This is a genomic window from Dawidia cretensis (assembly GCF_018598175.1).
Lineage (GTDB): Bacteria > Bacteroidota > Bacteroidia > Cytophagales > Cyclobacteriaceae > Ohtaekwangia > Ohtaekwangia cretensis.
The window spans coordinates 115,343-230,685 of sequence record NZ_JAHESE010000005.1 but is presented as its reverse complement, the minus strand read 5'-3'; the positions used below and the strand labels follow the sequence as shown (position 1 = coordinate 230,685).

Genomic DNA, 115,343 nt, shown 5'->3' with positions numbered 1-115,343 from the left:
CACCTTACGTGAAGATCTGATTCGCGAGGTAAGCGTATTGGCCCGCCAACGTACGTTTGATTACCTCCTTATTGAGAGTACGGGTATTTCAGAGCCTATACCCGTCGCGCAGACATTTACGTTTGAAACTGGGGATACAGGTAATGACCTGGCGGATATGACGCAACTTGACACACTCGTAACGGTGGTAGATGCTTATAATTTTCTGAAAGACTTTGGTAGCGCGGATACCGTGCACGATCGCCAGATGACGGATGATGCTGAGGACCGTAGAAGCATTGTTGGATTGTTAACCGAGCAGATTGAGTTTGCGAATGTTATCATATTAAATAAAACAGACCTCGTATCGCCCACGGACCTTGCGTTGGTGAAAGCCATTCTTACCCGATTTAATCCCGGGGCACGGATTGTTCATACGTCATTTGGAAAAGTGGACACACGAAACATCTTTAACACCGGGCTGTTTGATTATGAAAAGGCTTCGCAAGATGCGGGCTGGATTCGTGAATTAAACAATGTACATACACCTGAGACGAAAGAGTACGGCATCAACTCGTTTGTTTTTCGTGATCATCGGCCGTTCCATCCGGTGCGACTCTGGAATTATATTCAGCATGACTGGCCTGGTAACATACTTCGCAGTAAGGGTATCTTCTGGATGGCCTCGCGTGCGGACGATGCTTTGTTGTGGAGCCAGGCGGGTGGCTCTTCTAAAGCAGAAATATATGGTAAGTGGTGGGCATCTGTGCCGCGAGCGGCGCGAATGAAGCATCCTGTTTATCAGGAGAACAAACTCGTGCTGCAAAAGAAGTGGCATGCTACCTGGGGCGACCGTCTCAATGAACTAGTGATCATTGGTCAGGAGTTAAACGTCATCCTTATTACGAATGGTCTGGAGAAATGTCTTTGCGATGACGCGGAAGTCTCGCACTATTTAGAAGGAGGTATTTTTAATGATCCCTGGCCACTCTGAGACCATGTTTTACTACGATGCACGTTTTGTGACTATCAGTGTTGTATACGCGCGGTCTACCAGTTCGCCAAGCTTGTTTTTTACCTTGTCCGTTTTTGTGAGAGTATCTACAATTGTAAAGGGCGTTTGTGCAATTAGGGCCTTCGCCTTTTCTGTATCGTACAGTTCGAAGCCAAAGCGCGTGAACGGCAATGTCTCCATAAAACTTTTTTGCGCGAAGGTGATGCTAAGTCTACCGCCGGGTTTGAGCACGCGGTGCAATGACGACAGTAGGTCTAGGGGATTGACCCAAAAATACAGCGTGTTAACCGTGAATATTTTGTCGAATGAGCTTTCGTCGAAGGGAATGTTGGTGCCATCGTATAGGCAAAAGGTAGCCTGACCTGCGGTGCTATAGGTCTGGTTTATTGTCTGGGCTTCTTCGTGCATCAACGTCGATGTTTCCAGCCCGTGATAGTGTGAGGCAGGATGCTCGTCGAGTATGTACTTTAAGTGTCCAGCGTTGCCGTGACCCAACTCCAGAATTGTGTCATGATCTGCGATCGCCAGTGATTCGATTGCGCTCAGCGTCATGCCGATGTTGGTCTCGTGCATCATCGCGGCCATGTCTATACCCTTCGTGCCGTGTGGGCCTTTGAGCTGGTCAGCGATGTTCTTTAATTCTTCGTCTGTCATGGGTAGCGAGATTGTTGGCGGTTACGCCAGCGACAGACTATGTTTTTTGTATTGCACTGGCGTAATGCCTACTTCTTTTTTAAACAGTCGAGAGAAGTAGGGCAGGTTTTCAAACCCAAGGGTGTAGGCTATTTCTGATACGCTGGTGTCAGAGGCAGTCAACAGGTTTTTGGCTTCCGACATCAGGAAGAGGTGTATCAATTCCAGGGCGGTCTTGCCTGTCTCCTGTTTGAGCACGTCGCTGAGGTAACGTGGCGACAAGTGTAGCATATCGGCCATGAGCTTCACCGTGGGAAAGCCTTTGTCTGGCAGGTTGCCATTGGCGAAATATGCCACCAGGCTCTCGTTGAAGCGTGACGCGGTTTTACCCGATACTTCTACGCGATGAATAAACTGACGCTTGTAGAAGCGCTGGGAGTATTTGAGAATCGAGTCGATGTGGGAAAGAATGATGTCGCGGCTCGAGTCGTCCTGGTGTTGGGAATATTCGAGGACGATTTTTTCATAGAGATCCCAGATGATGCGTTCTTCCTGCGGCGTGAGATGTAGTGCCTCGTTGGACTCGTATTCGAAGAAGCTATATTTTTTGATCTCTGCGTGGAGTGGGTGGCCGTTGAGAAAGTCTTCGTGAAATGAAATGATGAATCCATCGTCTTCCATTTCGAGGTTTCTCATTTCTATAACCTGCCGGGGTTTGACAAACGACATGGTACCGTTGTCATGATCATATCGCGTTCTGCCATAGAGGAATACACCCGACTTCAATTTTTTAAAACCAATATTATAGAAGTCGCTGGTAAACTCCCTGCCCCCAAGCGAGCAGTCGTGATTACATCGGTATAATGCCAGGAGCGGATGGTTGGGTGGTGCGAAACCAAATTCAGCGTGTAGGGCGCCGAGACTCTTAAAATGTTTCATGCAGGTAAAGATTAATGTAACGGTAACGCCCCTGGAGAACCACATCAACCAGGGGCGACCATCCCGCATAAAACCAGGGATTTTGTTTTTTAGTTTACTTGCCGTGTGCTTTTTCGGCAACGTCTTTCCACTCCTCCCAGGTAGCCAGGCGTTCTGCATATACGCTTTTAGCAAACGGATACGCTACCTTACCCAGGAACAGGCGCAGTGGCGGCTTGGGGCTGTCGACCAGTTTCAGCACCGCATCAACGGTAGCCTCTGGGTTACCGAAGGAGTCTTCGGTGAGACCTGCCTGAAACGCGGCTTTTACGGGTTCGTATTCCGGCATCGGTGTCGTGTGCGTGGCAGAGCCGCCAGCCCAATCGGTCGAGAAGCCGTTCGGTTCGATCAGCGATACGTTGATGCCAAAGCCTTTGACTTCAGAGGCCAGTGTTTCGCTTAATCCTTCGACGGCGAATTTGGAGGCGTTGTATAATCCGAGTACGGGCAGCGTGACAATACCCAACACACTGGATACCTGAATGATGTGGCCGCTACGTTGTGCGCGCATGATGGGCAGTACGGCTTGTGTTACCCACAATAGACCAAATACGTTGGTTTCGATTTGTGCACGGGCCTCTTGTTCGCTTGTTTCTTCTACGGCGCCGAAGAGTCCAAAGCCGGCGTTGTTGATGAGCACGTCGATGCGGCCGAAGTGTTCTTTTGCTTTCTTGATCGCGGCGAACGATTGAGCGCGATCGGTTACGTCAAGCTGCAGCGGTAGGATCGCGTCGCCATATTGTTTTACCAGGTCGTTCAATGCTTCGGTGTTGCGGGCGGTGGCCACTACTTTATCGCCGCGTTTCAAAAATGCAGCGGCCCAAATTTTACCAAATCCCTTGGAGGCCCCTGTAATAAAAATTGTCTTTCCCATTTCTTTCTTGATTTTGATAAGACAAAGCTAGTGGGGCGCCCCGGGCCAGGGTTTATACAAAAGTCGGGAAGACTGATACAATTTTTCGCAACCTTTCTTGACAATACATCGTATTTCTATGTATCTTTATTCTATGTATTCAAAAGAACTATTAAAAGGAACGCTTTCCGCGATTCTGTTAAAGCTTTTGTCCGAGAACGAGCGCATGTATGGCTACGAGATCTCGCAGAAGGTAAAAGAGCTTACAGATGGAAAGATCATATTAAAAGATGGCTCCCTCTACCCTGCTTTGCAGAAAATGACGGCGGATGGCTTGTTGTCTTTTAAGGAGGAGACGGTCGGTGGACGGGTGCGGAAGTACTATTATCTGACTAAAAAAGGACAGAAGGAAAAGGCGGTGTATTTTGATGAGCTAAAGGATTTTATCCTAACGCTGAATAACATTGTTTTTCCGCAATTGAAAACTATATGAAGCTTACCGAACAAGAGATTGCGCACATCCGTCAGGTCGTAGACGCGAGTGGCATCGAACGTATATCCCTACGCGACGATATTGTGGATCATCTCTGCTGTGTATTGGAAAGTCGGGGACATACGCGGGAAAGCTTTGGTGTAAAACTGAAGTATGCCATACTCGACCTGGCGCCCTACGGGCTGAAACAACTGGAACATGAAACCGCACGATTATTAAACTATAACCGAATGAAAGCGATGAAAATGCTCATGTATACTACCGGCTTCCTGGGCGCCGTGGCAACCACGCTGGGCATGATGTTCAAAATTTTGCATTGGCCTGGTGCTGATGAGCTTTTTGTTGTGGGCTACATACTATTACTATTGATCTTTGTACCGCTGTCCGTTATAGACCGCTCTAAGGTTATACTCACCAAAGCGTTGCCTGAAAAGCTGCGCGCATTTACCGGGGTCGTTGCAGCACTTGCCGCCGGAATGGCCGGCATCTTTAAAATCATGCATTTTCCGGGGGCTGACCAGTTGTTGATCACGGGCACGCTGGTCTTTGCATTCGGTTTCTTGCCGTTCTTGTTCTTCACCTTGTATAAAAAATCAATCGCGTAGTCGATTCTCTTCTTATCTTTCCCGTTCAAAAGAGATTTTATGAACGAGGAAACATCGTCCAGTCAGCGGCTCTTCCTGCTGGGTATGATCCTCAGCATGACCTGCTGGGGGTTTAGCTGGACTTCGGGGAAGATATTGTCGCTCTATGCCGGTCCGCTAACGATTTCATTTTACAGATTCACACTTACGTTCGTTTCGCTCCTGGTAATCCTGGGGATTACTAAAGAGTCACTGCGCATCAAACGGGAAGGCCTACTCGACCTGTTGCTGGCGTCGGCGCTTATCTCTCTGTATACCTTTCTTTTCTTTAAGGGCCTGACGGTGGGCAAGGCGGGTGCCGGTGGCGTGCTGGTGACAGTGCTCAACCCCATTATTTCATATACCCTGGCATTGATCATTGGCCGGCGTAAGCCTACACGCCAGGAGGCGATCGGTCTTTCGATCGGCGGAGTAGCCGGTATCATCTTACTGCGGTTGTTCTCGGACGCGTCGGCCTTGTGGAGCGCGGGTAATATTTACTTCTTGCTTGCGTCTTTATCGTGGGCGTTTCTCAGCCTTGTTACGTCGCGGGCCGGGCGTTACGGCTCGCCGGTTACGTTTAGTTGCTGGATGTATACCGTCAGCACGGTGTTGATGTTTGCTTTGTCGGGACCTTCGTCGGCGGGCGCGGTGTTGGACAAGGCAGATTTTACGTTCTGGGGCAATTTGTTCTTTAGTGCCACGATCACGACTTCGTTTGCCACGACGTTTTACTTTGTTGCTACGTCCAAGATCGGTGCCAGCAAGGCCAGCAGCTTTATTTTCCTGGTGCCGTTCTCGGCGGCGCTGGGGTCGTGGATGTTTTTGAATGAAGTGCCGCAGATACATTCTATTATTGGTGGTATATTGGGTATCGGCGCCGTTTATATCCTGAACAAAAAGAAAGCCACTGCTTAACCTCTCGCCTGCTATGAAAGACTACATACTCATGTTGGAGCCCGATGCCGATGACCGGCATATCACACAACACTTCTTCCAGGAAAGAAAATATCCTGTGGCGATCGAGTTTGTTCGCGACACCGATCAGCTGCTGGCGTGTCTTCACGCCTGCGGACCCTGGAAAAAATTGCCAGCGCTGATACTTATTAATGTGGATGCCGGGCGGCTTAAAGCGCCGGCGCTCATTAAAACATTGAAACAGCACGTCATCACGGCACCTATTCCCGTGATTGTATTAAGCGGGAGCAAGGATACTGAGGCTATGCATGCGTGCTATAGTGCCGGGGCGGCATCGTTTGTGATTAAGCCCGATCTGTTTCAGACTACGGACGAGAAGATCTTACATTTCTTTAATTATTGGTTTCGTACGGTGGAACTGACCGGAGCCTGATCTTTTTTCAGGCCGATTGTGTTATCCGCTTTGTAAAAACAGCTAGTAAAATGCCTGCAAGTACCGCTGCCATTCAAAAAAGCACCTTTGATTTTTTAAAGAAGCTCGCCGCGAATAATGATCGCGACTGGTTTAATGCCCATCGCGCACAATACGAGCAAGCGAAGGAAAATACCGAAAGCTTTATGGATGCGCTCATTGCGAAGATGAATACGCATGACCAGATTGAAACACCTTCGGGTAAAAAGGCATTGTATCGCATTTACAACGACGTACGATTTTCGAAAGATAAGGCACCTTACAATCCCCGTTTTGCCGGTGGTCTGCGACGCTCCAAACCGCTGTTACGTGGTGGATACTATTTTTGGATCAAGCCGGGGGCCTCACGTATAGGCTGTGGGTTTGGCAATCCGAATGCCGATGATTTAAAGCGCATTCGCGAAGACATCAGCTTGAATTATGCCGACTGGAAGAAGCTGTTGAAATCAAAAGGCATCGTAACGACGTTTGGACAAATGGAAGGCAACCAGGTCAAGACGACGCCCCGTGGTTTCTCACCCGATGACCCAGCCATTGACTTGCTGCGATTCAAACAATATTGGTTCGAACGCTCGTTTACCGACGCCGAGGTGTTAGCGCCCACGTTCTTGCAGCAGGTTAATCAAACCTATAAGAGCATCCGTCCTTTCTTTGATCACGTGAGCGAGGTCTTAACGACTGACGCTAACGGTGAACCTTTGTTTTAACGGCAGCGATACATGCTATTCATCCCGTAAGGTTTCGACCGGATTGACGCGGGCGGCTTTCCACGATTGAATGCCGATGAAGGCAAATGCTACAAACCATGCTGACAGGCCTGCCAGGATTATCAATAGCCAGTCTATGCTTACGCGATATGCGAATGTATCCAGCCAGGGTGTTATGCCATAGTATATTACGGGTGCTGCTAATAAAAAGGCGGTGACGATCGGTAAGGAGAAGCCGCGTGTAAGCATGAATAATATTTGCGATACCGATGCACCCAGTACTTTGCGAATGCCAATTTCTTTCGAGCGTTTGTTTACGACAAATGATGACAAGCCCATCAGGCCGAGACAGGCGATAACAATGGCCAGGGCAGAGAAGACCTGGAACAGCATCAGGAATTTTTCTTCCTGGGCGTAGGTTTCTTCGAAGCCTTGATCGACAAAATGATATTCAAAAGGCCGGTCTTGTGTGAGTGTCTCCCACTTTTCTTTCAGTGACACCAACGTGGCCGGCAGCGACGAGGCCGTTACGCGCAGCACAATATTATCAGGACACGTGCGATCGCCGGGAGGTATCGGGAAATAGGCGATAGGTGCCACTTTTTGATGCAGCGAATAATGGTGAATGTCTTTTATTACGCCTACGATGTTGCGTTTTTGTGTGCCGAGCTTAATCTCTTTACCTACTACTTCGCCACCCCCCATCCATTGGCGCGCGGCTTCGTTGATGATGACGGAGGTGGAGTCGTCGGTCATAAAATCGGACGACAGGTTGCGGCCTTCCAGGAAATTGGCTTGCAGCAATTTGAGGTAGTTGGCGTCGACAGCAATGATTGACATGCTGCGGGTGTCGTCGGCAGGTAAGCCGTCCCACGAAACGCGATAGGCATAGTTCATCTGGGCGGGGAAGCTCTCGCCGCTGACGGCAGCACCTTGTATGCCGGGGCTGGTGGCCATGAAGTCGCGGATGGCGACGAGCTTCTTTTGCATCTGTCTGTCGTCTACCGGTATAGTGATGAGCTGGTCGACGGTGAAGCCCAGGTCGGCTTGCTTCAGATAGTGCACTTGTTTACTGATGATCAGCGTGCCGGCTATCAAGGCGATGGAAATCGTAAATTGAAATACTACCAGCATCTGCCGCAGGCTCACGGATGTACCACGCACTTGACTCGTGCGAGACTTTAGCGCTTCCAGGGGATTAAAAGCGGATAGGAAAACTGCGGGGTAGAGTCCTGCGAAGAGCGCGATCAATAGCATGATGCCCAGAAACGCTAGCGGCAACGTTACGGTGGGTAGTACGATCGTGGTGCTGTCAATATAGTTGTTTGCCAGTGGTAGTAGCACTGTGGTCGCAACAAAGGATATAATCAATACAATGGCCGCTGTTAACAATGCTTCTAACATAAACTGCGCGAATAGCTGCCGGCGGAAGGCTCCGAGTGCTTTGCGTACACCGATTTCTTTGCGACGTTCTTCCGCGCGTGCAGTAGAGAGGTTGACGAAGTTGACGCAGGCCAACAGGAAGATGAAAACACCTATTGCCGCAAAGACGTAAATGTTGTTCATGCCATCGCTTAGGTTCTTATCTACGTGGCCGGAGTGCAGGTGAATGTGGCTGAGGGGTTGAAACTCCAATGCCAGGTTAGGGGCGTTGTCTCCGGTGTATTTTTTAAAGAATGTATTTGTACCGGCTTGCTTGGCCTGGAAGGATGCGGGGTTGCTCGTCAGAACGTATGTATATACCCATTGTAAGCCCCAGAAGTTTTCGAATTGGGGATATACTTGCAGCGCTTTGCTCATGGGGGCCAGGAATTCAAATTGCACGGAGGCCGTGTGGGGCGGGTTTTCGACAACGCCGGTTACGGTAAAGTCAAATTTACGGTCGCCGTCGTAGATCTTTAGCTCTACGACTTTGCCGATGGGATCTTCGTCTTGAAAGTATTTATGGGCCATGTCCTGGGTCATGACCAGGCTGTTCGGCTTTTGCAGGGCCGTCTTTGGATCGCCTTGCAACATTTTGTAGCTAAAGATGTCAAAGAAGGTAGAGTCAGCCCAATAGAAGTCTTTTTCAAAGAAGTAGGCATCTTGGTTGGCGCGGATGGATACGTTGTCCTGGCCCATGCGTACGACCTTTTCAACTTCCCCATAGGCACTTTGCAATACGGTACCTAATGGGTAGGCTGTCGGCATATTTGAGCGACCGGACTCGAGGTTGTGGTAGTTGACCCGAAAGATGGCGTCGCGTTGGACGTGCATGCTATCGGCCTGTAGCTCTGACACGATGTATAGTGCGATGAAGATACAGCAGGTGATGCCGGTGGCCAGGCCGGCGATATTGATGACAGATGAAAACGGATGGCGAAGCAAGTTGCGCCAGGCGCTTTTCAGGTTTGTAAACAGCATAGTTGGTCCGGGTTAAAGGTTGCAGTTCCGGGATTTCTTTCAAGAGTGGTTAGTTCTATGCTAAAGTGGTGCCAGGTCAAAATTGGATCAAAAAGCGACTTTTGGAGTTGATGTTTGTGCGCTGGCGAATGGGTGTGACCGGATTCGGACGGGAACGGTAGCTTGCTCTCCTACTGTCAATACACCACGCCAAGTCTGGAGGCTGGCGACAGTCGCGGTCACAAGTACCACCCCGACAAGCCGGGAGTAACGGGAGTAAACAGGCGGGGTCAGAAATCGCCAGCGGTTTAATTAATGGCCTCGATTCAAATAGATGGAGAAGTAGCTGCACTCGTTGAGTACTTCTTTGTAATATTTTGTGTTGGCGTATTTTGTCTTTAACTGTTTGAAGCCTTCCCAGGCCAGGGATTCGTTTTCGGGGTCGCCGTTGAATTTTTCGTTGCGCTCGCATTTGGCCATCATGTAGACGCATTTGGCGCGTTGCTCGTCGGTGGTGGCGGCGGTTAGGGCCAGTTTGTAGTAGCGATTGGCGATGGTGCAGGTCAGGAGCTGCGGGGCGTAGTATTCGTCGATATCGAGGTAGTACTGGTTCAGGATGTTGTTGTAATAGAATGCGCGGGCGTTGCCGAAGTAGCTCATGTTGTAGTAGGCGTTGGCCAGGAGGAGACTGTTGTTATATACGTCTTCATTTTTATCGACGTGTGCCTGCATCTCTTTCATCTTTTGCAGGAATGACAACTTGGTGTATTTTATCTTTTGTGTTGCTGCGTGATCGCAGTCGTGGCAGTCCTGGATCTTGCCGTTGAAGGGGTTGCCGTAGAGCTCTACGCCGGTGTTGTCTTTTTGCATCAGGGCGATGGCATTGTCGAGGTTGCCGGCATAGGCGGCCATGATGGCTTCGTATTCGAAGATGTTGTCGAGTTTGACATCGTATAGCGATAGGGCCAGTTTCTCCCACGGAGTGTAGCTGTTTTTTTGCAGGAAGGCTTTCATGGCTTCGAGGTTGGAGGCTGTGCGGTAGTATGTGCGATTGCGGTCGAAGAGCTCTCCTAAGACGATATTGTTCTGGTGCCGGTATAGGGATGCCAGATAGTGTTTGCTCCAGTTTACGACGTGCATGCTACGAAGCGTTTCCTGGTCGCCGTGCTTGTAAAGCCATTCGAGCTCGGGGAGCAGGCGCGTTTCGGCAGTGGCGTCCAGCCGGGTGGTACCGTGCATGGTGTTGATCAACCGGAGGATGCGCAGCTGGGCGGTGGCGAGGTCGGATTTTGGTGCTTCTTTCTCTGCTTTGTCAAAATATTGGGTAGCCCTGGCGTTGTCGCCGTTGAAGATCGAGAGGTAGCCGGCGGCCAAATTCCACAAGTAAGGCTTTTCGGTTTTGCCTTCTTTGGCCAGGGTGGTGACGAGCTGTACGGCCTGTTGATCGACGTTTTGCTTGAGCTTGTTGCGGTAGTCGTCGGCGCTGGTGCACCCTTCGCTGTTCAGGCGGATCTCTTCTTTGTTGATCAGGCGCGTGAGCAGGTAGTCGAGGTGCGTACTTTTGGGACTCAGTTTATAGATTTCGCGGATCGCCACCTTTTCGTCTGCGTAGTAGCCGAACAATGACCTGAGTGTTGCTTTTTCGTCTGCGCTTTTCGCCAGGGCCAAAGCAGCCTGAAAATCGCTTTCTTCTTGCGGATGGAAATTATAAGTAGCCATCACCCGCATCACAGGGCATTTGTCAAAGACAATGCTGTAGAGGTAGTTGGACGTGGCGTATTGTTTTTGTTGATAGGCAACGCCGGCTACATACGCTAAGCCACGATAATACAATGTGTTTTGCGGTACGGCGTTCTTTGTTTTATCGAAGAATATGGTTGCGTTCAGTTTGTTGGCGCTGTAGAAGTTTGCTTTCATGGCTTGGAACCAGTAACGATTCTTCAGGAATTCATCTTTGGCACCAGCGTATAGTTGTTCGGCCCGGGTGATGGTTTGCGGAGTAGCGACCGGAGGTTTCTTGGATTCGTCGTAGTCCCAGTCATATTTGACGGTGCTGGAGGCTTCGATCTCTTTCGCCAGGTGTAGGAAGACGATAAATCCTTTTACGCGCTCGTCTACCAGGTTGATGCGACTGAAGGCAGCGGGTGGTGTTTGTTTTTTCTGTAAGGCTGTGTACAGCTGGTCTACGGCTGCGGCACCTTCTTCTTTGATCAGGAGCATTGAGACTTCCTCTGTAGTAAGTCTGCCTTTCAGGTACGTGGACCAATCGGCGACGATGTCATCATTAAACCGCCCTACGTATTCGGCGTCAAAGCCAATGCCGTAGAATACGTCGCTGGGTGTATAGAAGAGGGGTGCATAAGATTCGTCGACGTATACCTCGGGGGTGAAGCTCGAGTCGTAGTCATAGCCTTCCCAATCGCCGCCGGCACAGGCATGGATCACACCATAGGCAATTAGTGCCAGCGCGGGGATGCTAAAAAGCACGGCTAACGTCTTCCAGGAGGTCTTTTTCATGGTTATAGTGGTTGAGATTAAATGCGTCGAGGTCGTAGAACAGTATTTCTGCCGGCGGGTGGGCTAGCTCGTCGGCCAGGTCGTCGGCCATCTCGTGCAGGTCGTCTGCGGTGATGGTCTCGACCTTTACCCGGTCGCCTTGTTTAAAATACTTGCCTAGTTTAAGGACATTTTCTTTTACCTCAAAGAAGGGCGGCGTTTTCTGCTCGAAGTGCGGGTCGTTGGCAAAGATGGCTTCGTCGGTCTTGTTCAGCAGGCCTATTACCTGGTTGTTACGCACGTGTATGCCCCATGTGAAAATAGGCAGTGCCACGTCGAGCGGACGGGGATAGGCGTGGATAGAGCCCAGGTATGCTTCGGCAGTGGGGCGATCATATATGGAGCGGGCTGGGTCGGGGCCGATGCGGCCCATGTTGTAGTACATCAGTACACCGCGGTCGACGGGCGGCAGGCCGGTGGTGGCGTAGTACTTCACCTGGTGCAGGCGGATGGTGGCGGACAGGCGCCTGGCGCTTTGGCTTTTTAGTTGGTCGAGAAAACGGAAGTAGGTGTCGCGGCTGGTGAGGGTCCAGTCACAGTCGATTTGAATCTCTGCGTTTTGAATGCTGTCGCCGGCGTTGATCTGGTCGATGTAGCGCAGTAGCTTTTGGGCTAAGTCGGCTACGTCGAGGTTTGGATGTAGCATGACTTCGTTTTTTATATACACTACGGGGACGATGGCGACCGAGTCGGGTGGTGCGTCGTGGAATACGATGGGCGATACGGGCACCGGTTGACCTTGCCGTATGGCTACATCGCAGTAGCGGACGTAGAGGGTGGTTACGCGGTGCGTTTGTAGGGCTGCACGTTCTTCTGCAGACAGCCGGAAGATTGTTTTCCAATAATAAAACGAAATGGCGGGCGGCGTGTGGTTAGACTGCCGGCAGGCGGCGAGCAATAGCAGGAGGACAAGAACTGTGTAGTGCTTCATGAGGGTGACGACAAATGTACGGATTTGCGGGGGTGGGTGTTTTCGCATTTAGACAGATTTTTGTCGCAAATTGAAGAGGGTAAAGGCCGGGTATTTGACACTTTCGTGGTGCCGCGCAACGGTTTGTTGCCTGACAACATTATGATTAAGAAGACAATTAACATCATCATGGCTTCGCTGCTGGTGACCCTCGGTTTTTGGAGCTGTACTGGTTCGGATAGCACGCAGGAGCTTGCCCGCCGGATACGCGAGAACAAAAGCTACGTTTATACGAAAGACCTGGCGCGTTCGGTGGTGCGCTCGGGCTTTAATGCCGGCGACGGTTATGGTGAAGTGTGGATACGCGACTATAACACCTTTATTGAGCTTTCGGCGGAAGTGCTGCCGGCTGAGCAGTTGCGGGAGAACCTGCTGGTGTTTTTCCGATTGCAAGGTAGCGACGGCAATATCATTGATGGTTTTATTCCGAAGGAGAAAGCCGGTGTGGGCTATAGCTACATCTACTCGGATCTGGAACCGCGTTATGCCGGTCACAAAAATACGGTGGAGACCGACCAGGAGTCGTCGTTGGTACAGGCGGTTTACAAGTATATACGTGCTACGAAAGACTCTGCCCTATTGCGTGATACAGTTGGTGGTAAAACGGTGGCCGAGCGGCTGGAGTGGTCGTTGCAGTTTTTGATGAACGAACGGTATGACAGTGCGCATGGGTTGATTTACGGTGCGACGACAGCCGATTGGGGTGATGTGCAGCCTGAGCACAACTGGGGTGTGTATCTTACAAAGGATACGCATTATGCGATTGACGTGTATGACAATGCCATGTTGCTTATTGCGCTTGACAACTTCCTGGAGCTCTTACCTGCCAAACGTGAGCACTGGGGGCCGGTGCGGGAGGCTGTAGCTGTCAATGTGCGCAAGCATTTGTGGGATACATCGCGTCGGAAGTTCATTCCCCACGTATATTTAAATGGCAGTCCCTTTCCTGATAGTGTGGATGAGAACTCCATTTATTATCACGGTGGCACGGCAGTAGCCATCGAGGCGGGGCTGCTGAACCAGGATGAGATTCGTGCATCCCTCGAAACGATGATCCACAACGTACAGGCCAGTGGTGGACCGACGATCGGGCTCACGTTGTATCCCCCCTACCCCAAAGGTACCTTTGTAAACGAAGGCATGTATCCTTATGGCTACCAGAACGGCGGCGACTGGGATTGGTTTGGCGGACGGATGATTCAGCAGCTTGTACTGCACGGATTTGTGACGGAGGCCGTACAACAGTTGCAGCCAATGCTGGACCGCGCCGAGCGCAACAAGGGTTTCTTTGAATGGTATTCTTTGAAGAACGAGCCGAAGGGGTCGGGTACGTTTCGTGGTTCGGCCGGTGTGTTGTACAAAGCCATTGTATTGCTGGAACAATGGGCGGACGATCCGAAGGCGGCTAAGTGATGTTTTATCGCTATCTTCCGCACGGGCTATTGCACGCACCGTGAGAACCAAACGCTTTAAAGTTGCTGTATTGCTGGACGCTGCCCGCGCGTATGACCGCGACGTGCTGAAGGGTATTACGCATTTCAATAAGCTGTACGACAAGTTTACCTTCTTCTTTTACTCGCCCCGATATATTCATCCCGAAAACCAGGACAAGCTGTTGAAGCGTTTGTCGGACTGGCATCCCGATGGCATCATTGCCCGGGAGATGCCGGGGCTGCGCAGTGTGCAGGCGTGGCAGGTGCCTCTTATTGTTTCACCGCATACTGCCTTGTATGAGAGTGCTGTTAATTTGTGGGCCGACAACGAGGCTATTGGCGCATTGGGGGCCGAATACTTTTTGAGTAAAGGGTATAAACATTTTGGTATTCTTGGTTTTCGCCAGTTTCAATGGTCGGCAGAGCGCGAGGCGGGCTTTAGTCGTGCTACGAAGGTGGCCGGTATACAGCCGAGTGTGTTTCTGTTTGACGATCGTACGATGCTGTGGGAAGATTTGCCGGAGAGTCTTTCTGCCTGGTTGCGGGCTATACCGAAGCCCTGCGCAATCTTTTCGGTTACGGACGAGCTGAATATACATTTGCTGGAGGCTGCGAAAAATGCACGCTATGCCGTGCCGGATGAGCTGGCGATTCTCGGTGTTGATAACGACTCTTTGTTGTGTGAAATGACGCAGCCGACGCTGTCGAGTATTGATCAGAATGCAGTGCAGGCAGGATTTGAGATTGCCCAGGGATTGTTGACGTGGATGGAGGCGGATGAGCGGCCGGCTGCGAACTTTATTCATAAGCCGAAGGCCATCATTGATCGACAATCAACGAGTGCGTTGGCGATTGATGATGAAGAGGTGCGGAAGGCGTTGACATTTATTAATACGCATGCACCGGCTGCGGATATTGATGTGAACGATGTGGTCGAAGCCACGACACACTCGCGTCGCATTCTTGAGAAGAAATTTAATCAGCGTCTCAACTCGTCGATCCTGGATGAGATCAAGAAGGTGCGCATTCGCCGGATTCAGTACTTGCTGGCGGAATCTGATTTGAACGTGCAGCAGATCGCTTATGAGATGGGATTTGATAATCCTGCTAACATTACCCGTTACTTCAAGCTCGCTACGGGTTACAATCCGTTGGAGTATCGCAAGGCCTTTGGCGCCCGCAAAGCGTAGCACGCTTTCCTTACCACAATCATAAAACGCAATTCGATTATTCGTTGACGCAATCTGACAGGCGCTTTTGTGCGGCTGCAAGCATCTTTGTATTGTGCTGACGGCAATGAACCACAAAGCAGGGGGTCGTTGACCGGCAGTACAAGACCATTTGGGTTAATTGGTCGGTTGGATGTCTTGCATTGGTAAACGTTACCCAGATTGCCGGGGTGTGCCGGCTAGTGCCTGGAGTAATGTTTACCGTGCAGGGCTGTCCGTCATTGAGGATTCTAGTGTGCTCCGCACAATCTGATATAATACAATTAAGAATTTTATGAATGAAGTTGGAGTGGTGATTGACATGGGCGGTACCATGATCAAGATTGGTCTGGTGGCTGACGGAAAGATATTGGCGCATACAAAGGTGGATGCGGAGTCGCAGGTGAGCCTGGAGCAGCGGTTGCAAAGTGTGGGTGACGTCGTGGATGGTTTGTTGCGCGGGCATGGGCTTACGCCGATTGGCATTGGGGTGGCGTTTCCGGGGATTGTGGATGCTGGTAATAAGCGGATTTTGTCGCGTTATGTAAAATATCCGGATGCGCAGGATTTTGATCTGGCGGCGTGGGCTGACCGGCGTTGGGGCGTACCCCTGGCGGTGGAGAATGATGCGCGGGCGGCATTGATTGGCGAGTGGCAGTATGGTGCGGGGCAGCAGTGTGACAACCTCGTGCTGGTGACGTTGGGTACTGGTTTTGGCAGTGCTGTGTTGATCGATGGTAAATTGCTTCGGGGGCGCAATCATGTGGCTGGCAACCTGGGCGGGCATGTGACGATGAATGTGCATGGTAGTACGTGCAACTGTGGCAATGTTGGATGTTTGGAAACTGAGTGCTCGGCTTGGGCATTGGGGGAGTTTGTGCGGAAGCAGGCGGGGTTTGCGAGCAGTGCGTTGGCGGGCGAGCAGGATATTACGTTTAAGAACATCTTTGCGCAGAGTCGCACCGGTGATGCGCTGGCGAAGGAGGTTTTAGCACACTGTCTAAAGGTGTGGTCGTTGGGTATTATTTCGTTGATTCACGCGTATGATCCTGACCGGATCATTATTGGTGGAGGGATTATGAAAAGTCAGGATGTAATCATTCCGGCGGTGCGGGAGATGGTTGCGAAACACTCCTGGGTGAAAGACAACGTGCCTGGGATTGTGCCTGCTGTGCAGACGGAGTTTGCCGGGGTGTTGGGGATGTATCATGCCCTCTCAACTTTGCGGAAGGGCCGACAGTCGCTGCAGGGTGTTAGTGCGTTGTAGCTGATTTTTAGAACACCGTAAAGTCAATACGTCTGTTCAGCTGACGGCCTTCGGTTGTCTTGTTGGTATTCTTCTTGACTGTCTCGCCGTAGCCTACGATAGAGATTCGTTCGTCTGGCACGCCCATGTCGAGCATGAGCTGACGGATCTTTTGAACTCGTTTGATGGAGAGCTGCATGTTGTAGTCATCTGCACCGCGATCGTCGGTATGGCCTTCTATCAATACCGAATGTCCCTGTAGCGCATATTCTGTGGCAATCAGAAAGGGCTCCATGTCTACGACGGCAAACTCGTCTTCGGCAAAGGTGAAGTACAGCGGCGCCAGGGGAAGCGGCTCTGAGTCGGGTTTGGTCTTCAGCTTCTCGGCCACCGTTTTCCTGATTTGCTCGTGTTTTTCAGAGGTAGGCTCTGGGAGCTTATTTTCTACGAGTACCTGATCTTCTTTATGATGGAGCTGTTCCAGTTTTTGGTCATCTATCTTTTCGATCTTATGCTCTGTTTTCGCTACTTCCGGAGCCGGTGGTTTAGGCTTGGGTTGAGGTGTTGTTTTAGTATAGTTGCTTAACACAACGTTTTTTTCCTTTACATATGAGCCTTTGCGATTCGTGCGAGGCTTTTTCTTCCATTTTTTGGAAAGCCCACAGGCCGTGCTATACATTTTAGTTCTGCTTTTATAGCCACGACCCCAGAAATTCTGGGCAGTTGATGAACCGCAGGCTATCAGAATAAAGAATGTTACAACGCATATCTGCCGTATCAGAAAAGACGGACTATAGATAGAAATGCGAGTATTCATACCAGGTATTGGATATGGAAAATCGTTTAAAAGTAAGTGATCGACAAACCCTGGTTTACTTCTGGGCGTGTTTTGCCCTACATTTGAGGTAAGATGTATGAACGATTTAAAGCGTCGACTTCTATAAACCCGCTTGCCAAAGATTACTGTATCGTTAGAAGCGTCTTTTTAAGCGATGAAGCGATTCCTTTCTGGTGAAATTTGTTTATTAGATGAAATCTTACATGCTTGATGTTTGCAGCGTAAACCAACATGCGAGCTTCTTAACATTCCAGTATTGAGAAATGACGGATAGATTGGACTTATCAAATAGTAGAACCGATCATCAGTAGCCCAGGCCACGGTGGGCGGGGCATCCTTAGTGCCCTACGAAAAGCGCAAACTTGCTGGTCTAATTACACCTAGGATTAGCCGGACCAACAGTAGGGATAAAGTATACATAAAGTATACTTACAGTATACTTAGAGTATGGCGGGAGTATCCTCAGCAGCACACCTTCGTAACACAACAACCGGATTTTTGAGGTAACCTTGCTCATTCGGACATTTTCGCCCCCCCTGGTTCCATGGGCTGGCGCCCCACTAAGATCGGGACGCCAGAAGAGCTTCTGTCTCTCGAATCTGTTATTTTCTACGGGGTTTGCTCTTGGTCATTGGCTAATAGCCCGGCGAATTCATCTATGGTTAGGTTGTGAATGGCGAGAAGCTTGGCGATGGTGCGGAGCGTGAGGTTGGATTTGCCGTCTTCGACGCGCCAGTATTGGGCGCGGGGTATGTCGTGCACGAAGGCGAAGGACTCGTAGCTGGGGAGGCCTTTTTGTTTTCGTAGGTCTTTGAAGATGCGGGCTACGCGGGTACCGAATTGTTGGAGCAGGATTTCTTCTTCTTTCATTGCTTGAAACAGTTTCGTTTAAAAATAGATTAAGAAGGTACTGCGCAAGTTGGGGCCTGCCTGGCGGTTCTTTCAATTTTATAGAGCCGATGGGGAGTGGGTGGTAGAAGGAGTTTGTGCTCATTTTTTATACCGTAGCAAGTGACTCGCCAGCCTGGAGTTAAGAAAACTTATCTAAACACGCTTGCATAAACCGTAAAAATCGCCGGCAATAAAAAAGCCACCTGGAGGTGGCCTTTTATGCTTTAGGGGATTCTATGTGCTTACTTCTTATACGATTCAAGGAGTTTCTCCATTAGGGTGATTTTTTCGCGCTCTGTTTTTAGGAGATCTTCGTACAGCTTTTTATTCTCATTATATTGAGATATGAGTTCTTCGTACTTTTCAGGAATATGATTATTAAATGTCTCAATAGTAGTATCTTGACCTGCAAACCCATTCGTGTTATAATTATTTTGGATGTATTGCTTTACCTTTTCATGGTCGTAGTCCTTGATATTGTCAACCTCAATTTCGAGGGCGTCTGCAAGCTCCTTTAACGTTTCATCATCAATATGCTCTTCCTTTTCGAGCAATGAGATCTTTTTCTGGGACCAGCCTTTACCGATTTTCGAGGCCAAGGCATCTTGCTTAAGGCCGAAGCTTTCACGAATGTGGCGAAGGTTCTCACCGTGGTGGATTTTCTTCTTGTTGCGCATATCTGTTTTTATCATAACAATAAATATAACTTTTATCAAATATCGAAAATAATTCATTCTTGTGAAAGTTTTCACTAAAGCAATGTTTCCTTAAAAAGGATTTTGAGCAAGGTATATGTGTCATAATTTATTCTCGTATAGTTCTTTTGTATGCTGAGGAAATGTTGAATGGCCGCGTGGCATGTGTTTACTTTACATAAACATTAAACAAGAGCAAATGCACACAACGATACAACCCAACTTAACGACTGCGGCATGGAAGGACTCATTTTACAGACGGTCTGCGCCGCCTTAACGAAATAACACTCACTGGTAAAATATTTTTAAACTTTAAACACCTTACCCCGCTCATGAGACAACATTTTATAAGATAAAAAAAACAAACACTGCCTATGGATACCGTTAGATATACGCCGTTGCTAAAAAATTGCTTTAGGGCGATGACTGGCCTCGCCGACATTATACAAGAGGAGGATGCGAAGAAAACGCAACAACAGTTTAATGAAGAAATTGACCTCCTGATAGATCACTTGATTACTATTAAACGTGTGAACGCTCTTACCTACGAGGCAAGCCCTCGACTTCCGTTCACATTCGCCTCACTGATCCTCAACTGAGGATTTAAACCCTGATTATTCTACGCGAAGGAGCCCGAACGTGTTAGGTGCCCCGGCCCTGGTGGCCGGCGCATCTATGCGGGAAAAGACTTCGCCTTGCATGCTGTGGCTTCTGCCATTGCAGCAGGTATTTGATGCATTGCCAATAATAAGGCAGTGTAGTGGAGCTCTTTTTTCTTAACCATTTAACCCATAAAAACGATGGATCACGTTCGCTATACGCCTATGTTAAAAGAATACCTGGAGAAGGTATTGCCCCTGGCGGAACGGTTGCGGCAGGAGGATATTACTAAATCGCGGGTGCGCCTGGACGCAGAAGCTAAACTGATGATTGAATATATGCAGATCATTCAGCTTATCAACAGATATAATGATAACGAAGGCCCTGGGGCAACGCTGTGGCAGTGGGTGGCCGGTTTGTTTAACGGCATGCGGAAGAAGTTGTGGGGAGGTGCCACGCGTGCCCTTGCGGTCTTTGTTTTTGGGCGCACGGTAGGCTAGTAGTGCCGATGCGCCCGGCCGGAGGTTTGTCGCCTTCGGCCTTCTTTTCGTTTCTTTTCCTATTTCATGTTATAAGGGGGTGGGCACCGTGCATGCCAGTAGTGCACGTGTGCCCGGGCCGGAGGCTTGTTGCCTTCGGCTTCTTTTAAGAATTTTTTATTCCAAGATTTTTTACCAGTGGGCATGTGCAGCCAGGTCTGCATAGGTGCCTGGCCGAAGGCTGCGGGGCCTTCGGCCTTTTGTCTATCGCATGTACGCCGGCGTGTCAATCCTCAAACGAACATATTTAATGCGAGCACGATTGTCGGTGTATGTTACGTGTACAGTGCCGTGTCGATCGACAATGATGGCAGGGTAGCTGTATTCGCCTTCGGTGTGATCCTCGAACGTATAGAAGTCATTCGGTTCTTCATAGCCTAGTGATGCCAGCTTTAGGACGGAGCGTCCCTCCCACCATTCTTTGCCGGCGGGCAGGGGGTTGTATACCAGGACATGAAAACCGCTGGGTAGCAAGATTGCAGCGTCGACGCCGGAGTTGGGATTGGGGATTGTCGTGGGCTTGAGGGGTGACCATGTTTCGCCGTCGTCTTTTGACCAGCTTTCGACAAGTACGTTGTGCTTGCTGCGGGCGAGGAGCCTGATGGGATACGAACGTCCATTCAACATATGGCCGACACCTTGTATTAACAAGGTGGGCTGAATGACCTGAAAGGTGTCGCAGGGAATTTCGGCTTTCCACCATTCTTGCAATGTGGAGTCGGAGCCTTCGATGTGGATGCACCAGTGTTTTTCGTCGCGGCTTTCGGTGCTGGATGGGTACAGGATACCGCCGTTCCACAGCTTTATCGGTTTGTTTTTGATGGGGCCGAGGAAACCTTCCAGCATGGGTTCGGGGTTGGACCAGGTGCGGCCGTTGTCTGTGGAGACCTTATACAACGCCCACCACTCGCGGGGATTGGGACCTACTTTGTAGTGCAGATATAGTTTTTTGCCGATGCAGTATAGTACGGGGTTCCAGCAGGGATATTGTGTTTTATAGTCTGATTGTACGCCGTCGGCAATTCTTAGCGGGCGGGACCAGCCTTTCTTTTCGTCGCGGATGGACATCCAGATGCAGACGTCGCTGGCCCCTTCGTGGTCGCCGCCGAACCAAGCGGCGGCGATGTTGCCGTTGGGCAACTCTACTACGGTGGAGGCGTGGACGGATTTGAAAGGGCCTTGCTCGAATATATATTCGGTTGTGGCGCTAAGGACGCTGAAGGGGCCGCCGACGGGGATTAGACCTTTCTTCTTTTGTTGCGCGGAGGTTGTGGCTGCTACTAGCGAGCAAATCAATATTATTACTGCACGATACATGTGTATTACTTTTTCTTCCGAACATCTTTTACTACTTCTATTGTTTTAAGGTTGAAGCCGCCGGCGACGGTGTATACCCGGATGGCGTTTGGGCCCTGGGCCAGTTGTAGCGTGCCGATGGGTACGGTCTTCCAATCGGTGGGTTTGCCGGTGTGTGGTATGATGGCGGTCTTTGTCATGGTTTCGTTTATTGTTACGTATACTTTGCCGCCGGAGGCAGACGCGGAGGCTGTTGCCAGTACCGTGTAGTGGCCGGCCTGGGGGACGATGACGGTGTATTCCAGCCATTCGCCGGCGTCGATGTTGGTGACGTAGTATAGTTCGGAGTTGCTTTCCTGGGCGACGATGTCTACGCCGTCGTTGCGGTAGGTGTAGCCTTTGTTGCCAGTGGAGCGGGTGCCGCCGTTGGAAATATAATAGTTGCCGGTGTCGAGGTCGAAGTAGGCGTAGCGGTTGCGGCCCAGGTCGTAGTCGGTAGCCGCGATGGGCTGGTTGATGGTGTGGGTTTTGTAGGGAACAACCTTGTCGCTATGCGGCTGGCGGATCATGGCGTCGACTACGTCGCGGTGGTAGAGGTTGTTTTCGGTCTTGAGGTTTTCGGCGAGGGTGGTGATGGCGGTGTGGGCCGCTTCGGCGGTGGGCTTGGGACCTTTGTCAGCCCAGTAGTCGAGGATCTGTTGGTAGCCGGCGGGTACTTTTACTTCGAGGGGGTTGTTGGCGCCGAGCTTTTTAAAAGGCCACCAGGCCCAGCCGATGTGGTTGGTTTCCATGAGGTTGATGGCGTCGCGGAACCAGACGTTGGAATTTTCGCCCGACTCGCCGAGCCACACGGGCACGTTGTATTGCTGACGGATGTCGAGGAATTTCTGGATGTCCTTTGTTTCGTTGTTGTTCCAGTATTTGTGGAAGCTTACCACGGTGTTGTTATCCCACGGGGGGAAGATGCCATTGTAGTTGTTGCCCCAGCAGTTGCCTTCGATGATGATGATGTGTTTTTTGTCTACTTCGCGAATGGCGTTGGTGAGGTCGACCATCAGTTTTTTGAGGGGCTCGTTCTTTTGTTCGGCGCAGCCGTTTTTGTCGTCGGGGGTTTCAAAGCCCCAGTTGGGTTCGTTGATGAGGTCGTAGGCGCCGATCCACGGTTCGTTGGCGTAGCGCTCGGCGAGCTTACGCCATAGGGCGATCGTTTTTTGTTGGTTGTGTATGCTTTGCCATAGGGAAGGTTTGGCGGGATCGCGGTCGGAGATGTTTACGTCGTTGCCCTGACCGCCCGGCGCGGCGTGCAGGTCGAGTATCAGGTATAGTTTGTTGGCTTTGCACCATTGCAGCAGACTGTCGGTCATGGCGAAGCCCTTGTCGAGCCAGGTGTTGGTGCCAGGTGTGGGCTCCTGGTCAACGGGGAGTGTATAGAGATTGTAGTGCATGGGCAGGCGCACGGAATTGAAGCCCCAGGCGGCCAGCGAGTCGAGGTCGGCTTTGCGTGTGTGGTTGGTGAGCCAGGCGGTATAGAAAGCGTCGGTGCGCTCTTTGCCGACAAGCTCTTCGAGCCGACGGCGAATGACATGCTGCTGTTGGCCGTTGCTACGCACGCGCAGCATGTAGCCTTCTTGCAGCATCCAGCCGCCAAGGCCGACACCGCGCAGGATCACTTCTTCACCTTTTTCGTTTACGATCTTTTTGTCTTGTGCTTTTAAGAAGCCCTGGCCGTGGGTAACGGTAGCAAGGAGCAACAGCATGCCGAGTAGGGCAGGGTGTTTCAGATTCATCATGGGGTTGATTGTTGGAAAGCAATGATACTAAATTAATTGCCAACATCGTCTTACCGCCTAAACAAGCGATTCGGCATGTGCCTTTTGCTCCGGGCGTGTGTGCGTCGCGCACAGTCATTGTTTTTTCTATTTTTCCGACGTAATCCCCGCCCTACTTATGCGCAACACGTTGCTCGTATCAATCATGCTATGGCTTTTTGCGTCGCACAGCCCGGCACAATCCACCCGCTGGCAGCAGCTTTCCATTGAAGCAGGTTTATCGCAAAATACGGTCAATACCATCTTTCAGGACAGTCGTGGCTTTATGTGGTTTGGTACACAGAACGGGCTGAACAAGTACGACGGTACGGGCTTTTCTGTTTTTAAAAATCGTTCGACGGACAGCACCTCGTTGGCGAGTAGTGATGTGTATGCGGTCTATGAAGACCACGACAGGAACTTATGGTTTGGTACGCGCGCAGGGCTGTCGCGTTACCACCGGGAGACGAATACCTTTTCTAATTATGACTTCCCCGAACGGAGCTGCTATGCCATGCGGCCCGTATGGGCGATTGTTGCAGGCGATGACGACGAGCATTTGTGGATTGGCGCGTCGGGTGGGTTGTTTCGGTTTAACCAGCGTACGGGTGCGCTGGATCACTATCGGTTAAACGACAGTATTCAAAATGCCAACTCGGTGCGTACACTTTGTCGCGACGAGCAAGGGCATTTATGGATGGGGACGTCGGTCGGTACCCTGTTGCGCTTTGACCCCTCCACAAAACGCTTTACGCCTGTACTTACTAATCACCCTGATGCTATTGGCCGGTCGCCTATTACGGCTATACGTCGCGACAGCGAAGGCCACGTGTGGGTGGGACGGGAGGATGGCACATTGCTGCGGTATGATGCTCCCTCCTCTTTTCGCCTGTATAAAGCCCTCCAGCACCGGTATCCTATACGAGCGTTGGGCGAAGATGCCGGTGGTAATTTGTGGGTGGGTACGGATCAAGGCGGTGCGTTTCTGCTCGACAAGCCGGCTGACGCTGCGGTACCTCTACACGATGGGCCTATGCGTGACGGTACGGACGTGGTACTCTCTTTCTGTCGAGATACCAAAGGTGATATGTGGTTGGGCACCTACCGGGGTGGTGTTTATTTATTTGACAAGACCGACACGGCTTTTACGCAGTTGGCGCCGTATGCCGAGGTTAAGCACGCAGGTGAAAGTAATTCGGTATTGGCTGTCTATCGTGCCGATGGAGATCTATGGTTCGGCACGGATGGTGGCGGGCTTGTGCAAAGGGGAGGAGATGTTACTACGTATTATAAAAAACGTACCGGCGGCCTGGCCGATAACACGGTGCTTTGCCTCGCCCAATCGAACGGGCGGATGTATATCGGTACTTATACGGGGGGCTTGTCTGTCTTAAATTTAGCGATAGGAACATTTACCACGTACGATAAACGTAATGGTTTAACAGATAACAGTGTGTGGGCCCTCTATCCCGAAGGCGATCGTCTGTGGATTGGCACAAACCATGGAGGTCTGCAATTATTCGATACGCGTAGGAATACCTTTCGCTCTTTTACCAATACGCTGAAAGACGAGCGTACGATCAGCACCAATACTATACGCTGCATTTATCGCGACAGCCGGCACCGGTTGTGGGTAGGCACGGTATCAGGGCTGAATGTATTTCAGGAACGCGACAGTACGTTTATGCCCTACTATCACGACGACGGGGCTGGTAGTATCAGCAGCGACAACATTGTTTGTATTTATGAGGATAGTGAAAAGAACGTCTGGTTTGGAACGCATGGCGGAGGCGTTAATCGCTATGATTATCGGACCAATACGTTTACCAGTTTTCAGGAGGAAGATGGGTTGGCCGGTAATATTGTGTGCGGTATTCTGGAAGACGAGCAGGGTTTTCTTTGGATCAGTACCAACCGGGGATTGTCGCGGTTTGATGTGCGTAAGAAAACGTTTAAGAGTTTCGATACACATTCGGGGTTGGCAAGTGCCGAATTTAACATCGGTGCACGGTATGCCGATGGTGATGGACGACTCTACTTTGGAAGTATTGCAGGGGTGACGTCGTTTCTTCCGCATCACATACGTGAAAATACATTTGTGCCGCCGGTGGTGATCACGGACTTTCAGGTTTTTAATAAACCGCTGCTGCTGGCGATGGATGAGACGAAGGAAGTGATGCTGAACCATACGCAGTCGATGTTTAGTTTACACTTTGCGGCGTTGAGCTTTAGCCACTCCGATAAGAATTGCTATGCGTATCGACTCGAGCCTTTTGATCAGGATTGGATTCAGGCGGGTGCTGTCAATACGGCTACGTATACGAACCTTGATCCGGGGACGTATACTTTTCAGGTGAAGGCTTCGAATAATGATGGTGTGTGGAATGAGCAGTATGCGTCGTTGCGCATTGTGATCACGCCGCCGTTTTGGAGAACGGCGTGGTTTACGGTGTTACTGGGCCTGGTCGTTACCGGGGGACTGTACGCGGCGTATCGTTTGCAGATCAACAACCTGCGTCGACGGCAGCGCGCACTGGCGCAGCTGGTGGCGCAGCGCACCACGGAGATTGAGGCGAAGAATAAGCAACTGCTGGAGACGGAGCGAAGGCATGCGCAGTTTGTGAATCAGCAACTGAATGATGAGCTGGCGGCGAAGAGTCAGGAGCTGACGGGGTCGACGTTGTTGATTATTCAGAAGAATCGGTTGTTGGATGAGCTGAAGACGAAGCTTAAAGATCTGTTGCGTAGTCCGGGGTCGAGTAACTTGCGGGACTTTCGGCAGTTGGTGCAGCTGATCAATTATAATTTTAGTCCGGAGAAAGAGTGGATGGAGTTTACGTTGCACTTCTCGCGTGTACATGGGCGATTTCTGGATGCGTTGAAAACTCATTATCCCGACTTGACGAATAATGACCTGCGATTGTGCGCGTTGTATCGGATTGGTATTGCTACGAAGGATATTGCAGCCGCGATGAGTATTTCACAGACGAGTGTGAAGATGGCGAGGTATAGACTGCGCAAGAAGTTGGGATTGACGCCGGAGGAGGATATTACGGCGTTTTTGGAGCAAGTCGGACGCGCTGTGTAGTGTGGGCGTTTGACCTTTTAGACGACATTATTATGAGCTCCATAGCAAACCACATTGAGCTTTTGAACAAAACCCAAGCTAACGTGTCAGCCTACCTTTGCTCTTGTTAAATCAAGAAAGACAATGACAAAAGTATGGTTTATTACTGGCAGCTCCCGCGGGTTGGGACGTGCCTTGACGGAAGCAGTATTGGCTAGTGGCGATCGTGTGGCGGCTACTGCGCGTAATACGGAACAGTTACAGGACCTGGTGCAGCAGTATCCGGATCTGCTTTATCCCGTAAGACTGGATGTAACGAAGCAGGAGGAGATATACCAGGCGGTGCGCGATGTGGTTGCTCATTTTGGTAAGATCGATGTTTTGGTGAATAATGCCGGCTTTGGTATTACGGGCGCTACGGAAGCTTTTACGGATGAGCAGGTGCGCAGTCAGTTGGAGACAAATCTTTATGCACCGATTGAAGTTACACGCGCGGTGCTGCCGTATATGCGTAAGCAACAGTCGGGTCACATTTTGCAGGTTAGCTCGATTGGTGGCCGTGTGGGCAATCCGGGGCTTTCGATTTATCAGGCTGCAAAGTTTGGCGTGGGCGGTTTTAGTGAGGCCTTGGCGAAGGAAGTTGCGCCGCTGGGCATTCGGGTTACGTGTGTGGAGCCGGGTGGTTTCCGTACAGACTGGGCGGGTGCTTCCATGAGCTATGCAGAGCATGTAGAAGGGTATGAGACTACGGTTGATTTTATGGCTACGCGTTTTAAGGGTGATGGGTTTATACCGGTAGGTGATCCGAAGAACGCGGCGAAGGTGATGGTGGAGCTGGTGGCGGGGCCTACGGCACCGGTGCATTTGGTACTGGGTAGTGAGGCGGCAGGTTTACTGAAGCATGCTGATAAGCAACGGCAGGCGGAGTTTGAGAAGTGGTTGCCCGTGACGCTTTCTACGGATCATGCAGACGCTAAAAATTTCCTGGAGACGGAGGAGGGCAAGGCTTTGATGGGGATGACGAAGTAGCAGACCAATGTGGATGGTTTTAGGGTGATGTATATGCTATACATCACCCTTTTTTTATTACCGTTGTTATTACTTCACTGCCAATAGGCCTCTGTAATGGTCGCGTTTGGCGTAGGCGAGAAAGATACCGGCTAACAGGACGAAGATGGCTACGGGCATGCCTTCGGGGGCGAGCATGAGGTGGACGAAGAAGATGTTAATGATTATGGGGAAGAGTATGACCAGTGCGAGGGGGACGAAGAAGCCGGAGATTAATGCGAGGGAGCAGATCAGCTCGGTTACTTTGATGAGGGGCATGAGGTAGCCAGATGCCTCGAAACCTTCGCTGAAGGTCTTCATGTCACCTTCCATGGGCGGGGCGGGTATGAGGTTGAACAGATAGCTTACGGATGAGAAGAGGAAAAGAAGTCCCATCAGTACACGGACGATGATTACAGCAATTTTCATAGTTATAATAGTTTTAAGGTTTTCTACTGTTGTTTGCCGTCTGGTTTCGTTATGAATTACTCGAAACCTTTTGGTTGCACAAACATACTCGCTAAAAAGACGATTCTGTGAGTGGACTTCGCGACAACATCAGGGGGCAATCAGGACAGCATGGTGCAGAAATACCCCATCGTGTCCCGTGAGAATTGAACAAATTCGACGTTCCTGGCCAGGGCCGCTGCCTATGGAGCTTTGCCGATAGGCTTGTCTCATTATCCCCCCGACGTTGTCATGTTCGCGACGGTTGCTTCGCCTGGTCTGATTCTATCTTTGACTTACGTCGTGCTCGCCTGGCTACGGTAGGCAGGCATAACACTTTACAGAAATATCAGACACATAACACAACAACCATGGCAACAGAAAACGTAGTGCCCACAGCGGCACATAAACTGATGAGCGTATTAGCAGGACGCTGGCGTACAGAGGGGCAGACGGTGGCAACGAACGATGCTCCGTCTATGAAGATAGCAGGAACAGACACCTACGAGTGGCTGCCGGGAGGTTTTTTTATGGTACATCATGTGGATGTGCGCATGGGCACGGACGAGGCGAAGACGCTTGAGGTCATTGGCTATGACGTCGCGACCAACACTTATCTTACTACTTTCTTTGACAACCTGGGCAATACCGGTTCATACCGGGCGACGTTGAACCAGAACGTCTGGACATTCCAAGGTGCTGCCGATCGCGCTACTCTTACCATACGCGACAATATGATGAAAGCGCATTGGGAGCGCACCGACGACGGCGTGCATTGGCAAGACTGGATGCACATTACGTTAACTCGTGTACATTAAAATACCATCCTTATGAAACGCACGATCTTATTTATTCACAGTGCCGGCTCCCAGGAGGGTGAGCACGAAGGGAGCAACGATCTTCTGCGTCGCCTGCGAGAAGGACTTGGTGCGGGTGTTACCCTGCTCGCGCCGCGCATGCCTTCGCCTGACAACCCAACGTATGCCTCGTGGAAGAAAGCGCTCGACGCATTGATCCCGACGCTGCCCGACGAAGCAGTGTTGGTCGGGCACTCACTGGGTGGGTCGGTGCTGCTGAAATATCTCTCGGAGGAGGCCTTCGCGCCGCGCATCGCGGGGGTGGTGCTGATTGCAATGCCTTATTGGGGAGTGCAGGATTGGGACGTCTCGGAATATATGTTGCGGGAGGATTTCCCTACTGGCCTACCGGTTATTCGTCCGCTGTATTTGTATCACAGTAACGACGACGATGTAGTCTCTCCTGACCATGTGAAATACTACGCCAAGTTGCTGCCGACGGCAACGGTACGCACACCGGCCGGCATGAGGCATCTCTTTGCGAAGCCCTGTCCCGAACTGATTGACGACATTCAGGGACTTCTATAATAGGGAGATTCAGAGGCGATTACGCTTCTTCAGATAACGGAAAACATAATAGCCAATACCGACTCCGATGGTGTTGGCCACCATGTCAAAGACGGAGAAGCTTCGCCCGGGAACGAACCGCTGGAGGAACTCTATGCCAACGCCGGCGGCGATGCTAAAGATGACGGAAACCAGTATGGGGCGGGCCGGCGCGCCTCTTAATAGGGTGTGTTTCTCCAGGGCATAGGCGGTCAATACCATCTGAATACCAAAGAGAAAGAAGTGAACGATTTTGTCGATCCGGAAGGAAAAACCTACGTCGGGAATGGCCGGACCGGGAATGAGTGTAAGTACCAGCACTATGAGCAGCCACACGAGCGCGGGCCACGAGTATCGCATTATCATGGGGGCGAAATAACTAAAAAAGAATGAGATGATGCCATTTTCCGAGGGCGAGTAAAGCCATCTACTGACTGGCGGTGGCATGCTTTTAGTGTTCTTAAAAAAAAACTGTATTGCTAATTATTTGGTGTGATGCAGAAGGGATGTATATTTAAAATTATTTACACTAAACTCATTCGAAAAATGGCAAAAAAAGCGAGTAAGAAGGTTGCAAAAAAAGCAGCCCCGAAAAAGGCAGCAAAGGCTGCTAAGAAAGTAGTGAAGAAGGCTGCTGCCCCTAAGAAAGCCGCTCCTAAGAAGGCTGCTGCCCCTAAGAAAGCTGCTGCACCGAAGAAGGCCGCTAAGCGCAAGCCGAACGCAGCGTTCATGAAGCCTATGACACCTAGCCCTGCTCTGGCAGACGTAATTGGCAGCAAGCCAGTACCCAGAACTGAAGTAATCAAGAAGATCTGGGAGTACATTAAGAAGAACAGCCTGCAAGACAAGAAGAACAAGCGTATGATCAACGCCGACGCTAAACTGAAAGTAGTTTTTGCCGGTAAGACTCAAGTCTCGATGTTCGACTTAGCGAAAATCGTAAATAACAACGTGAAATAATTCGCTTAAAGGGCATTACGGTCATTTGCCTCGACGCAAATGACCGCCCTTTAAATTCTCTACCACACACCTCGCACGTCCGTCCCGATCGTTAACCGCTACGCCCGTAGCACACAGCGCTCCCTCCTTCCATGCTCGTAAAGAAGCTTGCAGTACCTCTGATCAACGGCAAAATATTGGCCGAAGCTCAGCATGTTTATATTGCCACGGCCGCTATTTCGCAGGCAGGATTTGACTTTATTAATAGTCGCATTCCGCCGAAATGCAAGATCGAGATCGTGACAGGCTTTGACGTTCTTACGTCTGTACCGGTGCTGCGCCGCCTCTGGAAACACTACCAGGACCGGATCACGCTGAGTGTCTATACCAAAAATTTCTTTCATGCGAACCTCTTCATTTTTGATCTGCCGTTTCGTAAGTCCGTTGCATTTATTGGCTCCGGCCACTTTACGCTCGGCGGGATCAAGGACCATGAAGAGCTGTTCTTTCGGGTGGATGATGCGAAGGAGATCGAGGCGTTGAAGTCCTGGTTCACGGGCTATTACGAGTTTGCGGAACCGTTGACAGAGAATCTCTTGCGCGAGTATGAAGCGATCTACCCTGCACTGAAGCAACGCGAGATTGCTTCGCGCCGTGAGCTGGAGCAAGCGCTGGCCTTGACTACCGCGGGTTTTCAATGGGACAGCATTCGCTTTAAGACTCAATATTTTAAAAAGGAAGACTTCCTGGCGTTTGACCGCCAGAAGGCTTTGCTCGCTACGCCCGAAGCACAAGCCGAGCGGCAAGTCGTACGCACCAGGTTGTTGCAACTATACGATGCGTTAAAGCCTACATTGCGCACGAAGGGACTGGCAGGTCGCACCGATGTGGTACCCGCGACGGCAAGTCTGATACCGGCTGATCATGACTACCAAAAGCTCCGCAGCCTGTGGTTGGACCTGACGCCGAATGATGCGCCCGATGCGTTGCACCTGCGCCTGACGGTGGGACCACAAAACGTAAGCATTGGCGTTACCTCCGACCTTACCGGCACGGGCAAGGCCGACCGACAGTCTTTTCACAAGCAATTGTATGATCCCGGCTATCGCTCTGCTTTCCTGCAACGGCTGGCCGCCCTGGGACCGGGCTATACGCTGGAGTGTGCCGGCGCCGTTCAACCTGTCGAGAGCTTTCAACAGGCAGATGCGCTGTGGGAGTTCCTGAAGGGGGATGAAGAAATGTATTTTCCGTTTGTCATCGGCCGGTCGTATGGACCGGGCGACCCCGCCATGGGGACGGATAAGATCATGACCACGATTACCCAGGCCCTGGACGTATTAACGCCCCTCTACCGGCACATCGTGCCGGCGGCTTCCTCTCAGTAACTATTTTCTGATCTTGCTTCTAATCGCGCCGTAGGGTGTCCACGGGGTTTCGTACAGCCGCGCGGATGGCTTGCGCGCTGACGATGATGACGGTAATCAGTAACGCCGTCACGCCCGCTACCGGGAAGATCCACCAGGGCATGCCGATACGAACGGGGTACCGTTCCAGAAACTGATGTACGCCCCACCAGGCAAGGGGGGCCGCCAGCACAAATGCCCACACCACCAGACGCGAGAACTCGCGCGTGAGCAATAGCACGACGCTTGCCACGGATGCGCCCATGACTTTGCGAATGCCGATCTCTTTGGCGCGCCGCTCGGCAGTGAAGGCCGCCATGCCGAAGAGTCCCAGGGCGGTAATGAAGATAGCCAGCACGGTAAAGGCCCGGGCCAGGTCGCTGATCATGTTCATGGTCTGGAACTTGGCGGCAAAGTCGGCGTCGGCGAATTTGTATTCGAAGGGATAATCGGGGTTGTATTTTTTAAATACCTCGCCTACCTGTGTGACGATAGCCGGCAGGTTGTCGCCCTGCGGCAGACGCACGCTGATGGTACTGGACCAGCTGGGGTCGAAGCTCATGACAAGCGGGCCGATGTGATGTGCTTCGGAGCCCATCAGTACATTGTCCATGACACCGATGATGTTCCAGGTTTGTCCCCACATCTGTAGTTTGTCGCCCACGGGGTCGCGCAGGCCAAGTGCTTCTACTGTGGCCTGGTTGATGATGATGGCGGTGGTGTCGCTTTTGAAGTCTTCGGAGAAGTCGCGGCCCTCGAGTATGTGTATGCCCATGGTGCGCGTGTAGTCGTATTCCGTCGCGATGTTGGTGGCCTCGATGTGCTGGCCGGGGCGCTTGCCTGTCCAGTTTTCGATCTCGCTCGTTGCAAAGATGCGTGTAATGGGGCTGTTGGATTTGCAGACGGACACGGCAGCGCCAGTTTGCAGCAGCTCGCGTTTTAGTGTTTGGTAGTTCTTTTCGATGTCGCTCGTGCTGGTGATCATGAGCAGGTTTTCACGGTCGTAGCCCGGCTCGCGGCTTTGTAAATAATGTATCTGCTGGTGCACGGCGACGGTGCCGATGATTAACAAGATGGAGAATGCGAATTGTACACTTACCAGCATGCGACGCGGTGTGGCGCCTTTACCGGCTGCACCGGCGGTGCCTCTGAGAATGCTGGATGGCCGGAAGGAAGACAAATAAAACGCCGGGTAGCTGCCGGCCAGTATGCCGGTGATGAGAATGAGGCTTAAGGAAAAGGTCCAGAAGAGTGGCGAGGTGAAATCTACCGCGAGGTGTTTTCCAATCAGCATGTTGTAGAACGGCAATACCACTTGCACGATGATCATGGACAACGCGAAGGCGATTACCACCATGAAGATTGATTCACCCATGAACTGTGCTATCAATTGCTTGCGGCTGGAGCCTACGCTCTTGCGAATGCCGACCTCGCGGGCGCGGTGTTCCGAGCGGGCCGTGGCCAGGTTCATGAAGTTGATGCACGCCATGATGAGTATAAAGATGGCAATGCCGGCGAACAGGGTAACGTAGTCGATCATGCCGCCGGCTTCCTGGCCATTTTCAAAATGGCCATACAGATGCCAGCGGGACATGGGATGCAGAAAGAGCGATACGTCGCGCGACGCGGGGTTGTTCTTTTTAACGATGTCGCGGATGGTACTGCTCACGTCGGCAGCGGACACGCCGGGTTGCAGCTCCACGAAGGTCTGGAAGGCAGTGTTGTTCCAGTTGTTGCGGGCGTAGCCGATCCACACCGAGGTGGCCTCGAAGTATGAGAAAGGCAACAGGAAGTCGAACGATAGAGAAAGGTTTGTGGGTGGATCGGCAATGACGCCGGTTACTTTCAGGTCGTCTTTATTCTCCAGTTTAACTTGTACGGTTTTGCCGATGGGATCTTCGTCACCAAATAACGCTATGGCTGTAGACTTTGTCAGCACGATGGAGCGCGGATCGTCGAGGGCGGTCTTGGGGTCGCCGGACAGCATCTGGAAGTCAAACATTTCGAGGAAGGACTCGCTTACGTCATAGCCTACTTTATTGATCTTTTTATGATCGACGGACAGCAATCCATATTGCCCCACGGTAATGGCGTAGCGTTTGATACGACTGTCGGCCGCCAGCAGGTGCTCGCGCATCGGCATAGAGGTCTCTACGTTTGTGGTGATGCCCTGATCGGTGACGGTATGCGATTGCACCCGGTGCAGTTGCTCATACTTGGGGAAGAAACGATCGAAGGTGACTTCGTCGTGCACCCAAAGGAGAATGAGAATGCTGCACGCGATGCCCACCGAAAGGCCCGCGACATTGATAAAGGAATAAACGCCGTTGCGCAGGAAGGCACGGAGAGCGATGCGAAAGTAGTTTCTGATCATGACAGGCAAAGGCTATACATTTCCCTTGCCAAAGTACAACTTTCAAAACAAGCTGTAAAAGCACCCTTTTTGATCTTTGTCGCCAGCATCTGTCCACTGGCGGGAAATAATGTTCGAAAGCGGGATTCTTTACTATTGCCTGATCGGCAGTAGGTGCTCGTTTATTCCGAGCCAGCTGTAGAGGTTGTTGCGAGGTTGTCCGTATTGTTGCTTCTCAGCATTTGATAACGCCACGCCCAGTGTGGCCAGTACGGGAAGCGTAATGTCCAGTGCGCTGTCACCATACAATACATTTTCCGATTGCATTAATACCATACTAAAACCTTCTTTACGCGAGACGGTCTCTACGGCCTGGTGTATTTTGGTTAGCACCGGTCTCATGAGTAATGTCTTCTTTTGTTGCAGTGCTGCGACGGCATCTTCCTGAAACTTTTGCAGGGTGTTCTCCAGTAGCAGGATGTCTTGCTGGGCAATTCGTCGCATAGGCTCTGTGAGTGTCCTTTCAGACGCCACATACTCTTGTTGCCTGGCTTTTAGTACTTGTGCTTTTGCTTCCAGTTGTTTGGTGTACTGTTGTTGCAGAGATGACAGTTCAGCCTCGGCAGTTTTTACTTCGGATAGTCGCGTTAGGATATAATTGATATCGATATATCCCGTCTTGTTGGGTGTTGTTTGTGCCTGCGTAAATATAGGCCAATAGCATGCCATGAGCATGAAGATGCACTTTTCATAGAGTAAAGCCGTTAGGAGTTTAGTATAGTACGTGACTATCTATACGATGTAAGGGTCGGCGAAAAAGTTTTATGAACTTTACGCTAACACAATTCCCGCCGCGAAGCGGCCGGAATCCTGCCGACGGGCGGAGAAGAAGTAGTTATTGTTTTTTACGGTGCACAGGTTCGACACTTCGATTCGTGTAGTGGGCACGCCGAATGCCAGGAGCTGCAACGCATTGGCCTTCCACAAATCCAGTTTGGCTTTACCTTCGGGTTGTGGTATCATCAGTCCCTGGTCTTTGCCAAAGGCCTGGTCCACGGCTTGTACAACCTCTTCGCCTACTTCGTAGGAGTCCTGGCAAACAGAAGGCCCGATGCCTGCGATGACGTCTGCGCCTTGGGTACCATAGACACGTTGCATTTCGTGTAGTGTCTTTTCCAGGATGCGCGCCACGGTGCCGCGCCAGCCGGAGTGTATCGCGCCGACGGCTTGGTTCTTTTCGTCATATAGAATGATCGGCACGCAGTCGGCCGACATCACGGCCAGACCAATGCCCCGCTTGTTGGTAATGAGCGCGTCGGTTTCCATCAGCTCTTCTACAGGGGTGTCTTCTGCAACCTGTACGATACGCGTTTTGTGTACTTGTGATGGAAAGAACAATCGACTGCCGGTAATGCCAAGCGCGGAGGCTATGCGATGGCGGTTCTGTCGGATTTCTTCGCGGTCGGGGGAGCTGGAGTAGCTTAGGGTGAATTCCTTTTCGCCTCCATAGGGTCCACGATCGCTTACAAAATGTTTTACGCCCGCTTCGGCTCCTAGTTGGTCGAATTGCCAGAGGCCCAGTCCGTCGATTTGTACTTTCTTCATGGTGTGCAAATAAACTGGATTTCTTTAGAATTCCAGCAAGCGCATAAAGTAAGAGCGCTACACGGATTGGAGCCCCGGCGTAGCGCTCTTTAAACGGTGGGTTGCTAACCTCTATGGCACATCGGTAATGTCGTAACCGGGATTCTGAACCAGTTTGTTGTTGCGGTTGATCTCATCGCGGTGGATGGGAAGGAAATACATCTTGTCCAGCCACAACCGGTTCTCAATACCTGGATCTATATCCTGCGGCTCGTATACGTAATTGTAGTTGTCCGGATCGTAGCGGTATGTCTTCACGTCTTTGCCGGGCTTGAGCGTGGCAGTGATATTCATGCGCACAGCCTTCTGTCCGATGGTCTCCGAGGCAATCATCCACCGGCGGGCATCGTGGAAGCGTTGTTCTTCATAGGCCATTTCTACGCGGCGCTCATTGCGATATCGTTCTTTCAGTGCCTGGCCGCTTTCGGTGACTTCCGGCATACCGGCACGGAAGCGGACTTTGCTCAACCAGGGTCGGGCTTCGTCGTCTTCACCCAGCTCGATGCAGGCCTCCACATAATTCAGGATTGCTTCCGTGAAGCGCAGCACGGGCCAGGGTATTTGTTGACGGGTGTTCTGGTCTACCACGGCCGGATCGGAATCGATAAACTTGCGCATGTAGTAGCCCGTGCGTGAGCCGTTCCAATCTTCCACAGAGCTCTGGCGTGTGTCCAGTCCGAAGTAGGTTGTTACAACACCAGAGGCAGTGGTAATTTGATATTGCCCCGTCTGGATCTCGTTGTAGGGATCTTTGGCGGCAACGTCGGCTGTGCGTGGTTTCCAGCCCGCGCCGTCGTATAATACGGTAGCATAGAAACGGGGGTCGCGATCCGCATAGGGAGCGCCGGCGTGTGTCGGATTGTTCCAATCAAAGGCGGTGCCGTCAATCATTTCAAAGTCGTCGACCAGGTTTTGTATCGGTGTGTTGCCAGCCCAGTTGTGATAGCCGTTGGGTCCATTGTTACGACCTACCCAGGCGCCACCCTCGTCTTTGGCATTGATGAAATAACGGGCGAAGATCAGCTCGCGCTCGCCGCCGTTGCGTGCCAGGGCAGCGTTGCTGTGGTTGGCAGTGCCTTGCTCGGGTGTAACAGGTGCGGTAAGCGCCACTTCATAGCCCAGGCCACCGATGTCGAGTACAGCTTTGGCGGCGTCGCGTGCTTTTTGCCAACGCTCTGCGCGGTTGCCGGAGGTATACCCCAGCGCCGCCGGTTGTTTGGCGTCTGCAATGACGTCAGACTTCGCGGCCGCGGTGGGAATATCGTGCAGGTCGCTGGCGGCGTACAGCAATACGCGCGACTTGAGCGCCAGCGCGGCGGCATAGCTGGCACGACCGTTGGCCATGTTTTTGCCTTGCAGCAGTTCCGCGGCGGCATCGCAGTCGGCGACGATAAAATTAACGCATTCTTCGTAGGTGTTTCGGCCTACGGTATAGTCGGCTTCACCCAACATGTACGAACGATCGATCAGCGGTATGCCCCCGTAGTAGCGCAGCAGTTGCTGATAAAAATAGGCGCGCATGAAGTGTGCTTCACCCAGCAGCCGCCCGGCTTCAATGCCCGCGGTGTTCTCGAACTGCGGTGCGGCCAGGTTCTCCAGGGCCAGGTTGCAGGCACGAATGCGCTGGTACATCTGTGTCCAGTTCAGCGTGTTGTTGATCCAGCCATTGTCGGCCGGGTTGGAGCGCGACTCGGTGATGGTATTGATACCACGGCCGGGGTGGGTAAAGATCGACTCGTCGGTAAGCGATGCCAACATCTGCTCATCAAAGCCGCCATTGCCCAGGCCGTTATATATATCCGTCACAAATGCCTGGGCCAGGCTGGCATCCTTCCACACACGTTCGGTCAACACTTCGTTCAACGGTTGCGTGTTCAGGAAATCGTCGTTACACGCCAGCAGACTGATCAGTAAAACGATCATCAGCCCTGTTTTCTTTTGTATGCTTTTCATGGTATACATGTTTTGCGTGATTAAAAAACTACGGTTAGGCCCATGTTGAGAATTCTCGCCTGCGGATAGTATTGTCCCAGACCGCCGGTCGATTCAGGATCAAGCACTTTGAGCTTGTCGATGGTAAACAGGTTGAGTGCGTTGACGTAGAACCGCAGGGAGTTGATGCCGGCGCGTTGACCCAATGTAGACGGTATGGTGTAACCCAGCTCGATGTTCTTGAGTCGCAGATAGTCTGTGTTGCGCAGCCAATAGGTGTTGTCGTTGGAGTAGTATTGATTGCTGCGGTCGGCGATGCGCGGGTGCTCGCTACTGGGATTGTCGATCGTCCAGCGATTGCGGTACACGTCCAACAAATAGTTGCCAATACTGCCCGACTCGCCGGTGCTGATGTATACCTGCGCGCCGGTGGCGCCCTGGAACAGGATGGACAAGTCGAAGTTTCTGTACTTGGCTGACATGTTCAAGCCGCCCTGGAATGTGGGTATATTGGTCTTCTCGTTACGCACTCTGTCGTCGGGCGTAATGCGACCGTCGCCGTCGTAGTCCTTGTACCGCATGTCACCGGGGCGTAGGGTGTTGGTAATAGCGCTATAGTCCAGCTCATTGGCATCGATGTCTGCCTGGGTTGCAAACACGCCGTCGTAGATGTAGGCCTGGTAGGTATACATGGGTTTGCCGGTGGTGCGTTGCCAGGCGGGAGAGCCGGGGGCTTCGTCCCAGTAATCGATGCGGTTCTTGGCATAGCCGCCATTGACACTCACGTTGTATTGCAGCTCGCCGACCTGTCCGTGGTAGCCGATTTGTAGCTCCCACCCGCGGTTGCTTACTTCACCGATGTTCTCGGCCGGCAGGGTCATGCCGGTCGTCTGAGGCACAGAGGCGTTCTTGCGCCACAAGATGTTGCTGCGTTTGTTCAGAAAGATGTCGGCTTCAAAGCTGATCTTGCCCTGTAGAAACTGTCCTTCCAGGCCGAGGTCGTAGTTGTTGGCTACTTCCCACGTCACCAACGGATTGGGCACACGGGCTTCGTAGATCGTGCCGACCTCTTGCCCGCCTACAATGTAGCTGCGGAAGGCGTTGGTGGACATGTATTGATACTCCTGCAGCTCTTCCGGATCGATGATGCCGTTGGCATTGAGATCGAAGTAGATCTGGTCGTTCCCCAACTGTCCCCACGAGGCGCGCAGTTTGAGGTAGTTCATGATCGGCACATTGGTCTTCCAAAACTCTTCTTCCGAGATTTGCCAGCCCGCCATGATGCCGGGGAAAAATCCGTAGCGTTTGCCTTCGGGAAACATATATGATCCGTCGTAGCGCCAGAGGAATTCGGCCAGGTATTTTTCTTTGTAGTTGTAGGCTACGCGACCAAAGTAGTTCAGACGCGCACGCTCCCAGGCACCACCGCCATTGTTCTTTTCGGGGTTACCACCAGCCACCATTTGGTCGACGGCCGTGGAAATGAAGAAACGACGGTAAGCATTAAAGCTATTGTTCTCCACGGTCTCGCGGTTTGTACCCGCCAGCACGGTAAAGGCGTGATCGCCAAAGGCGCGCTCATAGGTAACGATGCCACCCAGCAGTACATTGAGCTGGTCTTCGTCGCCCATGGTGAGCCGCGGCTCGGAGGGACCACGTTGGCCGCGGGATAGCTTGGGCGTTACGCCGTCGGCTTCAAACGTTACTTTGTCCCACGTATAGAGGAACCACGGTATCTCCCATTTCTTTGTACGCTTTACATATTTATCGACCGAGGCAGTGCCGGTAAACTTCAACCCTTTGACCCAGGGCACGGTGATCTCCACGCCGCCGTTGGTCTGCACGTAATAGCGTGTATCGCGGTCATAGCCGGTTTGATTAGTCGTGATCACGACCGGGTTCTCACCGTATTCGATATCGGGCCCAGGCATGCCGTTGGGCCAGAAGGCAGGCTCTGTCGGGATGCCGCGCATTTGCATGCGGAAGATGGCGGCGGCAGTGCGCGTAGGATAAAAACGATTTTCCTGGCGGCCCATGATGCCCAGGGTTGTCTTGACATATTTGTTGATGTTGGCGTCTAGGTTTATGCGCAGGTCGTATTGCTTGTAGCCGGTGGCAGCGTTGCGGTAATAGGCATCCTGATTTTGATAGCCGAGGGAGGCCATGTATTTCACGTTGTCCGTACCACCGCTTAGCTGCAGGCTGTGTCGCGACTGCGGCGACCAGTTCTTGAGTGTCGCGTCATACCAGTCGGTGTTGGGGTGACCCCAGGGGTCGGCGCCACTGCGGAAAAGCTCGAAGTCTTCGGGTGTATAGGGAGCATCGAGTACGGTGCCATTGGGACGGGTATAGCTGCCGGTTTCTTTAAAAGCCTGGTTGGCCGCGTTCCACTCGCCGGTGGGCAGGTTAAAGATCTCCAGCTCATTGCGCATCTCGGAAAATTGTACAGCGTCGGCCAGCCGCGGTACCGTGGTGGGTTGTGACCAGCCCTGGTTAAAACTATACATCAATTCGGGCTTGCCGGTCTTGCCGCGCTTGGTGGTAATGAGAATTACGCCGTTGGCGGCCCGGGAGCCATAGATGGCCGCGGAAGCATCTTTCAGGACCGAGATCGATTCGATGTCGGCGGGGTTAAGACGTTCGAGACCACCGGAACGGGCGGGTATACCGTCGATTACAATCAGGGCGTCGTTGCTGCCCAGAGTGTTCGAGCCGCGAATGCGAATGCTGGAGCCATCGGCGCCGGGCTCGCCACTGCGGTTAACGGCCACCACGCCGGGCATGCGTCCGGCCAGGGAGTTGGACAGATTGACCGAAGGCGACTTGACGAGGTCGGCGCCACGTACCGTGACAACGGAACCGGTAACCGTTTCTTTTTTCTGCTCGCCATAGCCCACCACGACGATCTCTTGCAGCGATTGCACATCAGCCGCCAGCACAACGTCGATCACAGAGCGATCGTTGACGGGAATCTCCTGCGTTTTATAGCCAATAAAGGTAAAGACCAGGACGGCGCCGGCGTCGGTAACAGAAAGCGTATACTTGCCGTCGATGTCGGTGGTCGTGCCCGCAGATGTTCCTTTTATCAGCACATTCACACCGGGCAGCGCACCCCCGGCGTCGTCGGTTACGCGACCGCTGATGTCGGCGGGGGCGATGGTTTTACCGGGTATATAGTCATCGGCGGCAAGCTCTCCCGTGGGCATTGGTTTGAGTACAATCTGGCGGCCAATGACGGTCCAGTCGACACGTTCGCCGAGCAGGTCGGTCAATACTTCTCCCAGGCGGGTGTGTTGTATGCGTACGGACACCAGGCGGTGGGACTCGATGAGCCGGGGGCGATATGTGAACTTAACATCGGCCTGTTTTTCAATGCGGCCAAGTACGTCGCGCAGTTCTTCACGATCAGCTTCCAGGGTGATTTTGCGATCCAGCACCTCCTGCCCATGCACGTCGTGTGCATAGGCTGCGAGGACTGTGGCCCCGGAAATAAAAAGCTGTAACATAGTAACTCTCATAAAGAACAACAGTACATAGTGAATAGGTGTAGGTTTATTCATACCTTGTTTTGTTTTTGTTGTACAAAGGCAAAAGCTTGGTGCCCCCCGCGATATTTCGCAGGGCACGACACCGGCCGGTGATGCTGGTACCATCGCCGGCCTATTTTTATTTCTGTTGCTGGGGTAGTGTTTAGTGTATCATAGGCTTCCAGGATTTAGGGGAGTTGTTTGGGCTATTATTCTCTGTCACTGCTACGGGCAGCCTGTGCCCGTAATCACAATGCTGGTATCTTGTACCGTGTAGGTTGCGCCGATGGCTTCACATACAATGCGTATGCGCGCGTGCAGATCTTCATCGGTCAGCGTGGTGGTGAGGGTACAACCGGTGACGGTCGTTTCATCGTAAACAAAATCGACTCCATAGCTTTCTTCCAACGCTTGAAATATACTGGTGACGGATGCCGCTTCGTAGCTCATGGTAGGATTTGCCGACGCGGCCGGAATGATGCGCGGATGCGCCACCAGCGCTTTTTTTACGCGATCATTCTGACGATTGTATACTGCCTGTTGGTTGGGCGAGAGCACGACAGCGGCAGCATCGAGGGGGGTACCCGGTTTTTGTTTATATACTGCCACCCGGCCGGTGGCTACCGCCACCGTTATTTCTGGCGCATTTGCATAGGCCTTTATCGTGAAGCTTGTGCCTAATACGCGTGTGGTCACTTCTTGTGTATATACTAAAAAAGGACTGAGCGTATCCCGTTGTACGTCAAAGAAACCTTCACCCGTTAGGGTTACTTCGCGTCGGCCGCGGTTGAACGTCTGTGGGAAGCACAACGTGCTGCCGGGATACAGCATCACGCGGCTGCCATCGGTGAGGAGAATCATGCGGGGTGTCTGGCCGCGATTGTACTCGGCGCGCCATCCTGCCGGGAGCGTATCGGCGGTAATGCTGGCCACGGGGGCATCCGGCGTATGGGTAAAATAGTACCACCCCCCTGCCGCCAATACAAACAGTGCGAGGCACGCCGCAATCTTATACAGCAGGTGGAAGCGTGGTTGTCGGCCATCGCGTACACGGGCGCTGAGCTGCGACCACGCTTTGGCCTCCAGTATAATGCGTTGTTCTTCGGGTAGTGCCTGGCGGTTGCTGGTATCGATGGTGTCATACCACTCTTGAACCAGCGCCTCCTCTTGCGGTGTACACTGCCCCTGGCAATACCGGGTTAGGATTTCTTTGAAGGCTTCGGGTGTCATGTCGTTAAGACGCACGACCCGCCAAATGCCCTAAACGCATGGGCAACTTTTTTCAAACGTTATCATAAAGATCTGGTATGCGCCCTGACAAGCGTTAGAGACACGCGAGCATGGCCGTCAGAAAAATAAAATCACGAAGACGATACCGCAGTTGCTTGAGTGATTTGGTGAGATGATACTCAATGGCTTTTTCAGAGAGTTGCAACAGCCCTGCGATTTCTGCCACGGAGCGGCCTTCCAGGCGGTTTAGGCGGAACACCACCCTGGATTTTTCAGGTAGGTGACTGACAGCTTCTTCTAACGCTTCGTGCAGATTATCGTATTCGACGGTGTCCTCCGTTTCCGTGCGTTGCCACGGAATGAATGTTTTGTAATAGTCCCAATATTTTCGTTGCGTAATCTGCTGGCGGATGTGGTCAATGACGCGGTTGCGCACGGACGTCTGCAGGTAATACCAGAGGTTGGTGACATACAACGTCGCGCGTTTCTCCCAGAGCGCAAAAAAGATGGCTTGCACAATCTCTTCGGCCTCGGCGTGCGCCTGTATTTTGGAGCGCGCAATATTATAACAAGGCGTCCAGAAACGCCGGAATATTTCCTCGTATGCCGCTTCGCTACCGTTGCGCAGGGCAGACAACAGTTGTTGCTCTGTATGTAGGCTTAGGTCGGACATTTAAAAGGTACTTTATACAAGTTTAAATAATTTTTAACACAAACGTTTTCGAAGAGCCGGAAAATTGTGCGTGACTCTTTCATTATTTCGATGAATCCAACGTTTTTCTGGCTGGAAACACATCAAAAGCAGCACAGTACGTAACGGCCACTTTGGCTCCCGCCGGCCACCTTTTTTTTACGCTTTAGTCTTTTGCAGTACCTTCACTGCCAACATCAACCACTGTTTTTTACAGACACGTTCTAACCTTACCAATACATGCAAACTGAAGTCCGCGTATCCGGAAACTTTAGAAAGATGGCCGTACGGGCTATGCTTTCCATCCTGCTCTTTCTCCTGGTGTATATTTTACTCGTGGTGGCCGCTGTGGGCCTTACCTTTCTCTTAGGGTGGGGTGGCATCATGCTGGTCGCCCTGAGACCGTCGGTCCTGACGATCGGCCTGGGACTCGGCATGACGGGCGCAGGGGTTTTGATTTTGATCTTTCTGCTCAAGTTCATTTTTAAACGGCACATCGTAGATCGTTCGCACCTGACGGAGATCCGGCCGGAGCAGCAGCCCCAGCTGTTTGCGTTCATTAGTGAGATCGTGGACGAAGTGCACACGAAGTTCCCCAAGAAAGTATATCTCTCGGCAGATGTAAATGCCTCCGTATTCTATGATTCCGGTTTCTGGAGCATGTTCCTGCCGGTGAAGAAAAACCTGCACATCGGCATCGGGCTGGTCAATACGGTTTCGGTGAATGAGTTCCGGGCGATCCTGGCGCACGAGTTCGGGCATTTCTCCCAGCGCTCCATGAAGGTGGGCAGCTATGTATACAATGTGAACCAGGTTATTTACAATATGCTGTACGACAATGCATCGTATGAAAACCTGGCCAACCGGTGGGGCGGCTTAAGCTGGTACTTTTCTATCTTCGTAACGGCGGCGGTGAAGGTGCTGCAAGGCGTTCAGGCGATTTTGCGGAAGGTGTATGAGGTCGTCAACCTGAGCTACCTCGGTCTTTCACGCGAGATGGAGTTTCACGCCGACGAAGTAGCGGCGAATGTAGCAGGATCGCGCCCCTTGATGACCTCGCTGCCGCGCCTCGACCTGGCCAACCAGGCGTATGAAACGGTGGTTGGATTTTATCAGGCGCGTAGCCGCCAGGATATCATCACATCAAACCTCTATCCGCAGCAGTCGTATGTCATGAACTTCCTGGCGGCGGAAAACAATCTTCCGCTGCAAGACGGATTACCGGTGGTGACACAGGAACATACGTCTCGGTATAATAAGTCGAAGCTGGTGATCAAAGACCAGTGGGCTTCGCACCCCGCTACCGAGGACCGCATCCTGGCACTGGAGACGTTGAACATTCCCGTCCGAAAGGACGATCGCGAACCGGCCATGACGCTGTTCATCAACCAGGAGGCCATGCAGGAAGACATAACCCGTGCGTTGTTTTCCGACAAGACGAACGCCGAAAAGACGGAAGTCGAGCCTTTAGACAAGTTTATACAAACGTTCACACAGGAGTATCGCGACGACTGCTTCCCTGCGCTATACAACAATTTTTATAATCATCGTACGACGGCGGCGCTCGACCAGGAAAAGATCGCAGCACCTGCTGTCGCCGTGGCGCAAGATGCCCGCGCGATCTTTACCGACGCGGCATCGGACATGGCGTATACGGCGCTGGCGCTGGAACGCGATATCGATACGCTTCGTGCGCTGGCGAAAGGCGAGCACACGATAAAGACGTTTGACTACGATGGCAGGAAATACAAGCTCTGGGAAATCGCGCCGCTCGTCGAGACGCTGGAGAAAAACCTGAACGCGTTAAAGGCCGCTCTGACCGACGTCGACCACCAGTCACAGGTATATTTCTTTTCGTTGGCCGCCCAGCAAGGAAAGACGGAGGCGCTGAAAAATCTGTACGATACGTACATTTCCCTGCACGACAGATTGGATAACCTGTTTAAGCCGTACCATGAGTTGATGGAAGCCATGAGCTTTATGCAGTACGAGCGGCAGCTTGAAGTCATTCTACAGAAACTGGAGGCCGTGCGGATAATCGAAGCACAGCTTAAGCTATCCATCAAAGACATGTTGACGGATCCGACGTTTCACGACGCGCTGACAAATGAACGCCGGGAGAGCCTGGCGTACTATGAAGCCAACAACCTGGTGTATCTCGGAGAGGATGCTTACAACGACAAGACGCTAAAAACGCTTTTCTCGGCCGCGAGCTTTTACCAGGAGGTGTTGATCGAGTCGCACTTCTTACACAAGAAGCGATTGTTGGTGCACCAGGCCGAGCTGGAAGCCTCTGCGCACGCGCTGCGGAAAAATACAGCATAATTCAGGATTCGGGTATGGCACGCCCGACGGCTTTTGAACATATTGCATCCTCAACGGGCATCAAACGTCCGCTGGATCATCACTATGGAAAACAGGATACTGGGCATTCATCACATTACGGCCATTGCCGGCCAGGCCAAACGCAACTATGAATTCTATACGCGCGTGCTGGGACTGCGCATGGTCAAGAAGACCGTAAACTTTGACGACCCCGGCACCTATCACTTTTACTTTGGCGATGAAGCCGGTACGCCCGGTACCATTCTGACCTTTTTTCCGTGGGAAGGAATTACGGCCGGCCGTGCTGGCACGGGTATGGCCACGGAGATCGGCTATGCGGTACCTGCGACGAGCCTGGAGTTTTGGACCGCGCGCTTTCGCGAGCACCAGGTAAAAGTTACCGGCACCGGTACCCGGTTTGGAGAAACCTTCCTGTCGTTTGAGGACCCCGATGGGCTGCCGCTTACGCTGATCGTTCCCCAACAACCCGATGCCCGTACGCCGTGGCAAACGCCGGAGGTGCAAACAGCAGTGGCGACACGTGGCTTTCACAGTATTACATTGACCCTGCGCGACATCCAAGGCACAGCCCGTGTATTGACGGATATCTTTGGCTACGCTCTTGCTGGTCAGGAAGAGAATCGCTATCGCTATACTACCGATGCCATTTCGCACAGTTCCATCGTGGACCTGCTGGCCGCGCCGCAGGCTCCCGGCGCGACCAATGCCGGAGGTACCGTGCATCACGTGGCCTTCCGCGTGCAAAACGAAGAGGTGCTGATGCAGTACCGAGAGAAAGTTATTCAGCATGGGTTACAGATTACACCGAAGATCGATCGTAACTATTTCTTCTCACTTTATTTCCGCGAGCCGGGCGGTGTGCTTTTTGAGATTGCCACCGACAATCCCGGCTTTGCTGTTGACGAGCCGCCAGACGCGCTGGGTACCAGCCTGAAGCTACCCGCGCAATACGAGGCGGACCGTGCACGCATCGAAAAGGCGCTGCCGGCGCTGTCTTGATATATCTGTAATACAGCTATATCTTTAACATATGAACGACGTAACGCTAAAATTAAATAATGTCGGCCGGGGCGCTTTTGTGATCGAAGAAAACAACGAGCGCCTGGGCGAGATGGAGATCGGCATTGCCGGTGGAAACCTGGTGGTGTATCACACCGAAGTCTCCGACAAATTGAAAGGGCAAGGTGCCGGCGGCAAGTTGCTGGACGCCATGGTAGCGCATGCGCGCCAACACCAGTTGAAAGTGGTGCCGCTTTGCCCCTATGTGCTGGCTCAATTTAAGCGGCACGCAGAACAATATGCCGACGTGTGGAACCAGGACTGGCACGGTAAAAAATCCTGAGCCTGCATCATGCATCAGAAAAACATCCAATACGCCGGCCTCCCGCTTGCGGAAGCCAAACGAGCGCTGATCTTGTTACACGGGCGTGGTGGCACGGCCAGTGATATTTTGTCGTTGTCGCCGCTGCTACACGTGCAGAATTTTGCGCTGCTGGCTCCCCAGGCAACACAACAGACCTGGTACCCCTATTCTTTTCTGGCGCCTCCTGCAGACAACGAGCCGTGGCTTTCGTCTGCGCTGAGTCTAATCGGCAGCGTTGTAGAAGACATCACGGCCGCCGGTATCGCCGCGGAAAATATATACTTCACCGGGTTCTCGCAGGGTGCGTGTCTGACGTTGGAATTTATCACGCGGCATGCGCAACGATGGGGCGGCGTAGCGGCCTTTACCGGCGGGCTGATCGGTGATAAACTTTATCATGAAAACTATCATGGAGACTTTGGCGGAACGCCTGTGTTTATTGGGACGAGCGATCCCGACCCACACGTACCGGTAACGCGTGTGCAGGCTTCTGAGGCACTCTTGCGCGAGCGAAATGCCCAGGTCACCGTAAAAGTATATCCCAACATGGGCCACACCATTAGCCGCGACGAGCTGGAGCAAGCCAACACGTTAATCTTTAAAGCGTAGAGAACTTTATCGCTGCAAGATGGCTGTAATGCCCTGACCCCCTGCCGCACATACCGAGATAAATCCACGGCCACTCCCCTTTTCGTGCAGCAACTTGGCCAACGTAGCAATGACACGTCCGCCCGTAGCCGCGAACGGGTGGCCTGCCGCGAGGCTGCTACCCGTTACGTTCAGTTTGCCGCGATCGATACTGCCCAGTGGCTCTTGCCCGAACAGGCGGCTTAGCGCGGGACTCTCCCAAATCTTCAATGTCGTGAGTACCTGCGCGGCAAAGGCTTCGTGTATTTCATAGAAGTCAAAGTCTTGCAACGTCAGGCCGGCCTTGGCGAGCATGCGCGCCGATGCTTGCACGGGCGCCATCAACAGGTTCTGACGATTGTCGAGGTATTCAACCGCAGCCAGCTCGGCGTGTGTAAAGTACGCTAACACAGGCAGCCCATGTGCTTGTGCCCACTCCTCGGAGGCCAGCAGGATACTGGAGGCGCCGTCGGTTAACGGCGATGAATTGCCCGCGGTGAGTGTGCCATTTACTTTGTCGAATGCGGGCTTGAGCCTGGCCAGCTTCTCCATGCTACTATCGGTGCGCAAGTTGTTGTCGCGGTTCAACCCGGCATAGGGGGTAATCATGTCGTTGAAGAAACCACGGTCGTATGCACGCGCCATTTTCTGATGGCTTTCAAGGGAGTATTGATCTTGCTCTTCGCGTGAGATGCCGTAGTGCCTGGCAGTAATCTCGGTGTGCCCACCCATGGAGAGGCCTGTGCGCGGCTCGACGTTCTGAGGTGCTTCCGGCGACAGGTCTTTTATCCGAATCTTCAGGGACTGACGCAGGCGCTCGCCAGTGGTCTTTGCGCGGCGTGCGGCCAGCAAGGTACGACGCAGGTTCTCGCTCAGGAGCAGTGGCACGTTGCTGGTAGAGTCTACCCCCCCGGCAATGCCTACATCGATCTGCCCGAGGGCAATCTTGTTGGCAATGTATACTGCCGACTCGATGCCGGTATCGCAGGCTTGTTGGATGTCGCAGGCAGGGGTGGCGCGGTCCAGCGATGTGGTCATGACGCATTCGCGCATGAGGTTTATATCGCGGCTGTCTTTTATCACGGCTCCGCCGGCGACTTCGCCCAGGCGCAGGCCTTGCAGCTTATAGCGGTCGATCAAACCGTTCAGGGCGGCGACCATCATGTCTTTGTTCGTAGCCTGTGTGTAAAATGTATTCTGACGGGCGAAAGGTATACGGTTGTAGCCTACAATGGCGACTTTTCGGGGTTGGGCGTTGGCGAGCATAGTGATCCTATTATTGCGCGCGCAATTTACCGAATTAATAATTGTGATGAGTTGTCTATTTTATCGTTTCTAATCTCTCGTCCGGCGCACCCGTGTTGTCGTACGTGTTGTCTTTGCGCGGCCGCGTTTGCCTTCGACTGTGGTTGTGCGCCGGGTGGCTTTTACCTGTTTATTTCCTTTTGTTACCGTAACGCTTTTTCGTTGCGAGGTACGGTCAGCGCGATAGCGCGTGACCGAGGCCTGGTGGCGTGTGGTTACGGTTACCGATGTGGTGCGCACCGGGCGGTAGACCCGGGCGGCATGTACTACGCGGTGGGTATGTACTACCACATAGCGGGGGCGATAGGGTCGGCGGTATGTATAGAATGCATGATAGCGCACCGGACGCCAGGGGCGCCACCAGATGGGGCGACGGTGCCAGGCCCAGGGAGATGCCCAGACGACATAGCGCGGGGCATACATATAGCGCACGGCGGGCCATGCCCATACATTTACCACGACGGTCGTGTGCGTACGCGTGCGCGGAGCGGCGTCGTCCACCACGCGGGTGGTCTGTTTTTGTGCGTTGGTATTGTCAGTGGGTTCGACGATGCGTTCTTCGCCGTAGATGTCTTCGTCACCGATGATCTGTAGTACGGCCTGATCGTTGCCGGTCTTTTCCAATTCGATCACGGCAATATCCTGGTCCTCATTTTCCGATACAGCATCTTGCAGGATCAGGGCGTGTACGTCGCCATCGCGTTTGTCAATGACTTTTATATAGTCGGCTTCACCGTCTTCGTTCAGGTCCAGGTTGTTGACATTGTTTTCCTGGGAGTTCAGCATCTTCTCGAATTCCTCCGGCGAGCCTGCTTTCTGGAACATTTCCAGGGCGCCTTCCAGGCTGAAATTGTCGCCGGGCAAACCGGTAGAATCCTGTGCTGCGGTCTGTGCTTGCAAGGTCCCGGTGCCCCACAAGAGGACTGTCACCAGGCTCAGTACCTTAAAACCATTCTTGCGTTTCATATTGATCCGTTTTATACTACTTAGACCGCCGACTGGGCAAAAGGTTTAACGACGTCAATTCTTTTCGCGCCCTCTGCGACGCTCCTGTATCTGCTTCAGGATCAGCAGTCGAAACTTGCGCTCGACCTCCGGCAGCATCCGCAACTTTTGCGCAGGAATAACGTTTAGCAGCTGCTCGGAATATTGCCGTTCCAGGTCTACTTCTTTTTGCTTCACCTCCAGGCCCAGGGTCACCAGGTCTTTTTCATTTTGGTCAGCGCTCTTACTAGGGTTGGGATGGCGCCGGGCATAGCGCAGCTCCTTGAGCAGTGCTTTACGCTTGTCGGTAAACTCTCGGTAGATGGGCCAGAACTTCTCAGCTTCTGTAGGCGTCAGCGCAAGCTGGTCGGTGATATAGGCGACGCGGGCAGCCTGTACCCGTTCGCGTACCGTGGGATTGCTTTCTTCCGGCAGGTCGTCATCCTGCGCGTATAACGGGATGGCCAGTATAATCAGCGCGATGGAAATAAACGTTTTCATGTCTTATAAACTGTTAAGGTCGTCGAGGTTGTCTTCTAAAGCATCGAGCACATCGTCGTTGAGGTCCAGGTTGTAGACTTCTTGCTCGATGGCCTGTACATCGTCCGTATCCAGCAGGTTAGTGTCGAGTAGCTCGTCCGTGGAAAGGCCTTCGGACTCTTCGAGGTAGCGCACGAGCTCTTCGGTGGCGATGCCCGCGAGCATGTCTTGCGCGGATGTCTGCCGCGTATACCACAGGATGCCGGCTGCTACCAGCACCACCGCCGGCAACGCGTAACGCAAGCTGTATTGCCATGCGGGTCGCGTGAATCGGGATTGTTTGGCCACACGCGCCTGAATCACGCCGGGCAACTTGTCAAAGTAGCCGTCGGGGGCGGTAAAGATCTCTTTTTTCGGTATGTCTTCCAGTTTCATACAGGTAGCATTAGTGGTCGGCGGTGTTGATATCGTTACGAAGATAGTCTTCTATTTTTTTCACGGCGTGGTGGTAGCTGGCCTTCAATGCTCCCACGCTGGTTTGTGTAATGTCTGCGATCGTTTCGTAGGGCAGGTCTTCAAAGTATTTCATGTTGAATACCAACCGTTGTTTGTCGGGCAGCGTGAGCAAGGCTTTTTGCAAGCGGCGTTGAACGTCGTCACCGGACAGGCTCGGCTGCTGGTCGAGCTTGCGGCTAAGCTCTTCGGTGACGTCGCCGATGGGCAAAAAGAATCTGCGCTTTTTGCTGCGTAAGAAATTCAGGCATTCGTTGGTGGCGATGCGATACACCCAGGTGTACAGCTGGGCATCTTCCCGAAAGCTGTCGATGTGCTTGTGGATCTTGATAAAAACTTCCTGAGTCAGGTCGTCGGCATCGTCGTGATCGATGACCATCTTCCGGATATGGCCGTAGACACGCTGCTGATACGCCCGTACCAACAGGTTAAATCCGTAATTCCGGGTCTCGGGGTCCCGGATCTTTGCCAAAAGCTCTTTATCCTCCAAGGAGATCGACGGTGAATTCCCAAGTTAGACAAAAGCCGGGGCGCCGGGTTTAACGCAGTGCGAAAATAATTCAGGTGTTACGGGGCAGTGTAATGACAAAGGTAGCGCCGTGCCCCCAGACACTTTCGAGCTTCACGGTGCCGCTCAGTTTCTCCACCAGGGATTTCACGATGGACAACCCCAGGCCGGTAGAGCTTTCTCCCCCGGTCGGGCGCGCCGACAGCCGCGTAAATTTGCGAAAGACACGCGTCAGGTCTTCGGGATGAAAACCGGGGCCTTCGTCGCGAATGCGGATCGTAACCGCTGTCGGTTGAGATTCGGTATCGATAAAGATGCGCTTGCCGGGAGGCGAAAACTTGATGGCATTGGTGAGAATATTGTCGAGTATGCGGTTGAGACAATGGCTGTCCGTCTGCACGACACTATCGCGGTCGTTGCGCACGACCATGGTAAGCTGTTTCTTTTCCAGCGCGCCGGTGTAGTGCGCGGCCAGTGCGCCCACAAATTGCCCGAGGTTTAACGGCGCCAATGTCAACGCTTCCTGCTGTGCATATTGGTTGATGTCCAACAGGTCGCGAATGAGGCCGTTGCCTTCCGCACAAACCTTTTGCATCAGGGCCAACAGTTCCTTTCCGTCCGTGTCGAGGGATTGCCCCAATTCCACCAGCGTAGCCAGCCCGGCGATGCGGTTCAACGGGCTGCGTAAATCATGTGCCACCACGCTGATCAGGCCGTCCTTCTCGCGGTGCAGCTCTTCCAGCGCTTCGTTTTTAGTAGCCAGCATTTTGTTTTGTTCTTCCACACGGTCCATCAGCACCTTCAGCTCTTCATACGCTTCCGATATACGTTCGTGCTGCTCGCTCACTTCCCGCGCATAACGCGCCTTGATATATCCCCAGTATAAGATCAGGCCGGTTAACAACACAAAAAATATAATGGATATGATCAGGAGTGTTTTATTGGATGAAAGCTTTAACTCTTCCATCTTTTTTGCTTCACTCAGCAGCGTTATTTCTTTGTCTTTTTTCTCACTCTCATAGAGCTCTTGCATTTGTACGACCTGTTGGCTTTTGCGTTCGTTGAACAGACTATCGTTTAAGTGTGAATATTTTTTAAACCATTGGTAGGCCGATCGGTAGTCGCCGCGGGCAGAATCCAACCGCGAGCTATACAAGTAAACTTTTTCCATCCACGGCATGGCGTCCGACCGCTCGGCCGCTGTCCGAACCTCCGCCAGCGGTGCAACGGCACGACGCGGTTGCTGCATGCGTATATACAAGTCTGTCAGGCCGAGCAACGATTTTACCAGGGCTTCGTCGCTGTGTATCTCGCGGGCTATACCGATAGATTCGTTATAATACGTTTCGGCATTTAAGAACCACCCCATGTTGCGGTAGGAATCGCCAAGGTTCGCTTCCGCGAACGACATGCCGCGTTTGTCACCTATCTGGCCATACCGTGTCAAGGCGCTATCCAAATATTGATTGGCTTCTTTATATAATTTCATTCCGATGCAGGCCTCGCCAATATTTAACAAGGCCACCGCTTCCGACTGCGGGTGTTTCAGCGCGCGCGCTGCGACGCGATATAACCGGAAGTATCGCAATGCTTCGTCATACTGTGTCGTTGCCATTTTTACCACACCGATATTATTTACGATGGTGGCGTAGTAAAGCTTATCCGGAAACGTCGCGCTGATCTTCATGGCCTGCAGGTAGTGCTCCAACGCAAGCTCATAGCTACCACGGTTGAAGTAGGTGATGCCGATGCTGTTGAGCACACGCACCTGCATGTCTTCATGGGGGCGCTCTTCCAGCACATTTAAGGCTGCACGATATTGCTCCAGCGCTTCTTTGTAGCGCGCCTGATAGTCGTAGGCCTGACCGATGTAAAGATAGGTATCGGCCAATCGTCCCAGTTCGTGTGCTTCTGTGAATGCCGCATGTCCTTTGTGAAAATGTGCCAGTGCACTGTCGTAGTCACCCATGCGCAGGTATGCATGTCCGGAAGCGACCCAGGCGTTGCCTTCTCCTTTGGGATACTGCAGGGCGCGCGAAATCATGCGCGCTTTGGCGGCGTACTGTAATGCTTCGTCGTGTTGTCCGGCGCGGTATAGTTGGCGCGTCAGTGCGATCAGAATGGTCGCACGCGTGGTGTCTGCGGTGGGATGTGCTTGCAGTGTTTGTTGCAAGCTATCTAGTTGCGTTGCAGCAGCAGATTGTGCGCATGCACGATGCGGCCTACATAAACATGTAGCATAAATCAGAATACATGCTATAGCACGCAAGACAGGCAGAGTAAGAGTGGGCATACTCCTGGCGTATACGTTTTTCCAGGAAAAAGTTTCACGCATGAAATGAATCTCCCGAAAATGCAGTTTTTCAATCGCGCCGGCGTGTACTTAAGTAGTTGCCAAAGTCTTCCAATATCTGCGCGACATAGTAGCGCTGCACGTTGTAAATGCCTTCTTTCGTCGTTTCGATTTTTTTCTCCAACACAATCTCACCGTTATAGGCCACGGCATAGAATGCAAACAAGGTTTCTTCAATGCCACATTCCGGGAGGGGCGCCGCATAGCCCGTGATGGCAATGCCCCAGTCGCTCGAAAACAGCGTACTGACATGCCGCGCCATCTGGGCAGACACACGGTCGGACACACAATTGCACGCAAGCGCATGAATAGGCTCTACCTGCAGCAGCCGGGCTTTCTGGCCGATGTTGTAGGCGGTCAATCCACCCTGAAAAAAAAGGCTGGCTCCGTCAGCCAGCGAAATAGCAGCTTGCAGTTGTCCGGCGGTAACGCTTTCGGCGATGGCCAGCGTTTCTTCATGGGCGACCATGTACTGCTTGATGTCGGAGATGTCGGCTAGTTTATGCATGGGCCAGGGGGAAAATTTCGCATAAAACCAGTGAAAAAATTGTACCCACCCCTTTGCTGGCATTGTTTTCTAAGCAATCCGAAGTAAAAAATGTCCGTATTCGTAAAAAAAATGGCGGATGGGGAGAAAAGAAGCCGTCAACGCTGTTTACCCTAAGAAAAAATGTAGCTTAAAACGCCCATGTAAGTATAGCTTATGACAAATCAGGATCATTTTCACGCCAAAAAAGAATTGACCGTCGGAGACAAACGGCATTCGTATTACAGTTTGAAAGCCTTGCAGCAGCAGGGACACGCCATCGAGCGCCTGCCTTTTTCGATTCGTGTGTTGCTGGAAAATGCCGTACGGAATTACGACGGTTATGTCACCACCCAGGAGCACATCGAAACGATCCTGGGCTGGTCGCCCAAACCCGAAGATAAAGAGATCCCGTTCATGCCTGCCCGCGTGCTGATGCAGGACTTCACCGGTGTGCCGGCCATTGTAGACATTGCTTCCTTGCGTGACGAGATGGCCCGCAAGGGGAAAAATATTGCCCGGATCAATCCACTCATACCGGTAGACCTGGTGATCGACCACTCCGTGCTTGTCGACTATTACGGTACCAACGATGCCTACCGCCTGAATGTGGAGAAAGAATATGAGCGCAACAGCGAGCGCTACCGGTTCCTGAAATGGGCGCAAAGCGCAGTAGACAATTTTTCCGTCGTACCCCCGGGTATGGGCATTTGCCACCAGGTGAACCTGGAATACTTTTCTACCTGCGTCGTGCAGCGTGGCGGCGTAGTCTTTCCCGACTCCTGCATCGGCACGGATTCGCACACACCCATGGTCAACGGTCTGGGTATTGTAGCGTACGGTGTAGGCGGTATTGAAGCAGAAGCCGCCATGCTTGGTCAACCTCAATTCTTTTCCTTGCCCGAAGTGATCGGGCTCAAGCTTACCGGCAAGCTGCCCGTAGGGGCCACCGCCACGGATCTGGTACTGACGATCACCGAGCTGTTGCGCAAGACAAAAGTGGTGGGCAAGTTTGTCGAAGTCTTTGGCGATGGGCTCAATACACTTTCTGTTCCGGACCGCGCTACGATCGGCAACATGTCGCCGGAGTTCGGGTGTACCGTAACGTACTTTCCCATTGACGAAAAGACGTTGGACTACCTGGAAAAAACCAACCGTCCCGCAGAGGTTATCGAGCTTACGCGAAAGTATACACAAGAGAATTTGTTGTGGCGTGAAAATGAAGACGCCATTACCTATAGCGATGTCGTGACGCTTGACCTTTCTACGGTAGAGCCTACCATCTCTGGCCCCAGCCGCCCCCAGGACAAGATTCTGCTCCGCGAGACAAAGCAGACCGTAACCGAGTATATCGAAAAGACCTACAGCCGGCGGTATGTCACGTTTAGTGACCGACCGCTGAATCGCTGGAGCGGTGAGGGGGGCAATGTGGACCCCTCACAAGTGAAGTCGATCACCCCTGACAATCATCCGGATATCCATACCGTGGAAGTAACGTACGATAACCAAACCTTTCACCTGAGCGATGGCGCCATTGTTATTGCTGCTATTACCAGCTGTACCAACACTTCCAACCCCGACGTGATGATCGGTGCCGGACTGTTAGCCGAGAAAGCGCTGGCCAAGGGCCTTCGCGTAAAGCCCTGGGTGAAAACCAGTCTTGCGCCCGGCTCAAAGGTTGTAACCGATTATTTGCGTGAAGCCGGCTTACTGGTGAAGCTCGAGCAAATGAAGTTCAATGTGGTGGGGTATGGGTGTACATCGTGTATCGGCAACTCAGGCCCGCTGCCCGACCCGATTGCTGCCGCCATGCAAGAGCATGATTTAATCCTGGGCGCCGCGTTGTCCAGTAACCGTAACTTCGAAGCGCGTATTCATCCGCAGGTAAAGATGAACTTCCTCATGTCGCCGCTGCTGGTGGTAGCGTACGCCATTGCCGGCCGCATCGACATCGATATGACACAGGAGCCGCTGGCCTATAACGATCGTAACGAGCCAGTATACCTCAAAGATATCTGGCCTTCCGATGAAGAGATTCACAGCACGGTGAGCCGCGTAGTGAAGAAAGATTCTTATAAAAAGAACTACGCCGAGATCTTCGACGGCAACGAGCAGTGGCAGAAACTGTCAGCACCGCAGACAAAGGCCTATAAATGGGATCCTGCCTCCACCTATGTGAAGGAAGCGCCATTCTTTGTCAACCTGCCCGAAACAGTCGAACCGATTAAGCCGATTGTAAAAGGTCAGGCACTGCTCGTGCTGGGCGACTCGATCACAACCGATCACATCTCGCCGGCAGGTAGCTTCAATGAGAAGTCACCTGCGGGGCAATACCTGGTGAGTCGCGGCATACCGAAAGACCAGTTTAACTCATACGGTTCGCGTCGTGGGAACGACGAAGTCATGATCCGCGGAACGTTCGCCAACGTGCGGATCAAAAACCAGCTGGCAACGAAAGAGGGTGGTTTCACACAGCACATTCCCTCCGGGGAGGAAATGACGGTGTACGATGCTGCCATGAAGTATAAAGAGACCGACACACCATTGCTGGTGCTGGCGGGCAAAGAATACGGTAGTGGCTCATCGCGTGATTGGGCCGCGAAGGGTACATTTCTGTTGGGCATCCGCGCGGTAATTGCGGAAAGCTATGAGCGTATTCACCGCAGCAACCTGGTGGGCATGGGTGTGTTGCCGTTGCAATTTCTGGAAGGGGAAAGTTATAAACAGCTTGGCCTGACCGGGCGCGAGACATTTGATATCCCTGAGCTGACCGATGCAATCAAACCGGGACAACAACTAACGATCACCGCAACAGCGGAAGACGGTAGCAGCAAGCAATTTAAAGTGCGGTGCCGGTTGGATAGCAAAATCGAAATTGACTATTACCGCAACAAGGGCATTCTCCAATATATGTTGCGGCAATTTTTGACAACGAATTGATCTACAAATTGTGAACAATCTGCATCACTCTTGTTTGATGGTCGCGTTATTTCCTCAGCGACTTTGCCGGACGAGCGAAATGACGCAGGAAACGGGGATGGCACAGTATTTATACTACAGGAAGTAGTTAGTCTTGACAGGAGTGGTACAGAACCCTGTATCTGAGAACAGATCCTGAAACTTGATCCGGATAATGCCGGCGAAAGGAGACGAGATTAACGTAAGAAGAGGCTGCTTTACAACATAAAGCAGCCTCTTTCCTTACTAATTGTTCGATTTTAAACTTCCGATGGCTATGAAACCGATCAGCATTTCTGAAAGTGACAAAATCACCTTTCGTGATTTTAATGAAGGCAATTCTGTACAAGTACGTGTCTCTGTACCCGAGAGCGAGGTAAAAACTTATGCAAAAGGAACTTCTGTCAAAATTGTATACGAGGGACAGGAGGCTGCAGCACGCATTGTGTCCGAGCCGCTTGTTGTTAGCGGCACTACCGGACCGGGGGAGCGACTACTTTCATTGATTGTGGAGAAGGCTTAGCTTACTGCACACCAACGCGAAGGGCCACCAACCCATGTATACCTTGCAGCTCTTCAAGTTCCAACTCCTCCAGATCATTCTTTAACAATCCCTCCTGCTGCAGTTCCTGGATGTAATGCTTAAAGCGCTCGGTCACGAATTTGTTGCGATAAAAAACAACGGCAATCTTGCCCGGTTGTGTTAATCGTTGCCGTGTATCTTTGACATTTGCTTTGTCGATTCGCTTTTTGATGATCTGATAACGAATGTTATAGGTACCCTCCACATCAAAGCGGCGTTCGTCGTTGCGGAAGCTGATGTCGATCGTGGCGGGGTGGACAAAGATCAGCTGCGTGGTTTGCAAGGGTACTTCCATGCGGGGCATGAGTCGGCGCGTGATGCGGGATATGGACGCCATGAACCGAAGCTGTCGCTGTTGAAAAGTGTCGACGTGAGCCAGCTCAAAGGGAATGGTTGGTGCGATAGACTGGCCTATGTAAACGTCGTACTCTACGCCGTCGGTCCGGAACTTCTCAAAGTAGTTCGGATATAGTTTACTTAAATCGCGGCGGAATAATTCCAGGTGCTCGCTGATCGCGGTGTTAATGCGTTGCATCGACCCCTCCAGCATACGTCGGTGCTGGAATACGGCGCCCGTCTGTTCATTATTGGCATCCAGGAATGTTTTGATCAACGCTTGCAGGCCAGGCTGCTCGTCGTGCAGGATGCGTAGTGATGGTAACGCTTCCTCTTCGATAAAATTCTTCAGCGCCGTCTCGTCGACGTGGATGGATTGATCCTCCACCCGGCCACGCCAGATATTCGATTTGAGAATCAGCTCGTCTATACCGGGCAGGCCGATCTGTGTATCGATTTCGTCCAGGGTATGTAGTAAAAGCTTCACTTGAAAAATCAGGTCGGCGCGCAATGCAATGTTGCGTTCGATGGTCGAGTTACGAATATCGATTGCTCCGTAAAGCGGGTATACATCTTCGAAGGATACGGTAGGAATGGTATGGCGACGGGCTCCAAAGAACGTGTCTTTACGATATTGCCACACCGCCTCGCGGAATTTCCACTCGACGGACGGTTGTAGCGGCGTAAAGACATCTTTAATGGTGTGATCCATGTACGCGTTAAAATCGAGAATGCTCTTTTGCAACAGCTGCGCCAGCAGGGGAAGCACGTTTTCAAGCTGATTCAGATTTGCTTCTTGCAGCACGCCGGCACGGTCGCTGTACGCTTCCAGTATACCTACCAGGGTGTTGTTGTGAAAGACCGGGATCAACGCCAGCGACTGCATGCCCGTATGTTGAAAAAGCTGGTCGAACCACGAGATGTTTTCTTTTGCATCCGTGGCATGAAACACCAACGACTTGGGCTTGGCGCGGTAGCCGTTCATGTAGTCCAGGAAAACCGACTGGGGAATGGACAGTTTACTGGCCGTGTTCGCCAGAATACTAAAAGGGTCGTTTTCATATGACGACAGCAGGTGACCATTGAGCTCCACCATGGGCAGCATACCAAACTGGATGGCGCTGTTGCCGACCAGCGACTTGAGCAACGTCAACACCTGGCGATAGATGACCCCCGTCTCGGCGGGGTCATGCTCCAACATGGTGTTACGGATGTTTTCCAGTATCTTCTCCGTGGTAACATCCTCTACCGTCAGGATGGCAAACCCCTCGAAGTGAAAGGCGTCCATGGGCAGCTTTTCCTGCAGGTATCCGGTTAGTGCGCAGTCCAGGGCGTTCGCCAGTTTGCCGGTGTCGAGGTTGGGTAGCGGCTGTAATTGTTGTACTTCTACATACCGCATGTCCGACCGTACGGCCAGGTACTTCAGCAGGCCGGTGTCTTCGTCTATATAAGAATATGTCAGGTCTTCGTGCGGGAGGATCGGCAGGTTAAACACCTTGCGCAGGATAAACGAGTAGACAAATTCATAGTGCCACTTGTCAATCGTCTCGTCTTCCGAAAATTTCAGCGAGTCGGGTATCCGGGCGCGTACACGTTTGTCGATCAGATTGTAAAACGCGTCGGTGCCGTAAAAGATAGCCGGCCACAGTGGTGCCCCCAGCCCCCACAGTCTGGCTTCGGTTTCGTTGGCGGTTGGCTCAACAGCAGCGTGGATCAGGTCAAACAGTGCGTTATAGTCGGCCACACGATCGAGATCAATCGGTTGCAGCCACGCGGGATGTGCCTCGAACTGCTGAATGAAGATCTCCAGCTGCTGTTTACGTATACCTCTTTCCGAGGCATGTTGATGCCGGAGGTGTGAATAAAAGTTCCGGAAGGAAAGCGTAGTCTTACCGGCTAGGGTATATTTCGTCAGGCGCTGGTTAACCAGCTGTAGATCAGAGCGCATGCGGGCACGTTTCGTATTAAAAGGGCTGTGTGCGTTACCACAACCGAACGCATGCGTTTTTTGTTCTGTTTCCTGTCAGTAAAATTTAGGCGCCCGTATGAGTCTGGTGGCCGACCTGAAGCATCGCGGCCAGGCGTTGTCCCAGTTCCCGTGGCGGCAGCACAAGGTCGGGGTGGTCCGTCCGGATAGTAGCCTTGGGCATGGAGTCAAACTGTGCCGACGCCGGCTCTTGCACCAATACCTCACCACCATGCCGGTAGAGCATGAGCGAACCCTCCGCGCCGTCTGTGCCCATACCCGAGAGAACGACGCCGATGGCATGCTCGCGCTGGTCCTCGGCCAGCGATGTAAAAAAGACGTTGATGGCCTGGTTCCACACATAATCCTCCGGTCGGGGTGTGAGGTATAATGTACCTTGTCTTATCTCTAATAGCACGTCTTCTGGCATGACATATACATGACCGGCTTCCGGAACGACAATGCCATGAATCCGCTCCACCGGCATCACCACATATTTCTCCATGATCTCCGGCAACATGCTGTGGTGGTCGCGCAGCAAATGCGTGACCACTATAAAAGCCGCAGACAGTCCCGGCGGTATGTCGTGGAAAAATTCTTTCAGCGCGCTGTGGCCGCCCGCAGAGGATCCTATTCCTATGATATAGTGGGGTGCGTTTTTCATACGTTATAACCAGCCCTTTCGTTTAAACCATATATAGATTACCAGGGTTACGACGACCATGGCCAGCAGCACAGCCGGGTAGCCTAGCCACCAGGTTAGCTCGGGCATATGCTGAAAGTTCATGCCATAAATGCCCACGATAAACGTAAGCGGCATAAAGAAGGCAGAGAACAATGTCAGCACACGCATCACTTCGCCCGCCCGCTGCGAATTCAGGGAAATGTAGATGTTCAATAAACTCGTCAGACTGTCCTGTATATGCGCGCTCATGGTCTGCAGGCGCACGAACGAGTCCTTCAGGTCGTTCAGCTCGGGTGTAGGCAGCTGCTTCTGCAAGTTGTCAAGAATGACGCGTGTCAGGTCTAATACCCTGGAGATTACCGAGGCGCGACGTTTGAGATAATAGAAGCTTTTTAGCATGCTCTTTCGGTGCTCTTGCAAAAAAACTTGCGGCTCGAAATTGTCAATATCCTCAATGACTTTGCTCAGCGGCATCTCATACGTAGCCAGCACATATTCGATAATGCGTTGCAAAATTTCATAGGGCGAGCTGCACTGACCGGTGTCGACATAGCTGTCTTTTATACGCGCCAAAAAGTCGTAGTCGGCACGGTGTATGGTGATAATCACTTCAGGCTTGATGAAGACTGCGATCTTGTCCGTCACCTCCTGAATGGAGTCGGCGCGTTTGTCGATATTGTCGGCATAAGCGCGCAGGATGACAAACTGCACGGAGTCGGTTTGCTCGTATTTGGGCAAGTGTGCCGGTTGCAGCGAGTCCTCCACCAGGGTACGGTGTAATCCATACTTTGTGGCGATCTCCTGCAAATCTTTTTTTTCCGGCTGCGCCAGATCGATCCAGGTAAAGTCTGTGCCGTGGTTTTCTTTTAAGATGGTCGTCACCTTTTTACCAAAACGGCGTCAAAAAATTATGCCACCCGCCGGAGTACAAGGGGTTACCTGCCATCTCCCGGCAACTCGATCTTGTCCAGGTATTTGTTTACATCGCCGGCCTCGGCCAGGGCAATCTTGTCGACTTCGTTGGTGGCGTCGTCTAAATAAACCTCAATAAAATCTTTACCAACGGCATACAGGTTTACTTTGAAGGTTCCATGCGCCATGGTCTCGAGGTATATGCCATTTTCCCAGACCCACTTGGCTTTATCGTTTAGCGGGAGGTTTTCAAATTCCAGCCTTGTCATGCGATATCGTATTAGGATTTCTGCAAATATACAGGTAATTCCGTAAGCTCATATCTTTGACGGCGTTCTGCACGGAAGCAAACCTGCACCTTAGGTGTCGCCGCTACAGTTACTAATGAGCCGTTCACTGCAAATAGGTGCCTCCCGTCCCAGGAAACATATGTTTTTATATGGATCTCCATTTTTGTCTGTGTGCAAATGTGTATCTTGATTAGTACCACACCAACCAGCGACCGAGGGAAGATGTCTAAAAGCAAACGTTTAGTGTACATCGACGACGACGAGGATGACATCCTTGTTTTGGCCGAAGTACTGTTACAAATAAATGATGAGATTGAATGTATTTCTGCGGTCAACGCGCAGGATGGCCTGGATCTGTTAGAACAAAGTGATCCACCACATTATATATTTCTCGACATCAATATGCCGCGCATCAGCGGCAAACAATGCCTGCAGCACATACGGGCCAACACACGGTATGACCATGTGCCGGTGGTGATGCTGTCTACGTCTACGTCGGATGCCGACATCAAAGAATGTATGGCGTTGGGCGCTACTGCTTTTCTGGTAAAGCCCAGCGACTTACCGACGTTTAGTGAGAAGTTGCGGGCGCTGTTTGAAAGCATTCACCATCAGGCGATGCAGCGGGGGACACCGCGAAAACAGTAAGCAAAATTCACACGGGCAGGTGTATTGTAAACGTAGCCCCGTGTCCAGGCTCGCCGGCGGCAGTGATGAAGCCGTGGTGATTGTCCACGATCTTCTTGCAAATGGCTAAGCCGATGCCGGTGCCCTCGTATTCGTGCTTGCCGTGCAGGCGTTGAAATACCTGGAAAATGCGCTCGCTGTATTGCGGCTCGAAGCCAATACCATTGTCGGTGATGGTGATGCGGTGATACACTCCTTCGCCAGCCAGCGGATCGATCGCTTTTCCTGGCACCGTGTCCGCAGTGATGACAATGCGCGGCGGCACGCCCGGCTTTATATACTTCAACGCATTGGATAAGATGTTGGAGAGCAGCTGTTCGAATTGATAGGGTATGACTTTTAACATCGGCAATGCGTCTGCTTCGATCGTTGCGCCTACGGTCTCGATGCGCTCGCTAAGCTGCTCTTGCACTTTCGTCAGTAACGCGCCAAGCCCCAGAACTTCAACGTGTTGTTCGGTGGCGTTCATGCGCGAGTAGGAAAGTACGTCGGCAATGAGCTGCTGCATTTGCATCGACGCTTGCTGCATGCGTCGGAAGTAATCCTTACCGCGGTCGGTCAGCGCGGTCTCGGTGGCCTGTATGCGGGTGGCAAAGGTCTGGATCTTGCGCAAAGGCTCTTGCAAATCGTGGCTGGCCACAAAAGCAAATTGAGCGAGCTCTTCATTTGATTTCTGCAATGCGTTGTTTGACTTCTCCAGCTCGGCGGTGCGTTCCTTTACCTTGATCTCCAACGCCTCTGTAAAAGTCTTCTGTTGTGTGATGTCAATCGCCGTGCCGTACATCCGCAGCGGCTTGCTGTCGGCATCATGTACGATTTTGCCGTGTACCCGCACCCAGTGAACGGAGCTGTCGGGCCAGACAATACGCGCCTCATATGACAGGCCACCCGTGGCAAACGATGTACGAATGGCTTTCTCGCGAATGTGCAGGTCGCCGGGATGCAGCGCAGCGATCAACTGCTGGTGCGTAACAACATCCTTTGCCGAAAAGCCAAATATTTCCACCAGACGAGGCGAGCTATAAAATTCCTGGTTTTCCAGATCCCAGTCGAAGGTGCCCATATCGCTGGCTTCTACAGCAAGCCGCAAGCGCTGCTCGGCGGCCTGGATCTGCATAAGCGAGTGCTGGAACTTATGCTCGTTTGCCGTGGCTATCTGCCGCGCGCGCAACGTCTGCACGGTCTCCTCGCTGATTCGCTCGTCGAGATCGTGCAGAATCTTACGCAATTGCTGCAGCTCTTCGTACGAGATGGTGAGTCGTTCCGATGCACCCGCCAGGTCGGATCCTGTCTGCCCGGGGCCAATCTTATTTTCGACAACCGACAGCAGCAGCATGAGGTTGGCAGCCATGATCTCCACCGAGGTAAAACCGGCACGCGCCTCTTCCACGTGTCCGAGATGATAGAGATCGATCAGCTGAGCCGCGGCCAGGTGTATGTCGCGGTGAACTTTTTCCAGCTCGACCACTTCCGGTATATAACCGTAGGCGGCCAGTGCCAGCCCATAGATCCACTCACCCAGCGCACAGGCAGTATGTGACGATACGTGTTGCTGGTCTGTCTGGCCGTGATATAAGATTGAACGAAGCTGCGTTTTAAATAATATATGCTTCGTTCTGGCCTGTGCAAAGTCCAGCGTAGAGAGATCCATGGTCACCAAATTTGAAGTATCAAGATAACGATATATCCGTACACGTGCGACACGGCTGGCCGCGTCTTTTGCGTGTGCCGTGCTTAAAAATGAAGCACGTATTTTTCTTTGCTGGGTTGCATCGTTTGCAAGCTCCAATCAATGGCTATTATTTGTTGAATAGCCGATTTCAGTTTCTCGAACGATCGCGGTTTGTGAATGTAAAAGCTGGCACCCTGGCGGTACGTACGATCAATGGTGCTGTCTTCATTCGAGGTAGAAAAGATGACGACGGGTATATCACGAAATTTTTCGATCTGCTTCATTTCCATGAGGCATTCGAAACCGTTTTTACGAGGCATGTTTATATCCAGGAAAATTACGGAGGGTGGCGGCGGGACGGTCTCCTCCAGCTTCTCCATCAAGTCAACACCATCTGTTGCCATGATGAGGCTCGTCTCCATAGAGAGCTCACGAAGGGCATCTTCAAACAACAGGCGGTCGTCATCATCGTCATCCGCCAGAAAAAACCTCTGCGCCATACATACACGTTGTGGCGTTAAAGATAACGATTTCAGTGAAACACACAACTCCGGGAATTCCCGGACGACTACCCCATTTCTAACGCCAGCCGCAGACTCTGCTCTTGCAACGGCTTGGTCAGATAATAATCCGCTCCCAGCTCCTTTGCCCGTTGACGATCGCCCGGATCGTCGGAAGAGGAAACGATAAAGATCTTTACATGTTCTTTGCCCGGTATACGCAACCGACGGAACGCTTCCAGAAAACCGAATCCATCCATGACGGGCATGTTGAGGTCAAGCAGGATCACGTCGGGCAAGGCCTTTGCTCCCTGGTAGTAATCATTAAAAAGCTTGAGCGCTTCTGCTCCGTTTACGGCCATGTGAATGTCGCTGGCAAGGCCCATGCGCTGCAGCGTCTTGGAGCTTAGAAAATTAAAAATGCTGTCGTCATCAACTAATAATACACGCTTCATAGCATTCCTTTCTTTATTCTTTAATAATGATTTTTCCGAAAATGCCCTGCCAGTACTGCAACGGTTGCGCTGGCCTCCTGTAAATCTACGGTCCGGTATTCAACGTTATCGCACGGCATTGGGATGTTTACACTTGGCCCAATACCGGAAAATGAGACTCATTGTTTCCTCCAACTCCCGGAACGAAGGTTCTTTTAGAAAAAAGCCCTGGGAGGACAAGTGATATGCTTCCATCACAGTAGCCGGTGCCACGGCAGTCGAAAAGAAAACAAATGGAATACTCTTGTTGCGGAGATAGTCGTCGCGCTGAATTTCACGTTTTAGCTCCAGCCCATTCATGATGGGCATGTTCAAATCGCAAATAATGATAAAAGGCTTATCTGTGGTAACACGTAAATACTCCAGGGCCTCCTTACCATTCTCGAAGTGCTCCAGCTCTCGTTTTTGGCCTATTTTCTCCAGGACCTCCGCCAAAAGGTCGCGGTCGTCGGTATCGTCGTCTACTAATACAATGGGGTCTCTCATGAACAAGGATATTTTTTGCCCTGCCTGCATCCAGCATATCGTATGCTGAACCTACTTATTTTTTTGATAAAATAATACCCCCTACCCCTGGTCTTGAATTGCGTTTTTTGTGTGTACATTTATCCCCGAGTTGAAACAGATGGGAAAGCATCTTTTATTAGCAGATGACGACGATGACGACAGAATGCTTTTCCAGGAGGCGCTACGGGAAGTAAGCCGGGACACACGGCTAACGATGGCCATTGACGGCGAGCAGCTCATGGAGGTCCTCGATGGACTGTTGCCCGAGCGGCCTACGGTGCTGTTCCTGGATCTCAACATGCCCCGTAAGAATGGCTTTGCCTGTCTGGAAGAGCTGCGCCAACGAGCGCCGTTTAAAGACATGCCGATTGTCGTGTTGTCTACGTCTGACGATGTCGCCACAATCGACATGTTACACCGCTCGGGCGCAAGTCACTATATATCGAAACCACCCTCTTTTGAGGTGCTTAAATCAGCCGTAGAATATTTCTGCCGCGTCGACTGGAGTGCTGCCCATCCTTCGTCACGCGAGACATTCGTGCTGACATTCTAGTATTGCAATAAAAATTCTTCTTTGGAAGGTTGCGTTGCCCGCAACTGTAAGTCCAGACTCAGCACATCGTGAATAGCCTGCTTTAGCTTTTCAAAGCTATTGGGCTTGCAGATGTAGTAATTCGCGCCCTGGCTATACGACTCCTCAATAATTCTTTCCTCGTTCGAGGTAGAGATGATCACGACAGGTATATCCTGTAGCAATGTCCGCTCGCGCATTTCACGCAAACATTGAAACCCATTTTTGCGAGGCATGTTGATGTCTAAGAAGACCAGGCTGGGCAACGACGGCAGCCGCTGCTGTAACTTTTGCATCAGCTCTTCACCGTCGATAGCCAGTATCAGGTCTACGCCGGTATATACTTCATTCAGCGCATCTTCAAACAACATACGGTCGTCTATGTCGTCGTCTGCCAAAAACAAACTCTTGTTCATGCTCTGTTGGTTTTGGTGAGTGCCCTTGAAATGAAACCAATGTGCACTACAGAAAGTTCCGCGCATCCGTGCTGTTTTGTATAACGATTTTACGAATTGGCAGAGTAATAACCAATAATAGCAACGCCAAAAAATAAGGTAATGCTATGTTGTCGCGAACGCCTGCACATTCACCGCAAGATTATGCCTACGCATCACAGGCCTCAGGCATTCACCGAATGTGGTGAAACAAAAAATAATAACTTACGTTATCCCGCCTGTTTGACAACTCCACTGGGCTGGCGTCTGAATTCCGCCGGTGCGATACCCGTTGTTTTAACAAACAACCTGTTAAAATAAGCGGGATCTTCATAGCCCAGATTGTATGATATTTCTTTTACCGTCATATCGGTATACAACAGCAGGCGTTTCGCTTCCAGCATGATCCGATCTTTAATAATATCATTCGGTGTCTCTGACCGGTAACGGTTCAGCCGTTTACTCAACGCTTTGGGTGTGATGTTGAGCAGGTCGGCATAATCGGCTACACCATGGCGTTTCCGAAAGTGACTTTCCACCAGTTGACTGAATTGACGAAGAAATTCCGCCTCGGGCTGATCGTCCTGCTGTGCATAGCCTGCATTTTCTTTCCAGAGCCGGGTCGATTTAATGATGACCTTCTTGACGAGAATTCGCAGCATCTCTTCTACTGCCGTGTCGTCGCGTTGCATCTCCTCTGCGATCTCTTCGAGAATCGCCTCCATGGTGCGCGCATGTTCTTTGGTGAGCGTCACCGCAGAGGTGCCGTAGACGTTGTTATATAAAATTCCATCGCACGATACTTCTTTCTCGTGTATCTGTATGCAGTAGAAGTCGCGATTAAAGTATATCACATATCCCTTAAAACGATTATTGTCTTCCACTTCAAAAAACTGATTGGAGCCTATAAAAAATAACGCGTCCTGCCGCAGGGTATGTTTCTGAAAATCGACACGCAACGCAGAACCCGCGCGCAAGAATAAAATCCGATTGTAGCTTTTGTCGGTCAGGGCCACTTCCGGCAAGGTTGTGGCGGCATCAAATTTTACAATACCGATCTTCTTGTGTGTAAACTGCTTGAATAGGCTCATCCCAGGATTAGTTATGGAACTGCTGGTGATAAATAAAATCACCCAGCTCGCGGCTGTACTTGTCCAGGTCATCAACACACCGCTTTAAGGCATGGCGCACCAGGTCCCACTGGTCGGTGTCGATGGCGTCCATCCGCAGCAGCTCCAACAAGCCTTGCATGGTGCTGATGGGACTGCGGACACGGTGCGACGTCATGAAGGCGATGCGTTCCAGCGCCTCGATGTAGTCTGTTTTTTGCAGCTCTGCATGCTTAAGGTCCGTCACGTTCCGGCCGATGCTCATGAACTCGTACAAGGTTCCAAAGGAATCAAATATTCCGCGCACGTACAAGAGTATCCATTGCTTTTCATGCCGGGCATTCTCCAGCTCGAATACTTTCGATATCTCGGGGTTATCGGGTGTCAGCAGAAATGCCTGCCGGATGAAGGAGAGCGGCACCCCTTTGAGCGTAAACTCGTATATATTGGTCCCTATAATTTCGACGAAACTTTTACCGGTAAAATCCTGGTACTGCGAATTGACATAGATGCGATCACCGTGCGCATTAAACAGCGCGATCAGGTCTGATTGATTTTCGATCAGAGCACGGTAGCGGGCTTCGCTATACCGCAGATCGGTTAACGCGGCTTGCTTTTCCTGAAGGGCTACTTTGGTATCGGTAATGTCGTTGATCAGGAAGAGGTATAGCGTGTGGGCAGGCCCCTGGCCGGCGTGTACGGGCAGCAAGTGTGTTTGAAGCCAGACGCGATCGCCGACCGGCGTGTCGTACCGTATCTCACCCGACCACTGCACGCCAGTGGATACGATCGGAAAAAGTGTTTGAAATATGGAGGTATTCAGCAGACCGTCGAGGTTGGCCAGTGGCGTGCCGATCAGGTCCTGTTCTGTGCGGGCGAATGTCTCACGAAACTGGGCGCTTACCCAGGCAATACGGAAGTCTTTATCCAATACGGCGAAACGAACGTTCGCCGCCGTGGCGTTTACGCTGGCATTCAGGAATGCCTGCTCGTCTTTTACCAAGTTCTCAAGGGTAGGTATCATTTTAATGTGTTATTTGTCAGCCAGGCACCGAACAAGCACTGCGGAGGCCTCATTACCAACCCTTCCTCGATCAACACCCTGGCCTTCCAGGTATAGGAGGCCCCGCAGAAACTTATACTGTATATATTGAAGTATATTGCTTGCTGGCAGTATACTGTGTGTGAGACTATTACAACAGACATATACGTGGCAACAATTCCTCGGTTAAGAATTATCTATAAAATATTACCGTCATCGTTACCAGTGTTTCCTTGCTGTTAACACGTCTTTCGAACGATTATTACAGCGGCGGCGCCAGAAACGATGCGGACACGCCGGCCACATGCAACACAGGGCAATTTTCTTTCGCTTCCTCGCTGCTTTCAGATTTGCTCTTCAGCAATGCCGGATACCCCGTGCTTTTAACACGACGTGCAATTGCGTCATGGCGCCACTCCCAAAATAATGACGCAATCGGTAGCAAGCTTTCGGGTAACCCACCTCGCCTGGCACCGGGCTCACATTATGATAACGCAGCCGGCGTAGCGTCTTTGCCAGGCACCCCTCCATTGACACCTACTTTTTCTATCACGTCCGTACTGGCGTGTACCGCCAGTACGCCGCGTGAGACGAAGGCACCGTCTTGTACTTTTTGCCCTGGCATGAAATTTATACCGGAAAAAAAACACGCTATGCAACAGCCCGATGTTAGAACACATTAAGGCCTCTAAATTATTTTGATTACGATTTTGATCCGTACCGTTTACAATTCTATATTCACATAACCGTTAGCCACGATGAAAAAAAAGGAAACCCTCCTGCTTGTACTTGCTTGAAACTGTTCAGGATAAATTGAAATGAAGTGATTCACTCCATGGAGCCAACGACTTATGCCCCCCGTACACTGCATAACCAGTATACTTTATCGATTATTACCCCTGTTGAAACATTCACCTTGCAAGGGCCCTGGCACCTCGATCCCGAGGATGGACAACCGCTCAAGGAAGATCTGAACCGATTACCCATAAGCTTTGACTTACTGATTGCCCTGGACGGCATACACTACCTGGTACATCCCGACGATGTAATGGCCCTTCAGGATATTATGGTGCGGCTACGCAGCGGCAAAAGCTCCGACTATCATTGTCGCATCATTCATTCCTCCGGATATACCCGGATGCTGCATGGATTTGGAACGTTGCAATTACCACGACGCAAAATGGCGCGCGCGCTGCGGGAAAATCAGGAGCTCATGGAAACAGTACTTCATACCTCGCCTCTTCCCTTAATGACCTTGCGCAGTATACGGGACGAGCAAGGTACCATCATAGACTTTGAATATACTTTGGGCAACGCCGCGAGCGAAAAGCTGACGCACCGTGAGCTACCAGGTAAACGTATGTTACAGGAGTTTCCCTATACCCGGTCCATGGGCCTGTTCGATGACTTTATTAATACCGTGGAAACAGGTCTGCCGCTGGACCGCGAACATTTTTATAATGAAGAGGGATTCAATAACTGGTACCGGTGGATTGCCGTCAGACTGCACGACGGCGTGTGTGTAATGGTAGAAGACGTTACCTTTCGCCGCCAGTCGCTACAACAAAAGCACGAGCTCGAAACCATGGCGGCTGTGGAAACAGCACGCACCGCCTTCTTCAGCAACGTCAGTCATGAGTTCCGTACGCCCCTGACGTTGCTATTAAATCCGCTGGAAGAGATGTTGGAGCATGGTGGGCGCTTTACTACCGAGGATACGCGGAAGCTGCAAATGGCGCATCGCAATGCGCTGCGGTTACAGAAGCTGGTAAACACACTACTGGATCTGTCCCGCATCGAAGCGGGGCAAGTGGTGGCGGCGTATCGCCCTACCAACCTCTCACAATTCACTGCCGACATCGCGGCAACCTTCCAGCCCGCAATGGAAAAAGCGGGTCTGATGTTTACGATCGATATACCAACGGTCGACACGGCCTTTTATATCGACCACGATATGTGGGAGAAGATTGTTCTCAATCTTCTATCCAACGCTTTTAAGTTTACCCTCGAAGGTTCTGTTACTGTAACGATGCGGTTTACAAACGATACGGCCGTATTCGGCGTACATGATACAGGCCCCGGCATTGCGGCAGATGCCATTCCTCAAATCTTTGAACGCTTTGGCCGCATCGAGGGTATGCCTGCACGAATAGAAGAAAGTTCAGGTCTGGGCTTGGCGCTGGTGAAAGAAATGGTCGTGTTACATGGCGGTAGTATACACGTTGAAAGCACACCGGGTGAGGGTGCACACTTCTATATAACAATTCCGGCGGGCAAGGACCACCTCCCCCCCTACCGAATACAGGAGCGAGACGAGCGCGTCCCCCGCTCCCTCGCCGACACGGCTGCCCAGTGGCAACCTCAGGCTGAATTGCCGCAGGACTCCTCACCCATCGAAACAGACCAGAGCGATGCACGGAAGACGTCCAGACCCGTGGTACTGCTGGCGGAGGACCATCGCGATATGCGTACATATTTGACAGATCTGCTGAAACCGCACTATACAGTTTTAACGGCAGAAAACGGCATTCACGCATTATCCTTGCTACGGGAGGGTATGCTACCCGACCTGGTGTTGGCCGACGTGCTGATGCCCGGTCTGGATGGGCTTAAGCTGATGCAGACCATTCACGAAAGTCGGGAAGGCAGCCATATACCGGTCATCCTGCTCTCGGCCCATGCGTCTGAAAAGGCACGACTGGAAGGATTACAGCAAGGTGCCGACGACTATCTAATCAAACCTTTTTCGCCGCGCGAGTTGTTAGCCCGCGTCAAAACGCGCTTGGAATTGGCTCAGACCCGTACGCGATCGGAGCGACAGCTCAAGACCGTGAACCACCAGCTTGAACAACGCATCCTGGAGCGAAGCCGTGCTTTACAGGAAAGCTACGAGCTACTGAGCGGTATCTTTGAAGGCGTACAGGTAAATCTCAGCTTTCAAAAAGCGTTGCGCGACGGTCAGGGTACTGTAAAAGATTTCATCCTCAACATCATCAACCCAGCTTTTCTGAAGTCCACAGGCCTTACCGAGCAAGCCCGCGGCCGGCATTTATCGGTATTGTTCCCGGATATTCGCACGCACGAGCTCTGGCATCGCATGGAGGAAGTATTATATACCGGAAAGCCCCAACGCTTTGAAACACGCTATAGTTATAGTGGCGCCGAGTCGTGGCAGGATATATCGCTTGTCAAATTTGGCGATGGCGTGATTTCTTCTTCGCTGCCTATCACCGAACGCAAACGCGCAGAAGTGGCGCTGCGTCATCAAAAGGATCTGTACAAAAAAAGCCTCGATGCTATCCCACACCTGGTGTGGGTGTACGATCTCAAAACAGGCGCGACCGTGTTTAATGATCAATGGTACGGTTATACCGGACTGTCACCCGAGCAATGTGTCGACTTCGATCATCGTAATTCCGATGTCTTTCATCCCTCACAGAGCATCGAAATCCGCCACAAATGGTCGGATCACATCGCCGCAGGCAAAGCTTATTCAGGCGAGATGTTGGTGCGAAACGCGGCAGGTGAATACCGCTGGCATCTGGACATGACCTTGCCGGTGACCGACGAAGACGGTGCCGTGGATATGTGGATCGGCACACTCACCGACGTACACGAGCAATTTACCAGCGAGAAGAAGCTTAAAGAAACCAATGACCTGCTGCAGACGGTATTCGACACCTCCATCGCCTGCATCGAGGTGTTGGAGTGCGTGTATGACCACCGGTATGAGATCGTCGACTTCACCTGGAAATATTACAACCACCGCACAGGTCTGTTCTTACAACGTCAGGATTTGCTCGGCAAGCGCTTGCTGCAAGAATATCCGGTGGCATTAAAGAACGGTTTGTTCAATCGGTATATCAGTGTGGCCCGTACGGGCCGGCCGCTAGAGGTGGAGTTGGCTCCATTCCCCGGTACGAACACCTGGCTACACGTCATGATCTCCAAGCTTGACGATGGCGTGGTCGTGATCTACCACGACATCACCGCCCGCAAGCAGGCCGAGCTTCGTCTGACTGAAAATGAGCAGGAGCTTTTAGATCTCAATGCGATGCTGCTGCAAAAGAATAACAACCTGGAAACGTTGCACAAGGAGCTCAGCCATTTTGCGTTTGTCGCCAGCCATGACCTGCGCGAGCCGCTGCGCAAGATTCGTACGTTTGCCGACCTGCTGGTAGAACAGGAACAACACTTGTCCGACAAGGGCAAAGCCTGGGGACAGAAAATTATCGGTGCCGCCACACGCATGGATGCCCTGATCGACGGTGTGTTAGACTTCTCAAAAACCAGCACAAGCCAGTTCCATCAAAAACGTTTATGTAACATGTCCGAAATCTTAGAGGCCAGCCTGCTCGACATGGAAGAGAGCATTCGGACCACACAGGCGCAGATCGAGTACGACACGTTGCCGATGTTATATGGCAATGTCTTACAGCTTGGTCAGTTGTTCCAATGCCTCATTGGCAACGCACTGAAATTTCGTCGTACCGATGCCGCGCCCCGCATTTGTATTACCACAGACTTTGTTGAGACCGGCACGGTAGCACACGCTTCGGCGAAGCCCGGCCAGGCTTACTTTGCCGTAAACGTTGCCGACGAAGGCATTGGATTCGATCAGCAGTATGCCGACCAGCTGTTTAAAATTTTCCAACGACTACACCAATCGCCCGCATACGACGGCACGGGTATAGGACTGGCTATTTGCCGGAAGATCATGGAGAATCACGATGGATTTATCACCGCCCGCGGAATAGAAGGACAAGGAGCTACATTCACATGTTACTTTCCCCACAAAAATGAGTAACTTCAACCACAGGCAGGTACAGCACGGCGCGACGTGGCCTTAATTTTGATTTATACTTGTGCGCTATTTAGCGGATTTCGTCCAATAATCAATAAAACACACAGAGGCAAAAAATTATGAAGGTGCTGATGTTCGGGTGGGAATTTCCTCCACACATCTCCGGCGGATTGGGTACGGCATGCTACGGCCTTACGACATCGTTAAAAAAGGAAAAGACCGATATCCTGTTCGTTGTGCCAAAAACATTTGGCGACGAGCCTGACAAGGCGGTTGAATTAGTAAGCGCCAGCGAGGTCGACGTGCCCTTGCGCCGCGACCAAAAGTTGATCGTACAGTCCTCCCGTATCCGGGAGATTATTAACGTTCGCCATGAAGAAGGTATCACAACGTTTGAGGTGCCCTCCACGCTGTCGCCCTATGGTATGACACAGGCCGCGGAGCAAGCGCGTGGGATCGAACACTGGAGTTATCCGGTATATGAACCCGGTACCACGTTGGAAATTGAGCAAACCGAGGTGACCGTGCCGGGCGCAGAGGAACGCACACGGTACGCGTTCAAAGGTGGTTACGGTGACCAGCTGTTGCTGGAGGTATCACGCTATGGCGAGGTGGCCGGCATCATCGGCCAACGCCAGGACTTTGACGTGATCCATGTGCACGACTGGATGACGATACCGGCCGGACTGGCGGCACAGGCCGCGAGCCACAAACCGTTAGTCGTACACATTCATGCAACCGAGTTTGATCGGGCGGGCGGCACCGGACATCCTGGTGTACATGCCCTGGAAAAAGAAGGTATGGAGAAGGCCGACCATGTGGTCGCGGTAAGCCAGTGGACAAAAGATATAATCATCGCGAAGTACGGCATTCCTGCCGGCAAGATCTCCGTGGTACACAACGGCATTATTGCTGAAACCCATGATCGCAATGGCGTGTGGCACCCGATGCAAGGACAAGTCATCACATTTCTCGGAAGAATAACGCACCAGAAAGGGCCCCTCTATTTTGTCGAAGCGGCCCGCAAAGTGCACCAGCATTTCCCCGATGCGCATTTTGTCATGGCCGGCTCCGGCGATATGTTACCCGCCGTGATCGAGCGTGTCGCCAGCCTACGCATGTCGTCGCACTTCCACTATACCGGATTTCTCAAGAAACAGGAAATCAACAAAGTCCTGGCCCTCACAGACATTTACGTGATGCCGTCTGTCTCCGAGCCTTTCGGCATTACACCATTGGAAGCCATCCAGGCCGGTGTGCCGGTAATCATCTCGAAGCAGTCGGGTGTAGCCGAGGTACTGGACAGCGCTATTAAAGTAGACTTCTGGGACGTGGACGCACTGGCGAACGCGATGGCCACAATCTTAAAATACAAGAGCCTTTCTTCTACCCTCAAGAAAAACAGCCAGGCGGAGGTTCAGACGATCACCTGGGACAAAACGGCTCATCGGGTGAACGAAATTTATGCACAGGTGTGCCATCCCAGTATCGCTGTTGTCTAATCATTAACCCTATAAAATACAAGCGACACGCAGGGCGCTATGCCCGCGTGTCGCGGTATATAATCGTTTACCCATCCTGTTTCCGATAGAATAGCCTTTAGTGCAGAACTACCAATAACGATGCAGCCAGAGCCGAAATGAGGGTTACAACGCCAATATGTTTCCAGGTTGGCAGGATCGGAGCTTTTATGGAAGTTTTCATAGTAGTATAGTTTATAAGTGTCTCTCTCAAAATACTGTTCCATCACGGTATAGGTCTTTCTACCAGGAGGGTTGAGCCGTCGATAATTTCCGTCGAATGCCTATCCTGACAGTATAGCGGTTCCATTTCTGACACGCTTGTAGAGAAATAGCTACTATAACTGATCGTGGGGTACAAGCGGGTACCCAATCAATTCGTGTCTACTGTGGCCGGCAAGTGGTATACCTTTTTCTCTAAACGTCCCAAAGCCCATCATTATTATGCAAAAACAAGGAGAAGAAAAACCGTTACGCGAGCCGCAGAGCCAGCCACGCCCAGGCGATCAATCGCGCATGTCCCCGAACCCCAAAACGGAGGGTAGTCAACCCGGTTCTGGTAAATTGGCGGGGAAAGTTGCGCTGATTACCGGCGGCGACAGTGGCATCGGCCGTGCGGTGGCGGTACTTTTTGCTAAAGAAGGCGCCGATGTGGCGATTGCCTACCTCAGCGAACATGGCGACGCTGAGGAAACCAGGCGGTTAGTGGAAGAATATGGGGAATGCATTACGATCCCCGGCGACCTGGGCAACGAAAAGCATTGCCAGCAAGTGGTACAAGAAACGATGAATCGCTTTGGCAAATTAGACATCCTGGTAAACAACGCGGCCCTGCATTGGGAGTGCGAGAAGCTCGAAGACATTTCTGCTGACCAGCTGGTAAAGACCTTCACGACAAATGTGTTTCCTTATTTTTGGGTAACACAGGCGGCGCTGCCTTTCCTGCCCGAAGGTGGCAGCATCATTAATACTACCTCCGTGACAGCCTATCGCGGCAGCGATAAACTAATCGACTACGCCGCTACGAAAGGGGCGATAGTAAGCTTTACACGCAGTCTTGCCTCCAACGTGGTGAAGCGTAAAATACGCGTGAACGGTGTCGCTCCGGGACCGATTTGGACGCCGCTCATCGCATCGTCTTTTGACCCTGAGAAGGTATCGCAGTTTGGAAGCGATGTGCCCATGGGCAGAGCCGGCGAGCCGGCGGAAGTAGCTCCTTGCTATTTATTCCTGGCCAGTGAAGATGCCTCCTATATGACGGGGCAGATTCTACATCCCAATGGAGGTGAAATTGTTAATGGCTAATCGCGATAATCTTATGCGCTTCTATCGCCAACGTTATCTTGCCTGCCTGGCGTGCCTTTGGCTGACATGGCTAATCTCCCCGGTATGCGCTCAACCCACCCCGGAATATGTTTGGTATCGCAACGCCATTGTCTATGCACTGGACGTTGACACTTTCAAAGACAGCAATGGCGATGGCATGGGAGATTTTAACGGCGTGATTCAACAACTGGATTACCTCCAGGGATTGGGTGTGACTGTTCTATGGCTTTCTCCGTTCCAGCCCACCCCCGATCGCGACGATGGCTATGACATTACCAACTACTATGGCGTCGACCCAAGACTCGGCAGCGCCGGCGATTTTGCCGAATTCATGTTCCAGGCCCGGCAGCGTGGTATACGGGTGATCATGGACCTGGTGATCAACCACACCTCCGATGAACACCCCTGGTTCAAATCTGCCCGTCAACGTGAGCGTTCACCGTATCGGAGCTGGTACGTGTGGCGCGACAAACGCCCCGCCGATGCGGACAAAGGCATGGTGTTTCCCGGCGTGCAAAAGGAAACATGGACACTGGACTCTGTATCACGCACCTATTACTACCACCGCTTTTATGACTTCCAACCGGACTTAAATTATAGCAACCCGCTGGTAGAAGCCGAAAGCAAACGCGTTATAGGCTACTGGCTGAATCAGGGTTTTTCAGGATTCCGTCTGGACGCCGTGCCGTTCATTATCGAAGTGGATGGAAAAAATGTAGAGCAACCAGACCATCGGTTTAATCAGCTGATGGCACTTCGCCGGCATGTGCAACTGCACGGCCATGAAGCAATCTTACTGGGAGAAGCGAATGTCGCGCCCGACGAAAATAAAGACTACTTCGGCAAGGACGGCAACGGAATGCAAATGATGTTCAACTTCTTTGTAAATCAGCACCTCTTTTACGCGCTGGCCACGGGTGAGCTGGAGCCGCTTGTACGCGCAATGGAGCAAACACGCGATATTCCTGAAGGCGCGCAATGGGCAAATTTCCTGCGCAACCACGACGAAATCGACCTGGGCCGTCTTACAACTGCACAACGCGAAAAAATCTATACTGCCATGGGGCCGGACAAAAACATGCAGCTCTACGACCGGGGTATACGCCGGCGACTGGCGCCTATGTTGGGAAACAATCAGCAACGACTTGCGATGGCGTACAGTTTATTGTTTGCTCTTCCCGGCACACCGGTCATACGCTACGGCGAAGAGATTGGCATGGGCGACAACCTACAATTAAAAGAGCGCCTGTCTGTGCGAACCCCGATGCAATGGACGGACGAAGCTTATGCAGGCTTTAGCACCACCAAACCGTTCCGCCCGGTGATCGACGCGGGTGAATATGATTATCGCAAAGTCAATGTGGAGGCACAACGCGCCGACCCGGCATCACTATTAACGTTGATAACGACGTTGATCCAACTTCGCAAAGAACATCCGGCCATCGGCCTTGGAAAGTGGATAATGCCCGAACACAAAGCTCCGGGCCTCCTGATGACCCAATTCACCGACGACAGTGAAACCATTCTCACCGTCCACAACTTCGCTGGCGGACAGGCTACAACGGAGTTGGCGTGTCAGGGGAAATTTCTCATCGACCTCTTTTCAGGGCAGCGCTTGCCCGTCAAAAATGGCAAAGTTCAGCTGACCGTTAAAGGTTACGGCCATCACTGGTTTCAAGTGCGATAAAGGGTGTGGATTAATGGGAAGCGCTATCTGGCGGTCTTTTTTTGACACTTACTATCCGTTGGTCTTAATTTTTAACACTTTCGATTTGTTGAACACACTGGAGATAGTATTCGCGTGCCTTCTTCAACACCGCCGCATTTTCATAGTCTTCCAGCTCCAGTGCTTTTTTGATAGCGGTCTCGTAAAACTGTTCGTCGGTAATGGTGTAGCCAATGATGCGTTCGGAGGCACCGTAGGCTTCAAGAATGATATCCTGGTGATATAACAACTGGTTGATATAACGCAACTCCGGCAAAACATCCCGCAACGCGGAAAGGCCGTCGATAGAATGTACCACCGACTGAATATATACGGGAGCCTTCAGGTTCGTCAGGAGCACGGCAATTTGTTTGATGAATTCATGCTGACAGGCCCGCTCACTGGATTGTTGCGAATCATCGTTCATATCATTAACATTTTGATATAAAACTATAAAACTATACCCGAGAAATGCGCTGCCTATTGCATGTTCCACCATCGATACCAGTGAAAGCAACCACGGTATACTTTTTTATGAATAAATAGTAGATAACCAGGATTATGAAAACTACACATCTGCCTGCGGTTGCGCTCATGGGTCTATTGCTGGCCAGCGCATGTATGGACGACGACAGCAATGTAACCTCGATGGATCGTCATTTTGTAAAGGAAAGCACCTACACCAGTCGCGCCACAGCCCTTCTTGGCTCCGTGGCGATGCTACGTGCTGAGTATGCTGAGATACAGAATTTTGGGGAAAGCATGATAACAGAGTATGAAAATGCTTTAACGGACCTGGAAGCGGTAGCCGATGAAGTCGATGTCGTGCCGCCCGATGGCTACGCAGAAAGTTTTGAAGCCGCGAAGGACCGCCTGAACCAACTGGGCGGATACGAGTTTGATACAGCGTATATTCATCACCAGGTAAAAATGCACCAGGAAGCGGCCGCGCTGTTTGAACGCGAGATCGTTGAAGGCAACGATATTAAAATACGCGACTACGCCGTGAAATATCTCGCACGGGTAAGGAAGAACTTGCGTCGCGCCGACAGCCTGTCCATTGTCATGCAGTCTGACCCGGTGGGGGCCATGGGATCAGAAACGACACCCGGACGAAAACGCCGGATGCCGATCGCACAGAATGACTGAGGTCTTATGGCTTTTGTGTTTTAGGATCGATCATCACACCTGTTCTTTTCTTCCGTTCAAACTCTTCATCGCGCTTGTTCGCAGGTGCCGCTTTAGGATCTGCCTCCACTTTCGATTTTTCTACCGGGTTTATCGGGGCGGTATGTTTTGTCGTATTTTTCATGGCGTATGATTTTGATTATTATCGTCAAAAGATAAAAAACGATGCCCGTTGTATATAGAACAGGCAGGCGCCACGCACACTTCCAGCAGGCACAATATTTTTATTGCTTCTCATTCATTTACATAACATTAAAAAACAACCTGCTATGAAAAAGAACATGTATCTGGCCGCAACGTTTCTGCTTGCCACCTCGCTGATGTTTTCTTGTGGCCGTAAGGCTGAGACAGAAACCGACAGCAAGGAAATTGCCGAAGAACAAAACGAAGCAAAACACGAAGACTCCAACATTGAAAAAGACACCGAGTTTGCCATGAACGCAGCCGATGCCGGCCTCCTGGAAGTACGTCTTGGTGAACTGGCCCAAACAAACGCTGCCTCTCAACAAGTAAAAGAGTTTGGCCAAATGATGGTCACCGATCACAGCAAAGCGAACGATGAATTGAAGTCGCTGGCGGCCCAAAAGAACATCAGCCTTCCGGGCGCACTGAGCGAAAAATGCCAAAAGAAATATGATGAGCTGGCAGAAAAGAAAGGTGCCGACTTCGACAAAGCTTTTATGAAAGGCATGGTCGACGACCACGAAGAGGTTGTAAAGTCGTTTAAGAAAGAAGCCGAAGATGGCAACGACCCTGAGATTAAAGCTTGGGCATCGGGCAAAGTCGCTGCCCTCGAGCATCACCTGGAGTCAGCTAAAACAACACGCGACGCTGTTGAAAAGAGCAAGTAATGGTATTGTCTGATTTCCTCCATAAAAAAGCCCCCGCTATACGCAGGGGCTTTTTATTATTCTATATACTAATCGTCGCCGCAGTTTAATACCGCATAATAGCCGCTAACGAAGCATCCACGGGCATGGCTGCGGGTTCGAGCTCATGCACTTCCCCACCATTCTGAATGGTTTTAACAATCGCTTTTTCATAAAGCGACTCGTCTCCCTCCTGTCGCGCGTCGTGCAAGTCAAGCTCATTGGACTGTGCATTAAAAGTACCCCACAGCTGATCTCCCTTCCGCACGAGCAGCGTCGACACTCTTCCATAGTAGGCCGCCGGAACAATGTCCGCGGCTATTGAAGAGGTCAACTGCGTAGCCGATTTGTTGCCATATTCCTCGCACGCCTTTTCCGCACGTTCTCTAAAATAAGGCTGCATAGCCTCACGTGCCATCGCATATAGCGCATTGGCATCCGTGTATTCGAAGTTGCCGGTCAAAGATTCCGGCCATAGATTGTTGTATTGTGTTTTTTGTCGGAAAATTGAGGTAAGGTACTCGACCCCAGCCAGCAACACAGGACAATTTTCCCGGCCCAGAACTTCTTTCCAAAGCGTCTCGTCTACCTCATCCAGGTATATGGCGATATTCTGTTTATCGTCGGGAACGCCGGCGCCCATACCGTGGTAGTTTGCGCCTTTACCGGCGCCGCTACTGCCTGTGCGGAACAGGTTCTTGTCATCCTTCTCCTCGAAATGGATAACATCGTCCATGCCATTAGGCATTTCGGGGATGTCGATCGGCATCATACCAAAGGCATCGGCTTTGAATACCTGCACCTTCTTTTTACTAAGCACCACGAGGTAAAAGCGCTCTTTAGAAAGGATTAAGGGTGTCAGGGGCGCCATGTAAAACGATGCATTCACATGCACATCCTGCCCCGGCGTGAAGGGAAGTCGGCAATACTGCGCAAAGCCGTCCGCCAGGAAGACCGCCAGACCCCGCGACTGATTGCGCCAGAACTGATCCTCTTTGAGGAGTTGTTGCGCCGGCTTCAAGATGCGCTGAATTTCTTCGATGTCCACGTTTTGGTCTTTCAGTTCCGCCGTAGCGCGCTGTAGCGCATTCTTGAACACGATGGTATCCACCTGCTCGTTCACCTCTACACCAGAAGCGTGCGTGGGAATAAAAACACTAACACAATGTTTGAACTGCTGGTTTGCCAGCGTATTAAAGTCTTCACCCGTCCGAATTTGCACTTCCTCCATACGGGCGGCCTGTACGCCGGGTTGGGGCTGTTGTGCACCAGAATTTGGAGGTGGCACATCGTTCTTCTGCGTACGGACCTCCCGTTTGTTTACATTTCGGTTTGGATGCCGGATAATGGCGTTACTGAGAAGCTTGTCATCGTTCTCTGCATATTGTACTACATCTTCGATCATTTCGTTACTTGCGACACCTTGTCCATCACCGGACGGGCGTCCCTTCGGAGGATGATAGCTACCCTCACGGTCTTTTCCTGTTTTAGCCATAATCTGTAAAGTTTAATAGTATGTGATCTTTATGTTACGGGCGAAAAAACTATACCCATGTCCGCCGAAGAGGCTGGACACGGTCGCTATTTTGCCGTTGACACCGAAGGGTGATGACGCGCCCGCGACCGACGACGTCTTACCCGCTTTTTCAAGGCCGCCCACAGTTGTCCAGGCAAGGTGATCATTGTGCCGATTAAAAATTGATCTTTCAAATTATTCCGAATGTCACTGCGCATAATACGCACCACTTGGTCTTTATCGACCTCCCCTGTTTCTTTTACCTGTAGCAACAGCTCCACGGCAATGAACGCAAAGAATGCAGCGATGAGAAACAAAAAATTCCATTCATGCAATAAAACAAGACGAAAGAGTTTGTTCAAATGGGGACCGCTCCAGGTCGCAATGACAATCAGCGACCGCTGTGTAAAATAGTCCGCAAGCGCACCACCGACCACCGGAGCAACGGAAGAAAATACCGATGTTACAATATTGCGGGTAGTAAGGTACACAATAGCACCGTCGGAGGGTGAGAGCTTTAAACCAATGTTGGTCAGCGAAAGATTGATACCCGCGTTCGCAACGCCCGTAACAATGTGGATTGCGGCAAGCAACACCAGGTTGGCGCTCTCGCGCGTGTAGATGCCGACAAAGCACCACGCAATGAGACAAACAATATACAATGGCGCGCCAATAGCAATAATCGTTTTATTACTGTACCGATCGGAATATCTCCCCCACGCGCGAATCGTCAATATATTCGCAATCTGACTGATGACGGTTAAAACTATGACATATGACAAAGGTATGCCCAGTGTCTTCAGCATGAAGACGGTAAAAAACGGCGTCGCAATATTAATGGCAAATACCCAGGCAGAGTTAAAGATCAGCAGCTTCCGGAAATTCCGATCCTGCAGTGGTTTCCGGATCATGCGAAGAATGTTCTCCTTGTTAAGATACGACTGCGGTTCCTGCACTTGTGCCAGCACCAGCGTACCTAGTAATCCTACGATCCCCGCCCCGATGAACATATACGCATAGGTCTCGACCTCTGATCCGGGATATTGACGCTTCACATAATCCAACAACAAGGCTAATGCGACACTTAACACAACATTAAGCGTTTGCGTATAGCTACCGCGTCTAGAGAAGTAGCTGCCTAACGAATCCGACGGCACCATATCTTTAATCCATGCATTCCAACTGGGGCCTGCAACGGACCCAAAAAGGTAATAGAAGAAGAGCAGGAATATAAGTGATGACACGAAGTTGTCCGCAGAAACTAAAAATGGCAATATACCAACGATAACTAATGGCACACGCGCAAAGAACCCGCACGCTACTGCTACCGCACGTCGGTTGTTAAACTTCCGCACGAGCCAAATAGATAATAACTGGAAGAGATTGGTGAATGTTGGTAAAGATGCCAACACGCCAATCTGTGTATTCGTCGCGCCCATCAACAATGCCAGCGAAACCAGAAAAGCGCCGCCTGTCAGCGTCACCATGGCTTCGGCCGCCAGGCCTTCCACGATCATCAGTCGTAAGCCGGTCTTTATTTCGTCAGCGGTTAAATTTTTTTTCGGAGTCAGCTTCATATATAGTTATAGTCAGGGATTTCATGGATAGCCCGGATGTATATAATCAAAAAAAAAGCAAAAACCGGGCGAAAATATCATGCCACCCATGGTTACAGTATACACTACGTTGTTGTCATCGGCAGATCGTCAAAAAGTATACTCTGTTTGCATGCGCCATCACTTCTGGGGAGAGATTCGTCCACACTGATCTTGCTGCTTGAACAATTGTCCAATTGCTGCCATTAAAGAGACGCTTCTTTGCCTCAAAGAACGTTGGCAATATTATTTCGCTCGGCAGAACGAATAACCTCTGCCTTTATGACGCAAGAAAGACGCATACGAATTTTCACCTGGCACATCCACGGCAGCTATCTTTACTACCTCTCCAGGTGCAACGTCGAGCTCTACATTCCATTCGACGCACGACGTTCCGACCGTTACATCGGGCTTGGCACGACATTCCCATTTGGGGAGAATGTGAAGGAGATTGCCGCAGAAGAAGTGAGGAACGCTTCCTTCGACTGTGTTATATTTCAGTCCCCGGAAAACTACCGGGAAGATCAACACCGAATTCTGTCAGAGCAGCAACGCAAGCTGCCTCGCCTCTATCTGGAGCACAACCCTCCCCAGGAAAATCCGGTATTCAATCATCACTTTGTGCGTGACCCGGAAGTGACAATCGTTCATGTCACCCATTTTAACAATCTGATGTGGGATAACAACGGTGTTCCTTCTGTCGTCATCGATCACGGAATTCCTGCACCCGCCACAACGTACACGGGAGAGCTTTCACGCGGCATTGTGGTGATCAATAATCTTTCACAACGAGGCCGACGCCTGGGCAGTGATATCTTCGAGGCCGTACGCAAACATGTGCCAATAGACCTGGTAGGCATGGGCACAGAAAACATGGGCGGACTCGGCGAAGTACTTCATCCCGAGCTGCCCGAGTTCCTGAAACGATATCGATTCTTTTTTAACCCGATTCGTTATACCAGCCTGGGCCTCGCCGTGCTCGAGGCAATGATGATAGGCCTGCCGGTAGTAGGTCTCGCCACAACAGAGATGGCAACAGTCTTTTCAAATGGCCATTCCGGTTGGATTCATACGGACGTTGACTACCTCGTCGATCGCATGCAGGAATTGCTTAACGACCGGGAGGCGGCTGCCCGCATGGGCCTGGCAGGAAGACAAATTGCCCACGAACGTTTTTCCATTGAACGCTTCGCCCGAGACTGGGACCAACTGCTTCATCGTATTGTAAGCGAAGCGGCCGCGCGAGAAAGAACACCCGTCGAACAACAAGCGGACGCCAGCGTACCCGAACCTGCTGGCTAATAGTGTGCTGTCAATCTGCACAAGAGCGTCGCCATTCAACCAAATGTCTTAACTAAAATGACCCCGATATGAAACGAAAAATAGCGTTTATCAGTGAACACGCATCGCCACTCGCAACCCTCGGCGGTGTGGACAGCGGCGGACAAAATGTATACGTTGGTGAGCTTGCCCGTCAACTGGCCGACATCGGCTATGCCGTGGACATCTTCACCCGTTGGGATAATCCCAACCTGCCACACGTTATCTCCTGGCTAACGGACGTCCGCGTTATACACATAGAAGCTGGTCCCACAGAATTTGTCGAAAAAGAACGGCTGTTTGCCTATATGCCCGAGTTCGCGCGCAACATGATCAGCTTTATGATTCAGGAAGAAACGCCGTACGATCTCGTCCATGCAAACTTCTGGATGTCCGGTTGGGTAGCGATGGAGGTTAAAAAGACGCTGTCTGTTCCTTTTGTCATAACCTTTCACGCGTTGGGCGCTATTCGAAAAATTCATCAGGGCGAACAAGACAAGTTTCCGGCCGAGCGTATCGACGTAGAGCGTCTCATTGTACAAGAGGCGGATCAGGTACTAGCCGAGTGTCCGCAGGATGTAGACGATCTGATGCAGCATTACGATGCATCGCGCGACAAGATTACGTTAGTACCCTGCGGTTTCAACCCCAACGAATTTTATCCGCTCGATCGGTTGCTGGCGCGCATGGTCCTGAACCTTCCCGCACAAGACCACATCATACTTCAACTGGGACGCATGGTTCCGCGCAAGGGCGTCGACAATGTCGTGCGCGCGCTGGGCCGCATGAACAGCACAAGCACCACGGTGCGACTGATCGTTGTAGGCGGTGAAAGCGACGACATTACCACGGAGTGTAACCCGGAAATTGCACGACTGCAAGGCATTGCCGCCGAAGCTGGAGTGTCTGACCGCGTCATCTTTGCCGGACGCAAGAACCGCGACATGCTGAAATATTATTACGCCGCAGCGGATGTCTTTATTACAACACCCTGGTATGAGCCCTTCGGCATCACACCCCTGGAAGCTATGGCCTGTGGCACACCCGTAATTGGCGCTAACGTGGGGGGTATCAAGTATAGTGTTGTCGACGGAAAGACCGGCTACCTCGTGCCGCCACAAGATCCGGATGCCCTGGCGGCGCGACTCGAAACACTGTTGAGCAGTCCTGCATTACTCGAAGAGATGAAGAAGAACGCCATTTTACGCGTGAACACATTCTTCACCTGGTCGCGTGTGGCGGCATTGGCAGGCAAGCTGTATGAACGTGTGCTACAGTCGTATCAGCCCCGCGAGCTCCAGCATAAGCGTGCGCTTGATCTTGTTGAACACGCATTCGATCAGGCACGTGAAGTTTTTATGCAAAGTAAGCAAGTGCTCAGTGGCCCGATACTCGAAGCCGCCGAGATGATTACCGAAGCATTTCGACAAAACAAGAAGGTCCTGATCTGCGGTAATGGTGGCAGTGCAGCCGAGAGTCAGCACCTGGCCGCAGAGCTTGTAGGCCGCTTCGAGCTGTCGTCCCGAAAAGCACTGCCCGCCATCGCCCTGACAGCCGACAGCAGTATTCTAACGGCCTGGTCTAACGATTTTGGCTATGAGCAGGTATTTGCCCGCCAGGTAGAAGCCATCGGTCATGCAGGCGATATCCTGTTTTGTTTCACGACAAGCGGACAGTCCGCTAACATTACCGAAGCATTAAAAACTGCCCTGCATAAAAATATGACGTGCATTACCCTGACGGGAAAAGACGGCGGCGAAGCAGCGCAATATGCGCATGTCAATATACAGGTGCCGTCATACAGTACACCCCGCATTCAGGAAATGCATCTGCATATCCTGCATACGCTGTGTACACTGATCGAAACACATCTCTTTGCACGTCGCAAACGCGAGTCTGTGCCCGCAGCGGTTTTGTCTGATACCTTATGAAACAAAGAGCCGTATTTCTGGACAAAGACGGAACGCTGATCCCCGACATTCCGTACAATGCCGACCCCGCCCGCATCACCCTCTCTCCAGGTGCGGGCGAAGGGTTGCGCATGTTAAAAGATCACGGCTATCGCCTGTTTGTCATCTCCAACCAGGCAGGTGTTGCCCATGGATATTTTACATTCGACGCATTGAGAGGCATAGCAGAAAAGATTCAACAGATCTTGCAGGAGCACGGAGTATCCATCGACGCCTTTTTCTTTTGCCCGCATCATCCGCAAGGCTCCGTGGTACCCTATAATTGCCGCTGCACTTGCCGTAAACCGGAACCAGGCCTGATCCTGCAAGCAGCACTGGAATACGATATTGTCCTGGGAGACTCCTGGATGATTGGCGACATCCTGCACGACGTCGAGGCCGGCAACAAGGCAGGCTGCCGGACAATACTATTGGACAACGGCAACGAAACGGAATGGATACCGGGACCATACCGGCTGCCTACCCGCACGACGGATACCCTACCCGATGCTGTATCACTCATTCTTAATCATGTATACGCATGTTGACCCACGATACCTACGCCTCCATTATCAATACCTACTCCACACGCAAGGTGCTTGTCATCGGGGATTTTATATTGGATGTTTATCTTCATGGCACCTCCCGCCGGCTTTCGCCGGAAGCACCGGTGCCGATCGTTGACATTGCCCGGAAAGCAACGTATCCCGGTGGCGCCGGCAATACAGCCTGCAATCTGGCCATGCTGGGCGCTGCCGTGACCTTGTGCACGGTAGTCGGTGAAGACGACGACGGCCGGCACGCGCGAACACTGCTGCAAGACCTCGGCATTGCCACAGACGGGGTACTGCAAACTTCCCAGCGCCACACCATTATCAAGACGCGGGTTGTATGCGACCGTCATACAATAACCCGATTTGACAGCGGAACGGAAACACCGATCGATGCCGTGACGGAGTGGACGTTGATCCGCTATTTATCCCGTAACATCCGCAAGTTCGATGCCGTGATCGTCTCGGACTATGACAAGGGCGTTTGTACACCCCGCGTACTGGAAACGCTGTTGAGCCTTCGAAATCATTGTCCCTATATAGCCGTAGACAGTAAGCGACTTGCATTCTTCCGCGCGTTGCATCCCGACTTGGTGAAACCCAACTATGAAGAAGCGCTTGCGTTGACACAGGAGCGATACCAGCCCGACGACCGGCACGAGCACGTACAGCGCATGGGGGCGAGCTTGTACGACGCTACCCAGGCGGCACTGATCGCCGTCACATTGGATAAAGCGGGCTCCGTCGTGCTGCAAGCAGGCAAGCCTGTGCACTACGAAAAAGCGCCCACGGTAACAACACCCTTCGTCGCCGGTGCCGGCGATACCTACGTCGGTGCTTTTCTCTTGTCTGCACTGGCCGGCGCAACGCCTGCGGCATGCGCCACGCTGGCCACATCGGCAGCAACGGTAGCGGTGGATAAAGAAAATACCGGCGCCTGCACCTGCCATGAGCTTTTGCAGTATATGAACGGTCACCAGAAATACATCGGCTCGCAGCCGGCGCTTGCCGCACTGTGCGACCACTACCGTGCCGCGGGCAAACAGGTAGTATTCACCAACGGCTGCTTCGACATTTTGCACAGCGGCCACGTGGCATACCTGGAAGCCGCCCGTGCGCTGGGCGATGTGCTGATCGTGGGTGTTAATACAGATGATAGTATACGGCGGCTGAAAGGAAAAAGTCGCCCGGTGAATGGCTTAGGAGACCGGATTCATGTACTCGCCGGATTGCATGCCGTAGATCACCTCGTTGCCTTTGGCGATGATGGAGACGACACCCCGGCAACGTTGATTGGCCTGGCATGTCCCGACGTGTTTGTCAAAGGCGAAGATTATGCCGGCAAAGAGCTGCCGGAAGCAGAAGCGTTGATTACAGCCGGCAGCAAAATCATCTTTCTTCCGCTCACGCCAAATCGATCTACCACGGCCATTATTGAAAAGATCCACGGATCGACACGTGCGCTACCTGTAAATTAAAATTACTATGACTCGTTGGGAGAACTGTCGTAACGTCTTGTGTGTACGGCTCGACAACATGGGCGACCTGATCATGTCCGCCCCGGCACTGGCCGCGTTAAAAAAAACGTACGCCTGCCGCATCACCTTGCTGACATCTTCGCAAGCACGTGGCATGGCCGACTTTATCACGGCCATCGACGATGTATTGACATTCGATGTCCCCTGGGTCAAAAACGACGGTCCGACCGGACGCGAAGCGATGGCTACGCTGATACAACAAATTCGAAGCAGGCATTTTGATGCCGCCGTGATCTTTACTACGTTCAGTCAAAATCCGCTGCCCACCGCGATGATGCTTTATGAAGCGGGTATCGCGCGTACGCTCGCGTACTGCCGGGAGAACCCCTATTCCTTATTGTCACATTGGGTGCCGGACGCCGAACCGTATTCCTTCATCCGCCACCAGGTACAGCGCGACCTCGACCTGGTACAGCACATCGGTGTGGAAACAGCCCACGACGATGTGTTGTTGCGGTCTCCCGCCGAATCGGTCTGGCAGCATGTATATGAAAAAATTCGTTCCCTGGGCATTCGCCCCGACAAACCCTGGATCGTCGTACATCCCGGCGTGAGCGAAGTGAAACGTGAATATCCGCTCGCCCACTGGAAAGATGCGTGCCGTATACTTCATACGCATTATGGCATCCAGTTCGTTGTGACCGGAACGGAACGCGAAATTCCGATCGCAAACGAATTGGTAGAAGCGCTTCCCCATGCCACGGTATCGCTGGCGGGCATGCTTCCGCTGGAAGGTTTTATGGCGTTGCTGCGCCAGGCCCGCCTGGTCGTTACTGTGAATACAGCGACAGCCCACATCGCAGCCGCCTTCCATACACCGCTGGTCGTATTGTATGCCCTCACAAACCCACAACATGTACCCTGGAAGGGACGTGGCTATGTGTTGCCCTACCCAGTTCCGCCTGGCCTGCGAAGTAAAAATGAGGTATTGCGACACCTGCAGGAAACCTGTTTTGCCGAAGCAACGGAAGTACATCCAGAAGACATTGTCCAGGCCGTGTGTTCCGTTCTGCTGTTAAAAGAAATACCGGCCATGCCCGAGTTGGTGACCGGGCGAACATTGACACTCGTATAATTATACCGGCAACGCCTTGTATCTCCATGCACCGTAAAAGCGGTAACCCACCGACAAGAACGGAATGAACATCGACGTAACCACCATCTCGGCAACGTGCGACGGCGTAAGAGTCGTTCCTTTCAGGCGTTTGACAACAAACGCCGCCGTCAGCGCCAGCCACCCGCCGATGCCTGTAGCGGCCAGCAGCGGTACCTTCGCAATCGTACCGGCGATAGCAAGAATGACCAGCAATATCATCGCATAATAATTCCATTGTGGCTTCTGCTCAATACGCTCGCGGTATAGCTTCGGATATTTTTTATACAGTAAAGCGTTAAACATGCCTTTCTTTTCTTCCCGCAAGCTAATGCCCCACGGCCGAGCACGAACCGGGTGTATGACGCGGGCCTCATTGACCGGCAACAGCGGTATACCCCGCTCCATAAAGTTAAATTGTAGGTCACTGTCTTCCCGCCAGGCCATGCGGAAACGTTCATCGAAGCCGCCTGCCGTCAGCAATGCATGACGCGTGCAGGCACAATTGGCCGTAATAAACTCGGCATGACCGAGGTGTGCGATATTTTTTTCATAATCGGTTGGCACCGCTGCGATCGGCACAATGGTCTGCCCCGAAAACGCAGCGTGTTGCGCGCCGCAGCGCTGCGCCGCCTCGCAGAATGTATTCAGCCAGGTAGCCTCGGGAATACAATCGTCGTCGGTGAACGCGATCAGGTCGCTGCTTGCGTGACGCCAGCCGGCATTGCGGGCAGCTGCAGGGCCCTGGTGTCGTGGCAGCGATATATACCGGATCGGAATGGAAGCGATAGGAATAATGTCCAGCAAGACCGATTCGGTGTCGGCGTCAGGACCGTCGCTCACGACAATGATCTCGAATGAGCCGTGACTGAGTTGCTGCGCCAGCAACGCTTGCAGGCAGCGGCGTAGAAGCTCGGGGCGTCGATACGTGGGCACTACTACAGAGGCAACCAGGGAAGTTTCCTGCACCGGCGATCCGATCGGCGCACATGTGGTATTTTCGGGTCTATCGTAGATTGTTTGCATATGTCTATTTTAAAAAAAATCTGTGCCGAAGCCAGGCATTAAATTAGAGGCTCCCGGAATATGACGTCTACAGCATCCTCCCCCGCATCACCATTCCATAACATTCAAAAAATTGCCATCTTCCGCTCCTTGTATGTCGGCGACATGCTTTGCATTATTCCCACGGTGCGGGCTATACGCAAAGCTTTTCCGCAAGCATCCATCACCCTGATCGGCTTGCCGTGGCAACAGGCCTTTGTGCAGCGATTCGCACACTATTTCGACGAGCATATTGTCGCACCAGGATTGCCCGGCTTACCGGAACAACCCTTCGACGCCGTAAAGGCGGTCGATTTTTTATCGGCCATGCAGCAGCGTTCGTTTGATCTCGTGCTGCAGATGCAAGGCAATGGCGCCGTGACCAATGCGCTATGCTCACTCTTCAACGCGCGGTATACCGCCGGACTGCGGCGCGACCTGGACTTTCACGATGACTGCGCACTCTTTCCGGTTTCACCCGATACCGATCACGAGATCACACGCTTTCTGAAACTCGTCGATGCGCTGGGCATCCGCCGTCATGGCATAGACCTGGAATTCCCAATCCTTCCCGACGAGGAACAAAATTATCACGACCTCCGTAAAACGCTGGCGCTGCCAGCCAAAACCCGCTACATCTGTCTGCATGCCGGGGCACGCGATGTGCGACGCCGCTGGCCGGCAGCAAACTATGCCCTTGTCGGCGATGCGCTCATCCGCCACGACTATACCGTCGTGTTGACCGGCTCGGAAGATGAACGCACGCTGCTCGACGAAGTAGTCGGCCAGATGAGTCAGGTGCCGATCAACCTGGTACGTGCCGCCGGGCATGTAGGCCTCGGCGAGCTGGCCGCATTGCTTCGTGACGCGGTTTTCCTGATCAGCAATGACACGGGTGTCTCACACATTGCCGCAGCGCTACGCGTGCCCAGCCTGGTATTATTTTCGCCTCACTCTGACGTGCGCCGGTGGGCACCGCTGGACCGGCAGCAACACCAGGTCATGACGTTCGATGAAGCTGCCGATCCGATGGCGGTCACTCAGCGTGTGCTCGAGAAGTTGGAAAGATATTCCGTCGCGGCTTCATAGGACTGAGCCTCACGTTGCTTTTCGATGAGGAAAGACCCGATCACCAGCACATCGAACGGCGAGCTCCAAAAACATTCAATGGCGTCACGCGGTGTGCAGACGATCGGTTTACCCAACGTATTAAAAGATGTATTGACCAATACCGGCACCCCGGTGAGTTGATAGAATGCCTTTAACAAGTTATAATATTCCGGATGTTGATCGTGGTTTACCGTTTGGATCCGCGCCGAGTTGTCGACGTGTGTCACGGCAGGGATCTGCTCCCGCTTGTCCTCTTTCACCGGGTATACATAGAGCATGAACGGCGATGTCTGTGCATGGTCAAACCATTCGCCGGCATATTCTTCCATCACTACCGGTGCCACCGGGCGAAAGTCTTCGCGGTCTTTTACTTCATTGAGACGTGCCTGCATCGACGCGCTGATCGGCGAGGCGAGAATGGACCGGCTACCCAACGCACGCGGACCGAATTCCATGCGCCCCTGGAACCAGCCGATGATCTTATCCTGTGCCAGGATGGCAGCCGTTTCTTCGGCCACATTTTCCATGCGTGTATAGGGTACCTTGGCCCAGTCAAGAAACCTTTGAATCTCGTCGTCGCTATACGCCGGCCCCCAGTAAGCGTGGTCCATCGTAAAGTTTCGTGTCGCAGGCTTACGTTGCTGCACGTCTACCCAAAGGGCCGCGCCCAGCGCGGTGCCGGCATCGCCTGCCGCAGGTTGCACCCAGCTCCGTTTGAAGGGGCCATAGTCGCGCAGGTAAGCATTCAGCACGCAGTTTAACGCCACGCCCCCGGCCATACAGAGATTTTCTTCGCCCGTGGTCGCCTGCAGCCATTCGGCCAATAGCAATACTTTCTCTTGCAGCACTTTCTGCATTGAGTGGGCAACATCGAAATGATGTTGGGTAAAAGGATCTTCTTTTACACGCGCGGGACCGAACAGTGCCGTCAGGTCGGCGTTGTCAATAGTATATTGTCCCTTCGGACCGATTTCAATAATGGAACGGAACTCTTCGACGAAAGTCGGTTTTCCATACGAGGCCAGCGCCATGACCTTATACTCATCGGACGAGTGTAAGAAGCCAAGATGAGTGGTCATTCGTTCGTAGAGTAAGCCCAGCGAATGTGGCATATTGACCTGACCGAGGGCACGGAGCTCGTTGTCTACACCGTGGTAATACGCGGTGGTGGCAAGCTCGCCGCGACCATCGATGGTCATCACCGCGGCGCGTTTGAACGGCGAAGGATGGAACGCACTCGCCGCGTGGGATATATGGTGCTCCACGTAATGCCAATGAGGAGCCATGTCTTTCGCTCCGCGGAAGCGCTTTTGCAAATGATGGGGCCATCCATCGCGCAGCTGCTCAGGCGCATTCAAAATGTACGACAGAAACAAGGGATCCCACGGCGATAACCACTCGCTGTCGTGCGCCGCGCCACGATGGTGGAGTGGCAGCGTAATGTTATTTTGTTGTCGCCGTTCGCGCGTCAACAACAGATTCGGTTGGAACGAGTAGGCTATGTGATCGACATCGTTGATATGAATGCCCGCCTCGCGCAGGCAATAGTCGATGGCGTGGAACGGCAGCTCATACGTGGTGAATGCCACCGGGCGCTTACCGTGTTTAACATGCGTAAAACGTTCGTCTTCTGCCGCCGCGATGAGCTTCCCATCATGGAGCAATACAGCAGACGAGTCGTGAAAGACAGCGTTGATTCCCAGGATATACATGAAGTGTAGCGTTGATGTGAGGAAAAAATTACCAAAAACTATTCCGCCAGGGCGGTCGCACTACATTCCCCACATACCCTGGGTATTTTCAGAAAAGCCGTCGACGCTTTCGGCTTGTACGCTTGTTTTCTTCCCATGGAGCCACAACCGGCATGAGGCAAGCATTGAAAAATGAATGTAGCCTAACTGCCTCATGCCCGGTGCCGGACACATCGTCACGATGATCAACCTAAACTTATGAAAGCGTGTGGTGCCGCGCATATTGCGGCATGATGTGCCCGGTCCGGCATGATGGCTGGATATAATGTCAACTTACAGAGCCCGATCCCTAATACTCGCCGCCTACTTTTCGCGCATTGAGTGCCGCGTCCTGAAATGCCGGCAGGTGACGCGGGGGCGTTGTGAGGCCGGTCGTGTCGGTCAGGCTGTGAATAAAGGCAATGATGTTCTTTTGCTCCTGGGCCGTCAACTCAAGCTTGTCGGTCGGCAACGTCTGGTTGGGCAGATCTATGCCGATACCGGCGCCACCGCCTCGGTTGTAGAAGTCAATGACTTGCTCAAGTGAGGTATACACACCGTTGTGCATGTACGGACCGGTGAGACCTGCATTGCGGATGGTGGGTGTCTTGAAGGCGTTTTTGTTCAGATCGTCATGATACGTATTGAACTTACCCAGGTCGGTATCCACTTGCGCATGCGCTGTGTCTGGTTTCGCCGGTACGCCGAGAACCTCGGATTCTGACTTCATATAGAGCGCCGGCACCGTGCCGTTAAATAGCGGCATGAAATGGCACGTGGCACATTTGGCTTTGCCCATGAAGACGTTAAAGCCCGCGACAGCTTCCGCGGGCATGGCGGTCTTCTCACCGCGCATGTAACGGTCAAAACCGGAATTCATGGACGACAATGAGCGAATATAGGCCGCCAGCGCCAGTTGTATCGTGCGATTGGTGACAGGTTTGTTGTACGCTTTTTTAAATAGTACCTGATATTCTTCACTCTTCGAAATCTTGATTACCGCCTCGTCGATGTGGCCGTGCATTTCGGTGGCGTTCGCCATTACATCCGCCGCCTGGTCTTCCAGGAACATGGTGCGCAAATCGTAGAATAGCATGCGTTGGTACAGCGCGTTGATAAGCGTGGGCGCATTTCGGGAAACATCACCCTTACCTTCAAAAGCCAGGCTCTTGCCTCTACCATCGGTAAAGGCCCGGCCAGGCTGGTGGCATGAAGCGCAAGAACGTTTATTATTGCCCGAAAGGATGGGATCAAAGAATAACATCTTGCCAAGTCGGGCAGCTTCCGGCTGTGGCTGGCGATTGTCGGGATTGGAAAAATAGTCAGCGGTAAAAATATCCTTTTCAAAAAAGTTGTCCTTGCTCATGTCTATTGCGGAGATCAGCGGGCGATTGGCAATGCCCAACGTCTGCTGGTAGGCATACAGTGATTTCGACAACGGTGTCATGATGTCGGCGAAAAAAGTGGCACGGTCGAAATCGTTAAAGCTCACATCCTTTTGTAAAAAGGTATATGCCCTGGCGAGATTCGCCTTTACTTCGGTGGCCGGCACTTGTTGCTCAAAGCAGTTCAGGATGTGCTCAATGCCTTGCAACGCCTCGACGGATTCAGGAAGCGAGCGCAGCGCTACGGGCGAATCAAAGCCGCTAACCCCTAACGCCATGATGCGCAGTACCTCAAGGCGCATAGCCTGGAAGATGTGCTGGTCGGTCATTTGATTGTTCGATATGAGCTGGCGCAGGCGGCCGATCATGCCGGCCAGAAATCTCGTCTCTTTGACGAGCTCGGTTTGAGCGCTGGTGTCGACGACGGGATATATATATTCTTCGATCACCTGAAAACCTGTGGCAAAGTTTACTTTACCACCTTCGTGTGGCTCCTGTTCGTCAATTGCCGGCCCATTGACAGCATCGGCAAAAACGGGAAAATATAACTCAATTAATGGCTCGATGTTTTTGTATCGATCGCGCGCTTGCTCGAACGATTGTTGCAGCTCAGCAGCAGGCGCATGTGCTTCCACACGCTGCTGAAGCTGCTGGAACCGCTGATCGAGCGTATCGGTTTGTAACTGAAGGTAGTGGTGAACGGCTTGTACCGGGTCTACCTCTTTTTCGGCGGGCTGACAGGCGGCCAATATACCGATAGAAGCCGCGAGCAGAAAGGACGCACGGCGCAGAAACATATACTTCATCGTAGGAGGACTTGGTTGAGGTACTTTTCTAAAAACAAAAAAGCTGCCCCGACGAGATGACCAGGGCAGCAGATTTCTAAATCTTATGAACTATTATTATCTCGGCAGGCCTTTGACCACAACGATCATACTACCTTGATTTTCGTCAGGACGCACGGTACCGCCGTCAGGGTTTCTGAACGCCGGCAGTTTCCAGGAGTGCATTTGGACGCACAGCAGGAAAGTATTTTCTACACCAATGATGTCAGAGATGTCGATGAATGAACCGTATTCCCAGCTACCTTTTGCAGAGGTGGCGCTCATAAATTTAGCAGACAGCGTCGCATCGGTGCGGAAATGGTTCAGCTCGAATACCGGCTTCAGCTCTTTTGTAGCGATGTTGTATTGGTATACATACGAGTCGTGTGCCTCGTCGCCGTAGCCGTTCGGGTCTTCCTGGATATACACATAGTCTTTTGTTACCAGGATGTTGTCGACATCTTGATAGTCTTTTGCTTTGCCGGCGCGGTCATCGCCGTCGAGGATCAGCTCCAGAGTACCTTCCAGGGGGTTGGTGTCGCTCAGCTTGATGTGATATGTACGGCCGTATTTCGAACGGTCAGCTGTGTTTGCGCTGTTACCCGTTACGTTGAAGTATACATCGCGGCCTACACCGTCTTTGCGGAAGTCAATATCCTCTACACGGTTGAAAGCGATAGATTTCAGCTCCGTAGATTTTGCATTGATCTCAGCACCGGTCATGGTTGTCTGACCTGTGATCTCTACAAATTCAACGTCCACGACGTCTTCTTCGTTCATGTCTTTCTCGCGCGTTACCAGGTCTTTGCGGCGCAGCACATAGAGCTTGCCATTCGCCAGATCACCTACGGTGTTCGATACATACATGGCTACCTGGCCACCATCGGCACCGGAGTCATCGTCACCGATCATAATAACGGTTTTACCCGGGAAAGCTGTTTTCGGCAGGGGCAGTGCTTGTTCAGCGTTCCAACGACCGAAGGCAGGAAGCTCACGTGATTGTCCCGCTTGCGCTCCTTGTGCGAACGGGTTCAGGGCGTGTGTGCGCGATTCTACGCTGGACTCACCGCACGTGAGGTACAGCGGACCAAAGCCGTGTACTTCCGGCGTAGCCAGTGTGGCCGAGCAAAGTCTCCACTGACCACCGGTAGAGTTCAGGATATATTCACCCGATACCGGGGTGAATGTTTCGTCCAGGAAAATACGGGACACCGAGAAATTGTCTTCGTGGTTTACGAGGAGGCTGTAGCCGTTGTTCAACTTCAGCAGGCCTGAACCGTCAGCCGAACCACCAAAGGTAAAGCCGCTGATCAGGTCTTCGCTGCTGATGAGGGGGTAGGTTTCAACGCTCTCGAAGCCGGGCTTCTTTATTAATACGTCCTGTGTGATGGAATGTGTTTTCAGCTCGACAGCGCTGGGGTAGTCTTCGCCCTGGTCGCCTTTGTCACCCTTATCTCCTTTGTCGCCTTGATCACCTTTTGCGCCTGCATCGCCTTCCGGTCCCTCGCAAGAGGCCAGGGCCATAGTAGCTGCCAGTGCCAGGCATGCTATTCGTGTAGATAATTTCTTCATGTGTCTGTATGTGGGTTTTGAAATTTATGTGTACAAGGTACAGGCACAGCAAAAAACAGGTATCAAGCCGCAATTACGGCATTGTGAATATTCTATAGGGTTGGAAGCAGGATGTTACCATTCGGCAAAACAATCGTTACCGAATTGTGATCTTCAAAAATGATTCTAAATAGTGAGGTAATACCTGGGTGGCGGCGGTGATTTATCCGCGCATGTTCATCAGATCGATCATCAGGTTAAAGGCGTCGTTCGACACCGGATTGTTCAGCTTCAACGGCTTAACGATGTAGCCCGCGATGCCCAGATCTTTGGCTGCCTGACGATCTTCCTTTTCACCCGAGGTGGTGAGCACAAATACTTTCAGGTCCTTCCATTCGTCGCGGCTGCGCAACGCCTCCAGGAACTCGAAGCCATTCATCTTCGGCATGTTTATATCCAGGATAATGAAGTCGGGCAGCTCGCTTCCGGCAGCCGTCTTTTCCGAGAGAATGCGCACAGCTTCTTCGCCGTTACGGGCCACTTCCATCTTATACAGGATGGCCATCTTGTCAAGTGTGCGTCCGACATCGATCACGTCGAGATTGTCGTCTTCTACCAGTAGGATTTGAATTACTTTTAGCATGCCGGTCTCAAGCGTACGGAATCATTTCGAAATGACAAAATTACCAAATAATTGATCACGACGGGACTCGAAAAATTGCAAATAGTGTTTGCAATTCCCAAAAAAGGCGCCTGCGCGCATATGAAGGCGATTGTTATTTGATAAACGGCGCGGGAAACAGCATGCGTATGGACGCGGTCTCCGACATCTATTCGTTCGCACGCCACGTAAAGATAAACGTAGCGCCCCGCCCCGGTTCTGACTGTACCCGAATCGACAGCTTGCGATCGTCCAGTATCTTTTTCACAATCGATAATCCCACGCCGGTGCTTTCGAAAGAATCACGCTCTTCCAGTGTTTGAAAGATGGTAAAGATCTTCCGGTGATACTCCTGCGCAATGCCGGGGCCGTTGTCTTCGACGTAAAATTCGTATGTCGGCCCCAGGTGTTGAAAATATACCTTTACATAACCCTGGGGCTTGTCATGATATTTATACGCATTTGTAATCAGGTTTGTAAATACCTGGAGCAACGGCAGCTTTTCGGTTTGCAGTACCGGCAACGCGGCTTGTACTTCCAGCTGTATACCCGAGTGTGGCGGAAGACTCTCGCGCACTTCTTCAATGAGCTGGTTAACATCAACCGTTTCGCGCTGTTGCAGCTCGCGGCCTACGCGTGAGTACGACAAAATACCGTTCAGCAAATTCTCGGCGCGCTTGATCCGGCCTTTGATCAAATCCAGGTATTCGGTCACTTTGGGCGAAAGCTCGGTAGTATGATCCTCCTCGATCCACGTCACCACGTTGTCAATGCCGCGCAGGGGCGCCTTCAAGTCGTGCGAGACGATGTAGGCGAACTGATCGAGCTCGTCGTTCTTGCGTTTCAACAGCGAAATGTTTTCGGCGAGCACGCCCGCCATGTGGTTGAGTGCACGCGCCAGACTGCTGAGCTCATCCTTGCCCGTAGCCCGCATGGAGACTTTGTAGTGCCCTTGCGAAATGCTTTCTGCCATGCGCACCATCTTCACCACACCCGACGATATATAGTTTGCCAGGAAGACTGCGATGCTGATGCCGGCAATGATAGAAAACATCGTTAGAAAAAATGAAATCCGTTTGGTATTTTGTATCGACGCTGTCAGCCCAGCCCGTTGCTCTTCGCGTGAGGCATACTCGTAGTTGCTGAACTCCCGAAACTTATTTTGCAGCGACCGGTTGATGTTCTTCTCGATGCCTGTCACCATCTTGGCGCGGTATAGCTTGTTAAATGCCGCCATGCTGCTATCGGAGCCACCCGCCAACCGACGGGCCTCGATCAATGGCTTGCCAAATTCTGCCAGCCAGTGTGAATTCAATGCGCTGATCCCGGCCAGCATGCTCCCTTGTGCCGAACTATCGGGTATAAGCTCCGAAAGCTCGTGCAGAATGTCATCGTTCTCGTGCATGGCCGAGTCATACGCCTGAATGAAAAATGGCTCATTCGTCAGCAGATACCCGCGCAAGCCGCTGACCATGTTCAGCACATTTCGCTGAAAGCGGTTGCTGTGTTTTAAGATCGTGCTGGACCGGGTGAGCGCCTCACTATTTTCATTGATCAGCTCAGACTGCCGGTAGTTGATAAACGTCGTGGTTACAAACAGCAGCAAAATGGAAAAAAAACCTGCCAGGATGGTGTACGAGATTTTCATATCATTAAGATTACGGCAATCTATTAAATCTGGCAAGAAATCTGCGATAAAAGGATGGCCCATGTGTAACTGGCGCGCGTCTCAGCCCGTCTTAGACGGACACTCGTTCCGACGTGTCAGGATGAGGTCAGTCTCCATACTCGCGCCTCCTACGAATACTGCAAACCAACCTTATGGCTAGTGTACACAAACAAAACCAAGCTTGATCATTTAAATGCGGCCCCGCCAGTCTGGCAACGGTTTCAGTCATCCCGGTAAGGTCGGGGCGCCAGCTACCACGAATGTGCTGTTGCAAGTTTTAACCCTGCCTTCCGACAGGCAGGACCTAGCGTTCGCGTAGGTGCGGAACTTGTACCCGGAACTGCCTGCAGTTTCCAGACTGCCGTGGACCCCACGAATCGGCCTGGATAATTTCCCTGATATATTTCCGCATCCAGGATTTATCCATTCCCGTTCAAGGATCCCCTACCAAGAAAACTTTTTAGATTCTTTCTCCATCCCTACCAAACACCCCCGAAAAATCCGGTATAGTGCCTGCTAGGAGTTGAGATATAGAATAGATATTCAATAGTTTATTAAGTTTTGTCAAATAGATATTAAAGTATTATATATGTATTGAACATCACCAGCTAAAGATCTTTTCCTAAAAATTTAAATTATTCAATAGATAGACCGTTACTCACCTTTTCGTACATTCGAAGTAGACACCGTTACAACGTTGGATGTTGTCGAAAAAACCTCTCGTTACCTTAAAACCAATCGATTATGCCCTTTCTCGAAGGACCATTCGCCTTTACCGGTAAGTTAGACATGCTGAGCGCTTACCGCATGCGCGGCGTCGACAAGATTGTCGTTCGGCGCAAGGGCGGACCCAGCGGCGAAAAAGTAAAAACCAGTCCCAGCTTTGAAAATACGCGCCGTACCATGTCGGAGTTCGGCGGTTGCTCGCGCCACGGCAGCTACGTGCGGATGGCCATGCATCAACTGCGGCGTCTGTCAGACTATAACTTCGGCAGTGATATCAACAGCATTATGCGCCAGGTGCAATTGCGCGACGGCACCAGCGAATGGGGCCGCCGCAGTATCACGCTCTCTGAACATACGCGCCTGCTCGAAGGTTTTTCAACCATGTATAAAGCACCCAGCTTCGACTCCATTGTGCGTACACCGGTATATTATACGATGGACCGCGCCAATCGTTCGGCCCGTATTGAAATTGCCGAGTTGATACGTGATATTAACTATTTCCCGCAAAACAACCACGCAATGTTTCGCCTGACGGTTACGCTGGGTATTGTGCCGGATGTGACATTTGATGTGGCCGCGAAAGAGTATTTGCCACCCACGTGGTATGATCCCTCATATTACTCGATTGATATTTCAACCGGTTGGAACCCTTCGTTAGAAGGAATGGAAAGCACGGTGCTGGAATTAGCCATGAATGCACTCCCACCAGACAACCGGTGGACGTTGATGTTATCGATTGGTATTGAATATGGCGCCTTTCGGGAGGGTGGAAAGATTGATGAAGTGAAAAGATTTGGTTCGGCGAAGATCCTGGCATTGCGTGGGAAAGAGGATGTACCGGGTGGTGGTCTTGGGGATGATGAAATGGGAGAGGAAGAATTTAACGTGGCGGATGAAGCGGTGATAGAAGATTTGCCCATAGTGAAAGTCAAGAAAGTATCCGAAGGGTTCCGGCAGCCGGAAATGCGGTATGTATATTCGTTGAAAGAAGCTGTTGTAGAGAAGCCAGAGGTTAAAGTTTATCGTTATGCTATACCAGTGATTGCACAGAAAGAAAATATAATCAGTACAGCGGAGACGAGCGTAATGACCTCTGTGGTGGATCAACCGGTAGTATATATTTCACTGCTGCCCGAAGGCAGTCGGGACACTGCCAACACACCAGGCACAAGTGACGTACCTGCGCTTCGCTCGGCACTAACACTTGCTCCAGCCGTCGACGATCAACCACGCTTGTATTATCGACCAGTGACTGGCGGCGCATCAACAGAAAAAGCCGCCCCGGAAAACTGGAACGGCTTTTCAGCTCAGGTAAGGACGAGCTCCGGTTAATCAACCATTTGCTGGGCTTCTTTGAGCAGAGTTACGATAAAGTCTATTTCGGCACGAAATTGCTCGGTCGACTTCGCGGGATCCTCTTTGGCAAGCTCTTTAGCCGTGGCTTCGATGTTGATAAGCTGCTCCTTCAACTGCTGCGAATACAATAACTGTCCCATAATCATAAGTGTATCTATAGCTTTTTATTTATTAGTTACCAGATGTCCAGGCATATACGGAAAAACCTATGCGTTTGGATTTCCGTGCACGTTAGGAGGCCTGTACTATATGCTGACCGCTGCCGCAAAAAATGCCGGCTTTTCACAAAATGGGCCATACGGTGTAAGTAAGATAACCAAATATTCTTTGGCTCTAAAAATAGCAGAGGAAATACTACAGGCGTCTGCGAAAGGGCATTAAAAGAATGAACGGCTTGATTTACAAGCGCCTGGATATTCATGCAAAATGCCCGAAATCAAAAGTACGTAAGGATATTTAAAGATTTTGTCTTATTTCCAGCGGCGTTGGATCAGGCTTAGCATTTCGTTGTGGATGTGGCCATTGGCAGCACACAGCTCCCGGCCAAACACGAAATTATTACCACCGGAGAAATCCGATACGCGGCCGCCGGCCTGCTGTACAATGAAGGCGCCGGCTACGACGTCCCAGGGATTGAGGTTGTATTCAAAAAATCCCTCGATGCGGCCGCAGGCCACGTAGGCCAGGTCAATGGCGGCGCTGCCCAGCCGGCGTATGCCGTGCGACTTTTCGAGGAAGTCTCGGATGATGTCGAGGTAGGCGTCTTTCTTTTCGGAATGGTAATATGGAAAGCCCGTTGCCAGCAGGCTGTCGGACAGCGCAGGGGCTTGTGATACATGAATGACTTTGTCGTTGCAATACGCGAGGCCGCCTTCGATGGCGTGGAAACACTCTTTGCGCACCACGTGGTATACATCGCCCAGGATGGTTGTCTCACCGCGTGTCAAGCCGATGCTGATGGCATATATAGGTAGTCCGTGCAGGAAGTTCGTGGTGCCGTCGAGTGGATCGATAATCCAATTATACTCGTGCTGATGGGATTGCTGTACGGTTTCTTCTTCGGTGATGAAGCCGGCCTGCGGCAACAGCTTGTGCAACGTAGCGACCAGCCGGCGTTCAGCCTCTTTGTCCACATACGATACAAGGTTGTTGAAGCTGTCCTTTTGTTCTACCCGGCTCAGGTCGAAGTTCTCGCTCTCGTGTTGAATGAACGCGCCTACTTCCTGACAAAGCTCTCTGACGTTCTGTTGAATTCCTGCTATATCCATCGCCACCGTTATAAATGATCGAGGTGAAGATAATAATTATTTACATCCGTGCATCAATCGGGCAAGCCTTCTACGACGATAACGATCTCGCCCTTGACCTCTTTGGCCTGAAAGTGTGCCACTACTTCCGGCAGTGTGCCGTTCACGGTCTCTTCAAACATCTTGGTCAGCTCGCGCGACACTGAAGCGCGTCGCTCCGGTCCGAAGTATTCCACGAATTGCTCCAGCGTCTTGACCAACCGGTAGGGCGACTCGTAAAAGATCATGGTGCGCTCTTCCGTGGCCAGCTTCTTTAACAACGTCTGGCGGCCTTTCTTTTGCGGTATGAAGCCCTCGAATACAAAGCGGTCTGACGGCAGGCCCGACTTGACCAGCGCGGGTACAAAGGCCGTGGCGCCCGGCAGGCATTCGATCTTTAATCCGGCTTGCAACGCGGCCCGTACCAGCAGAAAGCCCGGATCGGAAATACCGGGCGTGCCGGCATCCGACACCAGCGCCATCACCTCTCCTTTCTCCATGCGCTGCACCAACGTACCGAGTACCTTGTGCTCGTTGAAGTTGTGAAAGCTCTGCAACGGCCGCGCAATGGCATAATGCTTGAGCAAAAAGCCCGATGTGCGGGTGTCTTCCGCCAGGATCAGGTCGACGGTCTTCAATACCTCCAGTGCCCGCAGCGTGATGTCGGCCAGGTTGCCGATGGGCGTGGGGACAATGTATAGTACGGTGGGGTTGGCTGCTTCGGGCTGCATGGGTTAGTTCGTTGCCGGGGTGCCGGCGAGTCGGTCGATCGCTTCGGCCAGTGTCCTGTCTTTTTCGGTCACCACGTCGCCGGCGTCGTGTGTCGACAGCTCAAAGCTTACGGTGTTCCAGGAGTTTGTCCACGTGGGGTGGTGATTCATTTTTTCGGCCAGCAAGGCCACCCGGGTCATAAACCCGAATGCTTCGCCAAAGTCATTGAAGGTAAATGTCTTCTTAAGCCGATTCTTTTCGTTTTTCCATTCCATACGAGCAGAGATTTACGCTTACGATTTTATATACCGCCTGTAAAAAGACCGTGCCTTACAATGCCACGATGCCTTCTATCTGGGAAGCTTTGATATACACGTCGATTACGGCATCGCTGGAGGGCATCATCATTTGCATGGTAATGCTGGTGTAATTCCCTTGCTTGGAGGCCTTCTCGGTGGGTGTGTGCAATGGAAAGAGCTGCTTCAGGTCTTCTTCCTTGCCTTTGGGCACGATGAATTTAAAAATATACAGTGATGGCCAAGTATAGTGTTGGTCAAGTTTTTCACGAAAGCCATTGATCCACTGTTCGTCCATGAGTAAAAAACAGCGCCCCGGCAGTGATGCCAGGGCGCCGCCATTATGTTGAATATTTAATTAAAAGAACTTATAGCGCTTGTCTGAAATTTCAGACTTGTCTTTGATGGCCTCCGCAATGCTATAGCTGCTGCGGTTCTGGCTACCTTGTTCCAGTTGCGTTTTGTACACGCCGTAGTCCTGGGCGGCCGGAGCGACGGTCTTGTTTTGAAGCTCGATCAGCACCACACCGTTCTCGCCGGCGATCGGCTTCGAGCGCTTGCCCGGCTCCAGTGAAAATGCTGTACCAACGGCTATCGGGTCAAAGCCCACGGTCGGCATGGAGTTGCTGCTCAGCTTCAGGTCACTGCTGCTGTATACACCCGCGTCTCTTCCAAAGGCAGCGGCAACTTCATCCAACGTACCTTTCTGCGCCTCCAGTTTCTGGATGATCTCGCGACCTTTCACTTCGTTTGTCACCGCCGGGCGAATTTCTTCTTTCACCACAGACAGGGGCTTGTAGCCTTTGCTGATCTCGCTGGTCATGATGGCCACGACGTTTTGCCCTTCTACTTCAAACACCTGTGAGATGGTGCCGACAGAGGCGTCGCGGAACAACCACTGTACAATCGTACGGGCTTCACCCAGTGTGCTGATGCGGCGCTCGCCAGCCGTAATATTTTTAGCTTCCAGTACGGTCAGACCGGCAGCTTGTGCTTTTTTGTCAAAGTCTTCCAGGCCATTGACTTCCGAAGCAAAGTTTTCTGCCTTGCGGAATGCTTCGTTCATGGTGGCGTCGCTTGCTACGATCTCGCGTTCTACCGTTGCCAGTACATACGCGTCGTTCGTTTTGGTGTTGGTCACATCAATGATGTGGTAACCGAAATCCGTTTCTACGACGTCGTTCAGTACACCTGTTTTGGTCGCAGCAAAAACGGCGTCCTGGAAAGGCTTCACCATTTGGCCAGTGCTGAACCAGCCCAGGTCACCACCACGTTGGGCAGTACCATCCGAACCAAATTCACGGGCTTTCTGACCGAAGTCAGCGCCACCTTTAATGTCTTTCAGAATGTCACGGGCTTTCTCTTTGGCTGCGGCTTTGCCTGCGTCGCTGGCATCGTCCCACTTGATGAGGATGTGTTTCGCACGCGCGCTGTAGACCGTGTCTTTCGCGATGCGCGATACTTTCACCACTTTATAGGTCTGGCCATCCAGGAAGGGGCCGATTACGTTACCTTGTTCCAGTTGTTCTTTTTGGATGAACGCCGGCAGTGAGCCCAGGTTATACTTTGTATACGGGGCGGTACCGTCGGTGTTGTTCGAAGCATATACAGAATCAGCTTCAGCTGTTTCAAATTCTTTTACGGCGCGGGCCAGGTCTTCTGTTACGGCAGCTGAGTCCGTCGCGGAAGGAACAACCTCTACGCTAACATATTTCATGCTGCGAACTTCTTCGGTCTTGTATTTCTCTTTGTTCTTGTTGTAGTACGCTTCCAGGTCGGCGTCGGTCACTTTTACGGCAGAATCGCTTACCGCGTAGAACGGCACGTATACATATTTCACTTCGGCAACGTCGGTTTGCAGGTGGTATTCGCGTTCTGCTTCTGCTTTGGTGATATACGAGCTCTTGATGAGCAGATTCTCATACTTGATACGCTGACGGCCCGGGCGCAGGTCGCGCTGGAAGATCTCCCAGCGGATGCGGGGCTCGGACGTTGCCGGCATAGTTTTGATCTGCTGCATGTATTCTACCACTTTGGCGGCATTGAATTGTCCGGTTTGCGGATCGGTAAACGCCTGACGGATGCCCGCGTCAACGTTTTTGCCCTGAAGCATGTCCCACTCTTCGTCGTCGGTTACTTCAATTCCCAGTTTGGCATATTGCGGTTCGATGGCATTGCGGGCGATGAGCAGATCCCACGCCTGCTGGCGGATGCCGGGCATGTCGCGCTCGCCGGGCTCGCGGCCGGTATTGAGGTACCAGTTGGCCTCGCGTTCGCGTACCACGTTTTGGTACGTCTCATACGAAATTTCTGTTCCGGCAATTTCCCCTACGGTGTTGCGGCCCCAGTTCATGATGTTCGATTGGCCGCTAAAGATATCTCCGAGGATAAACGCCGCAATCGCAACAAATACAAAGACCACCACCCAGGTGCCCATTTTGCTGCGCAATGTTCCAATAAATGCCATAAGTATTTTTTAAAGAGCCGCAAATTTAATCCGTTCTCTGTATTAGAAAAATTTCACCCTAAAATTTAACGCCTAAGTGCTCTGAACCGCAGAATTTTACGCCTAAAAAAGAAGGAGACTAAACGGCCTTACCGGAAGACTCCGGTGCGGTGCCTGCAATCGCTTTCACCACTTTGACCAGCCCCACGCGGTTCTCGCGCACCGATTGGACCGTAAACGTGAATTCACCGGCCGCAATAACGTCGCCGGGACGCGGAAATTCGGCAGCGTGGGCCAGGATCAGTCCGCCCAGGGTGTCGTAATTGCCCGTGGGTAGCTGCAATTTGTAGGTTTCGTTCAGGTAACGGATTTCCAGCCGCCCGTTAAGCAAAAAGGTGTGCTCGTCCAGCCGCTGCTCGTCGTCGGTCGAATGGTCCCCTTCGCGGCCGCCAAAAACCTCGTTCATGATGTCTTCCATGCTGACAATGCCCGAGGTGCCGCCAAATTCGTCGATCACACACGCCAGGCTTTTATGCTCGCGTACAAACCGGATCATCAGGTCGTTGGCGAGGGTGGTTTCCGGCACGGTCAGCATCGGCAGCAGGATGTCGTGAATGCGTTCTACGTGGGCAAATAATTTATTGGAAGGACAATAGCCCACCACGTCGTCAATTGTGCCGCGGTAAATAATGATGCGCGAGTGGCCGCTTTCGACAAAGGCCTGTTGCAACGTTGCGACGTCGCTATCGATCTCCATCGCGATGATCTCGGTGCGTGGGATCATGCAGTCGCGCACCTTTAAATGCCGGAATGCCATAGCGTCTTGCAGCACGCGGGTGTGGCTGCTTGTTTCTTCACGCCGCCCGGCAGCCAGCGCCTTGAGGTAGCGGCTTACGTCATAGGAGCCAAACAGACGACCGTCGCCCGGAAATGCTGTCTTCTGCACGTGTATCACCCACAGCCGCGACAGTAAGATGGCCACGCTTACCACCGGCAGCAACGCGACAAAGGCCAGCACGAACGGGATCGCCAGGATCAGCAGCACCCGCTTCGGACTGACCGACGACAGGATGACAGGCAGCGTCTCCCAGGCCAGCATGACGAGCAGTGCCGTGACCACAATGGCGGCGATGATCATGGCGACGGGATAAAATGTAGGCTCAAACGTTTCGGGTATGGGCAGCAGGAACCGGCCCATCAGCACGCCAAACGTCAATACGGACAAGATATAGCCCAGTCGGGTGGTGGCGAGCAGCCACAGGGGGTAACGTAGAAAAAATGTCATGGTGCGGGCAGCGGGTGAGCCCAGCCGGCCCTCGAGCTCAACCTCCAGGGTATTGGCCGACAAAAAGGCACGCTCGATGCCCGCAAAGAAAGAACCGAAGAGGATGGTGAGCACGATGCAAAGCAACTGCGCTATGTCCATAGGTTACCGCTTCTTCTTTCGCAGTACGATCACAAAAAACAACACCATGGTGAGCATGAGCGCCCAGTATGCCTGACCAATGCCGAGCGTCATCGTTTGATGAATACCGATGATCAGGAAAGCTACCGCAAGAGAAAGGAGAATGATATCTGATAGTTTCATGGAATCCCAAAAGTAATATTATTCCCGGCAATTACAGGTCAGATCAGCTTGGCCAGCATGCTAATATACCGTTCGGGCACGTCACCTTTGAGCGCTCCCTGGTAATCGTTATAGCTGCAAGGCACAATGCTGTTGCGCGCATATTTCTGCCGTCCATTGGGGTAGGGCACTTCCATCCACCACTTTTCGCTGAACTTACTTTTATAGAACGTAATGACCTCGGGCTCTACCGGCATCGACACCGAGTATTTCATGAAGTCGTTGCTTTTAAAGTTCGGTTCGTGCTTGCGATGGTAGAAGCCTTCAATAAAATACCACACCATGGTGGCGACCACAGAAGCTGTTTTTTTATGGACGTCGTCAAATGCCGGATTATATTCATAGAACCCGGCGGAGCTAAGCTTTTCGTTCATGCCCGCATACCAGCATACCTGGCAGGCCTCTTCGCCCGTAAGTCCAAACGGCTGTGCATTGCCATTGCCCGGCGCATCCGACGAGCGCACGGCGGTAACATCAAACGACAGCATATCGGCATTGCGTATGGCGGGCTCCATCTCCTGCATATTGGTGCGCATTTGCCCCACGCGGAAGGCTTCGAAGTATAGCTTCTCCAACACGGCCACGGACATGGGGTCGATCAGGTACGTTTGATACGCCAGGTGCGTATAGCTGAACAGGTAGTTCGGCTCGTGCAGCAGTATACGGTGTATATGATGGCTGCTCGCGCCCGCCTCGCTCTTGTCGTCGAGGTCTAAAAAGGCATCGACATTCAGCAGACTGACCAACTTATCCATCGTTTCGTACGCCCCATACTGGCCGTAATCCAAATCTTGTGAGCCGCCCAGAATGAGGGGCAGCACATTGTCTTCCAACAGCATGCGACATACCTCGCTCACGCGCACATAGGTTTCTTCCAGGTCGTGACCCAGGCGCAGGTTGCCCAGGTCGACAATACGATACGCCCCGGTGCCTTTCTTTAGCCGGTATAATTTCCGACGGATCTCATCGGGTGCTTCGGCCGTTCCTGCGTTGCGCGCTGCGCCCCGGGCTTCGCCGACACCGAAGATCGCGATGTGCGCACCTTTATAGTCCGGCATCTTGTCACTGAACGTGACGATGTTTTTGTAGAAGCTGGAGTGTGCCGTGATGTCGGAGTAGAGCGATTCGTCGAGCGGAGAAAAGAAGATGGTTAGATCCATAGGGTTCGATAAGTCCCGTGAAGATAGAGATTATAAGGCTTTCAAATCTCTGATTTTTGGGGGAGGAATAGTATGGTCGACCCTTATTTTCTTTATTTAATTGATTGTGAGTGGATTATTGGGAATTAACCGACCGCTACCTCAAAGAAGCTGTCTTCTTCAAAATACTGCTTGGCGGTGTGCATCAGCTGCTCGGCTGTCAGGGCATCCAGTTTGTGGATCAGGGTCTGGTAATAGTCGGCCGGGAGGCCGTGCAGGTATATGTTTTTGATTTTCTCGGCGTGGGCGAACGGGGTCGTGATCTCGGACTGCAGGCTGCCGATGAAGTGGTTGCGTGCCATTTCGAGCTCTTCGGCTCCTACGGGGTCGGTGTAGAGGCGGCCCAGCTCTTTGCGGATTTCGGCAAAGGTCATTTCCAGGTTCTCATTGTTGACGTCCGCGCCAATGACCATGTAGTTGTCCTGCTGAAGTGTTTGTAACGATGAGTATATACCGTACGACAGCCCTTTGTCCTCGCGAATGTTTTTCATGAGGCGCGAGCCGAAGTATCCGCCTAAGATATGATTGATCAACAATACAGGGGCATAGTCGGTATGCGCCCGGCCGATGCTTTTGCGACCCATGCGGATGGACGACTGCATGCTTCCCTCCTTCTTCTGATACTGGTGAGAAGGCAGGGCATGTATCGGTTCGATCGTCTTCGGCGCCACGGGCGAGAGAGTCAACGACGAAAGCGTTTCCCGTATAGTCTGTTCTGCCGCTTCGTTTACGCGGCCCGAGGCAAAGACGACCAGGTCTTTTCCAAAAGCCTGCATGTGCTGTACGAGCTGCTCGCGCGTGAGCGCTTCTACGTCTTTTTCTTCCAGCTCTTTGCCATAGGGGTGAGACTCGCCAAAGAGGTTGCGGCGGATCAGCTTGCCGGCCTGGAAGCTGGTCTTCTCCTGGTTTACCTTCAGGTTCTGAATATAAATAGACTTGAGCTGCGTGAGCTCTTTCTCGGGGTAGGTAGAGTCTTCCAGCAACTCGCGTACCAGGGCCAGGGTGGGCGCCAGGTTTTTGGTGAGTGTGTAGAGCGACAGTGATACTACATCTAACCCGGCGCTTACTTCAAAGTGCGCGCCATATTGGTCAAAGTATTGGGCGATTTCGTAGGCGCTTTTTGTAGACGTGCCTTTCGACAACAGGTTGGCGGCAAAGTAGGCCGCCCCCGAGGTCTTTTCAAACCAGCGGCCGGCGCGCATCAGCATTTCTACGCGCACTACTTCCTGCGAACCACCCGAGATAATAAACATCTTCAGGCCGTTGGCCAGTACTTGCGTACGGGGTTGAATCAATTCAAAGTCGATGCTCCGGGTAAACGGAGGCGCTACACTACGATCTAGCATTCAGGGATTAGTCAGTAACTGATTCTTCTTTTTCTATCTGGCTCGGCGCTACCGTGAAGTGCAGCGTAAAGCGCAACGTTTCGGCCAGGGGGTGTTCGCGCTTGTTGGTGGGCACAAGGTAGGCAATATCGAACCCAAAGCGGTCTTTGCGGAAGCCGGCGCCGAGGGTCATGTATTTACGATTGCCTTTGGTCTTGGATTCGCTGAAATAGCCCACGCGTGCAGCAAAGAGATCGTTGTACCAATATTCAATGCCCAGCGAGGTCATGACCTCCTTGATCTCTTCTTTGAAACCATCCGGTGCATCCGAGAACGAGCCGAACATGCCGCTCAACAGTGAACGGTTCGGGTCTTTGCCGGCATAGATGTTCCCGGCGGAATCATACACAGGCGGTGTCGGCACCAACAGCTTGTTGAAGTCGAGTATGAAGGTGATGGTGTTGTATGGATCGAGCTCCATTTTGTAGGCCGTACCCACGCGCAGGTTGGTGGGCAGGAAGTCTTTGTTGTCACCACCGGTATAGGAGATCTTACCACCAATGTTGGTGATGGTGGCGCCTAACGACAAGGTGGAATTTTTCACACCGGTCATTGGCTTTACGTAGTACACACCAAAGTCTACTGCGGCGCTTTTGCCCGGCTGCGCGTCGTTGCCTGAAAAGGCACCGGTAATGTTGGAATGGATGTACCGCGCGGTACCGCCGATGCTAAAGTTCTCGGACAGCATGCGTGAGTATGTTGCGTCGAGTGTAAACTCGCGCGGGTTGTAGACGCCGATCACGTCGGCGGGGTTTGGGCCCGTGGTGAAGGTGATGTCGCCGAGGTCAAAATATTTCATCGAGAAGGCGACGGTTTGTTCCCGGTTCAGTTTGTAGAAGCCCGACAGGTAGGCAATCTTCATGTCGTTTACGATTTTGCCCAGCCAGGGAGTATACGACAGCGTGCCGCCATATTGTTTATCGATAAAGGCCAGCTTGGCCGCGTTCCAATACGCAGAGTTTGCATCCGGCGAGGTTGCCACACCAGCATCGCCCAATGCAGCATGCCGGGCGTCGGGAGAGATAGCCAAAAACGGAACCGCCGTGGTAATGGCATTGTTCTGACCGATCAGTTCACCGGGGTTAGACACAGAGCCTTGGGCGAAAATTTGACTGGCAAACGTGGTCGACAGAACGACAGTGAAAAGTACTCTAAGCTTCATCCGAGTTAGTTTCAAGGGTATAAAGATAATTATTTAACGGTAATAAGCTTTGTAACACGCTCATTTTTAGAACCATTGGTTAATGAACGAACCGCAACGCGCGCCAGGTATAAGCCCCCGGAAACATTTTTATCCAGGTCCACCGCAGTGGTCAGGCGTGGCAATTCCACCCGATACGAGCTTTCAAAAGCAGTGAAGGCAGCGCGTTTCAGCTCCAACCCCGTAACGTCATACACCACCAGCTCACCTTCCAGGTCGTCGCCCACGCGGTTGTGGGTAAAGAAAAGTGTTGTACCGTCACGAAAAGGATTGGGGTAATTGCTGAAGGTTTCGATAACCAGGGCTTCACCATCTGTTACCACAAAATTAATCTGCGCTTGTGCGGGGTTGTTATAGGTATCCCACGCTTTCAGTGTCAGGGTATGACGGCCGGGCGTCAGGTTGTGCAGGGGGAAGCTCAGCCAGCCGCGCGTAAAATCGTCTATATCGGCCTCATAATAGTCGCTGACGTTGTATACTGTACCGTCATCCAATACGGCCACCAGGTTATTGCCAATACCATAGTTGGAAATGTTTATGCCACTGGCATCTTCCAGCCGCGCAACAAGTGTCGTCGATGGATTGACAATACCTCCCGGGACAAAGGTCGTGTCGCCCATGTAAAGTGCGATCTGCGGGGATGTATTGTCGGGCGCAACATGCGGTTCGCTGCCGCCAACCTGAAAGTCATTTGTCGACCCCGCGGCGTCCAGCGTATGCTCCGGATCAGACGCATACAGGCTCAGCTTACCGGGCCCTATTTCATACCGCAGGTTCTTGGGCAAAATAAAGGAGAACGTAAAGATGCCGTGGTCCACCTTCGCTTTGCCGCGGAACAACGCGTTGTCCCGTTGCGAAAAGGAAAAGGGTGGGTTGTTTTTTCCGACGGTTACGTAGGCTGTCGGTTTATCAAAAAGCGTTGCTTCCAGTACACCGTTAAAGTTGTCGAGCCGATTGCCGCCGGCGTCGCGTACCTCGCCCGTTACTTCTACGGTCGACAGGGCTTTGAGCGTGTCCGAGCCCGTGGATGTCTGTAAAGTCGTGACGACGGCTTCCTGGTAGGGCATGGCCAGTGTCAACGATGGATCGCCCAGCAAGGAAAAGTTACGATTGCCAATTGCGCTGCCGCTATTGTTTTTTGTATCACGATACACTTCTCCGAGTGGCTTATAATAATTGTTTTGTTTTTCAAACAGCGCTTCGTAGAACGCCCGGTTCAAATCGAAGTTCGTCGCCGAGTACACCGGCCGGGCAGTCGTCACCAGACCGATGGAGCCGCCCTGCGGATGCAGCAGCGTTTGCTCGGCACTCGACACCACGGCGGGGTCATCGTTCCGTCCAAACTCGCAGGTTGCAGTAACGACAAACGGATATAATTTATTCTGTAGGTCGTTGATCTCGGTTTCGGTAAAGACACGCTCGTCCGCCCACACCTGTTCGGAGCCGTGGCCGGTATAATTGATGATCAATGTACCGCGATCGAAGGTGCGAACGATATCTTCATTTACTTCGGGGATCACCTCGCCATTGGGCCGAACGGTCTTCTGATAGGCACCCATAAAGATCTTGCGTGTATCGAATTCAGGATGCAGGCTTTCGATGGACTCGGCCATGGTGTTTGCCTGAAACTGGTGGTCGCGCGTAAACCTGTCGTCGTTGTTACCATCGTCGGCTACAAACATGATCTGCTTGCGCCAGCGGCCGTATGATTTTTTATTGGTATCGTAGTAGATGATCTTGTCCACTACGGTGTTCGCCTCTGCTACTGTTTTTACGGGTAGGCGCCCCACGCCAATATCCAGTGTATGGGGCTGTACTACTTCTTCGCTCCACTCTCCTTCGTTCGATTCTAAAAAACCATAGTAGTCGTCGGACGAATAGGTCGCCAGCGGCTCCAGCGAGTTACGCGACTCATAGGCAGGCACAAAGTTCGTATTGTTCAACATCCGATCTTTATAGTCGTACGATGCTCTACCCACAAGTAAAAGCGACCGCAAGGTTCCGGGACTTTTGTCATAAATATACTTGACAAAATCCCGTATTGCCGTGACGTCCTGGCGGCCGGAAGAGAATTCGTTATAAATTTCCTGTGGCGTGACGATTTGAACCGTCCAGTGGCTGTGTGATTCGCGGTGCGCGGCGAGGCGTTGCGCGGCACCTGAAAAATCAGGGTATGCCACGATGATCAAGTTGGGTGTAGCCATGCCGTGCAAGTCCTGGTTGTTTACGCTCCCTATAAATTCCGGTGCCGGTGCGGTGGGGCGGAAAACGATAAATTCTTTTAACGAAGTCGTCGTGGTAGAAAACGAGGCTGCCGTAGTTTGCAAGGCCGGTGTCGACGGATCGGTAATATCCCAGACGGTCGTTTGGGTTCCCGCGCCTTCGATCGTAAAGGTGGAGACTGGTTGCGCTAGACTTGTGGTGGAGCGGAAGATTACCTGCTCTTTGTACATCGCCAGCGTGCGTTGCACATTCAACAAAAAGAAATCCAGATAACCTGTACCCGAGCCTGTTTTGACATATTGAAATTTTACATCGTGTGTGGCCCGGCCGCTGACGGGCACGGTTCCTACGGTCTGCAAGGTATCGCGGTTGTGTATGCCTTTCATGGCATATTGCGAGTCGGGCAGCCCTGCGATGACCTGCTCTCCCAGCAGCGCATTATTGATGTATACCTTAAACGATGTATTGCTGGTGGACCGGGCCATAACATCCGACACGAGCTGAATGGGCGCGCCCTCGATAACGCCCGGCATCTCTATGGTAATGACTTGCTCGCTGGCGGTATAAAATGTTTCACCAAACCATTCACGCCCCGACTCCAGCTCGTTGTGTTGGTCCACTTCGTGGTAGGCATAGTCGTCGAACCGGTTTACAACCGGATAGCTACCGCTTAAATTCTCAGCCGCCGCCAGGCGTTTGCCGGGCGTATCGCCGACGGTAATGAAGTAATAATTACGATTGCTATACAGGTTGCTTTCGTACCGCGCGATGCGCCGGGGTGCATCGAAGCGTTCCAGCGCGGGGCCTTCGGCATAAAAAAGAATGTAGTCGCCGGCGTTAAACACACCGTCGTCTTCGCCCTGTATAAAGATGGCACTCTCCGTCAAATCGTCGGGGCGCGCGGCGGCGTTGGGTTGCGGCAGCATACCGCCGGCGTTGCCATACACGCGGATGTTGCGGGGATCGACCGACCCGGCGAAGCCCATCTTCCGAAGCTGGTCGTACGAAATGCGGTAAACACCCCGGGCGGGAATGCCCATTTTATACCAGCTGCCAGCGTGTAGCACAGAGGATTGCGCCCTTAGCAATAAGGGTCCGAGGGCCAGAAGGCCCGCCAGCAAATACCTTATAAAAACGTTTGCGCGCAAGGCTATAGGAATAGGATCGTGAACTACCTGGACAGTGCTTTAGCCCCTAACGACATGCCGATGTACAAAAGTATAACCAGGGGCAAAGCAGACACCTGAAAAAGTATCAATAATAATCCCGTCAGCAACAAAAAGGTAAACCGCAGCTTATTGGTATCGTCGTGCCAGGAGAAGTTCTTAAACTTCAACGCAAAGATCTCGATGCGCGAGACCAGCAGCAGCGA

Annotated in this window: 100 protein-coding genes and 1 riboswitch (2 of these 101 running past the window's edge); of the genes, 38 read left to right on the top strand and 62 right to left on the bottom strand. The window is 52.0% G+C overall.

The genetic code is table 11. The features are described from left to right. Positions 1–973, top strand: the 3' portion of a protein-coding gene (locus tag KK062_RS08405) for a GTP-binding protein (protein WP_254083831.1). 236 nt of this gene lie to the left of the window's left edge; only the last 973 of its 1,209 coding nucleotides appear in the window; the start codon falls outside the window, past its left edge; it ends in the stop codon at positions 971–973. Positions 974–985: 12 nt separating this feature from the next. On the opposite strand, the gene KK062_RS08400 is transcribed toward KK062_RS08405, so the two are convergent. The 3 genes from KK062_RS08400 to KK062_RS08390 all read right to left on the bottom strand — a co-directional run bounded on the left by KK062_RS08400 (position 986) and on the right by KK062_RS08390 (position 3,479). Continuing rightward, positions 986–1,648, bottom strand: a complete 663-nt coding sequence (locus KK062_RS08400; RefSeq protein ID WP_254083830.1) for a class I SAM-dependent methyltransferase — start codon at positions 1,646–1,648, stop codon at positions 986–988. Positions 1,649–1,669: 21 nt separating this feature from the next. Further along, positions 1,670–2,566 carry a helix-turn-helix domain-containing protein gene (locus tag KK062_RS08395; RefSeq protein ID WP_254083829.1) on the bottom strand — a complete coding sequence of 299 codons (897 nt, stop codon included), beginning with the start codon at positions 2,564–2,566 and terminating at the stop codon, positions 1,670–1,672. A gap of 94 nt (positions 2,567–2,660) precedes the next feature. Continuing rightward, a complete protein-coding gene (locus KK062_RS08390) occupies positions 2,661–3,479 on the bottom strand; it encodes an SDR family oxidoreductase (protein WP_254083828.1) in 819 nt (272 codons plus the stop codon). Between the two features lie 118 nt (positions 3,480–3,597). Here KK062_RS08390 and KK062_RS08385 point away from each other — a divergent pair, with 118 nt between their 5' ends. Genes KK062_RS08385 through KK062_RS08365 form a run of 5 tightly spaced genes read left to right on the top strand, consistent with a single transcriptional unit; the run spans position 3,598 to position 6,671 of the window. Then, on the top strand, positions 3,598–3,951 hold the full coding sequence (locus tag KK062_RS08385; protein WP_254083827.1) for a PadR family transcriptional regulator: 354 nt from the start codon (positions 3,598–3,600) through the stop codon (positions 3,949–3,951). Continuing rightward, positions 3,948–4,556, top strand: coding sequence for a GldL-related protein (locus KK062_RS08380; protein ID WP_254083826.1), 609 nt, complete (start codon positions 3,948–3,950; stop codon positions 4,554–4,556). Before KK062_RS08385 ends, KK062_RS08380 begins: the two co-directional genes overlap by 4 nt. 39 nt (positions 4,557–4,595) lie before the next feature. Beyond that, positions 4,596–5,492 carry a DMT family transporter gene (locus KK062_RS08375; protein WP_254083825.1) on the top strand — a complete coding sequence of 299 codons (897 nt, stop codon included), beginning with the start codon at positions 4,596–4,598 and terminating at the stop codon, positions 5,490–5,492. Positions 5,493–5,505: 13 nt separating this feature from the next. Next, complete coding sequence (locus KK062_RS08370) at positions 5,506–5,925, top strand: response regulator (RefSeq protein WP_254083824.1); 420 nt, start codon at positions 5,506–5,508, stop codon at positions 5,923–5,925. A gap of 50 nt (positions 5,926–5,975) precedes the next feature. Then, positions 5,976–6,671 (top strand): DUF2461 domain-containing protein, encoded by a 696-nt coding sequence (locus KK062_RS08365; RefSeq protein ID WP_254083823.1) that lies wholly within the window; start codon positions 5,976–5,978, stop codon positions 6,669–6,671. A gap of 15 nt (positions 6,672–6,686) precedes the next feature. Here KK062_RS08365 and KK062_RS08360 read toward each other — a convergent pair whose 3' ends face one another. The 3 genes from KK062_RS08360 to KK062_RS08350 form a co-directional block, all read right to left on the bottom strand. Further along, on the bottom strand, positions 6,687–9,074 hold the full coding sequence (locus tag KK062_RS08360; RefSeq protein ID WP_254083822.1) for an ABC transporter permease: 2,388 nt from the start codon (positions 9,072–9,074) through the stop codon (positions 6,687–6,689). 291 nt (positions 9,075–9,365) lie between these two features. Beyond that, positions 9,366–11,570 carry a hypothetical protein gene (locus tag KK062_RS08355; RefSeq protein WP_254083821.1) on the bottom strand — a complete coding sequence of 735 codons (2,205 nt, stop codon included), beginning with the start codon at positions 11,568–11,570 and terminating at the stop codon, positions 9,366–9,368. Continuing rightward, positions 11,530–12,540 (bottom strand): hypothetical protein, encoded by a 1,011-nt coding sequence (locus tag KK062_RS08350; protein ID WP_254083820.1) that lies wholly within the window; start codon positions 12,538–12,540, stop codon positions 11,530–11,532. Before KK062_RS08350 ends, KK062_RS08355 begins: the two co-directional genes overlap by 41 nt. A gap of 141 nt (positions 12,541–12,681) precedes the next feature. On the opposite strand from KK062_RS08350, the gene KK062_RS08345 reads away from it, so the two are divergent. From KK062_RS08345 to KK062_RS08335, 3 genes are all read left to right on the top strand, one after another. Next, entirely contained in the window at positions 12,682–13,992 is a 1,311-nt protein-coding gene (locus KK062_RS08345; RefSeq protein WP_254083819.1) for a glucosidase family protein, read from the top strand. Between the two features lie 40 nt (positions 13,993–14,032). After that, positions 14,033–15,202 (top strand): DNA-binding transcriptional regulator, encoded by a 1,170-nt coding sequence (locus KK062_RS08340; protein ID WP_254083818.1) that lies wholly within the window; start codon positions 14,033–14,035, stop codon positions 15,200–15,202. A gap of 313 nt (positions 15,203–15,515) precedes the next feature. Further along, positions 15,516–16,487, top strand: a complete 972-nt coding sequence (locus KK062_RS08335) for an ROK family protein (RefSeq protein WP_254083817.1) — start codon at positions 15,516–15,518, stop codon at positions 16,485–16,487. Between the two features lie 7 nt (positions 16,488–16,494). Here KK062_RS08335 and KK062_RS08330 read toward each other — a convergent pair whose 3' ends face one another. The 3 genes from KK062_RS08330 to KK062_RS08320 form a co-directional block, all read right to left on the bottom strand. Further along, complete coding sequence (locus tag KK062_RS08330; RefSeq protein ID WP_254083816.1) at positions 16,495–17,283, bottom strand: OmpA family protein; 789 nt, start codon at positions 17,281–17,283, stop codon at positions 16,495–16,497. Between the two features lie 630 nt (positions 17,284–17,913). After that, the gene (locus KK062_RS08325; protein WP_254083815.1) at positions 17,914–18,174 is read right to left on the bottom strand and encodes a helix-turn-helix domain-containing protein; all 261 of its coding nucleotides are present in this window, start codon (positions 18,172–18,174) and stop codon (positions 17,914–17,916) included. A gap of 263 nt (positions 18,175–18,437) precedes the next feature. Further along, positions 18,438–18,887, bottom strand: coding sequence for a helix-turn-helix domain-containing protein (locus KK062_RS08320; protein WP_254083814.1), 450 nt, complete (start codon positions 18,885–18,887; stop codon positions 18,438–18,440). A gap of 377 nt (positions 18,888–19,264) precedes the next feature. Here KK062_RS08320 and KK062_RS08315 point away from each other — a divergent pair, with 377 nt between their 5' ends. Both KK062_RS08315 and KK062_RS08310 read left to right on the top strand, forming a co-directional pair. Beyond that, the gene (locus KK062_RS08315; protein ID WP_254083813.1) at positions 19,265–19,489 is read left to right on the top strand and encodes a hypothetical protein; all 225 of its coding nucleotides are present in this window, start codon (positions 19,265–19,267) and stop codon (positions 19,487–19,489) included. A 201-nt stretch (positions 19,490–19,690) separates the two neighbouring features. Beyond that, positions 19,691–19,990 (top strand): hypothetical protein, encoded by a 300-nt coding sequence (locus tag KK062_RS08310; RefSeq protein WP_254083812.1) that lies wholly within the window; start codon positions 19,691–19,693, stop codon positions 19,988–19,990. A gap of 243 nt (positions 19,991–20,233) precedes the next feature. Here the strand turns inward: KK062_RS08310 and KK062_RS08305 are convergent, their stop codons facing one another. Continuing rightward, on the bottom strand, positions 20,234–21,346 hold the full coding sequence (locus tag KK062_RS08305; protein ID WP_254083811.1) for a sialidase family protein: 1,113 nt from the start codon (positions 21,344–21,346) through the stop codon (positions 20,234–20,236). A 5-nt stretch (positions 21,347–21,351) separates the two neighbouring features. Next, the gene (locus KK062_RS08300; RefSeq protein ID WP_254083810.1) at positions 21,352–23,115 is read right to left on the bottom strand and encodes a cellulase family glycosylhydrolase; all 1,764 of its coding nucleotides are present in this window, start codon (positions 23,113–23,115) and stop codon (positions 21,352–21,354) included. A 157-nt stretch (positions 23,116–23,272) separates the two neighbouring features. On the opposite strand from KK062_RS08300, the gene KK062_RS08295 reads away from it, so the two are divergent. Together KK062_RS08295 and KK062_RS08290 are read left to right on the top strand one after the other, a co-directional pair. Continuing rightward, positions 23,273–26,221, top strand: a complete 2,949-nt coding sequence (locus tag KK062_RS08295; protein ID WP_254083809.1) for a two-component regulator propeller domain-containing protein — start codon at positions 23,273–23,275, stop codon at positions 26,219–26,221. A 123-nt stretch (positions 26,222–26,344) separates the two neighbouring features. Next, complete coding sequence (locus tag KK062_RS08290; protein WP_254083808.1) at positions 26,345–27,229, top strand: oxidoreductase; 885 nt, start codon at positions 26,345–26,347, stop codon at positions 27,227–27,229. Positions 27,230–27,298: 69 nt separating this feature from the next. Here the strand turns inward: KK062_RS08290 and KK062_RS08285 are convergent, their stop codons facing one another. Next, positions 27,299–27,676, bottom strand: coding sequence for a DoxX family membrane protein (locus tag KK062_RS08285; protein WP_254083807.1), 378 nt, complete (start codon positions 27,674–27,676; stop codon positions 27,299–27,301). Between the two features lie 389 nt (positions 27,677–28,065). Between KK062_RS08285 and KK062_RS08280 the strand changes: the two genes are divergently transcribed. Beyond that, positions 28,066–28,512 (top strand): DUF1579 family protein, encoded by a 447-nt coding sequence (locus KK062_RS08280; RefSeq protein ID WP_254083806.1) that lies wholly within the window; start codon positions 28,066–28,068, stop codon positions 28,510–28,512. A gap of 12 nt (positions 28,513–28,524) precedes the next feature. Next, positions 28,525–29,079, top strand: a complete 555-nt coding sequence (locus tag KK062_RS08275) for an alpha/beta fold hydrolase (RefSeq protein ID WP_254083805.1) — start codon at positions 28,525–28,527, stop codon at positions 29,077–29,079. A 9-nt stretch (positions 29,080–29,088) separates the two neighbouring features. Here KK062_RS08275 and KK062_RS08270 read toward each other — a convergent pair whose 3' ends face one another. After that, entirely contained in the window at positions 29,089–29,463 is a 375-nt protein-coding gene (locus tag KK062_RS08270) for a VanZ family protein (RefSeq protein ID WP_254083804.1), read from the bottom strand. Positions 29,464–29,643: 180 nt separating this feature from the next. On the opposite strand from KK062_RS08270, the gene KK062_RS08265 reads away from it, so the two are divergent. Both KK062_RS08265 and KK062_RS08260 read left to right on the top strand, forming a co-directional pair. Next, positions 29,644–30,057, top strand: coding sequence for an SWIB/MDM2 domain-containing protein (locus KK062_RS08265; protein WP_254083803.1), 414 nt, complete (start codon positions 29,644–29,646; stop codon positions 30,055–30,057). Positions 30,058–30,188: 131 nt separating this feature from the next. Beyond that, positions 30,189–31,421, top strand: a complete 1,233-nt coding sequence (locus KK062_RS08260; protein WP_254083802.1) for a phospholipase D-like domain-containing protein — start codon at positions 30,189–30,191, stop codon at positions 31,419–31,421. 19 nt (positions 31,422–31,440) lie between these two features. Here the strand turns inward: KK062_RS08260 and KK062_RS08255 are convergent, their stop codons facing one another. From KK062_RS08255 to KK062_RS08225, 7 genes are all read right to left on the bottom strand, one after another. After that, positions 31,441–33,813 carry an ABC transporter permease gene (locus KK062_RS08255; protein ID WP_254083801.1) on the bottom strand — a complete coding sequence of 791 codons (2,373 nt, stop codon included), beginning with the start codon at positions 33,811–33,813 and terminating at the stop codon, positions 31,441–31,443. 132 nt (positions 33,814–33,945) lie between these two features. Further along, positions 33,946–34,521, bottom strand: a complete 576-nt coding sequence (locus KK062_RS08250; protein ID WP_254083800.1) for an OmpH/Skp family outer membrane protein — start codon at positions 34,519–34,521, stop codon at positions 33,946–33,948. A gap of 102 nt (positions 34,522–34,623) precedes the next feature. Then, positions 34,624–35,397: a peptidoglycan editing factor PgeF gene (pgeF, locus tag KK062_RS08245; RefSeq protein ID WP_254083799.1), complete on the bottom strand. Its 774-nt coding sequence runs from the start codon at positions 35,395–35,397 to the stop codon at positions 34,624–34,626. A gap of 111 nt (positions 35,398–35,508) precedes the next feature. After that, the gene (locus KK062_RS08240) at positions 35,509–37,389 is read right to left on the bottom strand and encodes a RagB/SusD family nutrient uptake outer membrane protein (RefSeq protein WP_254083798.1); all 1,881 of its coding nucleotides are present in this window, start codon (positions 37,387–37,389) and stop codon (positions 35,509–35,511) included. A gap of 20 nt (positions 37,390–37,409) precedes the next feature. Then, positions 37,410–40,574 carry a SusC/RagA family TonB-linked outer membrane protein gene (locus KK062_RS08235; protein ID WP_438835850.1) on the bottom strand — a complete coding sequence of 1,055 codons (3,165 nt, stop codon included), beginning with the start codon at positions 40,572–40,574 and terminating at the stop codon, positions 37,410–37,412. A gap of 546 nt (positions 40,575–41,120) precedes the next feature. Next, positions 41,121–42,125: a FecR family protein gene (locus KK062_RS08230; protein ID WP_254083796.1), complete on the bottom strand. Its 1,005-nt coding sequence runs from the start codon at positions 42,123–42,125 to the stop codon at positions 41,121–41,123. 94 nt (positions 42,126–42,219) lie between these two features. After that, positions 42,220–42,798, bottom strand: a complete 579-nt coding sequence (locus tag KK062_RS08225; RefSeq protein ID WP_254083795.1) for an RNA polymerase sigma factor — start codon at positions 42,796–42,798, stop codon at positions 42,220–42,222. A 258-nt stretch (positions 42,799–43,056) separates the two neighbouring features. Here KK062_RS08225 and KK062_RS08220 point away from each other — a divergent pair, with 258 nt between their 5' ends. From KK062_RS08220 to KK062_RS08205, 4 genes are all read left to right on the top strand, one after another. Next, positions 43,057–45,141 carry a M48 family metallopeptidase gene (locus tag KK062_RS08220; protein WP_254083794.1) on the top strand — a complete coding sequence of 695 codons (2,085 nt, stop codon included), beginning with the start codon at positions 43,057–43,059 and terminating at the stop codon, positions 45,139–45,141. An 84-nt stretch (positions 45,142–45,225) separates the two neighbouring features. Then, positions 45,226–46,161, top strand: a complete 936-nt coding sequence (locus tag KK062_RS08215; protein ID WP_254083793.1) for a ring-cleaving dioxygenase — start codon at positions 45,226–45,228, stop codon at positions 46,159–46,161. Between the two features lie 31 nt (positions 46,162–46,192). Beyond that, positions 46,193–46,504, top strand: coding sequence for a GNAT family N-acetyltransferase (locus KK062_RS08210; protein ID WP_254083792.1), 312 nt, complete (start codon positions 46,193–46,195; stop codon positions 46,502–46,504). 9 nt (positions 46,505–46,513) lie between these two features. Continuing rightward, positions 46,514–47,134, top strand: a complete 621-nt coding sequence (locus KK062_RS08205) for an alpha/beta hydrolase (protein ID WP_254083791.1) — start codon at positions 46,514–46,516, stop codon at positions 47,132–47,134. Positions 47,135–47,140: 6 nt separating this feature from the next. Here KK062_RS08205 and KK062_RS08200 read toward each other — a convergent pair whose 3' ends face one another. The 7 genes from KK062_RS08200 to KK062_RS08170 all read right to left on the bottom strand — a co-directional run bounded on the left by KK062_RS08200 (position 47,141) and on the right by KK062_RS08170 (position 53,803). Then, positions 47,141–48,418, bottom strand: a complete 1,278-nt coding sequence (locus tag KK062_RS08200; protein WP_254083790.1) for an acetyl-CoA C-acetyltransferase — start codon at positions 48,416–48,418, stop codon at positions 47,141–47,143. A 69-nt stretch (positions 48,419–48,487) separates the two neighbouring features. Next, the gene (locus tag KK062_RS08195) at positions 48,488–49,423 is read right to left on the bottom strand and encodes a hypothetical protein (protein WP_254083789.1); all 936 of its coding nucleotides are present in this window, start codon (positions 49,421–49,423) and stop codon (positions 48,488–48,490) included. Between the two features lie 54 nt (positions 49,424–49,477). Next, positions 49,478–49,942: a hypothetical protein gene (locus KK062_RS08190; protein WP_254083788.1), complete on the bottom strand. Its 465-nt coding sequence runs from the start codon at positions 49,940–49,942 to the stop codon at positions 49,478–49,480. Positions 49,943–49,945: 3 nt separating this feature from the next. After that, positions 49,946–50,356 (bottom strand): hypothetical protein, encoded by a 411-nt coding sequence (locus KK062_RS08185; RefSeq protein ID WP_254083787.1) that lies wholly within the window; start codon positions 50,354–50,356, stop codon positions 49,946–49,948. A gap of 10 nt (positions 50,357–50,366) precedes the next feature. Further along, on the bottom strand, positions 50,367–50,924 hold the full coding sequence (locus tag KK062_RS08180) for an RNA polymerase sigma factor (protein ID WP_254083786.1): 558 nt from the start codon (positions 50,922–50,924) through the stop codon (positions 50,367–50,369). Between the two features lie 70 nt (positions 50,925–50,994). Then, positions 50,995–53,115 (bottom strand): tetratricopeptide repeat-containing sensor histidine kinase, encoded by a 2,121-nt coding sequence (locus KK062_RS08175; protein ID WP_254083785.1) that lies wholly within the window; start codon positions 53,113–53,115, stop codon positions 50,995–50,997. A gap of 190 nt (positions 53,116–53,305) precedes the next feature. After that, entirely contained in the window at positions 53,306–53,803 is a 498-nt protein-coding gene (locus KK062_RS08170; protein ID WP_254083784.1) for a CinA family protein, read from the bottom strand. 195 nt (positions 53,804–53,998) lie between these two features. On the opposite strand from KK062_RS08170, the gene acnA reads away from it, so the two are divergent. Together acnA and KK062_RS08160 are read left to right on the top strand one after the other, a co-directional pair. Beyond that, the gene (gene acnA, locus KK062_RS08165) at positions 53,999–56,761 is read left to right on the top strand and encodes an aconitate hydratase AcnA (RefSeq protein WP_254083783.1); all 2,763 of its coding nucleotides are present in this window, start codon (positions 53,999–54,001) and stop codon (positions 56,759–56,761) included. Positions 56,762–56,889: 128 nt separating this feature from the next. Continuing rightward, positions 56,890–56,986: riboswitch (TPP riboswitch) on the top strand. A gap of 70 nt (positions 56,987–57,056) precedes the next feature. Next, a complete protein-coding gene (locus tag KK062_RS08160) occupies positions 57,057–57,302 on the top strand; it encodes a hypothetical protein (RefSeq protein ID WP_254083782.1) in 246 nt (81 codons plus the stop codon). A 1-nt stretch (position 57,303) separates the two neighbouring features. Here the strand turns inward: KK062_RS08160 and KK062_RS08155 are convergent, their stop codons facing one another. The 4 genes from KK062_RS08155 to KK062_RS08140 all read right to left on the bottom strand — a co-directional run bounded on the left by KK062_RS08155 (position 57,304) and on the right by KK062_RS08140 (position 61,530). Further along, positions 57,304–59,646, bottom strand: a complete 2,343-nt coding sequence (locus KK062_RS08155; protein ID WP_254083781.1) for a GAF domain-containing protein — start codon at positions 59,644–59,646, stop codon at positions 57,304–57,306. 85 nt (positions 59,647–59,731) lie between these two features. Further along, on the bottom strand, positions 59,732–60,328 hold the full coding sequence (locus tag KK062_RS08150; protein WP_254083780.1) for a chemotaxis protein CheB: 597 nt from the start codon (positions 60,326–60,328) through the stop codon (positions 59,732–59,734). A gap of 3 nt (positions 60,329–60,331) precedes the next feature. Beyond that, a complete protein-coding gene (locus KK062_RS08145; protein WP_254083779.1) occupies positions 60,332–61,231 on the bottom strand; it encodes a magnesium transporter CorA family protein in 900 nt (299 codons plus the stop codon). Between the two features lie 53 nt (positions 61,232–61,284). Further along, positions 61,285–61,530 carry a hypothetical protein gene (locus KK062_RS08140; RefSeq protein WP_254083778.1) on the bottom strand — a complete coding sequence of 82 codons (246 nt, stop codon included), beginning with the start codon at positions 61,528–61,530 and terminating at the stop codon, positions 61,285–61,287. 243 nt (positions 61,531–61,773) lie between these two features. Between KK062_RS08140 and KK062_RS08135 the strand changes: the two genes are divergently transcribed. Continuing rightward, the gene (locus tag KK062_RS08135; RefSeq protein WP_254083777.1) at positions 61,774–62,199 is read left to right on the top strand and encodes a response regulator; all 426 of its coding nucleotides are present in this window, start codon (positions 61,774–61,776) and stop codon (positions 62,197–62,199) included. Between the two features lie 7 nt (positions 62,200–62,206). On the opposite strand, the gene KK062_RS08130 is transcribed toward KK062_RS08135, so the two are convergent. The 4 genes from KK062_RS08130 to KK062_RS08115 form a co-directional block, all read right to left on the bottom strand. Next, positions 62,207–63,889 carry an ATP-binding protein gene (locus KK062_RS08130; protein WP_254083776.1) on the bottom strand — a complete coding sequence of 561 codons (1,683 nt, stop codon included), beginning with the start codon at positions 63,887–63,889 and terminating at the stop codon, positions 62,207–62,209. Positions 63,890–63,972: 83 nt separating this feature from the next. Continuing rightward, a complete protein-coding gene (locus KK062_RS08125) occupies positions 63,973–64,410 on the bottom strand; it encodes a response regulator (protein ID WP_254083775.1) in 438 nt (145 codons plus the stop codon). A gap of 68 nt (positions 64,411–64,478) precedes the next feature. Beyond that, entirely contained in the window at positions 64,479–64,865 is a 387-nt protein-coding gene (locus KK062_RS08120) for a response regulator (protein ID WP_254083774.1), read from the bottom strand. Positions 64,866–64,970: 105 nt separating this feature from the next. Beyond that, positions 64,971–65,390, bottom strand: coding sequence for a response regulator (locus KK062_RS08115; RefSeq protein ID WP_254083773.1), 420 nt, complete (start codon positions 65,388–65,390; stop codon positions 64,971–64,973). Positions 65,391–65,529: 139 nt separating this feature from the next. Between KK062_RS08115 and KK062_RS08110 the strand changes: the two genes are divergently transcribed. Beyond that, complete coding sequence (locus KK062_RS08110; RefSeq protein ID WP_254083772.1) at positions 65,530–65,964, top strand: response regulator; 435 nt, start codon at positions 65,530–65,532, stop codon at positions 65,962–65,964. Here the strand turns inward: KK062_RS08110 and KK062_RS08105 are convergent. The 4 genes from KK062_RS08105 to KK062_RS08090 all read right to left on the bottom strand — a co-directional run bounded on the left by KK062_RS08105 (position 65,961) and on the right by KK062_RS08090 (position 69,192). Beyond that, positions 65,961–66,398 carry a response regulator gene (locus KK062_RS08105; protein ID WP_254083771.1) on the bottom strand — a complete coding sequence of 146 codons (438 nt, stop codon included), beginning with the start codon at positions 66,396–66,398 and terminating at the stop codon, positions 65,961–65,963. The two genes, KK062_RS08110 and KK062_RS08105, sit on opposite strands and share 4 nt — an antisense overlap. Before the next feature lie 248 nt (positions 66,399–66,646). Continuing rightward, the gene (locus tag KK062_RS08100; RefSeq protein ID WP_254083770.1) at positions 66,647–67,507 is read right to left on the bottom strand and encodes a helix-turn-helix domain-containing protein; all 861 of its coding nucleotides are present in this window, start codon (positions 67,505–67,507) and stop codon (positions 66,647–66,649) included. Between the two features lie 7 nt (positions 67,508–67,514). Next, on the bottom strand, positions 67,515–68,549 hold the full coding sequence (locus tag KK062_RS08095) for a PAS domain-containing protein (RefSeq protein ID WP_254083769.1): 1,035 nt from the start codon (positions 68,547–68,549) through the stop codon (positions 67,515–67,517). A 502-nt stretch (positions 68,550–69,051) separates the two neighbouring features. After that, positions 69,052–69,192: a hypothetical protein gene (locus tag KK062_RS08090; RefSeq protein WP_254083768.1), complete on the bottom strand. Its 141-nt coding sequence runs from the start codon at positions 69,190–69,192 to the stop codon at positions 69,052–69,054. Between the two features lie 210 nt (positions 69,193–69,402). On the opposite strand from KK062_RS08090, the gene KK062_RS08085 reads away from it, so the two are divergent. From KK062_RS08085 to KK062_RS08070, 4 genes are all read left to right on the top strand, one after another. Continuing rightward, positions 69,403–73,374 carry an ATP-binding protein gene (locus tag KK062_RS08085; protein WP_254083767.1) on the top strand — a complete coding sequence of 1,324 codons (3,972 nt, stop codon included), beginning with the start codon at positions 69,403–69,405 and terminating at the stop codon, positions 73,372–73,374. 116 nt (positions 73,375–73,490) lie between these two features. Continuing rightward, positions 73,491–74,873, top strand: a complete 1,383-nt coding sequence (locus KK062_RS08080) for a glycosyltransferase (protein WP_254083766.1) — start codon at positions 73,491–73,493, stop codon at positions 74,871–74,873. A gap of 462 nt (positions 74,874–75,335) precedes the next feature. Then, the gene (locus KK062_RS08075; RefSeq protein ID WP_254083765.1) at positions 75,336–76,196 is read left to right on the top strand and encodes an SDR family oxidoreductase; all 861 of its coding nucleotides are present in this window, start codon (positions 75,336–75,338) and stop codon (positions 76,194–76,196) included. A 13-nt stretch (positions 76,197–76,209) separates the two neighbouring features. Then, positions 76,210–77,904, top strand: a complete 1,695-nt coding sequence (locus tag KK062_RS08070) for an alpha-amylase family protein (RefSeq protein WP_254083764.1) — start codon at positions 76,210–76,212, stop codon at positions 77,902–77,904. Between the two features lie 64 nt (positions 77,905–77,968). On the opposite strand, the gene KK062_RS08065 is transcribed toward KK062_RS08070, so the two are convergent. Next, positions 77,969–78,349, bottom strand: a complete 381-nt coding sequence (locus KK062_RS08065) for a hypothetical protein (protein ID WP_254083763.1) — start codon at positions 78,347–78,349, stop codon at positions 77,969–77,971. Positions 78,350–78,483: 134 nt separating this feature from the next. On the opposite strand from KK062_RS08065, the gene KK062_RS08060 reads away from it, so the two are divergent. After that, positions 78,484–79,071 (top strand): DUF4142 domain-containing protein, encoded by a 588-nt coding sequence (locus KK062_RS08060; RefSeq protein ID WP_254083762.1) that lies wholly within the window; start codon positions 78,484–78,486, stop codon positions 79,069–79,071. A 4-nt stretch (positions 79,072–79,075) separates the two neighbouring features. Here the strand turns inward: KK062_RS08060 and KK062_RS08055 are convergent, their stop codons facing one another. After that, the gene (locus KK062_RS08055; RefSeq protein WP_254083761.1) at positions 79,076–79,234 is read right to left on the bottom strand and encodes a hypothetical protein; all 159 of its coding nucleotides are present in this window, start codon (positions 79,232–79,234) and stop codon (positions 79,076–79,078) included. 145 nt (positions 79,235–79,379) lie between these two features. On the opposite strand from KK062_RS08055, the gene KK062_RS08050 reads away from it, so the two are divergent. Then, positions 79,380–79,961: a DUF4142 domain-containing protein gene (locus KK062_RS08050; RefSeq protein ID WP_254083760.1), complete on the top strand. Its 582-nt coding sequence runs from the start codon at positions 79,380–79,382 to the stop codon at positions 79,959–79,961. Positions 79,962–80,046: 85 nt separating this feature from the next. Here the strand turns inward: KK062_RS08050 and KK062_RS08045 are convergent, their stop codons facing one another. Together KK062_RS08045 and KK062_RS08040 are read right to left on the bottom strand one after the other, a co-directional pair. Then, entirely contained in the window at positions 80,047–81,474 is a 1,428-nt protein-coding gene (locus KK062_RS08045; RefSeq protein WP_254083759.1) for a baeRF7 domain-containing protein, read from the bottom strand. 86 nt (positions 81,475–81,560) lie between these two features. After that, entirely contained in the window at positions 81,561–83,072 is a 1,512-nt protein-coding gene (locus tag KK062_RS08040) for an MFS transporter (protein WP_254083758.1), read from the bottom strand. A gap of 300 nt (positions 83,073–83,372) precedes the next feature. On the opposite strand from KK062_RS08040, the gene KK062_RS08035 reads away from it, so the two are divergent. The 5 genes from KK062_RS08035 (at position 83,373) to KK062_RS08015 (ending at position 89,523) form a co-directional block, all read left to right on the top strand. After that, positions 83,373–84,392, top strand: coding sequence for a glycosyltransferase (locus KK062_RS08035; protein ID WP_254083757.1), 1,020 nt, complete (start codon positions 83,373–83,375; stop codon positions 84,390–84,392). 68 nt (positions 84,393–84,460) lie between these two features. Continuing rightward, positions 84,461–86,341 carry a glycosyltransferase gene (locus KK062_RS08030; RefSeq protein WP_254083756.1) on the top strand — a complete coding sequence of 627 codons (1,881 nt, stop codon included), beginning with the start codon at positions 84,461–84,463 and terminating at the stop codon, positions 86,339–86,341. Continuing rightward, positions 86,338–86,907 (top strand): D-glycero-alpha-D-manno-heptose-1,7-bisphosphate 7-phosphatase, encoded by a 570-nt coding sequence (locus KK062_RS08025; protein WP_254083755.1) that lies wholly within the window; start codon positions 86,338–86,340, stop codon positions 86,905–86,907. Before KK062_RS08030 ends, KK062_RS08025 begins: the two co-directional genes overlap by 4 nt. Continuing rightward, positions 86,901–88,388, top strand: coding sequence for a PfkB family carbohydrate kinase (locus KK062_RS08020; protein ID WP_254083754.1), 1,488 nt, complete (start codon positions 86,901–86,903; stop codon positions 88,386–88,388). The genes KK062_RS08025 and KK062_RS08020 overlap by 7 nt, the downstream gene beginning before the upstream one ends. A 7-nt stretch (positions 88,389–88,395) precedes the next feature. Beyond that, complete coding sequence (locus KK062_RS08015) at positions 88,396–89,523, top strand: glycosyltransferase family 9 protein (RefSeq protein ID WP_254083753.1); 1,128 nt, start codon at positions 88,396–88,398, stop codon at positions 89,521–89,523. Here KK062_RS08015 and KK062_RS08010 read toward each other — a convergent pair whose 3' ends face one another. Next, positions 89,524–90,567 (bottom strand): glycosyltransferase family 2 protein, encoded by a 1,044-nt coding sequence (locus tag KK062_RS08010; protein ID WP_254083752.1) that lies wholly within the window; start codon positions 90,565–90,567, stop codon positions 89,524–89,526. It lies immediately after the preceding gene. Between the two features lie 60 nt (positions 90,568–90,627). Here KK062_RS08010 and KK062_RS08005 point away from each other — a divergent pair, with 60 nt between their 5' ends. Then, positions 90,628–91,674, top strand: a complete 1,047-nt coding sequence (locus KK062_RS08005; RefSeq protein ID WP_254083751.1) for a glycosyltransferase family 9 protein — start codon at positions 90,628–90,630, stop codon at positions 91,672–91,674. Here KK062_RS08005 and KK062_RS08000 read toward each other — a convergent pair. From KK062_RS08000 to KK062_RS07980, 5 genes are all read right to left on the bottom strand, one after another. Further along, entirely contained in the window at positions 91,626–93,407 is a 1,782-nt protein-coding gene (locus tag KK062_RS08000) for a carbamoyltransferase family protein (protein WP_254083750.1), read from the bottom strand. The genes KK062_RS08005 and KK062_RS08000 overlap by 49 nt on opposite strands. 328 nt (positions 93,408–93,735) lie before the next feature. Beyond that, complete coding sequence (locus KK062_RS07995) at positions 93,736–95,616, bottom strand: cytochrome c peroxidase (protein WP_254083749.1); 1,881 nt, start codon at positions 95,614–95,616, stop codon at positions 93,736–93,738. Positions 95,617–95,712: 96 nt separating this feature from the next. Next, the gene (locus tag KK062_RS07990) at positions 95,713–97,206 is read right to left on the bottom strand and encodes a hypothetical protein (protein WP_254083748.1); all 1,494 of its coding nucleotides are present in this window, start codon (positions 97,204–97,206) and stop codon (positions 95,713–95,715) included. A gap of 202 nt (positions 97,207–97,408) precedes the next feature. Next, positions 97,409–97,828 (bottom strand): response regulator, encoded by a 420-nt coding sequence (locus tag KK062_RS07985; RefSeq protein ID WP_254083747.1) that lies wholly within the window; start codon positions 97,826–97,828, stop codon positions 97,409–97,411. A gap of 187 nt (positions 97,829–98,015) precedes the next feature. After that, complete coding sequence (locus KK062_RS07980; RefSeq protein WP_254083746.1) at positions 98,016–99,494, bottom strand: CHASE3 domain-containing sensor histidine kinase; 1,479 nt, start codon at positions 99,492–99,494, stop codon at positions 98,016–98,018. 765 nt (positions 99,495–100,259) lie between these two features. Here KK062_RS07980 and KK062_RS07975 point away from each other — a divergent pair. Next, complete coding sequence (locus tag KK062_RS07975) at positions 100,260–101,573, top strand: hypothetical protein (RefSeq protein WP_254083745.1); 1,314 nt, start codon at positions 100,260–100,262, stop codon at positions 101,571–101,573. Here the strand turns inward: KK062_RS07975 and KK062_RS07970 are convergent. The 13 genes from KK062_RS07970 to pssA form a co-directional block, all read right to left on the bottom strand. Further along, positions 101,570–101,737 carry a hypothetical protein gene (locus tag KK062_RS07970; RefSeq protein WP_254083744.1) on the bottom strand — a complete coding sequence of 56 codons (168 nt, stop codon included), beginning with the start codon at positions 101,735–101,737 and terminating at the stop codon, positions 101,570–101,572. The genes KK062_RS07975 and KK062_RS07970 overlap by 4 nt on opposite strands. Positions 101,738–102,067: 330 nt before the next feature. Continuing rightward, a complete protein-coding gene (locus tag KK062_RS07965; protein WP_254083743.1) occupies positions 102,068–102,865 on the bottom strand; it encodes an inositol monophosphatase family protein in 798 nt (265 codons plus the stop codon). A gap of 53 nt (positions 102,866–102,918) precedes the next feature. After that, positions 102,919–103,614 (bottom strand): 16S rRNA (cytidine(1402)-2'-O)-methyltransferase, encoded by a 696-nt coding sequence (gene rsmI / locus KK062_RS07960; protein ID WP_254083742.1) that lies wholly within the window; start codon positions 103,612–103,614, stop codon positions 102,919–102,921. A gap of 3 nt (positions 103,615–103,617) precedes the next feature. Continuing rightward, on the bottom strand, positions 103,618–103,869 hold the full coding sequence (locus tag KK062_RS07955; protein ID WP_254083741.1) for a 4a-hydroxytetrahydrobiopterin dehydratase: 252 nt from the start codon (positions 103,867–103,869) through the stop codon (positions 103,618–103,620). A 55-nt stretch (positions 103,870–103,924) separates the two neighbouring features. Beyond that, positions 103,925–104,188: a YbeD family protein gene (locus KK062_RS07950; RefSeq protein WP_254083740.1), complete on the bottom strand. Its 264-nt coding sequence runs from the start codon at positions 104,186–104,188 to the stop codon at positions 103,925–103,927. Between the two features lie 60 nt (positions 104,189–104,248). Further along, the gene (locus tag KK062_RS07945; RefSeq protein WP_254083739.1) at positions 104,249–106,357 is read right to left on the bottom strand and encodes a peptidylprolyl isomerase; all 2,109 of its coding nucleotides are present in this window, start codon (positions 106,355–106,357) and stop codon (positions 104,249–104,251) included. A 118-nt stretch (positions 106,358–106,475) separates the two neighbouring features. Next, on the bottom strand, positions 106,476–107,762 hold the full coding sequence (locus tag KK062_RS07940) for a hemolysin family protein (RefSeq protein ID WP_254083738.1): 1,287 nt from the start codon (positions 107,760–107,762) through the stop codon (positions 106,476–106,478). Between the two features lie 3 nt (positions 107,763–107,765). Beyond that, the gene (locus KK062_RS07935) at positions 107,766–107,924 is read right to left on the bottom strand and encodes a hypothetical protein (protein WP_254083737.1); all 159 of its coding nucleotides are present in this window, start codon (positions 107,922–107,924) and stop codon (positions 107,766–107,768) included. Between the two features lie 38 nt (positions 107,925–107,962). Next, positions 107,963–109,123: a formimidoylglutamase gene (locus tag KK062_RS07930; protein WP_254083736.1), complete on the bottom strand. Its 1,161-nt coding sequence runs from the start codon at positions 109,121–109,123 to the stop codon at positions 107,963–107,965. 125 nt (positions 109,124–109,248) lie between these two features. Continuing rightward, positions 109,249–110,508, bottom strand: a complete 1,260-nt coding sequence (locus KK062_RS07925; protein ID WP_254083735.1) for a M16 family metallopeptidase — start codon at positions 110,506–110,508, stop codon at positions 109,249–109,251. A 7-nt stretch (positions 110,509–110,515) separates the two neighbouring features. Further along, positions 110,516–111,709, bottom strand: coding sequence for a type IX secretion system outer membrane channel protein PorV (gene porV / locus KK062_RS07920; RefSeq protein ID WP_254083734.1), 1,194 nt, complete (start codon positions 111,707–111,709; stop codon positions 110,516–110,518). Positions 111,710–111,738: 29 nt separating this feature from the next. Then, positions 111,739–115,038: a type IX secretion system sortase PorU gene (porU, locus tag KK062_RS07915; RefSeq protein ID WP_254083733.1), complete on the bottom strand. Its 3,300-nt coding sequence runs from the start codon at positions 115,036–115,038 to the stop codon at positions 111,739–111,741. Between the two features lie 104 nt (positions 115,039–115,142). Beyond that, positions 115,143–115,343, bottom strand: partial view of a CDP-diacylglycerol--serine O-phosphatidyltransferase gene (gene pssA, locus KK062_RS07910; protein WP_254083732.1) — the final stretch only. Its footprint extends 480 nt past the window's final position; 201 of the gene's 681 nt are visible here — the last part of the coding sequence; its start codon lies off the right edge, out of view — the gene reads right to left on this strand; the stop codon is at positions 115,143–115,145.

Excerpts from the sequence above, each read along its gene's own strand:
- KK062_RS08400 (WP_254083830.1), bottom strand. The coding sequence starts at position 1,648 with ATGACAGACGAAGAATTAAAGAACATCGCTGACCAGCTCAAAGGCCCA.
- KK062_RS08395 (WP_254083829.1), bottom strand. The coding sequence starts at position 2,566 with ATGAAACATTTTAAGAGTCTCGGCGCCCTACACGCTGAATTTGGTTTC.
- KK062_RS08390 (WP_254083828.1), bottom strand. The coding sequence starts at position 3,479 with ATGGGAAAGACAATTTTTATTACAGGGGCCTCCAAGGGATTTGGTAAA.
- KK062_RS08385 (WP_254083827.1), top strand. The coding sequence starts at position 3,598 with ATGTATCTTTATTCTATGTATTCAAAAGAACTATTAAAAGGAACGCTT.
- KK062_RS08380 (WP_254083826.1), top strand. The coding sequence starts at position 3,948 with ATGAAGCTTACCGAACAAGAGATTGCGCACATCCGTCAGGTCGTAGAC.
- KK062_RS08375 (WP_254083825.1), top strand. The coding sequence starts at position 4,596 with ATGAACGAGGAAACATCGTCCAGTCAGCGGCTCTTCCTGCTGGGTATG.
- KK062_RS08370 (WP_254083824.1), top strand. The coding sequence starts at position 5,506 with ATGAAAGACTACATACTCATGTTGGAGCCCGATGCCGATGACCGGCAT.
- KK062_RS08365 (WP_254083823.1), top strand. The coding sequence starts at position 5,976 with ATGCCTGCAAGTACCGCTGCCATTCAAAAAAGCACCTTTGATTTTTTA.
- KK062_RS08360 (WP_254083822.1), bottom strand. The coding sequence starts at position 9,074 with ATGCTGTTTACAAACCTGAAAAGCGCCTGGCGCAACTTGCTTCGCCAT.
- KK062_RS08355 (WP_254083821.1), bottom strand. The coding sequence starts at position 11,570 with ATGAAAAAGACCTCCTGGAAGACGTTAGCCGTGCTTTTTAGCATCCCC.
- KK062_RS08350 (WP_254083820.1), bottom strand. The coding sequence starts at position 12,540 with ATGAAGCACTACACAGTTCTTGTCCTCCTGCTATTGCTCGCCGCCTGC.
- KK062_RS08345 (WP_254083819.1), top strand. The coding sequence starts at position 12,682 with ATGATTAAGAAGACAATTAACATCATCATGGCTTCGCTGCTGGTGACC.
- KK062_RS08335 (WP_254083817.1), top strand. The coding sequence starts at position 15,516 with ATGAATGAAGTTGGAGTGGTGATTGACATGGGCGGTACCATGATCAAG.
- KK062_RS08330 (WP_254083816.1), bottom strand. The coding sequence starts at position 17,283 with ATGAATACTCGCATTTCTATCTATAGTCCGTCTTTTCTGATACGGCAG.
- KK062_RS08325 (WP_254083815.1), bottom strand. The coding sequence starts at position 18,174 with ATGAAAGAAGAAGAAATCCTGCTCCAACAATTCGGTACCCGCGTAGCC.
- KK062_RS08320 (WP_254083814.1), bottom strand. The coding sequence starts at position 18,887 with ATGATAAAAACAGATATGCGCAACAAGAAGAAAATCCACCACGGTGAG.
- KK062_RS08315 (WP_254083813.1), top strand. The coding sequence starts at position 19,265 with ATGGATACCGTTAGATATACGCCGTTGCTAAAAAATTGCTTTAGGGCG.
- KK062_RS08310 (WP_254083812.1), top strand. The coding sequence starts at position 19,691 with ATGGATCACGTTCGCTATACGCCTATGTTAAAAGAATACCTGGAGAAG.
- KK062_RS08305 (WP_254083811.1), bottom strand. The coding sequence starts at position 21,346 with ATGTATCGTGCAGTAATAATATTGATTTGCTCGCTAGTAGCAGCCACA.
- KK062_RS08300 (WP_254083810.1), bottom strand. The coding sequence starts at position 23,115 with ATGATGAATCTGAAACACCCTGCCCTACTCGGCATGCTGTTGCTCCTT.
- KK062_RS08295 (WP_254083809.1), top strand. The coding sequence starts at position 23,273 with ATGCGCAACACGTTGCTCGTATCAATCATGCTATGGCTTTTTGCGTCG.
- KK062_RS08290 (WP_254083808.1), top strand. The coding sequence starts at position 26,345 with ATGACAAAAGTATGGTTTATTACTGGCAGCTCCCGCGGGTTGGGACGT.
- KK062_RS08285 (WP_254083807.1), bottom strand. The coding sequence starts at position 27,676 with ATGAAAATTGCTGTAATCATCGTCCGTGTACTGATGGGACTTCTTTTC.
- KK062_RS08280 (WP_254083806.1), top strand. The coding sequence starts at position 28,066 with ATGGCAACAGAAAACGTAGTGCCCACAGCGGCACATAAACTGATGAGC.
- KK062_RS08275 (WP_254083805.1), top strand. The coding sequence starts at position 28,525 with ATGAAACGCACGATCTTATTTATTCACAGTGCCGGCTCCCAGGAGGGT.
- KK062_RS08270 (WP_254083804.1), bottom strand. The coding sequence starts at position 29,463 with ATGATAATGCGATACTCGTGGCCCGCGCTCGTGTGGCTGCTCATAGTG.
- KK062_RS08265 (WP_254083803.1), top strand. The coding sequence starts at position 29,644 with ATGGCAAAAAAAGCGAGTAAGAAGGTTGCAAAAAAAGCAGCCCCGAAA.
- KK062_RS08260 (WP_254083802.1), top strand. The coding sequence starts at position 30,189 with ATGCTCGTAAAGAAGCTTGCAGTACCTCTGATCAACGGCAAAATATTG.
- KK062_RS08255 (WP_254083801.1), bottom strand. The coding sequence starts at position 33,813 with ATGATCAGAAACTACTTTCGCATCGCTCTCCGTGCCTTCCTGCGCAAC.
- KK062_RS08250 (WP_254083800.1), bottom strand. The coding sequence starts at position 34,521 with ATGGCATGCTATTGGCCTATATTTACGCAGGCACAAACAACACCCAAC.
- pgeF (WP_254083799.1), bottom strand. The coding sequence starts at position 35,397 with ATGAAGAAAGTACAAATCGACGGACTGGGCCTCTGGCAATTCGACCAA.
- KK062_RS08240 (WP_254083798.1), bottom strand. The coding sequence starts at position 37,389 with ATGAAAAGCATACAAAAGAAAACAGGGCTGATGATCGTTTTACTGATC.
- KK062_RS08235 (WP_438835850.1), bottom strand. The coding sequence starts at position 40,574 with ATGCCCACGGGAGAGCTTGCCGCCGATGACTATATACCCGGTAAAACC.
- KK062_RS08230 (WP_254083796.1), bottom strand. The coding sequence starts at position 42,125 with ATGACACCCGAAGCCTTCAAAGAAATCCTAACCCGGTATTGCCAGGGG.
- KK062_RS08225 (WP_254083795.1), bottom strand. The coding sequence starts at position 42,798 with ATGTCCGACCTAAGCCTACATACAGAGCAACAACTGTTGTCTGCCCTG.
- KK062_RS08220 (WP_254083794.1), top strand. The coding sequence starts at position 43,057 with ATGCAAACTGAAGTCCGCGTATCCGGAAACTTTAGAAAGATGGCCGTA.
- KK062_RS08215 (WP_254083793.1), top strand. The coding sequence starts at position 45,226 with ATGGAAAACAGGATACTGGGCATTCATCACATTACGGCCATTGCCGGC.
- KK062_RS08210 (WP_254083792.1), top strand. The coding sequence starts at position 46,193 with ATGAACGACGTAACGCTAAAATTAAATAATGTCGGCCGGGGCGCTTTT.
- KK062_RS08205 (WP_254083791.1), top strand. The coding sequence starts at position 46,514 with ATGCATCAGAAAAACATCCAATACGCCGGCCTCCCGCTTGCGGAAGCC.
- KK062_RS08200 (WP_254083790.1), bottom strand. The coding sequence starts at position 48,418 with ATGCTCGCCAACGCCCAACCCCGAAAAGTCGCCATTGTAGGCTACAAC.
- KK062_RS08195 (WP_254083789.1), bottom strand. The coding sequence starts at position 49,423 with ATGAAACGCAAGAATGGTTTTAAGGTACTGAGCCTGGTGACAGTCCTC.
- KK062_RS08190 (WP_254083788.1), bottom strand. The coding sequence starts at position 49,942 with ATGAAAACGTTTATTTCCATCGCGCTGATTATACTGGCCATCCCGTTA.
- KK062_RS08185 (WP_254083787.1), bottom strand. The coding sequence starts at position 50,356 with ATGAAACTGGAAGACATACCGAAAAAAGAGATCTTTACCGCCCCCGAC.
- KK062_RS08170 (WP_254083784.1), bottom strand. The coding sequence starts at position 53,803 with ATGCATAAACTAGCCGACATCTCCGACATCAAGCAGTACATGGTCGCC.
- acnA (WP_254083783.1), top strand. The coding sequence starts at position 53,999 with ATGACAAATCAGGATCATTTTCACGCCAAAAAAGAATTGACCGTCGGA.
- KK062_RS08160 (WP_254083782.1), top strand. The coding sequence starts at position 57,057 with ATGAAACCGATCAGCATTTCTGAAAGTGACAAAATCACCTTTCGTGAT.
- KK062_RS08155 (WP_254083781.1), bottom strand. The coding sequence starts at position 59,646 with ATGCGCTCTGATCTACAGCTGGTTAACCAGCGCCTGACGAAATATACC.
- KK062_RS08150 (WP_254083780.1), bottom strand. The coding sequence starts at position 60,328 with ATGAAAAACGCACCCCACTATATCATAGGAATAGGATCCTCTGCGGGC.
- KK062_RS08140 (WP_254083778.1), bottom strand. The coding sequence starts at position 61,530 with ATGACAAGGCTGGAATTTGAAAACCTCCCGCTAAACGATAAAGCCAAG.
- KK062_RS08135 (WP_254083777.1), top strand. The coding sequence starts at position 61,774 with ATGTCTAAAAGCAAACGTTTAGTGTACATCGACGACGACGAGGATGAC.
- KK062_RS08130 (WP_254083776.1), bottom strand. The coding sequence starts at position 63,889 with ATGGATCTCTCTACGCTGGACTTTGCACAGGCCAGAACGAAGCATATA.
- KK062_RS08125 (WP_254083775.1), bottom strand. The coding sequence starts at position 64,410 with ATGGCGCAGAGGTTTTTTCTGGCGGATGACGATGATGACGACCGCCTG.
- KK062_RS08120 (WP_254083774.1), bottom strand. The coding sequence starts at position 64,865 with ATGAAGCGTGTATTATTAGTTGATGACGACAGCATTTTTAATTTTCTA.
- KK062_RS08115 (WP_254083773.1), bottom strand. The coding sequence starts at position 65,390 with ATGAGAGACCCCATTGTATTAGTAGACGACGATACCGACGACCGCGAC.
- KK062_RS08110 (WP_254083772.1), top strand. The coding sequence starts at position 65,530 with ATGGGAAAGCATCTTTTATTAGCAGATGACGACGATGACGACAGAATG.
- KK062_RS08105 (WP_254083771.1), bottom strand. The coding sequence starts at position 66,398 with ATGAACAAGAGTTTGTTTTTGGCAGACGACGACATAGACGACCGTATG.
- KK062_RS08100 (WP_254083770.1), bottom strand. The coding sequence starts at position 67,507 with ATGAGCCTATTCAAGCAGTTTACACACAAGAAGATCGGTATTGTAAAA.
- KK062_RS08095 (WP_254083769.1), bottom strand. The coding sequence starts at position 68,549 with ATGATACCTACCCTTGAGAACTTGGTAAAAGACGAGCAGGCATTCCTG.
- KK062_RS08090 (WP_254083768.1), bottom strand. The coding sequence starts at position 69,192 with ATGCCAGGGCAAAAAGTACAAGACGGTGCCTTCGTCTCACGCGGCGTA.
- KK062_RS08085 (WP_254083767.1), top strand. The coding sequence starts at position 69,403 with ATGGAGCCAACGACTTATGCCCCCCGTACACTGCATAACCAGTATACT.
- KK062_RS08080 (WP_254083766.1), top strand. The coding sequence starts at position 73,491 with ATGAAGGTGCTGATGTTCGGGTGGGAATTTCCTCCACACATCTCCGGC.
- KK062_RS08075 (WP_254083765.1), top strand. The coding sequence starts at position 75,336 with ATGCAAAAACAAGGAGAAGAAAAACCGTTACGCGAGCCGCAGAGCCAG.
- KK062_RS08070 (WP_254083764.1), top strand. The coding sequence starts at position 76,210 with ATGCGCTTCTATCGCCAACGTTATCTTGCCTGCCTGGCGTGCCTTTGG.
- KK062_RS08065 (WP_254083763.1), bottom strand. The coding sequence starts at position 78,349 with ATGAACGATGATTCGCAACAATCCAGTGAGCGGGCCTGTCAGCATGAA.
- KK062_RS08060 (WP_254083762.1), top strand. The coding sequence starts at position 78,484 with ATGAAAACTACACATCTGCCTGCGGTTGCGCTCATGGGTCTATTGCTG.
- KK062_RS08055 (WP_254083761.1), bottom strand. The coding sequence starts at position 79,234 with ATGAAAAATACGACAAAACATACCGCCCCGATAAACCCGGTAGAAAAA.
- KK062_RS08050 (WP_254083760.1), top strand. The coding sequence starts at position 79,380 with ATGAAAAAGAACATGTATCTGGCCGCAACGTTTCTGCTTGCCACCTCG.
- KK062_RS08045 (WP_254083759.1), bottom strand. The coding sequence starts at position 81,474 with ATGGCTAAAACAGGAAAAGACCGTGAGGGTAGCTATCATCCTCCGAAG.
- KK062_RS08040 (WP_254083758.1), bottom strand. The coding sequence starts at position 83,072 with ATGAAGCTGACTCCGAAAAAAAATTTAACCGCTGACGAAATAAAGACC.
- KK062_RS08035 (WP_254083757.1), top strand. The coding sequence starts at position 83,373 with ATGACGCAAGAAAGACGCATACGAATTTTCACCTGGCACATCCACGGC.
- KK062_RS08030 (WP_254083756.1), top strand. The coding sequence starts at position 84,461 with ATGAAACGAAAAATAGCGTTTATCAGTGAACACGCATCGCCACTCGCA.
- KK062_RS08025 (WP_254083755.1), top strand. The coding sequence starts at position 86,338 with ATGAAACAAAGAGCCGTATTTCTGGACAAAGACGGAACGCTGATCCCC.
- KK062_RS08020 (WP_254083754.1), top strand. The coding sequence starts at position 86,901 with ATGTTGACCCACGATACCTACGCCTCCATTATCAATACCTACTCCACA.
- KK062_RS08015 (WP_254083753.1), top strand. The coding sequence starts at position 88,396 with ATGACTCGTTGGGAGAACTGTCGTAACGTCTTGTGTGTACGGCTCGAC.
- KK062_RS08010 (WP_254083752.1), bottom strand. The coding sequence starts at position 90,567 with ATGCAAACAATCTACGATAGACCCGAAAATACCACATGTGCGCCGATC.
- KK062_RS08005 (WP_254083751.1), top strand. The coding sequence starts at position 90,628 with ATGACGTCTACAGCATCCTCCCCCGCATCACCATTCCATAACATTCAA.
- KK062_RS08000 (WP_254083750.1), bottom strand. The coding sequence starts at position 93,407 with ATGTATATCCTGGGAATCAACGCTGTCTTTCACGACTCGTCTGCTGTA.
- KK062_RS07995 (WP_254083749.1), bottom strand. The coding sequence starts at position 95,616 with ATGAAGTATATGTTTCTGCGCCGTGCGTCCTTTCTGCTCGCGGCTTCT.
- KK062_RS07990 (WP_254083748.1), bottom strand. The coding sequence starts at position 97,206 with ATGAAGAAATTATCTACACGAATAGCATGCCTGGCACTGGCAGCTACT.
- KK062_RS07985 (WP_254083747.1), bottom strand. The coding sequence starts at position 97,828 with ATGCTAAAAGTAATTCAAATCCTACTGGTAGAAGACGACAATCTCGAC.
- KK062_RS07980 (WP_254083746.1), bottom strand. The coding sequence starts at position 99,494 with ATGAAAATCTCGTACACCATCCTGGCAGGTTTTTTTTCCATTTTGCTG.
- KK062_RS07975 (WP_254083745.1), top strand. The coding sequence starts at position 100,260 with ATGCCCTTTCTCGAAGGACCATTCGCCTTTACCGGTAAGTTAGACATG.
- KK062_RS07970 (WP_254083744.1), bottom strand. The coding sequence starts at position 101,737 with ATGGGACAGTTATTGTATTCGCAGCAGTTGAAGGAGCAGCTTATCAAC.
- KK062_RS07965 (WP_254083743.1), bottom strand. The coding sequence starts at position 102,865 with ATGGATATAGCAGGAATTCAACAGAACGTCAGAGAGCTTTGTCAGGAA.
- rsmI (WP_254083742.1), bottom strand. The coding sequence starts at position 103,614 with ATGCAGCCCGAAGCAGCCAACCCCACCGTACTATACATTGTCCCCACG.
- KK062_RS07955 (WP_254083741.1), bottom strand. The coding sequence starts at position 103,869 with ATGGAATGGAAAAACGAAAAGAATCGGCTTAAGAAGACATTTACCTTC.
- KK062_RS07950 (WP_254083740.1), bottom strand. The coding sequence starts at position 104,188 with ATGGACGAACAGTGGATCAATGGCTTTCGTGAAAAACTTGACCAACAC.
- KK062_RS07945 (WP_254083739.1), bottom strand. The coding sequence starts at position 106,357 with ATGGCATTTATTGGAACATTGCGCAGCAAAATGGGCACCTGGGTGGTG.
- KK062_RS07940 (WP_254083738.1), bottom strand. The coding sequence starts at position 107,762 with ATGGACATAGCGCAGTTGCTTTGCATCGTGCTCACCATCCTCTTCGGT.
- KK062_RS07935 (WP_254083737.1), bottom strand. The coding sequence starts at position 107,924 with ATGAAACTATCAGATATCATTCTCCTTTCTCTTGCGGTAGCTTTCCTG.
- KK062_RS07930 (WP_254083736.1), bottom strand. The coding sequence starts at position 109,123 with ATGGATCTAACCATCTTCTTTTCTCCGCTCGACGAATCGCTCTACTCC.
- KK062_RS07925 (WP_254083735.1), bottom strand. The coding sequence starts at position 110,508 with ATGCTAGATCGTAGTGTAGCGCCTCCGTTTACCCGGAGCATCGACTTT.
- porV (WP_254083734.1), bottom strand. The coding sequence starts at position 111,709 with ATGAAGCTTAGAGTACTTTTCACTGTCGTTCTGTCGACCACGTTTGCC.